The following is a 115,343-nucleotide window of genomic DNA, read 5'->3' on the forward strand; positions in this document are numbered from 1 at the left end:
TCCTGCTCACTCGTCCATCATGCTTGTCGCGACAACTCTTGTCAAGGCAACTGTGTGGACTGCCGATGCCGAGACAGATCCCCGGACCCTTCGCCCGGACGACCGACGGCGCGCGCGGAGGCCCCGTCACGGGCGCCCGGGGACGACAGGGCCCGCACGCCACCCGACGGCCGGGCCCGCACAACCACCCGACGGCCAGGCCCGCACAACCACCCGACGGCCAGGCCCGCCGCCGAACAGGACGGCCCGCGATCGGAGTTCACGGGCTCGCGGCCTTCCCGGCCGACACCTTCCGATCGTCGCCGACCCCGGTGGACAGGACCCCTCGCTCTCCCTATTGTTCGTTCGAACGAACAGAACTGGAGGGTAATCGTGCACATTGCTGGGGCAACCGTTCTGCTTACCGGAGTCACGGGCGGCATCGGCGGCTCGATCGCTGCCGGGATGTCCGCTCGCGGTGCGGATCTCATACTCACCGGACGGCGGCGCGAGGCACTGGAGCCGCTCGCCGAGCGCTACGGCGCGCGCACGATCCTCGCCGATCTCGCCGATCCCGGTGATGTGCAGCGCCTCGCCGAGGAAGCGGCGGGTACGGACATCCTGATCGCCAACGCCGCCCTGCCCTCCAGTGGCGACGTGCTCGACTACACGCCGGACCAGATCGACCGGGCACTCGCGGTGAACCTGCGTGCGCCGGCGATGCTGGCCCGGCTGCTGGCCCCCGGCATGATGACCGCGGGGCGCGGACACATCTGCTTCGTCGGATCACTGTCGGGGCTGGCGGCGACCAGGTCGTCGTCCATGTACACCGCCACCAAGTTCGGCCTGCGCGGCTTCTCGCTCGCCTTCCGCCAGGATCTGCACGGCACGGGCGTGGGCGTCTCGATCGTCCAGCCGGGGTTCGTACGCGATCTGGGGATGTTCGCGAACACCGGGTCGCCGACGCCCGGCGGAGTCCGCACCGTCGCGCCGGAGCAGGTCGTCAAGGGCGTGATTCGGGCGATCGAGCGCGATGTCGCCGAAATCAACGTGGCCCCGGCCGAGTTGAAGTTCCTCACCAGGATCGCGTCCCAGTTCCCGGGGTTCGCGGAGCGTGTGCAACGGCGGGCGGGCGCGGAACGGACCGTGAACGCGATCGTGGCGGCGCAGCGGTCGAGCCGCTGAGCCGTCGAGAATGCCGCCGCCACCGGGGCGTCCCACTGTGGCCGGATTAATCGTCTGACGGTCGTTCGAACGCCGCGATACTCAGGGCTGGGCAATCCGCCCCAAACTCCCGCCTTCGGAGGCAACTGTGTCTCAGCCCAGTGTTTCCACCACCGCAGTGCTCGACGCCTGGCTGTCGGGCGCCGAGAGCGCCTACGGCCGGCTCAACCCCGCCGGGCCGCTCTATGTCGGCGGCAGAGCCGCCGAGGCCGCGCTCACCGACCCGAGCGACTCCCTGTACGGCTTCTGCTCCAGCCCGAGCGGTTCGCACGGCAGCTGGTGCTGCTGACCCTCTGCCGCACGGCGATGTCCGCACGACCTGAGCGCGGTGGAACTGCAGCTCGCGCAGTTCCACCGCGCTTCTTTCGAAGGCGCCGGCAGGGCGCGAACGCGGGGCGAACGGGAGGGCGAACGGTGAGCGGTTCGGTGCCGGAGAGCGGGAGCGGGTCGGAATGGTTCGCAGAGCCCGTACGGAGCCTCGCCCGTCCCTGGCGGGAGGAACTGGCCCGGCGCCTGACCGCCGTCGACGCCCTGCACCCGGAGGAACGGGAGACCCTTCTGGAGGCCGGTCACACGGCCCTGCTCAGGTCGCTGCACGCCAAACTCTCCCGCCTCTTCCTGATCGAACTGCACGCGCTGCGCATGGCGCAGGGCGCGGCACCCGACGCCGGGCCTGCCGGGGACGTCTCCGGGGAGCGCACCTGGGCCGCGTTCATCGAGCTGGCCGCGGAGGAGGGCTACCTCGACAAGCTGAGCAGCCGCTATCCGGGCGTCGGCGCGCGGGTAGCGTCGGTTGCGCGGCTGTCCGTGGCGGCCACGACCGCCTTCGCGGAACGGCTCGCCGCGGATCGCGCGCTGCTGCGGCCGCTGCTCGGACGGCCCGCGGGGCGGATCCGTGCCGTGGCGTTCGGGGCGGGTGACAGCCATCGGGGCGGTCTCACCGTCAGCCGGGTCGACTTCGCCGAGGCACGCGTCATGTACAAGCCCCGGCCGTCGGAGGCCGACATGGCGCTGGGCGCCCTGCTGGACGAGGTGTTCGCGGACCTCCCGGGCGCGCCCGCGCCCGACGAGCGCATCCGGGTGCCGCGGACGCTGGCGCGCGAGGGCTACGGCTGGGCGGAGTTCGTCCACCACCGCTACTGCGCCGACGACACCGAACTCGCCGCCTTCTACCGCAACATGGGGCACTGGCTGGCCGTCCTGCGCTTGTGCGGCGGCACCGACATGCACGCCGAGAACATGATCGCCGCGGGCCCGGTGCCGGTGATCGTGGACGCCGAGACGCTCTTCGACGCGCCGGCGCCCTTCCCGCCCAGCGGCCGGGGCGACGCGGTGGACCTGGCGGCGGCGGCCATCCGCCGTACGGTGCTGCGCACGGGGCTGCTGCCGGTGCGGGGCACCGGATTCGCGCTCGGCGGGGTGGACATCTCCGGGGTGGGGGCGCTGCCCGGCCAGCAGCCGCTGATCCCGAACCCGGTGATCGCGGACGGCGGCACCGCGGCCGCCCGCTTCCAGGTCGACCTGGTGGCGATGCCCACCGCGGGCAACCACCCCAGCCGCACGCCCGTGCTGAGCGCGTACTGGGACCGGATCCTGGCCGGCTTCCGCGAGATGACCGCGCACCTGCGCCGTCCCGGCGTCGACCCGTACCGGCTGCTGTCCCGCTTCGAGGGCGCCCGGGCCCGGCGGATCCTGCGGCCGACCCAGGCGTACGTCGACATCGGCCGGATGCTCTGGCACCCGGCGTCGTTGCACGACGAGGCGGCGGCCGTCGAGCGGGCCCGGGACATCCTGCGGCGCAATGCCGAGGTGCTGCCCGGCGCGCCGACGGACCGCGCGGCCATCGACGCCGAGATCGCCGACCTCGTGGCCGGCGACGTACCGATGTTCGGGTTCACCGTGGACGCGGCCGCCGTGCGCGCCACGGTCGAGGACTGGCGCACCGCCGACTTCGCCCTGGAGGAGTCGATGATCCAGGACGCGCTGGTGGGCGCGTACCTCAATGAGCGGTCGCTGCCCGCGCGGGTGCAGGCCGCCGCCCGCGATCCGCACGCCGACCGCCGGGAGCCGCGCCGTCGCGCCCTGGCCGCGCAGCTGGTGCGGCGGCTGTGCGACGGGGCGGTGCGCGGCGAGGACGGCACGGTCACCTGGATCAGCCCCGTCTTCACTCCCGCGGGATGGTCGATCAGGGTGCTGCCCGCCGACCTCTACACCGGGCAGGGCGGGGTGGCGCTGACCCTGGCGGAGTACGTGGCCGAGGTGCGGGCCGGCCGGGCGGACGAGGTGCCCGGCGCGGCAGAGACCTTCGAGGGCGCTCTGCGTGTACTGATCAGCACCGAGGACCGGACGCCGACGCCGTCGGCCGGGGCGTTCAGCGGCGCCGCATCACAGGTGTGGACGTGGCTGGCACTGCACCGGGTGCTCGGCGAGGACTGGCTGCGCGCGCGGGCCGCCGACAGGGCGCTGCTGCTCGAGGGCGCACTGGTCGACGACGACATCGAGGTGGACCTGCTGAACGGAGCGGCCGGCGGCATCGTCCCGCTGCTCAACCTGGCCGCGGCGACCGAGCAGGACCGCTGGCTGGGCGCCGCCGCGCACATCGGCCGACGGCTGGCCCGGGGCGCCACGGTCGATGCCGGTGGTGCCCGCTGGACGACCCGGCTCAATCCCGAGGGCATCGGCGGCTTCGCCCATGGCGCGACCGGTATCGGCTGGGCGCTGGCCCGGCTCGCCCTCAGCGAGGCGGGCTCCGCGGCCGAACGGCGCGACTGGAATCGTCTTGCCGGACTGGCCTTCGCCTACCAGGAGTCCCTCTGGCAACCCGAACACGGCAACTGGCTCGATGTCCGCATCGGCGCCGAGGAGGACTTCTTCACCAGCTGGTGCCACGGCAGCGCGGGCATCGGGACCGGCATGCTCGACCTGTACCGGCGCACCGGCGATCCCGACCGGCTCGACATGGCCCGGCGCGCCGCGCGTGCCTGTGCCGCCGAGGGTTTCGGCTGGAGTCACACACTGTGCCACGGCGACCTGGGCCTCTGGCAGTTCCTCACGTCACTGGATTTCGGCGACCCTTCCGCCCTCGACGGTGAGATCCTCACGAGCCTTGAGCAACGCGGCCCGGTCGGCGGCCTGGCCCGCGAAGCGTTCTCCCCCAGCCTGATGTCGGGTCTGTCGGGAGTCGTCCACACCTTGCTCCGCATGCACCGTTCGGCTTCCCTGCCCGATCCCCTGGTCCTCGACTGACCGACCCGCTCAGGCGACTGGTCCCCTCGGCCGACTGTTCCCCCTCGGCCCTGGTCCGCTCGGCCGACTGGTCCGCTCGCTCGGCCGGCCGGTCCGCTCACACACTCGGCCGGTCGGCAGGTGCGCCGGCCGGCGGATCACGTGCCGGGGGCGGCTCTCCGCTGGGCCTGTTCGAACTCGGTGAGCGGGTCGCCGCCGGCCTGCCAGGGCCAGGCGGTCGCGATGCCGCCGAGCGTCTCGAAGACGGGACGGGCTTCGTGGCGCCGGTCGGCGGCCATCAGCGCGTAGGCGAGGATGTTGAGGTCGGCAAGCGCCTTGGCGTGCCGGAGGAATCCCGGCTGCACCCAGGTGTGCGCCACGCGGTCGAGGGCCTGGGCGGCCATCGCCTGGGACCAGTGATTGCGCGCCACCAGCGCTTCGAAGCCGCCCCGGTCGAGGACGGACTGGTACTGGAAGACCTGGGCGGTGAGTTCCGTCGCCGCGCAGGGCATGTTCGCGGGCATGCGCGCGCACAGGGCGTCCACGAACTCCAGCACCTGGATGCGCGAGCCCCCTTCTTCCGGGGTGAGATAGCCCAGCATGTTCAGGTAGGCCTCGCGGTTCCAGCGGTCGCGGGCGAGCACCTCGTTCCACACGCCGAACATTTGCGGCTGCTCCCAGCGCTCCAGGCGTGCCGCGCCCAGCACGACCACCCAGGGGGTGGGGTCGTCGGGGGTGAGTTCGGCGGCCCGCAGACAGCTGTCGATGGCGCCGGCCGTGTCGTCCAGGCTTCCCTGGGAGCGGGCGCGGGCCACCTCGGACCACGCGTACAGCACGAGTGCGCTCGCGTTGCGCGGCTCACGCGTGGCCCAGGAGCGGGGCAGATGCGATCCGGCCAGGAACTCCGCCAGGACGCCCATGCGGTGCGCACGGCGGTCCCAGTCGCCCGGGTCCTGGTCCAGGAGACGGGAGATCTGTGCCACGCACAGATCCGTCGTCGCGATCGTTCCCGTCCGCGTGGTCGCCAGCAGGGACTTCAGGAGCTTGCCCAGCTGCTGGTCGTCGAGTTCCGGGGCGAGGCGGGACCTTCTGCGGCGACTTGAAAGAAATGCCATGACCGGAGGCTAAAGGGGACGAGGAATCACACAAGGCCTGAGCCAAGATCGTTATGGATTACACGTCTCACCTGGGGTTACTCGCCCGTATGGCGATACGGTCGTGATCGGATCGTCCCCCTTTCGCGTCCGCTCCCCTCGCCCCGGCGGAGGAAGCGGCCCGCCGCTCCGGGGGCCGCTTCAGGGTGTCCGCGCGGGTTCCGGTCAGGTGCCGACGTAGGCGGCGAGGTGCTCGCCGGTGAGGGTGGAGCGGGCGGCGACGAGGTCGGCGGGGGTGCCCTCGAAGACGATCCGGCCGCCGTCGTGGCCGGCGCCGGGGCCGAGGTCGATGATCCAGTCGGCGTGGGCCATGACCGCCTGGTGGTGCTCGACGACGATGACCGACTTGCCGGAGTCCACGAGACGGTCCAGCAGGCCGAGCAGCTGCTCGACGTCGGCGAGGTGGAGGCCGGTGGTCGGCTCGTCCAGGACGTAGACGCCGCCCTTGTCCCCCATGTGGGTGGCCAGCTTGAGCCGCTGCCGCTCGCCGCCGGAGAGCGTGGTGAGCGGCTGGCCGAGGGTGAGGTAGCCGAGCCCGACGTCGGCGAGCCGTTCGAGGATCCTGTGCGCGGCCGGCGTGCGCGCCTCGCCGGCGCCGAAGAACTCCTCGGCCTCGTCCACCGACATCGCGAGCACCTCGCTGATGTTCCGGCCGCCGAGGTGGTACTCGAGGACCGATGCCTGGAACCGCTTTCCCTCGCACTCCTCGCAGGGGGTGGCGACGCCGGCCATCATCGCCAGGTCGGTGTAGACGACGCCCGCGCCGTTGCAGGTGGGGCAGGCGCCCTCGGAGTTGGCGCTGAACAGCGCCGGCTTCACGCCGTTGGCCTTCGCGAACGCCTTGCGGATCGGTTCGAGCAAGCCGGTGTAGGTCGCCGGGTTGCTGCGCCGTGAGCCGCGGATGGGGCTCTGGTCGACCGAGACCACACCTTCCCCGGCGGGGATCGAGCCGTGCACGAGCGAGCTCTTGCCGGAGCCGGCGACGCCGGTGATGACCGTCAGCACACCGAGCGGGATGTCGACATCGACGTCCTGCAGGTTGTGCGTCGCCGCGCCGCGGATCTCCAGCGTGCCGGTGGGCTTGCGCACCGTCTCCTTGACGGCGGCCCGGTCGTCGAAGTGGCGGCCGGTGATGGTGCCGCCGGCCCGCAGGCCCTCGACGGTGCCCTCGAAGCAGACGGTGCCGCCCGCCGTACCGGCACCGGGGCCGAGGTCGACGATGTGGTCGGCGATCGCGATCGTCTCCGGCTTGTGCTCCACGACGAGCACCGTGTTGCCCTTGTCCCGCAGCCTCAGCAGCAGACTGTTCATCCGCTGGATGTCATGGGGGTGCAGGCCGATGGTGGGCTCGTCGAAGACGTAGGTGACATCGGTGAGCGAGGAGCCGAGGTGGCGGATCATCTTGGTGCGCTGGGCCTCGCCCCCGGAGAGCGTGCCCGCGGGGCGTTCGAGCGAGAGGTAGCCGAGGCCGATCTCCACGAACGAGTCGAGCGTGTGCCGCAGCGAGGCGAGCAGCGGCGCCACCGTCGGCTCGTCGAGGTCGCGGACCCATGCGGCCAGGTCGCTGATCTGCATCGCACAGGCGTCGGCGATGCTGATCCCCTTGATCTTCGACGACCGGGCCCCCTCGCTGAGCCGGGTGCCCTCGCACTCGGGGCAGGTGGTGAAGGTGACCGCCCGGTCCACGAACTCCCGGATGTGCGGCTGCATCGCCTCCCGGTCCTTGGAGAGCATCGACTTCTGGATCCGCGGGACCAGACCCTCGTAGGTCATGTTGATGCCCGCGATCTTCATCCTGGTCGGCTCGCGGTGGAGGAAGTCGTGCAGCTCCTTCTTGGTGAACCTGCGGATCGGCTTCTGCGGGTCGAAGAAGCCGGACTCGCTGTAGAGGCGGGAGTTCCAGCCGCCCCCCGTGTAGCCGGGGACGGTGATGGCGCCCTCGGCGAGCGACTTGGAGGCGTCGTAGAGCTGGGAGAGGTCGATGTCGGTGACCGAGCCGCGGCCTTCGCAGCGCGGACACATGCCGCCGGTGATGCTGAAGCTGCGGCGCTCCTTCACGGTCTGCCCGGCACGCTCCACGGTGACCGCTCCCGCCCCGCTGATCGAGGCGACGTTGAAGGAGAACGCCTGGGGCGAGCCGATGTGCGGCCTTCCGAGCCGGCTGAACAGGATGCGGAGCATGGCGTTGGCGTCGGTGGCGGTGCCGACCGTGGATCGGGGGTCGGCGCCCATCCGCTGCTGGTCGACGATGATCGCGGTCGTCAGCCCGTCGAGCACGTCGACCTCGGGCCGTGCCAGGTTGGGCATGAAGCCCTGCACGAAGGCGCTGTACGTCTCGTTGATCAGCCGCTGCGACTCCGCGGCGATCGTGTCGAACACCAGGGAGCTCTTGCCCGAGCCGGAGACGCCGGTGAACACCGTGAGCCTGCGCTTGGGGATCTCGATGCTCACGTCCTTGAGGTTGTTCTCGCGCGCCCCGTGCACGCGGATCAGGTCGTGGCTGTCGGCAACGTGCTGCGCAGACGACTGCGTGTCCGTCCTCGTGGCCATGGCTCTTCGTGTCTCCATCCGTCGGGCGGAGACCGTCGGGGTCTCCATCGGCGTCGCCTGACTCGGTCCGACCGGCTTCGAACCATACGTCCCGCGTCACGCTAGCTGGCGACCCGAAGATCGTGCTTCTCCATTCCTGACCGGTCGGGTCACAGGCCCGTCCGGTCGAGGTCGAGGAGGTCCTGGCGACGTTCGCGTATGTCGTTGCCGGGTGGGGCGCCGGTGCGGGCACGACGGTCGGTCGACGGCGGACCGGTACGGGCACGACGGTCGGTCGACGGCGGACCGGTACGGGCACGGCGACCGGCCGGCGGCGGGCCTGTACGGGCACGGCGACCGGCCGGCGGCGGACCCGTGCGGGGCAGTCGGCCTACGCCGGACCCGTGCGGGCGCGGCGGTCGGCCGACGGCGGCGCCTGCGGTGCCGAGGGGCGCTCCCGGTGCCGGCTCAGTGGACGGAGAACCCGCCGTCGACGAAGATCGACTGTCCGGTGACGTACGCGGACGCGCGGCCGGCGAGGAACACGGCCGCGCCCGCGAAGTCCTCGGCGAGCCCGTTGCGGCCGATCATCGTGCGCGCGGCGAGCGCCGCCACCTTCTCGGGGTCGGAGGACAGCTGTGCGTTGAGCGGGGTCATCACGAAACCCGGCACGAGGGTGTTGCAGGTGACGCCGTGGGGTGACCACGCCTCGGCCTGGGAGCGGGCCAGCGACTCCAGCGCCCCCTTGGACACTCCGTAGGCGCCGCTCTGCACAAAGGCCCGGTGCGCCTGCTGGGAGCTGATGTGGATGATCCGGCCGAAGCCCCGCTCGGCCATGCCGGGCCCGAACCGCTCTCCCAGCAGGAAGGGCGCCTCCAGGTTCAGCGCCATGGTGGTGTCCCACACGTCCTCGCCCAGCTCGCCCATCGGCGGCCTCAGGTTGACCCCGGCACTGTTCACGAGGATGTCGGGCTCACCGAACACCCCGGCCGCCGCTTCGGCCGCCGCGCGCACACCGTCACGGGTGCTCAGGTCGCCGCTCACCCAGGCGGCCCGGCAGCCCTCGGCCACCAGTTCGTCGACCGTGGCCGCCAGCTCGGCCTCCTTGCGTGCCACGACCACCACGCCCGCCCCGGCACGCGCCAGTGCCCCGGTGATGGCGCGGCCGATGCCGGAACTGCCGCCGGTCACCAGGGCGACACGGCCGTCGAGCGAGAAGAGTTCGGAGAGGTAAGCCTGCGCGATCATGCACCGAAGCGTAGACGGCACGTGCGTGAGGGGTCCGTGCAGGGCCGACCGCGACCGCCCCGGGTCCGTCCGCCGGCCCGGCCGCGTGGCCGGCTCCCTGACGGCGCAGCTCGGCGCAGTTCGGCGCAGCTCGGCGCAGCTCGGCGCGGTCGTCGACGGCGGCACGGGCGACGGCGGGGGATGATCGCCAGGTCGCCCGTCCCTCGGACTGAAGGAGATCTCCGCCATGCTTGCCTCCTGGTACGACGTGCAGGGCTCCGCCGCCGATGTCCTGCGCGTCGGTGAACTGCCCGACCCCGAGCCCGGACCCGGTGAGGTCCGCGTCCGTGTGACCGTGTCGGGTGTCAATCCCGGCGACACCAAGAAGCGGCGCGGCTGGCTCGGTTCGTCGATGCCGTATCCCCGGGTGATCCCGCACAGTGATGCCGCCGGTGTCGTGGACGCCGTCGGGGAAGGGGTCGGCACCCGGCGGGTGGGGCAGCGAGTGTGGGTGTACGGCGCCCAGTCCTACCGTCCCTTCGGCACCGCCGCCTCGTACACGGTCGTACCCGGCGAGCAGGCGGTCCCGCTGCCCGGCGGGCTCGACGACGAAGTGGGCGCGTGCCTGGGCATTCCGGGTGTCACCGCCCACCGTGCGGTGTTCGCCGACGGCCCGGTCGACGGCAGGCTGGTTCTCGTGCACGGCGTCCTCGGCGGAGTCGGTTCCATGGCCGCGCAGCTCGCCCGCTGGGCCGGAGCCACCGTGATCGGCACCGTCCGCCGCAGCGGCGATCTGGAGCACGTCGACCCCGCCGTCGTCTCCCACGGCGTCGCCCTGGACCGCGGTGATCCGGCGGCGGCGATCCGTGCGTACGCGCCCGGGGGCGTCCACCGCATCGTCGAGGTCTCGCTGTCCGCCAACGCCGACCTGGACAACGCCGTCGCCGCGCCCGACGCCGTCATCGCCGCCTACGGCACCCATGCGGACCGAACCGAACTCCCCTTCTGGCCGCTGCTGTTCAACAACGTCACGCTGCGTCTGCTCGGCAGCGACGACTTCCCCGCGGCGGCGAAGCGGCAGGCCGCCCGCGATCTCACCGCCGCGGCCGCGGTCGGCGCCCTCACTGTCGGCGTCGGCGGCCGCTACCCCCTGGAGGAGATCGCCGAGGCACACGACCGTGTCGATGCCGGCGGGCGCGGCCGAGTGCTGGTCGTCCTCCCCCACTGACGGCGCAGCCGCCCGGCCCACTGATGCTGCTGCCGCCCGCCTCGCTGATGCCGCAGGCGCCCACCCCGCTGACGCCGGTGTCGCTCGCCGGGCGTGCGGACTCCCGCGCCACGGGCCGATCACCGTGCAACCGACGGGAGAACACGGCCAAGATGGGGTGTTCCTCCACTGTCCTCGGGCTCGGAGGCACACCGAGACTGCCCCTCATGACGAACGAAGCGCCGCCCGCCGGGCCGGGCGCCGCAGCGGAGGCGGTGCGGCAGCCGCTGACCCCGGGAGCGGGGAACGCCGGTGCGCCGGCGGATGCCACCCGGGAGCCGCTGGGCACCGGCCGCACCACACACCGTACGACCAGCACCCTGTCCCGCCGCGTGGCCGCCGAAGCGGTCGGGACGGGGCTGCTGGTGGCCGTGGCCGTCGGCTCGGGGATCCAGGCCACCCAGCTGTCGCGGGACGGGGGCGTGCAGTTGCTGGCGTGCTCGCTCGCCGCCGTCTTCGGCCTGGGCGTGCTGATCGCGCTGCTGGGGCCGGTGTCCGGCGCGCACCTGAACCCTGCCGTCACCCTCTCGACCTGGTACGCCGGCCGCCGCCACGGCCCCGGCCCGACCCTGCGTGAGGTCGCCGCGTACATACCGGCGCAGGTGGCAGGGGCGATCGGCGGCGCGGTCCTGGCCGACGCCATGTTCGCGAGGCCGCTGGTGAGACTCTCCACCCACGACCGGTCCGCCGGGCACCTCTGGCTGGGTGAGGCCGTGGCCACCGCCGGGCTGATCCTGCTGGTCCTCGGCCTGGAGCGCACCGGCCGTGCCCGGCTGGCGCCGATCGCCGTGGCCGCCTACATCGGGGCCGCGTACTGGTTCACCTCCTCGACCGCCTTCGCCAACCCCGCGATGACCATCGGCCGCTCGCTCACCGACACCGCGGCCGGCATCGCTCCCGCCTCCCTCGTCCCGTTCATCGCGGCCCAGTTGATCGGGGCCGCACTCGGGCTGGGCGCCGCGTCGCTGCTGTACGGGCGTCCGGCGCACGGCGAGGCGGAGGGTGCACAGGCCGTGGCCGGTCCCTGACGTCGGAGAACAAGGACCTTGTGTCCGGGCCGGCGCCCCGCGCCCGTCCGCCCTGTCAGCCCTGTCAGCCCTGTCAGCCCTGTCAGCCCTGTCAGCCCTGTCAGCCCAGCCGGAACGTCTGCGCCGCCGATCCGTTGCAGTCCCAGATCTGCAGCCGGGTGCCGTTCGCGGTCGCGCCGCCGGGCGAGTCCAGGCAACGGCCGGACTGCGGATTCAGCAGCGAACCGTCCGCCTGCTGCACCCACTTCTGACCACCCGCACCGTCGCAGTCCCACAACTCGACCTTCGCACCGTTCGCCGTCGCGTTCCCGTCGACGTCCAGGCAGCGGCCCAGGGTACGCAGAGAACCGTCGGCGGCGTGGAACCAGTGCTGGTCGACCGCCCAGGACTGGCAGTCCCACAACTGCACCGCCGACCCGTCGGCTCCGCTGTCGTCGGCGGCGACGTCCACGCAGGTGCCGCCGGGGCCGGCGACCGGTGCGCCGCCGTCGACCGAGAACTTCTGTGCCGTGGCGCCGTTGCAGTCCCAGATCTGCAGCCGGGTGCCGTTCGCGGTCGCGCCGCCGGGCGAGTCCAGGCAACGGCCGGACTGCGGATTCAGCAGCGAACCGTCCGCCCGCTGCACCCACTTCTGACCACCCGCACCGTCGCAGTCCCACAACTCGACCTTCGCACCGTTCGCCGTCGCGTTCCCGTCGACGTCCAGGCAGCGGCCCAGGGTGCTGAGGGAGCCGTCGGGGTTGTGGGTCCAGTGCTGGTCCTCGGCATAGGACTGGCAGTCCCACACCTGCACGGCGGCGCCGTCGGCGCCGGTGTCGTCGGCCGCGACGTCCACGCATGTGCCGCCCGGACCGGTGACCGTCCCCTGCGGGCCGTTGGGCACGTTCGTCTCACCGGAGTACCCGACCGAGACGATGTTCGCCTGCACCGCCTCCTCGGCGGCGTCGGTCGGATAACCGGCGACCATCACCCCCTCGAAGAAGGTGCCCATGTTCCAGTTGCTGTTGTCGCCGCCCGTGCCGAGGATGATGCCGCCCTCCTGGTGCATCGGCTGGTAGCCCCCGCGCGTCGGAAGGCCGCCGTCCCACCACGTGGTCAGTCCCCCGGACTGCGCGTCGCCGCCCTTCAGGGCGTAGATCGTCCGGCCGTTGTTCTTCAGCACCGCCGTGACGTAGGGGCTGTTGTTGCCGCGGTTGGCGGTGTTGGAGCCGTTGCCGCCCTGGAACATGCCGTTCTCCAGATCCGCCTCCACCCAGGGCCCCGAACCGGTGCACGGTGCGAAGTAGCACGTGGTGGCGAGGCTGACCGCGTCCATGTGACCGTTGCCGGTGTCGGCCGGTGTGCTCTCCGCGTTGCCGTAGTCGAAGCAGCATGCGGAGCCGGCATGGGTGCCGCTGGCCACCATGTAGGCGCCCTCGGCCTGGCCGTTCACCGCGACGCCCGAGGCCGCTCCGGTGGAGCGATAGCCGACGCCGGGTGAGATCCAGACGCCGTAGACCTTGTGGCCGCCCGCGGTGACGGCGATCTCACTGGCGTCCGCCCCGCGGTCGGCGCCCATGCCGGCGGTGCCGGCCGGCCCCGGAGTCAGGTCGTTGTGGCGCGAGGTCTGGTCGTAGATCTTCGTGGTTCTGCACGTGGTGCCGCCGCAGAACGTGTCCTGGCGGGTGGCGTCGGCATAGCCGCCGGCGGACAGCAGTCCGATGTCGGCCGTGGCCCCGTCCGATGCCCGGGTGACCTGGTAGAGGGGGCCGTCGTAGGAGGAGAAGAGCGCGCGCACCGTACTGTGCGCGGCGACGCACGGGGTGCCCGCGCCGCCGTAGATGTCGCACGGCTGCGAGCCGGCGGCCTCGGACGGCCCGGCCAGGCCGACCAGGGCGCCCAGCACGAGCGCCAGTACGGCCAGGACCGCTGATCTCTTTCCGCGCATCGTCTGCTCCTCGAAGGGCGGGGCGCGCCTCCAACTTGCGGGCACGACAGCCGAATTCGGGTTCCCTTGCGATCGTTCCGAGCGTTGCGGAAGCTACGGACGATGATTGGCGGCGTCAAGATTTGTCGCTTCGGTCTTAATTAAAGTTTTGGATGTGTCGGCTCTTGTTCGGTTGCCTTCCCGTTCGGTGACTGTGTCGCGCCCTGCTCGGTCGCCTTCTGTCCGGTCACTGGGTGCGGACGCCGCCGGGCTGCGGCGAGGCACCGCGTTCAAGTGCGGCGACAGTCCGAGCAGTGATCGGCCGGGGATCGGTCGGGGACCGCGCTCCGACCCGAGGGTTGCTTTCGGTCACTCACGAGCGCCGTAGCGCACACGGAAGGCGGCCGAGGATTTCAGGGCAGCGGATGAGAATATGTCCCACTTCGGGGCACTAGGAACGGAGAAACCTTCCTAACAGCGGAGGCACGTCATGATCGTCCTCGGCATCATCCTGCTCCTCGTCGGCTTCCTGACCGGCATATCCATCCTGTGGACCCTCGGCGTCATCCTCCTGGTGGTCGGCGCGATCCTCTGGATCCTGGGCTCCATGGGCCATGCAGTCGCCGGCCGCCGCCACTATTGGTGATCCGGCGAGCGGCCCCGTCGGGACCGGCGCGGGACCTGGCGGGAATTCACCCCTGCGCCCACTCACACCCGCCCACGCCCGGCCGGACCGTCGGCTCGCCCACCCGCCCCGCCCGGCCGGACGGTTCGCCCGCACAACACGGACCGGCCGGGCCGCCAGCCGCGTCCCCAACCTCACAGGTCAGTACACCTAGCCGAACTGGCCGGGCTGGTAGTCGCCGGCGGGCTGCCGGACGATCACGTTCAGGCGGTTGTAGGCGTTGATGAGAGCGATGAGGGAGACCAGGGCCGCCAGTTGGTCCTCGTCGTAGTGCTCGGCGGCCTCGGCCCAGGCCTCGTCCGTGACGCCACCGGCCGCGTCGGCGATACGAGTGCCCTGCTCCGTCAGCTCCAGGGCAGCCCGCTCGGCGTCGGTGAACACCTTCGCCTCCCGCCAGGCCGCGACCAGGTTCAGCCGCACCGAGGTCTCGCCGGCGTGGGCGGCGTCCTTGCTGTGCATGTCGGTGCAGAAGCCGCAGCCGTTGATCTGGCTGGCGCGGAGCTTGACCAGTTCCTGGGTCGCGGCCGGCAGCGTCGAGTCCGAGACCGGCTTGCCCGCCGAGTTGACGTACTTCAGGAACTTCCCCGCGACCGGGTTCTCGAAGAGGTTCAGACGAGCATCCATGGTGACTCCCGTGTCGATGTCGATGACTACACCCCTCTGACGGAACGGCCCGCGGGGATGTGACGGCACGACGCGTGTGATGCACGTCACCATGGGCGATGCAGGTTGAACACCGGGCGCAGGTGTTCAAGTGCGACAGCCGATGCCGTTGACATGCATCCACGCCTGCATCTAATTTTCACTAAACTCTTCCGGCGCGAAATAATTAATTCGATCCGTGATGCCGATATCCACGATACGCACCGCGTCTTTACTTCCCACTTGATATAACCCGGCGAAAAGGGTTCGACCCTCCTGACCACAGGGTTCGACCCTCCTGAACACCGAGGGGAATCATCTTGCAGCGACGCATGCGCCCCGCTCTCCTGGACGGGGACACTCTGGGGGAAAGTCTCACCCGGTTAGCAAAAGCCTCACCGGATTCCCACGCGCATTTTCCGACCGCCGGCGACGGCATCACCGCGGCGGATCTCGATGCCGCTTCGGCCGCAGCCGCGCACGAATTTCTGCGCGCCGGTGTGCGGCCCGGAGACATCGTCGGTGTGCTGGTGCCCACCGCCGCCCGGTTCTTCACCACGATCTTCGGGCTCTGGCGGGCCGGCGCGGCGGTCAGCGTGCTGCCGGTCCAGGCCGGCTTCGGCGATGTGCGAGCGGTCTCGCAGCGTCTTGCGCGGATCGCGGACGTCGCGGGCATGCGTCATCTCGTACTGGACTCCGAGTACGACGAACTCGGCCGCGAACTGGCCACCGTACGGGCCGACCTGGCCCTCGTACCGACGCCGTCGCCCAGCGGCATCGGCGCCCCGCGCACCCTGCCCGCCGTCGAACCCGACGCGCTGGCCGTCGTCCAGTTCACCTCCGGCAGCACGAGCCTGCCCAAGGGGGTGATGCTGCCGCACCGGACCACCATGGCCGGTCTGCGCTCCTGCGTGGTCTCGGGCGCCTTCAGTCCGGACGACGTGTTCGTGCAGTGGGTGCCGACCTTCCACGACATGGGCCTGATCGGGCTGCAGTCGCACTGGCTCAACGGCGCCGACGTGCATGTATTCGCCCCGATCTCCTTCCTCCGCCGCCCGGCCGCGGTGCTCGAACACTTCGCCGCGCACCGCGGAACGGTGATCACCGGACCCAACTTCTCCTACGACCATCTGCTCGACAGCGTGCCCGCGGAGCGGCTCGCCGCGCTCGACCTGTCCAGCTGGCGGCTGGCGTTCAACGGCGCCGAACCGGTCAGCTCGGCCACCGTGCGGCGGTTCACCGAGACGCTGGCGCCCAGCGGCGTCGACCCGTCGGTGATGTACCCGGTGTACGGCATGGCCGAGGCCACCTTGTCGATCAGCTACCCCCGCCCCGGCGACACCGCGACGGTCCGCGCCGTGGACCGCGGCGAACTCGCCCGGACCGGTACCGCACGTGCCGTCGACGAGAGCGCGCCCGGGGCCAAACCCGTCGTCTCGGTCGGACGCGCGGTGCACGGCATCGACCTGCGGATCGTCGACGAGGCCGGAGGACCGGCCGCGGACGGTGTGCTCGGGGAGATCGAGATCGCCGGCGCGTCGGTGACCACCGGGTACTTCCGCGACCCCGAGGCGACGAAGGCGGCCTTCCACGACGGCTGGCTGCGTACCGGCGATCTCGGATTCCTGCTCGACGGCGAGCTGTACGTCACCGGGCGGCGCAAGGAGATGATCGTGGTGCGCGGTCAGAACTTCTTCCCCGACGACGTCGAGAAGGTCGCGCGCGACGTACCGGGCGTGTACCGCCGCCGCTGTGTCGCCTTCTCCGACAACGATGCCGAGGACGGCGAGCGGATCGGCGTCATCGTGGAGGCCGCCGACGACCCCGCCGCGGTGCACCAGGAGGTCCGCAGGCGGGTGGCGGCCGAGCTGGATCTGTCCCAGGTCCAGGTCTATGTGGTCAGACCCCGCTGGATCCCGCGCACCACGAGCGGCAAATGGCAGCGCGTCCTGGCCGCGCGGCGCGTCACCACCGATCTCGACGCACAGGTGTTCCCCACCACCACCAGCTCAGACCAAGGAGAACGGGTGTGAACAGCAAAGCGGCGTCGGCTGCCGGGGTACCGCTCCTGGCGGACGAGCGGATGCACAGCGCCCGGGTGTTCGCCGGCTACCAGCACGCCACCTGGGAGCTGCACCACATCCCGTGGGAGGAGTTCCGGGCCGACAAGGTGCTGCCCGAGCACATCGTGTTCGCCAAGGGCGCCATCGTGGGCGAGTCGAACGTCGTCGCCGCGACCCACGGCCTGCTCAACGAATTCGCCGACGACTACGACTTCTCGCAGTTCGCCTCCATCTGGGGCTATCAGGAGATCCAGCACCACATCGCCTTCCAGACCTGGCTCCAGCTGGCGGGACACGGCATCGACCACAGCACGATCGCCTCGATGCGCGAGGCCTACCCGCCGGGGGTGACCCGGGCGGCGACCCTGGCCACCAACGTCATCTGCGAGGTCCTGGCCACGCATGCCTACAAATGCGTCGCCCGCAGCATGCAGGAGCCGGTCCTCGCCGCGATCCTGAAGAAGGCGAGCGGCGACGAGGCCCGGCACGCACGTGAATTCGTGCATTACACCGCGCAGCAGCTGGCGGCGCGGCCGGAGGAATGCGCGTCCGTGGTGGAGACCCTGTACATCTACATGGGCACCACCCGCGACCTGTACCGCCATCCGGTCAGCCGGTTCAAGGGAAATCTGCCCGAGCTGGAGAACCACGAGACCATCGACGAGATGTTCGCCTACTTCGCCGAGGTGGACGAAGACGGCAGTGAATGGGCCAAGTGCTGCGAGCAGTTGTTCAAGTACTTCTCCGCCATCACCGGCTACCGGCTGACGAAGATGTCCGACGTGCGGCGGGCCATCGCCGAGGAGTCGTCACGGGAGAGGGTCTCCGCGTGAGCACCACCCGGCACACCGCCGACACCGCTCGGCACACTGCCGACGAAACTCAGCACGGCATCGACGGCACTCGGCACACCGCCGACGAAACTCAGCACCGCATCGACGGCACTCGGCACACCACCGACGAGACTCAGCACGGCATCGACGGCGCTCAACACACCCACGACGCCGTCCGGCACGCCTCCGACGGCACGGTCGAACTCCCCTGGCACGCGGAGCCGTCCTTCAACTGCTTCGGCTGCTCGCCCCGTAACCCGATCGGTCTGCGACTGCGCCTGCAGCGGCTGCCGAACGGGGACTACGCGGCCGAGACGGCCTTCTCGGAGAACTACGCCTCCTACCCCGGGATCGTGCACGGCGGCATCGTGAACGTGCTGGTGGACGAGGTGATGGGTGACACCCTCGCGCTGGTCCACGGCCTGCTCGCGTTCTCCGTGACCCTGCGCAGCAAGATGCTGCTTCCGCTCCGGGTCGGCACGCCGTATCTGACCGTCGCGCGAATCAGCGGCCGGGGCAACGGGGTGCTGCACACCGAGGCGGAGATCACCGGGCCCGGCGGTGAACTGCACGTCATGGCCACCGGCACCTACCAGCCGATCCGCTCCGAGCAGGCCAAAGCACTCATGGAACTGGACGACGCCGCCTTCGGCCGCGTCCGGCACTACTTCGACCACGGGACAGGAGAGTCATGACCAGCGAGCCCATAAGCCGCGACCAGATCGCCGCCGTCACCACCGAGTGTCTGGCCACGGAGTTGGAGATCTCCCCCTCCGACATCGATCCCTTCGACGTGCTCAAGGGTCTGCCCGGTGCCGACTCGATGAAGCTGCTGCGGGTGGTGTCGAGGCTGGAGCGGCACTGGAACGCCGAGTTCGACGACGAGGCCATCTTCGCCGCGGAGACCGTGGACGACCTCATCACGCTGGTCCAGAAGTACATCCGCGAGGAACCGGCGACCTCATGACCGCCCCGAGCCCGCACGAGGCGTATCAGGCCACCAACAGGCACTACGAGCTGCCTGCCGAACTGTTCGGCATCTACCTCGACCAGCGGCTCAAGTACAGTTCCGGGCTGTACTCCGACGAGCACACCGACCTCGACCGGGCGCAGACGGACAAGCTGCACTTCGTGGCGCGTCAGCTCGGCCTCACCGGCGGTGAGCGGCTGCTCGACGTCGGCTGCGGCTGGGGCAGTCTGATCCTGTTCATGGCCCAGGAGTTCGGCTGCCGGGTCACGGGCGTCACGCCGTCACACCCGCAGGCCGAGTACATCCGGGCGCAGGCCGAGAAGACGGGCGTGAGCGACCTGGTCACCCTGGAACTCGGGTCGTTCACGGACGTCGAGGTGGCCGGGAGGTTCGACGCGGTCACCCTGCTCGGCTCGATCGTGCACATGCCGAACCGAACGGCGGTGCTGCGCAAGGTGTACGGGCTGCTGCGGCACGGCGGGGCGATGTACCTGTCGGAGAGCTGCTTCCGGGACCATGCGGCCTACCAGGAGTTCTCTCGGCGGCCGGGCACCAAGCACGTCACCGAGGGCATCTTCGGGTTCGCCGACATGGTGCCGCTCTCGGTGCTCGTGGAGGCCGTGGAGTCGGCCGGCTTCAGCCTCACCGGGCTCGCCGACCTCACCGCCCACTACTACCGCACCATCGAGGAGTGGGAACGGCGGGCGGAGGCCGCCCGCGACCGGGTCGAACTGGTCGCCCCGGGCATGAGCGAGCCGCTCATCCGGTACCTCCGCACGGCCAACGCCGGCTGGGGCTACACCACGAAGCACTACGCGCTGAGCGCACTGAAGTCCCGGATGGGTCCGGCGGAGGCGCCGTGAGCGAGGCCCTGCCCGAGGCCGGTGCACAGCGGTTACGGCCGTCCCTCGGACCCGGTGAGATCCGGGAGCTGACCCGGAACGCGGTGAGTCGTGCCGCGGCCCGTCAGTGGTCGGCGGACGAGCTGTCGTGGGCGACGCTGCGGCCGGAGCAGCTCACCGACACCGACCGGTCGGTGGTCCGGTTCATCACCTTCATCGAAGACCACATCCCCGGCTACCTCACCTATTTCCTGGACGCCTTCCCGGTGTCCGGCGCCGATCTGGCGATCGAGGAGTTCTGCTTCAACCGGGAGTACTTCCGGTTCCTGATCTCCTGGGCGAACGACGAGGAGCGGCATGCGTCGGTGCTGACCCGGTACCAGATCGAGGCCGGCATCAGCGATCCCGAGACTCTGATGCGGGAGCTGGCCGAGGAGGGGCGGAAGAAGTTCGCCCTGCCCTACGAGAGCCCGGTGCAGGCGTTCACCTACACGCTGGTGCAGGAGAAGGCCACCCAGCTGTTCTACCAGCGGTTCAAGACGGTGGCGAAGGAGCCGGTGCTGTGTGATCTGCTGCAGCGGCTGGCCAGGGACGAGGCCCGGCACTTCGCCTTCTACAGCGAGCTGGTCGACGCCTACATCGGGCGGCACGGGCTCGCGGCGACGGTACCGGATCTGAAGGACGTGCTGTCCACCTTCCGCATGCCTCTCGCGGACACGCTGAACGGCTACTGGCGGTGGTCGCTGAAGATCACGGACGCCACCTCCTACGACCACACCGAGGCCTATGACGCGCTGGTCCGGCTCGTCAACGGCTTCGCCACGTCGGGCGGCAGGGCGTCCGCGGCCGACCTGGCCGAGTTCGTGCACCGCATCCGCGGGATCTGACCAACCACTACAGGACAGGCTCCTATGCAACCGAGCAGCACTGCCGGTCCGGCGTCCGTCGCGGTCATCGGCACATCCCCGTCGTCCGCAGGGGTTCCCCCGGCCGAGGCGGCACTGCGGGCGCTGGAGAACGCCGGCGTCGTACCGGAGCAGCTGCGGGACACCGCGGCCGGGGTGTTCGCCATGGCACAGGCCGAGCCGATCGGCGCCGAACTCGGCGTGCTCGGGCCCGTGCTGACGGTGGACACCCTGCCCGCCGGGGTGGTCCACCTGGCCTGCCAGAGCATCCGCGCAGGCGAGTGCGTACTCGCGCTGGCCGGGGTGGTGGCACCCGACGGAAGTTCCGCCTTCCTCGTGCTGAAGCCGCTCGTGACCGCGGTGGCGGAGGGCGACCCGGTCCACTGTGTGGTCGAGGGCAGCGCGCTCGGCCGCGGTGACGTCGTGCGGCAGGCCTGTGCGCGCGCCGAAGTGGCCCCCGACGACCTCCGGTTCGTCCGGCGGCTCGGCCACCAGGCGGGGGAGGACGGCCGTGCTGACGGCCTTCACGACGGCCACGGCCACGGCGACGACGGCGCGCCGGGCGACGACCAGCACGCGGGGCAGGACACGGGGAAGGACCCGGCGCACGACGCAGGGCAGGACCCGGCGCAGGACCCGGGGCTCGACGCAGGGCAGGACCCGAGGCTCGCCGCAGGGCAGGACGCGGGGCAGGACCCGATGGCGGCTCTGCTGGATCTACTCTCGCTGCTCGGCGGGACGGACGTACCGGTGCCGGACGCTGCGCTCGGCCCGGACAGCCGTCCGGGCGCGCTGTTCGCCTGCCTGGACGGCACGGGCACGGCCTGCGCGCTGGTGCTGGCGCAACCTCCCGCGCGAACGAAGCGGTCGACGGGGACCGTGGTCCCGACGCTGCCGGTGCTGCTGTCCGCGGACAGCGCGGAGACGCTGCGCGGCAAGGCGGAACGCCTGCGCGTCCACCTGGCCGAGCCCGGCGGCCCGGACCTGCTCGACATCGCGCACACCCTGGCGGTCGCCCGGCAGCACCGGCCGCACCGGGCGGTGCTCCTCGCCGCCGACCGCGCGGAGCTTGCCGACGGGCTCGCTGAAGTCGCCGCGGGCCGGGGCGGCGCGGGCAGGGCCGGCGCCGGGCGCACGGTGGCCTTCCTCTTCCCCGGTGAGGGCGGGCAGCGGCCCGGCATGGGACGACACCTGTATCCCCTGTTCGACGTGTTCGCCGACGCGCTGGACGAGGTGTGCGCCCACATGGAGGCGGTCTCCACCTGGTCGGTACGGGACCTGCTGCTCGGCGACACCCCCACCCCGGTCGCCCCGGCCGACCTGGCGCTCTACACGCAGGACGCGCTGTTCGCCCTCCAGCTGGCGCTCTTCCGGCAGTTCGAGGACTGGGGTGTGCGCCCGGACTACGTGGCGGGGCACTCGGTGGGGGAACTGGCCGCGGCCACGGTGGCCGGGGTGTTCTCCGTGCCCGACGTCTGTGCACTGCTGGCCGAGCGGATCCGGCTGTTCCGGGAGAAGACACCCGTCGGCGGTGCGATGGTCGCGATGCGTGTCTCGGAGGCCGAGGCACGGGAGTCACTGGCCGGCTGCGAGCACCTGGCCGGGATATCCGCGGTGAACGCCCCGAACTCCGTGGTGCTCTCGGGCGACCACGACACGGTGCTGCGGATCGCCGGCCTGTGGTCGGAGCGCGGCCGCAAGGTGAAGCAGCTGCCGGTCGACCGGGCCTTCCACTCACCCCACATGGCGGCGATGGCCGACGACTTCGAGCGGTTCGTCCGGGGTCTGACCCGGCGCCCGCCGGATATTCCCCTCGTCCCGGTGCACAACGGGCTCGGATCGGACCCCGGCGTGGTCAGCCTGCCCGAGTACTGGGGTGCGCAGGTGCGCGGCACCGGGCACTTCCTCGCCTGTGTGACCGGCCTGGACGCGGCAGGGGTCGACACCTATGTGGACATGAGCGCGGGCGGGGTGCTCGCCGCGCTGGTCGAGGAGACACTGCCCGCACCGGCCGCCGCGAACGCGCTGGTCACCGCCGCGCTGCGGGCCGGTGACGGACAGTCGGACCTGCACGCCGTCCTCGGCACGCTGGGCGAGTTGCACACCCATGGTGTCCCGGTGCAGTGGCCCACGGTCTTCCGCAGCCGGGGCGGCCGGCGCACCCATCTGCCGGCCGACGTGGCGCAGCCGCCCTCCGGCGCCGCCTCCCGGCCCTCCGATCTGCGCCGGGTGATCCGGACCGAGACCGAGGCGATGACCGAGGGCGGCTACGGGCCCGACCGGTCGTTCTTCGACCTCGGGCTCGACTCCCTCGCCGCCGTCGAACTGGTGAAACGGCTGCGGAAGCGGACCGGGCTCAAGATCGCCACCGCCGCGCTCTTCGACCACCCCACCCCGAACCGGCTGGCCGCCCACCTGGAGAACCGTGCGTCCCGCCCGGTGCCCGCCCTCCCCCGCCGCACCGGCTCGGACGAACCGATCGCCATCGTCGGGATGAGCTGCCGCTTTCCCGGCGGGGTGCACTCGCCGGAGGACCTGTGGCGGCTGATCGTCTCGGACCGTGACGCCGTCTCGGCGATGCCGGAGGACCGCGGCTGGGACCTGACGGAGCTGTACGACCCGGAGCGCGAACGGCCGGGCACGAGCTATGTGCGCCGGGGCGGGTTCCTCCACGACGCCGCGGAGTTCGATCCCGCGTTCTTCGGCATCGGCGGGCACGAGGCGCTGGAGATGGACCCGCAGCAGCGGTTGCTGCTCGAACTGTCCTGGGAGGCCTGCGAGCGGGCCGGGATCGACCCGGCGACGCTGCGTGGCAGCGACACCGGGGTCTACGCCGGGCTGTCCCACGGTGACTACGGCACCGGTCCCGGGCACGGGGACGTCGCCGTACGGCCCCATCTCGCGATCGGCACCGTGACCAGTGTGGCCTCCGGACGGATCTCGTACGCCTTCGGGCTGCAGGGGCCCAACCTGTCCATCGACACGGCGTGTTCGTCGTCGCTGGTCGCCCTGCACCTCGCCGCCGCGGCGCTGCGCCGCGGCGAGTGCTCACTGGCCCTGGCGGGCGGGGTGACGGTGCTGTCCTCGCCCAAGGTGTTCATCGAGTTCAGCCGCCAGGGCGGGCTGGCGCCGGACGCCCGGCTGAAACCGTTCGCCGAGGACGCCGACGGCACCGTCTGGGCGGAGGGCGGCGGGATGTTCCTCGTGGAGCGGTACTCCGACGCGCGCCGCAACGGCCATCCGGTGCTCGCCCTGATCGCCGGGTCGGCGGTCAACTCCGACGGGGCGAGCAACGGGCTCACCGCGCCCAACGGGGCCGCCCAGCACCGGCTGCTGCTCTCCGCGCTCGCCGACGCACGGCTGCACCCCGGCGATGTGGACGTCGTGGAGGCACACGGCACCGGCACGAAGCTCGGCGACCCGATCGAGGCGGGCGCGCTGCTGGAGGCGTACGGGGCGCACCGGCCGCCGGAGCGGCCGCTGCTGGTGGGCTCCGTGAAGTCCAACCTGGGGCACACCCAGGCCGCGGCCGGCGCGGCAGGCGTGATGAAGATGGTGCTGGCCATGCGGCACGGAGAGGTCCCGGCCACCCTCAACGTCGACCGTCCCAGCCCGCACGTGGACTGGGACGCGGGGCTGCGGCTGGTGACCCGGCGAACCCCGTGGCCCGACGCCGGGCCCCTGCGGCGGGCGGGCGTGTCGTCGTTCGGGATCGGCGGGACCAACGCGCATGTGATCCTTCAGCAGCCGCCCGCCGGGCCGGTGGCCCCCGCGCGGGCGACGAGGACCGTCCCACCCGTGTGGACGGTCTCCGGCGGTTCGGAGGCGGCGCTGCGCGCCCAGGCCGGACGGCTCGCCGCGCACTGGGACGCCCGTCCCGAACTCACCGTGCGCGACCTCGGCTTCTCCCTGGCCACGACCCGGTCGGCGCTGCCGCACCGGGCCGTACTCACCGGCGGGGACCGGGACGGGATGCGGCGCTCGCTGACCGCGCTGGCAGCGGGCCGGACCGACCCGGCCCTCACCGTCGGCACGGTGTCCGAGGGCGGCCTGGCCTTCCTGCTGACCGGTCAGGGAAGCCAGCGCCTGGGCATGGGCCGCTCCCTGTACGCCGCGTACCCGGTCTTCGCCGAGGCCTTCGACGAGGTGTGCGCCGGGCTGGGCCTGCCGGTGAAGGAGACGGTGTTCGGTACCGATCAGAAGGCCCTCGACCGGACCGAGTTCGCACAGACCGGGCTGTTCGCCCTGGAGGTGGCGCTGTTCCGGCTGCTGGACAGCTGGGGAATCCGCCCGGACCTGCTGCTGGGGCACTCGGTCGGCGGGCTGACCGCGGCCCATCTGGCCGGGGTGCTCTCCCTGCCCGACGCGTGCCGGCTGGTCGCGGCGCGGGGCTCGCTCATGCAGGCGCTGCCCGAGGAAGGCGCGATGTACGCGGTGGCGGCCTCGCCGGAGGAGGTCGAGCCGCTGCCCGCCGGGGTGTCGTTGGCGGCGGTGAACGGGCCCCGGTCGGTGGTGCTCTCCGGCGTCGAGGAGGCGGTCGTCGCACTGGCGGAGCAGCTGCGAGCGCGGGGACGGCGGACCAAGCGTCTGCGGGTCAGCCACGCCTTCCACTCCTGCCTGATGGATCCGTTGCTCGACGAGTTCCGCGCGGTCGCCGAGAGCCTGGCCTACAGTCCGCCCGAGATCCCCGTCGTGTCCGATGTGACCGGGCGTGCCGCCACCGCCGACGAGCTGTGCGACCCGGCGTACTGGGTGCGCCACGTGCGTGGCACGGTCAGGTTCCTCGACGGGATGCGCACGCTGCAGGACGAGGGGGTCACCACTTTTCTGGAGCTGGGGCCGGAGACGACGCTCACCGAGATGGCCGCCGACTGCCTCGCCGATACCGGCGAGGCGACGGTGATCCCCGTACTGCGGCAGGACGACGTACTCGGCGCCGTCGCGGCCCTGCAGGTCCGCGGTCACGGCCCCGACTGGCCGGCGTGGTACGCCGGGAGCGGGGCGCGCCGGGTCGAGCTGCCCACGTACGCCTTCCGGCGCAAGCGGTTCTGGCTGCTGCCGGATCCGGTGGAGAACCGGCCCCGGCAGCCCGACTCGGCGTTCTGGGCGGCGGTGGAGAGCCAGGATCTCCAGCGGCTGGCCGACCTGCTGGGCACGGACACCGACCGCGGTTTCAGCGAGCTGGTGCCCGCGATGGCGCGGTGGTGGCGCACCCGTGACCGGGAGGCCGCGATGGACGGACTGCGGTACCGGATCGGCTGGCAGCCCGTGGCGGACCAGGTCGCGGTACCGCGGAACTGGCTGATCGTGCACGGCGAGGACCTGCCCGTGCCGGAGCCGCTGCAGGACGCGCTCGGCGCCCGGACGCTGTCCCTCGGCATCGGCGCGGACCGCGCGGAGATCGCCGGACGCTTCGCCGCCCTGGCGGACGGCGGATCCGGTGCCGTGGACGGGGTGCTGTCCCTGCTGGCGCTGGACGAGCGGGAGCGTCCCGGAACGGCCGGGGTACCCGCCGGGCTCGCGCTGAGCACGGCGCTCGTCCAGGCCATGGGGGATGCCGAGCTCGATGTGCCGTTGTGGTGCGCGACGCGGGGAGCGGTGTCCACGGGCCACGGCGACCGGCTCGAGAGCCCGGTCCAGGCCATGGTGTGGGGGCTCGGCCGGGTCGCGGCACTGGAGCATCCCCAGCGCTGGGGCGGGCTGGTCGATCTCCCGCCCACGGTGGACGCGCAGGCGGCCGAGCGGCTGGCCGGGGTGCTGTCCTGCACGGAGGACCAGGTCGCGGTGCGCCCCGGCGGGGTGTTCGTCCGGCGTCTGCTGCACGCGCCGGTCACCGGCGCACCCCGGCGCGGCTGGCCCGTGCGCGGGACCACCCTCGTCACCGGTGCGTTCGGCGCGCTGGGCAGGCGGGTCGCCCGGTGGCTCGCCGCGGAGGGCGCCGAGCGGCTGCTCCTGACGGGCCGGCACGCACAGGATCCCGGGCTGGTGGCCGAACTGACCGCGCTCGGCGCCGAGGTCGACGTCGCCGCCTGTGACGTGGGTGACCGGGCGCAGGTTGCGGCCCTGCTCGCCGGGATCCCCGCCGACCGCCCGCTGACGGCGGTCGCGCACGCGGCCGGGGTCCTGGACGACGGCGTGATCGACGCTCTGGACCCGCAGCGGCTGGAACGGGTCCTGCACGCCAAGGCCGGGGGTGCCCGGCATCTGCATGAACTCGCGGGCGACCTCGAGGCGTTCGTGCTGTTCTCCTCGGCCACCGGCGCCGTCGGCAACGCGGGTCAGGCCAACTACGCGGCCGCGAACTCCTACCTCGACGCACTGGCCGAACAACGCCGCGCCGACGGGCTCGCGGCCACGTCGGTGGCCTGGGGGCCATGGGGAGCCGGCGGCATGGCGGTGGACGGCGCGGACGCGGACGTCGTCGGTGCGCGACTGCGCCGCAACGGCATGACGGTGCTCGACCCGGACCTGGCGATCGCCGCACTGGCACTGGCCCACGGACAGGACGAGTCCGGACTGGTGGTCGCCGACGTCGACTGGGCCCGCTTCCTCTCGGTGTTCGCCACCACCCGGCACAGCCCGCTCCTCGCCGACCTGCCCGAGGTGCAGCAGAGCAAGGCCGCCGCGCCGCCCGCCGAGGTCTCCTCGCTGGTACGGCGGCTGGCCGGGATGTCCCCGGCCGAGCGGGCCCGCGCGCTGCGCGACCGGGTGTGCCACCTCGCGGCCCAGGTGCTCGGACACGACTCCGCGGCGCAGATACGCCCGGGCAGGCCCTTCCACGAACAGGGGCTCAACTCCCTGGGTGTCGTGGAGCTGCGCAACCAGCTGAGCACCGAGACCGGGCTGCGGGTGCCCGCGAGCGCGCTGTTCGACCATCCCACGCCCACCGCCCTGGCCGGCTACCTCGACACGGCTCTCGCCCCGGCCCCCGAGCAGCCCGAACACACGGCGGAGGCGGAGCACGCGGCAACGGAACGCACGGTGGCGGGGCACACGGCGGGTGAGCGCGCAGCCGGTGAGCGCACGGTCGCTGAGTCCGGCACAGCGGTGGCGGAGTCCGGGACGGCAGACGCCGGCCCCGGCACGGCGGAGGCCGAACCCGGCACGGCGGAGGCCGAGTCCGGGACGGCGGAGGCCGAATCCGGGACAGCAGAGGCCGAGTCCGGCACGGCGGATCTCGACACCATGCTGAGCCGCGCCGAACACGAGCTCTCCCTGATGCTGAAGGACCGCGTCGATGACTGATGACGGCAAGGTGCTCGACACCCTGCAGCGGCTCACCGCCGCGCTGCGGGACACCCGGGAGCGGCTGCGTGCCGCCGAGGCGAAGGCGCACGAGCCGATCGCCGTGGTGGGCATGGGCTGCAGGTACGCCGGCGGCGTCAGCGACCCGGAGGGGCTGTGGCAGCTGCTTCACGAGGGTCGTGACGCGGTGACCCCGTTTCCCGCCGACCGCGGGTGGCCGGAGGAGTTCACCGGCGCCGGGGCGTTCCTGTCCGACCCGGCCTGGTTCGATGCCCGCTTCTTCGGGATCGGTCCCCGTGAGGCCCTGTCGATGGACCCGCAGCAGCGGCTGATGCTGGAGATCTCGTGGGAGGCGGTGGAGCGGGCCGGAATCGACCCGGTGTCCCTGCGCGGCTCCCGGACCGGTGTGTTCACCGGGACCAGCGACCACGACTACCGCAGACTGCTGGGCGAGGTCAGCAACCACAACGAGCACGGTGACCACCTGGCGACGGCCACCGCGTCGAGCGTGCTGTCCGGTCGGGTCTCCTATCTGCTCGGCCTGGAAGGCCCGTCGGTCTCGATCGACACCGCGTGCTCCTCCTCGCTGGTGGCCCTGCATATGGCCGTGCGCTCGCTGCGCTCCGGGGAGTGCGATCTCGCGCTGGCCGGCGGTGTCCTGGTGATGTCCATGCCCGGTGTGTACGCCGCCTTCCACGGCAACGGCGGGCTGGCCGCGGACGGCCGCTGCAAGGCGTTCGCGGAGGCGGCGGACGGTGTCGGCTGGGGCGAGGGCGCGGGGGTCGTGCTCGTCGAGCGGCTGACGGACGCCCTCGCCCAGGGTCACCCGGTGCTGGCCGTGATCCGCGGTACCGCGATCAACTCCGACGGCGCGTCCAACGGGCTGACCGCTCCGAACGGGCTCTCGCAACAGCGGGTCATCCGGGCCGCGCTGGCCGACGCCGGGCTGCGCGGCCGGGATGTGGACGCCGTGGAAGCGCATGGCACGGGGACCCGGCTCGGCGACCCGGTGGAGGCCTCGGCGCTGCAGGCCGTCTACGGCCGCGACCGGGAGACACCGCTGGCCCTCGGGTCGGTGAAGTCGAACATCGGGCACACCCAGGCCGCGGCCGGGATCGCCGGAGTGCTCAAGACGGTACTGGCGCTGCGGCACCGGACCCTTCCGAAGACGCTGCACGTGGACAGCCCGTCGTCGCATGTGGAGTGGAGCACCAGCGCATTGGAGCTGCTCACCGAGAGCCGCCCCTGGCGGGCCGGCGGGGGCCGGCGCCGGCGCGCCGGGGTGTCCGCGTTCGGGATCAGCGGCACCAACGCCCATGTGATCCTCGAAGAGGCACCGCCGCCCGCCGCGGCACCGGAGACCGGCGGGGGGTCCGAGACCGGCGGGACATCCGGCACCGGCGCGGTGTGCGGGACCGGCGGGACCGGCGGGACCGGCAGGGGAACGAAGGCCGGCGGGGCGTCCGGGACAGGCGGTGCGGCCGACACCGAGGGGGCCACGGAAGACGGCGGGGCCGCGGAGGACGGCGGCGGGCCCGGGGCCGCCGAGGCCCGGCCGCTGCCGTGGGTGCTCTCGGCGCGGACCGATTCCGCGCTGCGGGCCCGGGCGCGACAGCTGCTGTCGCACCTGGACGGCCGGGAACCGGCCGCGCTCGCGCACGCGCTCGTCACCTCCCGCAGCACCTTCGAACACCGCGCGGTGGTCCTCGACGCCGATCCCCGCGCCGGGTTGAGCGCGCTGAGCCGGGGCGGCACCGCACCGGGACTCGTGACGGGCACGGCCGACCTGACGGGCAAGGTGGTCTTCGTCTTTCCCGGCCAGGGCGGTCAGTGGGCGGGCATGGGCGCCGACCTGCTGGAGTCGTCGCCGGTGTTCCGGCGACACATCGACCGCTGCGCCCGGGCACTGGCCCCGCATGTCGGCTGGGACCTGTCCGCGGTGCTGCGGCAGCAGCCGGGGGCGCCGTCCCTGGAACGCGTGGACGTGGTGCAGCCGGCGCTGTTCGCGGTCATGGTCTCCCTGGCCGGCCTCTGGCGTGCCTGCGGTATCGAACCCGATGCCGTGGTGGGGCACAGCCAGGGCGAGATCGCGGCCGCGCATGTCGCGGGCGCTCTGTCCCTGGAGAATGCCGCGCTGGTGGTCGCCCGGCGCGCGAAGGCGCTGACGGAGCTGTCCGGCCGTGGCGGCATGGCTTCGGTGGAGCTGCCCGCGGACGAGCTGCGGTCCCGGCTGGACGCGCGGCTGTCGGTCGCGACGGTCAACGGGCCGGGCTCGACGGTGGTCGCCGGAGCCGCGGACGCGCTCGACGCCCTGCTGGCCGGCCTGGCCGCCGCCGGTGTGCGGGTGCGCAGACTGGCGGTGGACTACGCGTCCCACTCACCGGAGGTGGAGCTCGTCCGCGACCGCGTCCTCGCCGAGCTGGCGCCGGTGTCGCCGAAGGCCACGGACATCCCCTTCCACTCCGCGGTCACCGGCGGCGTGCTCGCCGGGACGGAGCTGGACGCCGGATACTGGTACCGGAACCTGCGCCTGCCCGTGCGGTTCTACGATGCCGTCGCGGGGCTCGCGGTGCCGGAGCACTCGTTCTTCGTGGAGGTCGGCCCGCATCCCGTCCTGGTCCCGGCGGTACTGGACGCCGTCGGCGACAAGGCCGTGGCCGTCGGGTCGCTGCGCCGCCAGGAGGACGGCCGCGGGGCGCTGCTCGGCTCCCTCGCCGAGCTGTACGTCCGCGGTCTGGAACCGCGGTGGACCGCATGGGCGGGTCCGGGCACACCCGCCTTCGCCGACCTGCCCACCTATCCGTTCGAACGCAAGCGGTACTGGCTGAAGCCGGGTGAGGCCCGCAACGCCGGTCATCCCGTGCTCGGCACGGCCGTCGAGCTGGCGGAGAGCGACGAATTCGTGCTGACCGGCCGCCTGTCGGTGGCGTCGTCCCCGTGGCTGGCCGACCACCGGGTGCTGGACGAGGTGGTCCTGCCCGGCACGGCCTGGCTGGACTTCGCGCTGTGCGCGGGCGCCGCGGCGAACTGTGCCACGGTCGAGGAACTGACCCTGGAACGGCCGCTGGTCCTGCCCGACGACGGTGCCGTGACGGTGCAGCTGCGCGTCGGCGCTCCTGACCGTACCGGGCGCCGCAGCCTGGACCTCCACGCGCGAGCGGACGGTGCGGGCTGGACGCGCCACGGCCAGGGGGTGCTGAGCCCGGCGTCCGCAGCGCCCGAGGTGCACGAGACGTGGCCACCCGTCGATGCGGAGCCGGTCCCGCACGCCGGGCTCTATCCCTCTCTCGTGGGCCGCGGGCTGCGGTACGGCCCGGCGTTCCAGGGGCTCGGCACGGTGTGGCGGCGCGGCGACACGGTCTTCGCCGAGGTGGACTGCCCGGTCGACCCCCGCGGTTTCACGGTCCATCCGGCGCTGCTGGACTCCGCTCTGCACGCACTCGGACTCGGCGGCAACGCCCCGGTGCCCGAGGGCCCGTTGCTGCCGTTCGCGTGGACCGGGGTGAGCGCGCGGACGACCGGTCCGTCCACACTGCGGGTACGGCTGCAGGGGTCCTTCGACGGCGGGGTACGACTGACCGTCACCGACGGCGGGGGTGCGCCGGTGCTGTCCGCGGACTCGCTGGTGCTGCGGCCGGCTCCGGTCGGCACGGGCGGGACGGACGCCCCGCAGGACGCGCTGTTCCGGAACAGGTGGGTCGAGGTGCACCCCGCGGGCGGAGTCACGTCGGACAGCATCGTGGCCGTGGGGTTCGAGACCGGCCGGTTCCCCGTCTTCCCGGACCTGTCCGCACTGGATACGGCTGTGTCCGCGGGGCTGCCGGCGCCCGGTGCGGTGCTCGTCGCCGGCTCCGCGGGTTCGGTACGGGAGTCCGCGCACCGCGCGCTGGGGCTGGTCCGGCGATGGATCACGAGTCCTCAATTCGCCGGTTCCAGGCTGGTGTTCCTCACCTCGGGCGCGGTGGCCGCCCGGACCGGCGACGATGTCCCGGACCTGGCCGGCGCGGCCGTCATCGGCCTGGTCCGGTCGGCGCAGACCGAGGAACCGGGCCGGTTCGTCCTGCTGGACGCCGACGAGATCACCCCGCAGACGGTGGCCGCCGCGCTGGCCGCCGACGAACCGGAGGTCGCGTTGCGGGGCGGACAGGTGCTGGCCCGGCGGCTGGTGCGGGCCGTCCCGCGGGGCGCGGGGACGTTCGGCGGGCCCGAGGACACCGTACTGATCACCGGCGGCACCGGCACGCTCGGCCGGCTGCTGGCACGCCATCTGGTCACCGCGCACCGGGTGCGGCACCTGGTCCTGGTCGGCCGCCGGGGCCAGGCGGCCGGGGTACGGGAGGAACTCGCCGCGCTGGGCGCCACCGTCACCGTGGCCGCCTGCGACGTCGCGGACCGCACCGCGCTGGCCGGGCTCCTCGCCGCGCACCGGCCGACGATCGTCGTCCATGCCGCCGGGGTGCTCGACGACGGCGTGGTGACGACCATGACGCAGGACCGCGTCGACGCCGTGCTGCGGCCGAAGGCGGAGGCGGCGCTCGCCCTGCACGAGCTGACCCGGGAGCTGCCGCTGAAGGCGTTCGTGCTGTTCTCCTCGGCCGCCGCGACCGCCGGCAGCGCGGGCCAGTCGAACTACGCCGCCGCCAACGCCGTACTCGACGCGCTGGCCGAGCACCGGCGCGCGCGGGGGCTTCCGGCGATCTCGCTGGCCTGGGGGCTGTGGGAGGAACGCAGTGGCATGACCCGTCATCTGGAGGCGACGCCCGACTCCCTGTCGACGAAGGAGGCACTGGCCCTCTTCGACGCCGCGGTGGCACTCGGCGACCCGGTGCTGGTGCCCGCCCGGCTCGATCTGCGCGGCCGCGTCAGGCCCCTGCTGCGGGAGCTGGTGAGCGGGCCGGAGGCCCCGGACGCCGGTCTGCGCCGGCTGCTGGGGCGGCTCGGCGAGGCGGAGCGGGAACGGGCGCTGCTCGACCTGGTGCTGGGCAGGACCGCACTGGCCCTCGGACACGAGGGCACGGACGAACTCAGTGCGCACGCCGGGTTCCTGGAGATGGGTGTGGACTCGCTGGCCGCCGTCCGTATCCGCAACGGCCTCAACGAGGCACTCGACGTGCGGCTGCGGCCGACCGTCGTCTTCGACCACCGGACTCCGCTGGTGCTGGTCCGGCATCTGACGGAGGTACTGGCCCGGCCGCAGGACGAACCGGCGCAGGAGGAGCGCGAGACCATCAGCCAGATGCTCGTCCGGATCGCCGCCACCGACTGGGCACAGCGGCGCTCCTACTACGCCTCGCTGGACGAACTGCCCGCGATCCCGCGGCCGGTCCGGCTCGCCAGTGGCCCGCAGGGGCCGGCTCTGGTCTGTGTCACCTCGGCCGTGGGCACGTCGGATCCGGTGCAGTACGCGCGTCTTGCGAAGCGGTTCCAGGGCGAGCGTGACGTCTGGGTGCTGCGGCAAGCGGGCTTCCGGAGCGGTGAGATGCTTCCGAGGACCGCGGACGTGCTGCTGGAGACGCATGTGGCCGCTCTGCGCGCGGAGCTGGGAGAGCGGCCCTTCGTCCTCACCGGTCTGTCCTCCGGGGGGCTGATCGCCCACATGCTCGCCCGGTATCTCCACGACCAGGGCAGCCCGCCCGCCGGCGTCATCCTGCTGGACAGCTACTCCCCCCAGGACGGCGAACGGCTCGCCTTTCTGGCTCCCGGTCTGCGCGGGGAGTTGCAGGACCGGGCCGACGATCCCAGTGTCGCGATGCCCGACGACGACGGCTGGATCACCGCCATGCTGCACTACGAGACATTCGACTGGCCGTTCCGCGATCTGCCGGCCCCGGTCCTGTTCGTGCGCGCGGGGTCTCCGCTGGAGGGCTGGCCGGCGGACTGGGCACCTGTCTGGCCGTTCGAGCACACCGCCGCCGTCACCCGCGGCAACCACTTCACCATGCTGGAGGACGAAGCCCCGTACACGGCGGGCCTGATGCGCGACTGGCTGCGGGACACCTTCGGCTGATGCCGGCCGGCCGGGGTCCGGTTCCGCCGTCCCCCGGCCGTTCCCCGGGCCGCCCCGGTCAGCGCATGAGTCTGAGGGGCAGTGCCTGCAGGCCCCGGAAGCTGACGTTGGGCCGCCAGTCCAGGTTCTCCGTGGTGAGTTCGATCTTCGAGTAGCGGCGCAGCAATTCGGTCAGAACGATGGAGGTCTCCATCTTTCCGAGTCCGGCGCCGAGGCAGTAGTGCGGGCCACCGCTGAAAGCCAGCGTTTTCGTTCCGGTGCGTGTCACATCGAGCCGGTCGGGATCGGGATAACGCTCCGGGTCACGGCCGGCCGCCCCGAAGAGCAGCATGACCTTGGCGCCCTCGGGGAGTGTGACGTCTCCGAGGCCGACGCTTCCGGTCAGAATTCTGGAGACGATCTGCACCGGAGCGTCGTAGCGGGATATTTCGTCGACCGCGTTGCCTGCCAATTCCGGCTTCTCGCGCAGTGTCCGCAGCTGTTCGGGGTGCCGGAGCAGCGCCAGGAGACCGTTTCCGATCAGATTGACGGTCGTCTCGTGTCCCGCGACGAACAGGAACTGGATATTGGCGATGATCTCTTCGTCGGCGAGCCGGTCGCCATCGACATCGGCGTGCACGAGAAGGGACAGGATGTCTTCGCGCGGAGCGGCCCTGCGCTCTTCGATGTGACCGGACACATATGACCGGAACTCCACTTCCGCCGCATTCATGTCGACCGTGTCCTCGGCGGTTATCGAGGGGTCGATCACCCGGCTGATGTGTTCCGTCCATCGGCGGCACTGGTCGCGGTCGCGCGTGGGCAGGCCGAGAAGTTCGCAGGTCACGGTCACCGGAAGGGGAAGGGCGAGACTCTGGATCAGATCGGTTTCACCCTCGCCCACGGCGTCGAGCAGCCGGTCCGTCTCAGCGGCTATGCGCGGCCTCAGCCGTTCCACCGCCGCGCGGGTGAAAACCTTGCCGATCACACTGCGGATCCGCCGGTGGGCGGGTCCGTCGAGCATCAGCATCCAGTTCTGCACACTCCGGACGAGCGGACTTTCCGGCCCGCCACGGCGGTTGGCCCAGGTCGTGTCCCGATAGAACTCGCTGGAGGCTTCGGGGGCCCGCAGTACGGCATCGACATCGGCGTAGCGTGAAAGAATCCAGTAACCGAAGTCGGACCGGTGGATGGGATCCGTCTCCCGCAGGCGCCGGTAGATCGGGTAGGGGTCGGTGCGTACTGACGGATCTCGCGGATCGAAAATTAAGGTCATTTCCATCCTGTCCCGGGATACGATGGCCCGTCCATTTTCAGGCCTCTCATCATTCCACAGGGCATGACAGGAAGTGAAGACGTTTCAGATGCGCGGAGCCCCTGCTCCGGACCCCCTGATCCCCTTGCTACTTCAGGATGTTGACGGCCCGGGCGACCACCAGGACCACGGTCACCAGGGACACCGAGGACTGGAGCATCATCAGCATTTTGGCCCACCTCGACAGTGGTATGACGTCGGTCGGGCTGAAGGCGGTGGAATTGGTGAACGACAGGTACAGGTAGTCGAGGAACGCAGGCTCCCAGTCCGGCGGTGCGACCTCCGGGCTCTGCATCTGTGGGAAGAGGAAGTCGGCGGACTGCTGCCGGCCGAGGACCCGCGCCATCGGGCCTCCGCGGTCCCACTCCCAGTACCACAGGGCGAACACGATGACGTTCGTCAGCCAGATGCCACCGCCGGTCAGCAGCAGCGGCACCGCGTCGGCCCCCGCGCTGCCGTTCACCAGGTCCGCCACGAGCCGGACCGCCGCCAGGCCGTTGGCCAGGCTGATGACGCCGATCAGGGCCAGGCCCAGCCACCGCAGCCGGCGCGTGCGGGGCTCGACCCGTCGCGGGTTCGCGGCGATCAGGCCGGCCAGCAGCATCAACTCCAGTACCGGCAGCGCCCAGTACGGCGGGAGGGAGAACCGGTGCGGCAGCACCAGCTGAAGGCCCACCGCCACCAGGATCACGGCGGTGACCGCCCAGCGCGGCTCGCCGCGCGTCGCCCGCCGCCACGCCGGAAGGAGTTCGCGCTCCCCGTTCTCCAGCAGCCGCTCGAGCCTGGTCACCCGGCTCTCGCCGTTGTCCATGCCTGCGGTCTCGCGGGTGTCTTCGCGGTCTTCGGTGTCTCGGGTGTCCTGGGTGCCTTCGTTCATGGCGACGATTGTCCCGGCTCAGGTCAGCCCGCCGGGCACCCGCCTGGCCGGCGCCCTCAGTGCTGGGCGCGGGCCGGGCGCGTGGCCGGCTCCGCCGCATCAGGTCCGGGCCGGGGCCGGGGGCAGGTTCCGTCTCACCCGCAGGCCCACGGCCGTCACGAGCAGGACCGCACACACGGCGAACACCACGCCGGCCGTGCGCAGGCCCAGTGCCACCGCCATGGCGCCCACCCCGACGACCGGCACGGAGATCCCCACATACGCGACGACGAAGAACGCCGAGATGATGGCGCCCCGGTGCGTCCCGGGCGCTGCGTCGCTCACCTCGGTCAGTCCCGCGCGGAACGCCATGCCCTGTCCCGTGCCGCCGGTGAGCGCGCCGGCCAGCAGCATCGGAAAGGACCTCAGGAGCAGCGAGGTTCCGATGAGGACCAGCCCGACGACGAGCACGGCACAGCCCTGGGGCAGGGCTCGGCGCGCGCCGACCCGCCCCATGAGCAGTTGCCCACAGGTGGAGGCGCCGAACACACCGAAGACGACGGCACCGGTGACCGCCAGGTTGCGCTCCTGCAGTGTCTGGGTGAGGAAGGCAGGGGCCACGGCCGTGAACAGGCCGAGCATGGAGAAGCCTGCGAAGGCGGCGAGCGCGCAGGGCCCGAAGACTCCACGCACCTCCGGCGGAACCTTCATGCCCTGTGGTCGCAGCGGCGGTCGCGGGTCGGAGCGGGGCACGGTCTCGGCCAGCAGACAGACGATCGCCGTGGCGCCCGCCAGGAGGGCCAGATGGACGACGAAGGGCAGCTTGAGCGGCCAGGGCGCGTACTGGGCCAGGACGCCGGAGACGAGTGGGCCCAGGCCCAGCCCGCCCATGTTGGCGGCGGTCGCGGCCAGTCCGGCCCGGCCCCGTCGTGCGGGTGGTGCCAGTTCCAGGACGGCAGCGGTGGCCGTGCCGCTCAGCAGACCGGCCGAGAAGCCCGACAGCACCCGGCCCGTGAACAGCAGCGGCAGGCCGGCCTCGGTCAGGAAGCACACCGCGCTGAGCGCGGACAGACCGAGGGCCGCCAGCAGCACCGGCCGCCGCCCCAGTACGTCGGAGAACCCACCGGCGGCCAGCAGGGCGGCGATGACTCCCACCGCGTAGACGGCGAACACGACCGTCACGATCAGCTCCGAGAACCCGATCTGCTGCCGGTACAGGCCGTACAGCGGTGTGGGCAGGGTGGTCCCCATCATCCCGACGGCGAAGACACCCGCGGCGGCCTTGTACCCCGGCCGCCGCCGGACGCGTCGCGGAGGTTCGGTGTCGCTGTTGATCACACTCCACCATAGGCATCGGGCATCCGCCGGTGCCGGAGGACAAGGTGGGGCGGTCCCCCGGAAGGCCGCCGGGCGGGAAGGGGCGGGTTTCGCACCGCGGCCGGCTCCCGGCCCGCCCGATCGCACGCGGCAACCTTGAGCGCACCCTCACCCTCACCCCCACTCGTACTCGCACTCGCACCCGCACCCGCACCCGCACCCGCACCCGCACCGACCGCTCCCGCACCCGCTGTGTGCGCCGGCACTGGTACGGCATGGAATCCTGCGGGCACAGGATCAGGGCGGCTGCCTACCGCGCCCGCAGGACACAGGCGCGGACCGCGCCAGGAGGGGACACCGCATGATGTCGCTCGATCTCCATCCGATCTTCCGCAACAACCGGGACATCGAACTGGCACTGCGTCAGTTCCTCTTCCGGGCGGCCCAGTCGGGCGAGCCGGTCGCGGAGATCATCCCTGGCAAGGGTACGGGGCGGCTCAAGGACCGTGTCCTGGCGTTCCTCGACCAGAAGCACATCAGGAAGCTGTACGTCCGCCGGGAGGTCGACTCCGGGAACACCGGCCGCATCCTCGTCCACTTCGAGTGAGCTTCGTCCGGGTGAGCCGCCCGCCCGGTCAGTCTACGAACTCCATGGCAGGGTACCGGGGTGAGGGGCCGTCCAGCAGGTGGTCGTGGGTCCCGCGCAGCCAGTGGTCGAAGAACGCGGACACATAGGCCTCGTTGGTGCGCACAGCGGTGCCCGGAGCGATCGTGCCGATGTCGTCCGTCCGGGTGGCGGGCGGCAGATGCAGCTGCGGAACCAGAGCCTCGGCATCCGTGAACGACGCGTGCTCGGCGCCGCGCAGTCTCAGCGTGCGGGTCCAGCCGGGCGTATGCGCCCGGAATGCGCTCCAGCCGGGGCCCGTGTCGGTGTCTCCGTCCTTGCCCAGCAGCAGGAACGGCCGCGCCAGGCCGTGCTCGGCGACGGGCATCAGCGTGCCGTCGTAGTGGGTCAGGTTGCCGTCCATGTCGATCCCGGCGCCGATCCGATGGTCCGCGTCCATGGCCGTGGCCGCGGCCGTGCCGCCCAGTGAGTGGCCGAACATGCCGACCCTGGACAGATCGAGTGAGCCGGAGAGGCCGCAGGGCAGGGGCCGCCCGTCCGCGTCGGGGTTTCGGCCTGCTTTCACCGCGTCCAGTTGGTCCAGTACGAAGCTGGTGTCGGCGTCCCGGACCGTGAGGGCCTTCCTGATGAACGCATCGGGATCCCCGGGAGTGACCATGGTGGCCAGCGACCCGTCGGGGAACTCCACTTCGGGAGATTCGTAGGTGTTGTCGATGGTGACCACGACATAGCCCCGGCTGGCGAGGTCCGCGACCAGGGTGGTCCCCCAGGTCCTGGGTTCGCCCAGCCCCGGGGAGTAGAGCAGCACCGGCCGCTTGCCGTCGCCGTGGGCGACCGGCGCCCCCTGCACGGCATGGGTGAGGGTGGCCGCCCAGTCGGTCCGCCCGGTCGGGACGCCCATCCCGAGGTAGTCGTCGGCGGTCACCGAGTCGAAGTGCGCTGCCGCTCCGGGCAGCATGTAGGGCGCGGGAGGCCGGCCGGCCGCATGTGCCGTGGGGTAGTACACGCTGACCATCAGCTCGCGGTCGTGCTTGCCGGTGTGCCAGGGGTCGGGGCGGGAGCTGTCGGCGAGGTGCAGCGTCACCTCGCCGACCTGGTACCTGCCCGTCGGGGCCGGCAGCCGCAACCGGGCCGGCTGCGCGGCCGGCCCTCGGGACGGCGCGGCCTGTGCGGGAAGGGCGGCGACCAGGAGGTTGGTGAGCACGGCCGCGCAGACGGCCGCGGCCCGCAGGCCGCGCTTCCGCCGTGCCCGGTCCTCGCTCGGCTGTGCTTTCGTCATACTCCGATGGTGCGGGCCGGGTTCCGTCCTGCACCATCGGGAACCACCCCTACTCGGGCCTGAGTCGTCCCCTAAGGGCCGTGCCCGCACCCTCCCGGACCATCTCGCCCGGCTACACCAGGAAGGCGTTGACCCGGCCCGCGGCGATCTGCTTCTTGCCCGTGACCGGCTGTGCGACCGCGGCCTCGGGCGAGGAGGAGTTGACGCTCCAGCGGTATCCGACGAACAGCGACGTGTCGGGGTCGGCGTAGAAGATCATGTGGCCGTAGCCCACGCCGCTGTGCTCGGTGTAGGTGCTGTTGTCGTCGGCGATCTCGGCCCTGGTGTCGGGGTGGGCGCGGTAGCGGTCGATGCTGGACTGGCTGCCCAGGTCGGGGCCTCCGTGGGGGCTGTTGGTGCAGTCGACGACCTGGAAGAGGTGCGGGACCACCCCGGACACACCCAGCTTGCTGTCGACGGTGGAGGACAGCGTGCCCAGGTAGGAGCGGATCATCACCGTGTGCCCCGTATAGGGCGTGCTCTTGACGGCGGGGTCGTAGTCCCAGGCGATGATGTCGCCGGGGCGCAGGTTCACCGGCTTGGTCACCGGATCGATGTGCGGCACCGCGGAGGCGTTGAGGAACCCGGCCTGCAGGTCCTCGGCGTTGGGATAGGAGGAGGTGCGGGTCGTGCCGTCCTTCGGCGGAAAGTACTGGTTGAAGTATTCCGGGGTGGCCCAGCCGTAGGCGGTGTCGGCGCCGTAGGAGCGCTGCAGCAGCGCCGTCATGAAGGAGGCGCACTGGGAGAGGTTCTCGAACTCCTCCGGGTGACCTGGCCGCCCCCAGGTCACCTGGGTTCTGCCGAGGTTCTCCCCGCCGGCCTGTTCGACGTTGTACCGGTTGTGGTCCCACTCGTCGGTACGCAGCCGCAGGTACTCCACCAGTGTCTCGGCCTCCAGCAAGTGGGGCGGCTTGAGCTGGTAGAGCTGGGCGGTCGCCGGCTCGGCGGCCGCCGCCGGGGACGCCGATATCAGTGGCCCGGCGGACGCCGCGAGCGCCAGACCGGCGCCTCCGGTGAGCAGACGGCGGCGCGAGGGGTGTGCAGAGGACGTGGACAACGCGGCTCCTGGGAATCGGACGGTGGGTGTGGGAGCGGACCCGGCCGCCGGGTACGGCACCGCTGCGTCCAGCCCTGGTCCCGCCGACAACCTGGACCTTCTGAGCCCCACCGTGCAGGGTACTAGCCCGGAATGACACCGCCCGCGCGTGGCGGCTCGTCTCCGACCGTCAGTGGAACTCCCCCGACGAACGAGGGCTGCCCCATGCCGATCGCACCAGCTGTCCTGCGTCCTGTACTGCGTCTGACCGGAACGGCCGTGACCCTCCTGCTCCTGGCCGCTCAGTCGACAACGGCGTCCGCCGCCCCGCCGCCGCCCCCGTCACCGGCCGCCGAGGCCACAGCCACAGCCACAGCCACAGCCACAGCCACAGCCACAGCCACAGCCACAGCCACAGCCACAGCCACGACTACAGCCAAGCCCAGAACCACGACCCCGGCCGCGGAGGCCTGGTCCGCTCCCCTGTCGACGCGAGGCCGGTACATCGTCGACGCCCAGGGCAACCGTTTCCGTCTGAAGGCGGCGAACTGGGACGGCGCTCAGGGATCGTGGACGGGCAGCGGCAGCGTGAGCGACCCCGCCGCCCATCACGCGGGCCAGAACTCCTACGGCATACCCCTCGGCCTGGACCGGGTCCCGATCGACGGTCTGCTCGCCGACTTCCACCGGCTGGGGATCAACACGATCCGGCTGCCGTTCTCCAACGAGATGATCCACAGCGCGACGCCCGTCCCCGACGCCGCGGTGCGCGCCAACCCCCAGCTGCGGGGCCGGACCCCCCTCCAGGTCTTCGACGCCGTGGCCGACGCGCTCAGCCGGAGCGGTTTCGCCGTCATCCTCAACAATCACACCCACACGTCCCGCTGGTGCTGCGGGATCGACGGCAACGAACGGTGGAACAGCGGGCTGTCCACCCAGCAGTGGGCCGACGACTGGGTCTTCATGGCCCGCCGCTACGCCACCGTCCCCCGTGTGGTCGGGGCCGACCTGTACAACGAGGTCCGACGTGACGTCCTGGACGACCCCAACTGGGGTCTGGGCGACGACCACGACTGGTACGCCGCGGCCCAGCTCGCCGGCGACCGCATCCTCACCGAGGCCAACCCCCGTCTCCTCATCGTCATCGAGGGCATCAACTGGACCGGCGTGCCGGTGGACGGGCTCCCGCACGGCCGGCCGATGCTCACGCCCGTGCGCACCCTGTCGCACACTCTCGTCGACGCCCACAAGCTGGTGTACTCGGCCCACTTCTACGGCTACACCGGTCCGCACCACAGCGGTGCCACCGGCATCGGCGAGACTCACGACCCTCGCTACCAGGACCTGACCCGCGAGCAGTTGGACGCGGCTCTCGACGACGAGGCGTTCTTCGTCGAACAGTCCGGTCAGCACTTCACCGCACCCGTCTGGGTCAGCGAGTTCGGCATCGGCTCCAACGAGGCGAACACGGCGGCCCGTGCCTGGTTCGGCAACATCACCGACTACTTCACCGGCCATGACGCCGACTTCGCCTACTGGCCGCTCGTCGGCTTCGAGGGCCACGACGACTGGGCACTGCTGCGCTACGACAGCGCGGGGCACCGCACCGGCATCCTCGACTCCGGCGACTGGCGCAGTGCGGCCTGGCAGCGGCTCATGACCGCGCCGAGCGACGCCGGTCCGGTGGCGGCCGTCACCACCTGGCGCATGCTCTCCACCGACCACGGCGACGCGGTGGAGTCCCTGCGCGTGCGCAACACCGGGGACTGGGATTCCGGCGCCTACAAGGCCGTCTGCCCCGACGGGCTGCGTCTGGCCGGTCTCAGTCACACCACGGGCCGTGGCCTGTGCACCGACGGCGGCGAGGCGGACCTGCGGGACTCCGGTGCGGATCGGACGGTCGTCGTCGACGAGCGCCATGTTCCGGCGGGCGGTGACTGGGCGTCCGGGTACACCAAACTCCAGTGCCCCCCGGGTGGTTTCCTGATCGGCTACAGCCTGCGCGGGGAACGTCTGTCGGCGGCCTTGTGCGTGCCGGGCCGCGTTCCGCCGGCGGGCGCCGGGCGCACCGTGTGGTTCGACCGGTCCGACAACCGTCCCGCCGACGCGGCGGGCGGCGACTTCGCCCACGGCGACTACAAGGGCCAGTGCGCGGCCGACGAGTACGCCGCGGGGATCGCCTTCACCACGCGGGTGGGCAGCCGTCCGGGTCCCGATGCACTGCTGTGCCGCACACTGCACTGACGGCGCGGCACGGACGTGGCCGTCCTGCTCCGCGCACCCGCCTCCGCGTGGTGTGCGGCGACAGGGCGGTCACCGGGGGTGAGCGCGTGCTGCCGATATCGCACGGGCAACTTCTGGCCAAAGCACGGCAGTTGTTGTGAGAGGCTGTCGTCGGCCGGTCACGGGCGCGGGGGCCGTGACCGCCGGCGAGAGGAGCACAGCGTGGGACAGGACGGCTTCCGGGTCGCGAAGATCGACACCAGCAGGCCGCACCCTGCGCGGATCTACGACTATCTGCTGGGCGGCAAGGACAACTACGAGGTGGACCAGCGGGCCGGCGACGAACTCGCCGCCGCCGCGCCCGAGGTACGCATCGGCCTGCAGGCCAACCGGGCCTTCCTGCGGCGCGCCGTCCGGTACGTCGTCGGCCATGGCGTGCGTCAGATCCTCGACATCGGCACCGGACTGCCCACCTCGCCGAACGTGCACGAGATCGCCCAGGAGGCGGCGCCGGACGTGCGGGTCGCGTACGTCGACAACGACCCGATCGTGGCCGCCCACGCCAACGCGCTGCTCAGCAGCTCCGGGTCGACCAGCGTGGTACTCGGCGACCTGCGCGACCCGCAGGCCGTCGTGGACCATCCCGACGTCCGGCGCACCATCGACTTCGACGAGCCGGTCGCCCTGCTCCTCGTCGCGGTCCTGCACTTCCTCACCGACGCGGAGCAGCCCGCCCAGGCCGTCGCCGCCCTGCGCGACACGCTGCCGGCCGGCAGCTTCCTGGTGCTCTCGCATGCCACGGGCGACTTCGCCGACCGCAGCGCGGCCCAGGCCGTCTACAACAAGGCGACCGCCACCCTGAACCTGCGCTCCCGTAGCGAGGTCGAGCGGTTCTTCGACGGCTTCGACCTGGCCGAGCCCGGCCTGGCCCAGGTCCCGTTCTGGCGTCCGGACACCACGCCACCGCCGAGGTCCCACGAGATCGGCTTCTACGGAGGCGTGGCCCGCAAGACCTCCTGACGGCGGGCGCCGAGCCGGCCTCGGCAGGGGTTCCGGCGGCCGGTTCCGACCGGTGCCGGATTCGGAGTCGGAGCCGGATTCGGAGTTGGATTCGGAGTCGGGCCGAAAAGCCGTACACGCGCAGACAGCTGTGCGCGAGTCCCTCGCGGCCGCGCCTGCCGCGTCTTCCTCATGCCGACTCCCGCACCACCAGTTCCGGGTCGAAGACGACCGATGCCGGCTCGGTGCGGGTGCCGTGGATGTGTTCGTCGAGCAGACGGGCCATGTCCGCCGCCATGTCCTCCACGGGCTGGCGGACCGTGGTGAGCCGGGGCCGGCAGGCGACGGCGACGGTGGAGTCGTCGAAGCCGACGACCGCCACGTCCTCGGGCACCCGGCGGCCCTGCTCGCGCAGCACCCGGCAGGCCCCCTCGGCCATCAGGTCGTTGGCCGCGAACACCCCGTCCAGGCCGGGGTGTTCGGCGAGCAGGGCGGCCATGGCGACGGTTCCGCTGTCCAGGGTGAAGCCGCCCTCGGCGACGGGGACGTAGGGGTGCCCGTGCCGGGCCAGGGTGTCACGGAAGCCGGCCAGGCGTTCCTGGCTCGCGGAGACGGCCAGCGGACCGCAGATCGTGGCGAGTCTGCGGCAGCCACGGGTGAGCAGGTGCTCGGCGGCGAGCCGGCCGCCGTCCCGGTGGGCCAGGTCCACATGGCTGAGCGGGACCGGCCGGGAGGGCCGGGCGAAGAGCACCGCGGGCAGGCCGGCCTCGGCGAGCAGGGCGGGCAGCGGGTCGTCGGCGTGACTGGTGACGACCAGTGCGCCGTCGGCCCGTCCCTGCCGCAGACAGGTCAGCACCTCCTGGCGGGCCTCGGGGGACTCGGCGAACATCAGCACCGGGTGCACCGAGCGCGGCCGGAGGAAGCCGACGATCCCGGCGACGACCCGTCCGAAGAACGGGTCCGCGAACACGCGGGCGGCGAAGGCGGCCTGTGCCTCGTCCGAGGCGTTCCCGGCGCCGGACACCACCAGGGCCACGGTCTCGGCCCGCCGGGTGACCAGGGAGCGGGCGGCGCGGTTGGGTGCGTACCCGGTCCGTTCGATGGCCAGGCGGACCACTTCCTGGATCGCGGGGTCCACGTTGCGCACGCCGTTGACGACCCGGGACACGGTGGCCCGGGAGACGCCGGCCTCCCGGGCGACGTCCTCCAGCGTCGGGGCCTGTCTGCTCATGCCCGCACCCTAACGGCCGGGCACCCCACGGGCATAGAGCGCTCTCCGCACGCCCTGCGCAGGCCCTCCCCGTACGTCCGGGACACGCTCTGCGCAGGCCCTCCCGTACGTCCGGGACACGCTCTGCGCAGGCTCTCCGTGCGCTCCCATCACATCTTGCTCAGAGTCTCCGTACGTTCCGACCACGCCTCACGCACGGTCGTCCCCGTACGCTCCAAACACGCCCTACGCAGGCTCCCCATCCGCCCTCAGCGCACTCTCCCCACGCTCCTGAGCACGCTCTTCGTCCGCTGCGCGCGCGTTCCGCGCCGGCCGCGCGGTCCTAGCCGGGGTCGCGGACCATGACCTCCAGGGCCACGGGGAGGTCCCCCGCCGAGCGGCCCGCCAGCACCCGGCACGGCCCTGGCTCGGTGCGCCACGCGCCCGCGTGGACGTCCCAGTGGCGCAGGCTGCGCGCCGGGACCCGGACCGGGGCGACCACCGTCTCCCCCGGCCCCGCCCGCACGGCCGTCCACCCGGCGAGCCACCGCTCCGGGTAGGCGACGGCGCCCGCGCCGGGGCGGGCGAGATAGACCTGGACGACCTCCCGGCCGGCGCGCGCCCCGGTGTTGCGCACCCGCACGCGGACCGTGAAGTCCTCCCCGGCCGCCGTCTGCGGTGGCCCGGTGATCTCCTCGTAGGCCCAGGTGGTGTACCCGAGTCCGTGCCCGAACCAGTAGGCGGGCGTGCGGCGTGCACGCAGCCAGCCGCGGTGGCCGACGTGTACGCCTTCGTCGTAGCAGACGCGGCCGGCCCGGGGCCGGGTGCGGGTGACCGGGGCGTCGGCGAGAGTGGCGGGCCAGGTGGTGGGCAGCCGTCCGCCGGGCTCGGCCCGGCCGAGGAGGACGTCGGCCAGACCGCCGCCCGCCTCCTGGCCGGGGAACCAGCCGAGCAGCAGTGCGCCGACCTCGTCGCGCCAGGGCAGTTCGACCGGGCCACCGCTGTTGACCACGGCCACCGTGCGTGGGTTGGCCCGGGCGACGGCGCGGACCAGGGCGTCCTGATCCACGCCCAGGGCGAGACGGAGGCGGTCGTGTCCCTCGGATTCGTGCTGTTCGCCGGTGCCGACGACCACCACGGCCGCGTCCGCCGCGCGTGCCGCCCGGACCGCCGCGGCCAGGGCCTCGGCGCGGCCGGGTCCGGGTGGTGCGGCGCCCACGAGGGTGGCGCGCCCGGTGCCCGGGGCGAGTTCCCGGCGGGCGACGAGCAACGGGGCGGTGCCTGCGGTCAGGTGGACGGTGACCACCTGGGCCGGTGGGCTCACATGGATCACGGCCGGGTCGTCCGTGGTGGTGGTGAACGTCCCTTCCAGGAGCTCCTGTCCGTCGAGGCGGAGGCTGAGGCGGCCGATGCCGGCGATGCCGATCCGCCAGGCACCCGGCACCCGGGGCGGCAGTCGTGCGCTGATCTCCACGGTGTGTGCGCCGGGCGGCACGGGAGGCTCCAACTGCCTTCCACTTCGGCGGTGTCCGGCGTACAGCTCGGCGCCCGCGCGGTCGAGGACGCGCAGCAGGACGCCGGGGACGGCGCTGCGCGGGTCGCTGCTCACGGACATGTCCAGCGGCGGGGGCGGGCCGTCCGGGGCCGGCCCGGGGACATGGACGACCCGGGCCCGGCCGCGCAGCCCCGACCTGATGCCGTCCAGGACCGACACCTCGTGCTGCGGGAAGACTCCGGCGCGGTCCTTGTAGGTCTGCACCCACCTGGGGAACTCGTCCAGCATCTGGTTCTTGTAGGCGGTGTCGGTCACGTAGTTCACGCAGCCGCCGCTGCCCGGTCCGCCGCCGGGCTGCAGCCAGAACCCGGCGATCACCTTGATGCCGTGGGCGGCGGCGGAGTCGAGGAGCGGCTTGCTGGTGGCGTCGGTTCCCCAGGTGCGGATGGTGTTGACGCCCATGGACTTGAGGTCGGGCAGGTACCTGTCGGCGTCGGCGATGGCGGGGCCCCAGGTCAGGCCCTTGATCTGGTACGGCTGTCCGTCCACGGTGAGCTGCCAGTTGCCCTGGGTGCCGGTCACCTTGACGACGCTGCCGGCCGCGTGGGCCTGTGCGGCCGGCAGCGCGGTCAGGGCGCCGGCGGTGAGCACGCCGGCGGTGAGCGGCGCGGCGAGGCGGCGCGCGCGAGTGCGGGTGCGGGGTGGTGGGGTCATGGTGGTGGGGTCTCCCGTGTGGTGTGCGGGTGCGAGCGCGGCTGCGGCTGCGGCTGCGGCTGCGGCTGCGGCTGCGGCTGCGGCTGCGGGCGTTGTCCGCTACGGCAGGCGGTAGTCGGCGTCCAGGGCCGCGCCCGCCTCCGGGTGGGTCTCGTCGTAGCCGCGCGCGTCGCACTGCAGCCCGCCGACGATGCAGTGGTCGACCAGCGCCTTGAGCGTGCGGTCGTCCCAGGCGTTGAAGAAGTCGTAGTGGAAGCTGTGGCCCGTTCCGCTGGACAGCCGCACCTGCGACATGTCGCCGTTGTCGGGGAAGGCCGTCTTGAACTCGATCATCGGCAGCGCCACGGGGTGGTCGGCGGGGCAGACGTTGTCGTTCGTTCCGGGCTTGACCACCGGGTAGGCCATGTGGCTCTTGTGGTCGGGGGTGTCCAGGTACTTTCCGTCCCAGCAGCTGGGCGCCTGGAAGCGGATGTTGAGCTGGACGTCGGCACGGTCCGGGCAGGCCGCCGGGAACTCGGTGTTGAAGTAGCTGTCACCGCACTCCCAGCCCTCCACGAAGCCGGGGTGGTGGCGGAACTCGTCGGCGCTCTGCATCGGGCTGCCGACGACGAACCTGAGGCCCTTGGGGAACGGCCGCACGCTGATGTAGTCGGTGACGCCCGTCTTGTAGTAGATGACCTGCGGGCCCACGGGCAGGATCTGCCGGTCGCCGTCGTAGAGGGTGGGCATCCAGTAGCCGGACAGGTCACCGGGCGCCTTGCAGGTGGTGCCGCCCGCGCCCAGTGAGGCCGTGGTGCTGTTCGCGTCGGTCGTGGTGTTGCCCATGAACGTGTGGTCGTGGGACTTGCCGGGCTGCTGCGGATAGACGATCGGGTCGTCCGGAGCGGTGTGGCTGACCGCGCAGTTGGCCTGGAACTCGTGGAAGTAGCGGTGCGGCGGGTCCTGCGTGGACGGGGTGACGCCGGTGACCGGCGGGTCGGCCGGGATGTAGCCGTCGCCGTCGGGGTCCTCGGGCGAGGAGGCGGTCGACCCTGCCATGGCGTGGCCGGTGTGCACGGCCGCGGCGGTGGCCCGGGGTGCGGACGACGCGGCGACACCACCGAGGCCGAGCGAGGTCAGCAGCAGCGCGGAAGTGATCAGCGCGCCCGAGAGGATCTTCGATCTCCGTGACATACGGGCTCCTCGACAGGAGGTGGGGGCTGGAAGTCGTACGGAGACGGGAGAGCGCTCTCCCATCGCTGGAGTGTTGGGGCGGTGGCGTGAGGGTGTCAAGGGAATCGACCAAAGGATCAGCGGGCCCCATCCCTCACTTCTCGAAGGCGGGGACGGCGATATGACGGTTGGTCAGTGCCAGGGACTGGAATTTCGGTTGCACCTCTTGACGCATCGTTCACGCCACTGAAGCATCCAACGACGAGAGAGCGCTCCCCAGCCACCATTCGTTCACTTCCTGAACAAGGAGAGCCGCGCATGCCCCCCTCGTCCCCCACCTCGCCCTCCTCGCCGTCCACCCCTTCCTCGCAGCCCTCGCCGTCCTCGCAGTCCTCGCAGTCCTCGCCACGCATCGGACGCCGGGCCGTTCTCGGTGCCGCGGCGGCGGCCGTGCCCCTGCTCGCGGGTGTGGCCACACCGGCCGGTGCCGTCACGACGTCCCGCACGTCTCCCCGCGCCCTGCCCGGCGGGGGCGACCTCGGCCCCAACGTGCTCGTCTTCGACCCGTCCACGCCCGGCATCCAGGCCAAGCTGGACCAGGTCTTCCAGCAGCAGGAGTCGGCCCAGTTCGGCAGCGGCCGCTACGCGCTGCTGTTCAAGCCCGGTGCCTACAGCGGCCTCAACGCCCAGATCGGCTTCTACACCTCCATAGCCGGCCTCGGCCTCTCCCCCGACGACACGACCATCAACGGTGATGTGACGGTCGACGCGGGCTGGTTCAACGGCAACGCCACGCAGAACTTCTGGCGTTCGGCGGAGAATCTGGCCCTGGTCCCCGCGAACGGCACCAACCGCTGGGCGGTGGCGCAGGCGGCCCCGTTCCGCCGCATGCACGTACGCGGCGGGCTCGACCTCGCCCCGTCGGGCTACGGTTGGGCGAGCGGCGGCTATATCGCGGACAGCCGGATCGACGGCCAGGTCGGGCCCTACTCGCAGCAGCAGTGGTACACCCGCGACAGCGTCGTCGGAAGCTGGCTCAACGGCGTGTGGAACATGGTGTTCTCCGGCGTCCAGGGCGCGCCGGCGCAGAGCTTCCCCAACCCGCCGTACACCACGCTCGACTCCACCCCGGTCTCCCGCGAGAAGCCCTTCCTTCATGTCGACGGGACTGGATTCCGGGTGTTCCTCCCGGAGTTGCGGACCGGCGCCCGCGGTGTCACCTGGGGAAGCGGTACGCCGCGGGGTACGTCCCTGCCGCTGTCGCAGTTCTACGTCGCCCGGCCGGGCGTCAGCGCGGCCACCCTCAACCAGGCACTGGCGCAGGGACTCCACCTGCTGCTGACACCGGGCGTCTACCACGTGGACCAGCCGGTCCAGGTGAACCGCGCGGGCACCGTGGTACTGGGCCTGGGGTACGCGACCCTCGTGCCCGACAACGGGACCACGGTCATGAAGGTCGCCGACGTCGACGGGGTACGGCTCGCCGGGTTCCTCATCGACGCCGGGCCGGTCAACTCACCGACCCTGCTGGAGGTCGGCCCGTCCGGTGCCTCGCGGGACCACTCGGCCGACCCGACCACCGTGCAGGACGTCTTCGTACGCGTCGGCGGCGCGGGCGCCGGCAGGGCGACCACGAGCATGGTGATCAACAGCCGGCACACCATCGTCGACCACACCTGGGTCTGGCGTGCCGACCACGGCACCGGCGTCGGCTGGGACACCAACCGCGCCGATTACGGTGTCGTGGTCAACGGCGACGACGTCCTGTGCACCGGTCTGTTCGTGGAGCACTTCAACAAGTACGACGTGCAGTGGAACGGCCAGCGCGGTCGCACGATCTTCTTCCAGAACGAGAAGGCGTACGACGCCCCGAACCAGGCCGCCGTCCAGAACGGCTCCGTCAAGGGATACGCGGCCTACAAGGTCGGGGACAACGTCACCGCGCACGAGGGCTGGGGCCTGGGCAGTTACTGCTACTACGACGTCGATCCGTCGATCGTGCAGCACAACGGGTTCTCCGCGCCGAACCGTCCGGGCGTGAAGTTCCACGACCTGCTGGTGGTCTCGCTCGGCGGCAACGGCCAGTACGAGCACGTGATCAACGAGACGGGATCACCGACCTCGGGCACGTCCACGACGCCGTCGACCGTGGTGTCGTACCCGTGAGGCCAGCACCCCGCTGATCCCTGCCCGCCCCGGCCGCCCGTCGCCGGTTTCCCGCCTCGGCCGTCCGCCGCCGGTTTCCCGCCCCGGCCGTCCGCCGCTTGCTTCCTGCCCGCCCCGGCCGTCCACCGCTCAGGCGCGGGCCGCCGTGGTGGTGCAAGCACCTGCCGGAGGTGCGGTGGTCCGGCCGGTCGGGGCGGGCGAGCGGGCTGCCGGCGGGTCCGGGCACCGCGCGAGTGCCCGGCGCTCCGTGCGTCCGGCGAGGTGAGAGAGGCGGGCGCCGTCGGCCGCCAGGACACCCCCGACGAGACCGCCTGGCGCGTGTCCTTTCGGTGGGCCGGTCAGGAGGGCTTGCGCCAGACGAACACCTCGGTGCCGGGCCCGCGTTCGCTGAAGCGGGCCGCCGGGGAGCAGGAGCGCAGCAGCCGGCGCAGGTCGGTTTCGAAGGCGTCCCGGCGCGGGCCGAAGAGGCCGGGAGCCGAGGACGACAACGAGAACACCCAGGCGACGACGTCGTCCTCGTCGCGTTCCAGCACCTGCCCGCCGGAGACCACGAACCGCTCGGGCCCCAGGAACCCGGTCCGCCGGAACACCGCCGCTTCGCCCCCGGGGGTGCCGTCCGGGAGCGCTCCGCGCCCGGCACGGCGCACGGACCCCAGGTACGCCCGCACCAGTTCGCCGATGGCCGGGTACGGCGCAACCGGGTACGGCAGGCCCTCGGTGCCCGGCCGCTCGCCCTTGAGGTCGCTGACGTGCACCAGCGCGCCGCCGGGCCCGAGCATGCCGTACACACGGGCCGCCACCAGGTCGCGCTCCATCCAGTGGAAGGACTGGGCGAAGACGGCCACGGTGAAGGTGCCGAGGTCCGCCGGAAGCTCTTCGGCCCGGATCCGCACCCACCGCGTCCTGCGGGCCGCCGGCTCGTCGGCGGCTCGGCGTGCGGCCGCGTCGAGCATTCCGGGGTCGGGGTCCACGCCGACGACGTGGCCGAACAGCGGCGAGAGGGGCAGGGTCAGGGTGCCGGGCCCGCAGCCCACGTCGATCAGCCGCCCGGTCCCGTCCAGGCCGAGCACATCGGCCAGCCGTGCCACCAGGCCGGGGGCGTACGGCAGCCGGCCCCGCGTGTAGTGGGCGGCCGTCCCCTCGAACAGGGTCTCGTCCCACTGCCGGCCCTCGGTCACGTCGGCCTCCACTTCTCGTATTCTCGGGCCCGCGGCACGACACCGAAGGGCCAAACCCACCCTTCTGCACGTTGCGGCACTGCTCAACGGTAAGTTGATCGCCATGAGTGACAACGTGTACTTCGACATCACGATCAACGACCAGCCGGCCGGCCGGATCGTTTTCAAGCTTTTCGACGACGTGGTCCCCGAGACCGCGAAGAACTTCCGTGAGCTGGCCACCGGCCAGCACGGCTTCGGATACGAGGGTTCCTCCTTCCACCGGGTGATCCCGCAGTTCATGCTGCAGGGCGGCGACTTCACCCGGGGCGACGGCACCGGCGGCAAGAGCATCTACGGCGAGAAGTTCGCCGACGAGAACTTCACGCTCAAGCACGACCGCCCCTACCTGCTGAGCATGGCGAACGCGGGCCGCAACACCAACGGTTCGCAGTTCTTCGTCACGACGGTCGTCACCAGCTGGCTCGACGGCAAGCACGTCGTCTTCGGCGAGGTCGTCGAGGGCCAGGAGATCGTCGACAGCATCGAGAAGCTGGGCAGCCAGAGCGGCACGACCAGCGCGAAGGTCACGATCGCCAAGAGCGGCACCGTCTGAGCGACGTCCGCCCGCGGGTGACGCATGACGGCACGCCCGGTGATGACGCCGGTCGGTCCCTTCCTGGCCGGCTGTCTCACCGGGCGCCGTGCTGTCCGCGGTCCTTGCGCGGGCCGTTCGCGGGCCGTCAGTGCGCGAAGACCGTGCTGGCCAGCGTCACATGGACCGCCGTGCCGCCGAGGATGCTCAGCAGGGCGTTGCGACGCCACAGGTGCAGACCGACGGTGACGGTCAGGGCCGCGAGCGGGGCCAGGACGCGGACGTGGGCCAGCGGCAGGTCGCGCAGGCAGTAGACGACGAGGATCACCATGATCCCGGCGGGCATGCGGGTGCTGAGGTACTGGACCGTGCCGCTTGCGCGCAGGGGGGCGAGGGCGGCGAAGGGCAGGGCGCGCAGGGCCCAGGTCACGGCGGCCGACACGAGGACCGCGGCGACGAGGTAGGGCGTGTCAGGCATGGCTCGGCTTCCTGCGGTGGGTGAGGTGCCGGGCCAGGAGCCCGGCGGTGAACAGGGCGAAGGCGACGGGCAGCAGTTGCCCGGGAAGCAACAGCCGGGCGGCGACGGCGCTGAGGAGCGCGAGCAGCGGAGTGGGCAGATCACCCCGCAGGTCACGGACGGCGTCGAGCGCCAGTACCGCGAACAGAGCGGTGAGTGCGAAGTCCAGCCCCGTGACGCTGTCGGGGATGAGCGAGCCGAGCAGGGCTCCTGCGGTGGCTCCCCCGGCCCAGTACAGGTGCATGAACAGCTGGAGCCACAGAATGCGCCGGCTGGACCAGGTACGGGCCCGGTGCCCGGCGGTCAGGGCGTAGGCCTCGTCGCACAGCGCGAACGTGCTGTACGACTTCCCGAACCGTCCCGTCACCCGGTCGAGCGGGAACGACAGGGCGTAGAACACATGCCGCAGGTTCACCAGGAACGCGGACACGGCGACGGAGACCAGCGGTGCGGCGGCGGTGACCATGCCGATCAGCAGGAACTCGAACGACCCGCCGTATATCAGCGCGCTGGACAGGCTCGCCCACCACCAGCCGACACCGGAGTGGGTGACGAGCACGCCGAACGCGACGCCGAGCGGGACGAAGCCGAGGCCCACGGAGGCGGAGTCCTCGAACGCGGCCCGCGCCTCGGAGAGCGTCCGGGGTGCGGGGGCGGGCTCGGGCCGGACCGCGCCGTCGACAGCGGCGGAGGAGGTTCGCATGGAGACATTTTAGAAGAAACGCCATGTCATATGGTTGCCGTTCATGTCCGTAGAATGAGGCTGTGCGCAATGAAGTGAAACTCGATGCCATCGACCGGGACATTCTGTTCCACCTGCGTCAGGACGGGCGGCTGACCAACGTCGAGCTGGCCCAGCGGGTGGGGCTGACCCCGCCCCCGTGCCTGCGCCGGGTCAAGCGGCTCGAAGAGGCCGGCGTCATCGCCGGGTACCGGGCCGTCGTCGATCCCGGGGCCGTGGGCCGCGGCCTGGAGGTCCTCATCGACGTCGAGGTCAGCGCCAACGACCGGACGACCTTCCTGGAGTTCGAGGACACCGTGGCCTCCTACGACGAGGTGATCGAGTTCCGGCGCATGTACGGCCGCCCCGACTATTTCGTCCGCGTCGCCGTCGCCGACCACGCCGCCTACGAGTCCTTTCTCACCGAGAAGCTCAGCGGTCTGCCCTGCGTCCTGCGCATCGACTCCCACCTGACCATGAAGACGATCAAGTCGGGCACCTGAGCCGGTTCACGGGCAGGATCGTGTCGTCCTGCGGCATGTCCGGCCGGGCGAGTCGGCACCTTTCGTCCGATCATGTCAGCAGAGACTCGCCGCGGGCAGCCCGCTCGATGCCGGCGGCGCCCGAAGGTCGGCGACGAGCACGGTGCGGCGAGCACGGGAGGGACCCGTGAGGCAGTGGCGGCGCGGCCTCCACCGCGCTTGGGAGTGGGTCGGCGTGCACGTCCTGTTCCGGCGCGGACGCGATCTGGAGCTGATGCACCGAGCCATGGGGTTCGCCACGCTGGCCCTGGTGACGCTGGCTCCGCTGCTGATCGTGGTCGCCGCGGCCGATCCGCTGGTACGGGGCGGCTTCGCCTCGTGGCTCGCCGACGGCATGGGGCTGTCCGGGCGGTCCGCCGATGCCCTCACGGGCATCATCAGTCCGCCGCGCGAGGTCGTCGGCACCACCAGCGTGCTGAGCCTGGTCCTGCTCGCGGTGTTCGGTGTGTCCTTCGCGGGCAGCGTCCAGAACGGTTACGAGCGGGTCTGGGGCCTGGCCGCGGGTCCCTGGCACCGGGTATGGCGGCAGGTGACCTGGCTCGCGGTGCTGACCGCGTATCTCTACCAGGAGGTGCAGACGCGTACGACGCTGCAGGGGATGCAGCGGGTCGTGGTGTCCGTGCTGAGCGCGGTGCTGTTCTTCTGGTGGGGCCAGCGCTTCCTGCTGGGGGGCCAGGTGCACTGGCGCACCCTGCTGCCGGGCGCGCTGGCCACCGTCGGCGGCCTGGCCGGCCTCAGGGCCTTCTCCTCCCTCGTCTTCACCCCGCTCATCGTCACCAACGCACTGAGCTACGGCGCGGTCGGGACCGTGCTGGTGGTGGAGTCGTGGCTGATCGGCGTCGGGTTCGTGGTGTACGGGGGTGCGCTCTTCGGGCGCTGGTTCTGCGAGCACCACTGGCTGCCGTCCCATCTGACGCACGAGAAGTGAGCGGCCCTCGGCGGGGGCTTCACGGCAGAACGGCTTCGTTCGGGTCCGGGGCGAGCAGGGCGGGCGGGTCCGGGGCGAGCAGGGCGGGCGGGACCGGGGTGAGCAGGGCGGGCGGGACCGGGGCGAGCAGGGCGGGCCAGTCCTGGGCGGCGGCCCAGTCGGCGAAGGTGTGCCAGCCCACCTCGGGGTGGGCGCGGCGCAGGCCGGTGACGTCGACGTCGAGGCCGGTGGTGGTGAAGTAGTCGAACATCGCGGCAAGGTCGTCCGAGTGGGTGCGGACGTAGGACAGGGGCACCTCGCGGTGCGTGACCGGGCGGCCGGTCGCGGCCGAGAGGGCCGCGGCGATCCCGGCGGCGGTGAGTTCGTCGGAGGCGATGTCGATCCGGCGGCCGGTGAACGCGGACCGGCGCTGCAGCGCCAGGGCCGCGAAGGCGCCTATGTCCTCGGCGGGGATCAGCGTCAGGGGGCGGTCGGCCGGCATGGGCCAGGCGAAGCTGTTCTCGCGCAAAGCCTCCAGGGTCCAGCCGGAGGCGAAGTTGTCCATGAAGGCCGCCGGGGCGATGACCGTCCAGGGGATGCCGGTCGCCCGGAGGTGGCGCTCGATCCCGTCCTTGCTGTCGTAGTGCGGGATGCCGGTGCCGCGGTCGGCGTGTGCGGCCGAGGTGAACACGATGTGTCCGACCCGGGCGGCCGCCGCCGCGTCCAGGAGGGCCTTGCCCTGGCGGACCTCGGTCCCGGTGCCGGTGCCGAACGGGGTCGTCACCGCGAAGAGGGAGTCGGCGCCCGCGAGGGCGGCGTCGAGCAGGGGGCGGTGGTCGAAGTCGGCGTGGCGGACGTCCGCGCCGAGCCGGCGCAGGGCCTCGGCTGCCGGTGCGGTGGGCGTGCGGGTGAGGGCGCGGACCTGGTGGCCGGCGGCCAGCAGGGCGCGGGCCGTGGCACCGCCCTGGGCGCCGGTCGCGCCGGTGACGGCGATGGTGAGCATGCGGGCTCCTGGAGGGAGAGTTCGCCGTGGGGCGAGCTGCGGACCTATAGCTGCGTTACGCATTGGCTGCGCCGCGAAGATGAATATAGCAACTTTCCCTGCGTCGCGCAGATAATTGCGCATGGAGTGGATCACTGTGCGGGGAAGGGCGTCGACGGGGGCGGGCGCCCTGCCGCATACGGGCATGGGCGACGGAGGGGCGGGCGCCCTGCCGCATACGGGCATCCGAACCCGTGCCCTCGGCGGTGCGGCTGCCGCCGTGCTGGGATCACGCGGTCGCGGTGATGCCCCGGTCGCCGGACGCGCCGTCGCGCCGCCCCGACGGAGGTGGCCCGGCCCGTCGACCGCCACGCGCGCGGGGTTCGCCGGGTCGAGTCCGCCGGTCAGGGCTCGCGGTGCTCGTGCGCCGCCTCTTCCAGCGCCGCCGCCTCCGCCTCGGCCACCCTGGTCTCGGCCGCCACGTCGATCGAGCGCGTCAGCCACCAGTACAGTGCCGCGGCGACGGGCAGCCCGATGAACAGGGAGATGTCGGCTCCGCCGAGTGCTTCGGCGACGGGGCCGACGTAGAGGGTGCCGACGGAGAAGAACGGGACCATGACGGCGAAGCCGACCAGGTACGAGATGATGCCGTGCCAGCCCCAGCGCCCGTAGATGCCGTGCGGATTGAAGATCTCGGCGACGGCGTAGTGCCCACGGCGCACGATGTAGTAGTCCATCAGGTTCACCGCGGTCCACGGGATGAACAGGTAGAGCACCAGCAGCAGGAAGTTGTTGAAGTTCTCCAGGAAGTTGGAGGTCGCGGCCAGCGCTCCGACCAGGGAGAGCGCCGCGGTCAGCCCGATGGTCAGCAGACGTGCGCCCAGCGTCGGCCGGACCCGCTTGAACGAGTCGATGGCGCTGATGAGGGTCAGTGAACCGCCGTACATGTTCAGCGCGGTGACGGACACCAGGCCCAGGGTGGCGAAGAGCAGCACGATCGCGCCGAACCCGACGAACACCTTGTCGCCCGCGGCGTTGATCGACGCGATCGTCTCGAAGTCCTTGCCGGCCCACGCGGCCAGCAGCGATCCGAGCACCATCAGCCAGATGCCGCCGAGCGCGGAGCCGAAGTACGTCCAGTAGAAGGTCTTCCTGACCGTCACGTCGGCCGGGAGATAGCGCGAGTAGTCCGAGACGTAGATGGCCCAGCTGATCTGGTAGCCGGCGACCACGCCGAACTGGGCGAGGAACGGCGTCCACTTGAAGGCGCCGAGGTCGAAGGAGCCCGCCGGATAGTGGAGGGTGACCAGGACGCCGACGGTGAAGACCCCGAAGACGACGAGGAAGGTGTACGTCAGGATCTGCTCCGCCTTGTGGATGATGTCGTAGCCCACCAGCGCGATGACCAGCGCGACCGCGGTGACCACGACCACCCACAGTTTGACGCTCCCGTGCAGCGTGGTGTGCAGGGCCTGGGCGGCGAGGGCGCTGTTGAAGACGTTGAATCCCGCGTACTGCACATAGGCGAAGAGCCACACCAGGAGGGCGCCGACGTAGCCGAACTGGGGCCGCGACTGGATCATCTGCGGCAGCCCCAGCTGGGGGCCCTGGGCCGAGTGGAAGGCCATGAAGAAGGTGCCGATGAGGGTTCCGGCGACGATGGCGAGCAGCGACCAGATGAGGTTGCCGCCCTCGGTGATGCTGATCAGCCCCACGGCCAGGGTCGCGATCTGGGCGTTGGACATGAACCACAGGGGGCCCAGGTGCCAGAGCTTGCCGTGCCGCTCGTTCAGGGGGACGTAGTCGATCGACCGGACCTCGAGGCCGGACACTCTTGGCTCCGCCGATGCGCTCATGCCGCCTCCCGGGTCCGGACCGCCCCTCTGGTCACAGTGTTACCCCCGGGGATGCGCTGGACACCCTGGCCGGCGTCGACCGGGCGCAACAGAACCCGGCCGGTCACAGCGGGCGAGGACCCGTCACCGTGTTGCTCTCCTCACAAACGGCATGGAAGCGCCCTCCACGTGGCAGCGGTCACTTCGCAGAGCGGGCGTTTTGTTTACGTTCGCCGTGCTGTGTTCCGTACCCCGACCTGCTGAGGCCCCTCACATGCCGCACCGCACCAGTCTCCGGCCGCGCCCTCGGATCCCCGGGAGGCGCTTGGCGGCCTCCGGTGTGCCGGCGGCCGCTGTGGCGACGCTGCTCGCGGCCGGCGCGCTCGCCCCGTCGCCGGCGGCAGCAGCGTCGGCGCCTTCCGGCTCCACCGCGTCCGCCTTCGCGGCCGCGGTGCATGCGCAGGGCAAGGCCCGCGTGACGGCCGCGGTGCTCGACCTGGACGGCACGGGCCGGCAGCCCGCCCTGTACGGCGCCGACACCCGTTACGACACGGCGAGCATCATCAAGGTCGACATCCTCGCCGCGAGGCTGCTCCAGGCGCAGGACTCCGGGCACGGTCTGACCGCGCAGGAGCGCACCCAGGCCGAGAAGATGATCGAGCACAGCGACAACACCGCCGCGAACGGCTTCTGGCGGCGCATCGGACTCGCCACCGGCCTCCGGACGGCGAACAAACGGCTGGGGCTGACCTCCACCAGCGGCGGTCCCGGTGCCAAGTGGGGACTGACGCGGACCACGGCGGGCGACCAGATACGCCTGCTCCGCGCGGTGTTCGACACCGGCGCGACGGCGAAGACCGGAACCGCGCAGGCGCTCGACGGCACCTCACGCGCCTACATCCGCACACTGATGGGCCAGGTCGCCGACGACCAGTCCTGGGGCGTCTCGGCGGCCGCCGGGTCCGGGTGGGCCCTGAAGAACGGCTGGCTCCAGCGCAACACGACCGGGCTGTGGGACGTCAACAGCGTCGGCCGGATCACCACCGGCGGGCACCACTACCTCGTCGCGGTGCTCTCGGACGGCAGCAAGTCGATGAAGGACGGCGTCGCACTGGTGGAACGGGCGGCACGCACCGCCGTCTCCACCACGACGACCCGTTGACGACCGCCGACAGCCCGCCGAGGTCCGCCGACGAGCCGCTGACGGCCCGCTGAGGCCCCCACTGGTGAGCCGCGACGGCGGCTGGTGGCGCCTGCCGCGCCGACCGTCCGATGACGCCCGCTGACGAGCCACTGGCAGCCCGCCGAGGCGTGCCGAGGCCCGCCGATGTGCCGCTTTCGGCCCGCTGAGTGCACGCTGATTGAGCCACCGGCAGCTCACCGAGACGGCACTCACCGGCCGGCGGGCCGCCCTGGCGCTCGGCCGAGGGCGGCGTGTCGCGTGCCCGGCGGGCCGGGCGGGTTCAGGAGGGCTTCACCGCCGAGACCGCGGTCGCCGTGACCTTGTTGTCGCACTCGGCGAACTCACCGTCGGACAGGGCGACCTGATGGGCCCCCGCTCCGGGCAGGCCGACCACCAGCGTCGGGTACACGACGGGCTTCGCGCCGGACGTGCAGTAGCCGTCGCCCTCTCCCTGCACCTGCACGAACGTCAGCTTCACCCATGCCTTGCCGCCGGGCGCGACGTGTACCGCCGACGCGGCGCCGGCAGGCGTCACCGAGAGCGGGCTGTTGTGTTCGGGCGAGCCGTTGCCCGCACCGGCCACCGACGGGTGTCCGTTCAGGACACAGGACCGGCCGGAGACGTTGGTGAACTCCACCACCGCCGCTCCGGTGCCCGTCCCGTCCGGACGGTCGGCGGCCTGGTACGCGGTCGCCTTCACGGCCGCCGCCGCACACGCCGGCACCGAGCCGGCCGACGTCGCGGACGCGGGAGAGGCCGGGGCGCCCGAAGTGGCCGGCGTGGCGCCGCCGGACGGCCGCGAGGTCGCAGTGCCCGGACTCCCCGCTGAAGAGGGCGCAGAAGAGGCCGGAGCAGAGGCCGTGGGAGAGGCCACCACGCCGGTCGGGGCCGCGGAGGGCTTCTCGGCCGCCGCGTCGCCGCCACCCGAATGACACGCCGACAGCGACAGAGCGCCCGCGATCACGGCCATCGCCGACGCGGTGACGCGGATGGCGTCTCGGTACTGCATGGGGTCCCCCGATGTCCGAAGTGCACAGGTCCACCGGCTCCCCGCCGGTGTTCATCGGCCTAGACAGAGCCGCCGCACCAGGGGTTCCACCGCGCATCGCCTGTGACATGCCAGTGACAGGAACCGGGCAGGACCGGCACGAACGCCCCGGGTGGCGGCCGGACACCGGACCCGGCGGCGTGGCGTGCGAGGTGCCGACCCGGTTCACGGCGAGGATGGCTCCCCGGGCGAACCTGCTGGGAGGCGGGTATGACGCTGAACCGTATCGGCCTCGTCGTCCACGGCGGACGGCCCGAGGCCGTGGCCGCGGCGAGTGCCGTACGCGAGTGGTGCGCCGAGCGTGCCGTGGGGTGTGCCGACATCGACGTGTGGCAGAACGGCGCGCGGCACAGCGCCCGGGAGGAGCTGGATGCCGCGGGCGGTCCGGACCTGATCGTCACGCTGGGCGGCGACGGGACCTTCCTGCGCGGTGCCCGGCTGGCCGCCGAGAGCGACGTCATGGTCCTCGGCGTCGACCTCGGACGGGTGGGGTTCCTGACGGAGGTCCCCGCCACGGCGGTGGGCACCGCCCTGGACGCCGTACAGGACGGGCGGATCACCGTGGAGAGCCGGATGCTCCTGACGCTGCGGGCGTCGTGCCGGCTGGAGGTGCCCGAGCAGATGGAGGAGCTGGTGCGGTACGGCCGTGGGCCGCTGCTGCCGCCGCCCCGGGTGCGCATGGACTGCGACACCGGTGACGACTGGGGCATCGCCATGAACGTCACCGCACTGAACGACGTCGTCGTGGAGAAGCTGGCCCGGGACCGCCAGGTCTCGGTCGGCGTTTATCTGGCCGGCCGGCTCCTCGCGTCCTACTCCGCCGACGCGCTGCTGGTGGCCACGCCCACGGGCTCGACCGCGTACAGCTTCGCCGCCGGCGGTCCGGTCGTCTCGCCCCGCGCGGAAGGCCTCGTCTTCACACCGGTCGCCCCGCACATGGCGTTCAACCGGTCGGTCGTGGCCGCGCCCGACGAGCCCATCGCACTGCGTGTGCTCGAACGGTCCGGACAGGCCGCGGTCAGCATCGACGGCCAGGTCCGCGGCGTGCTCAACCCCGGGGACTGGATCGGCGTGTACGCCGCTCCCCGCCGGCTCAAGGCGGTCCGGCTCGGCCCCATGGACTTCTACGGCCGCCTGCGCGAGCGCATGAACCTCACCGACGCGCCGGCCGCGCTCGCCGACGGCACCGCCGCTCCGCTGTGGCCGGTGACCACACCGCGCCCCAGTGATCTCGCGCATCTCGCGCTGCCCCCCGCTCCCGACGAGCCGCCCCGGCTGCCCTGAGATCCGCAGGAAACCCCCGCCGTTTCGGCCGCCCGAGGTCCGCAGGATCCCTCGCCCCGGCCGCCCTGGGATCCACCGGGACCCCGGCCGCCCCGGCATCCCCGAGACCCGGAGGAACCCCCGCCTCGGCTCCTCCGAGACCTTGGGAACCCTCCGTCCCGGCTGCCGTGAGATCCGCAGGAACCCCCACCTCTTCGGCATCCCTGGAATCCGCGGAAATTCCCACCGCCCCGGCGTGCAACCATCCCTCACATCCGCATGTCTCCTCCCATAACAGGATGGCTCGACCAAGGGGGACATCATGCGACGAACAGGAGCCGCGGTGGCGGCACTCCTTCTCGCGGGAGCCGGCTGGGGCGCGGCGACGGCTGCCGCGGACGCCGCACCGGCGGCCGCCACGCGGGCCGCGGCCTGCGCGACCGGCTGGGGCAGCGGCGCCAAGGGCGGTGCGACGAGTGGAGCCGTGCCGTTGACGGACATCAGGACCGGTCGGCACGACTGCTTCGACCGCCTGGTCATCGACGTCCCCGGCGGTGGCGGCGGGATCGGCTCGTACGTCAGATACGTCGACCGGCTCCACCAGACGGCCACCGGCCGCTACCTCCCGGTCGGCGGCGGGGCCGTGCTCGACATCCACGTCGGCGCCCCGAGCTACGACCCGGCGAGCGGCGCGGCCACGTACCCGGGACGGGTCGGACGGCCCCTGCCGGGCGTGCACCTCAGCGGTTACCGCACCTTCAGGGACACCCGGTTCGCCGGCAGCTTCGAGGGCGAGACCCAGATCGGTCTCGGCGTCCGCGCCCGCCTGCCGTTCCGGGTCATCCGGCTGTCCGACCGTCTCGTGATCGACGTGGCCCACACCTGGACGGGCGGCCGCTGAGCACCGGGGCCGAACCGAGGGCGCGCGGGGACTTGCCGTGCGCCCCCGGAGTCTGGTTGGGTACCGGCGCCACAGGCGCGTGGGCCGTGCCGGGCGGGAGGAGAGCAGGCGGCGTGCACGCGACGACACGGCAGGGCGGCTCGGGGCCGTTGCCCGACGGGCTGGGACGGGCGATACGAAGGACCGCCGAGGAGATCGGCGCGCTGGTGCGCAGCGCCCCCGACACGGCGCTGCCCGTGCCGGGATCGGAGTGGACGCTCGGTGAGGCGGCCGCTCACCTGGCCCTGGCCAACGAGCTGATGGCCGACCTGGCGTCCGGGCGCGAGCGCCCCTACGGGGACGGCACGCCCCAGAGCCTCGCCTCGGCCAACGCGGAGTCCCTCGCCGTCTTCGGGGAGCGCAGGGCGGAGCCCCTGGCGACGATGATCACGGAGCAGGCCGAGGCGTTCCTGGACGCCATGACGCGTCCTGCGCCCGACGGGGCCGCCGACGGCCCGGCACCGGCGACGCCCCTGGGCCTCATGAACCGGTCCGTTCTCGCGTCGTACCTGCTCACGCACATGCTGGGCCACGGGTACGACCTCGCCCGCGCCCTGAAGCGTCCGCACATGGTCGACGGCGAGCGGGTGGCCCTGTGCATGCCCTTCATGCTCTCGGTCATGCCGCGTGTCACCGACACCGCGGCCACGGCCGGTCTGACGGCCCGCTACCGGATCCGGCTGCGCGGGGGCGAGACGTTCGGCGTGTCCCTGACCGACGGCACCGTGCAGGTGACACCGGGTCCGCCGGCGCACCGTACGGACTGCACCATCCTGCTGGAGCCCGTCGCCTTCCTGCTCATCGCACTGGGCCGGCTGAATCCCTGGCGTGCCATCGCTCAGGGGCAGGTCCTCGCCTGGGGCCCCAGACCGTGGCTGGCGCCCCGCTTCCCGACCCTGTTCACCGCCCCCTGAGCCGGTTCACGACCGGCCGCACGCCGACGTCACGCGGCGTATTCACGCGCTGACGTCGCACACCGACGCCACACGCCCACGTCACAGCACACGTCACGCGCCGACAGCACAGGCCGACGGCTCACTCCGACGTCACAGGCCGACATCAGACGCCGACGCTCACTCCGGCGAGTCGGAGCGCGTGGCGCCGAAGTGGGTCTCATGGGTCCAGACGTGGGTGCAGGACGGGCACTGCAGGTGGAGCAGGCTGCCGGTGTTGGAGAGCAGGTAGCGCCAGTGTCCGTGGCAGGTGAGCCCCTGCTCGCACGTGGCGCACGTGCGGCGGTCGTCGCAGTTCGGACAGGCCACCCAGGCCCGGCGGCCGATGTCGGCCTGCGGGTCAAGCGGCAGCATCGCCGCCCCCGCGCGCCGGGAGCACGCCGGCCGCGACCAGCTCGTCGTAGATGCGCTGCTGCTCCGCACTGAGGCCGGAGTACAGCAGGTCATACGCCTCCTCCTCACCGCGCAGGGCCGCGACGGGGTCCCAGTCGGGCCCCAGTGCGGCCAGGACGTGCGTCCGCCGGAGCATTTCGTGGGAGCTCAGGTCGATGGCGAAGTCGACCGGTGCGGGCCCACTCGAAGCCGCCGCACTTTCGTCCGGTTCGTCAGGAAGGGTGGGGTGATGAGAGGACATGAGTTCGAACGTAGGTAGGCCTTACCCGCCAGGGCAAGGGGAGGTGCGAGAAGTCACAGCGGCCCTGCCGGAGGGGCGGCCATTCGGGTGATCGGCAATGCGTCCCGGTCCTCCGGGAAACCAGGGATCACGGGCCCGTAGGGCATTCCCCGCTCGCACGGCGTTCTTTCCGAAGTGGCAGCCGACCGGTGGCGGACCGAAACTGAAGGCCGTCGGCGATCCAGACCTCTTCCAGGAGATCGAATGGTGGAGCAGTCCTCCGAGGTCCCTATATCCGGGCCGCACGAAGGCGCCGTCACCAGGCAGAGCGGCTCGGGCCGTGCGCCCACGGAGACCGAGCGGAAGCTCGCGGATGCACTGGCTGACGTCGTGTCCGCGGAACGCATTCCGGTCGACAGCCACTTCTTCACCGACCTCGGCGCCAACTCCCTGGTCATGGCCCAGTTCTGCGCGCGGCTGCGGAAGAGAGCGGATCTGCCGTCCCCGTCCATGAAGGACATATACCGGCACCCCACGATCCGGAGCCTGGCGGCGGCTTTCGCGGAAGCCGCTCCCCGACCCGCCGATCCAGCGGTGTCCGCCCAGCCCCCGGTGCCCGCGGAGCCGCCGGCCCCGGTGCCACACGCCGGCAGACTGAGCCATGCGCTGTGCGGAACATTCCAGCTGCTGGCATTTCTCGGCTATTCCTTTGCCGCCGGTCTTGTCGCCGACGGTGGATACGGCTGGATCGCCGCCGGTTCCGGGCTGACCGACACCTATGTGCGGTCGCTCCTGTTCGGAGGCATCGCGTTCGTGGCCATGTGCACGTTCCCGGTCGTCGCCAAATGGCTGCTCATAGGCCGCTGGAAGCCGGGCGAGTTCCCCGTCTGGGGTCTGACGTATCTGCGCTTCTGGCTCGTCAAGGTGCTGCTCCACGCGAATCCGATGATCCTCTTCGTCGGGAGTCCGCTGTACGTGATGTATCTGAGGGTGCTCGGCGCGCGGATCGGCAAGGGAGTCACCATCCTCTCCCCGTCCGTCCCGGTCTGCACCGACCTGCTCACGATCGGCGCCGGTACGGTCATCCGCAAGGACTCGTTCCTCCTCGGCTACCGGGCGCACGCCGGGCACATCCAGACCGGCCGGATCACGCTCGGCAACGATGTGTTCATCGGCGAGAAGACCGTCCTGGACATCGACACGACGATGGGCCACGGCGCGCAGCTGGGCCACGCCTCGGCGCTGTACCGCGGCCAGGCGGTCCCGGACGGCGAGCACTGGCACGGATCACCGGCGCAGCCCACCGGTATCGACTACGTGCGGGTCGCGCCCGCCGGCTGCGGCACCCTGCGCCGGGCCTGGTTCAGCCTCCTCACGCTGGTCCAGCTGTTCCTCCTGTACATACCGGTGGCCGTCGGCGGGGTGTACATGCTCTTCATCGGGGTCCCGGCGCTCGGCAAGCGCCTCGACCCGCAGACGGCGGCGGTGAAGCGGTCGGAACTGATCCCCGACGCGCTGGAGATATCGCTGGTGCTGTTCTTCGGCTTCGTCGTCCTGGGCATCGTCGTCCTGTGCACCGTGCCGCGGCTGATGGCGCTGGCCGTCAAGCCGGACCGGGTCTATCCGCTCTACGGATTCCAGTACGCGGTGCACCGGGCGTCCGCCCGCATGACGAACATCAAGTTCTTCGCCTGGCTCTTCGGTGACAGTTCTTACATCGTGCACTATCTCCAGGGCCTCGGATACGACTTGTCACGGGTCGAGCAGACCGGGTCGAACTTCGGCACCGAGGTGCAGCACGAAACCCCGTTCCTGGTGTCCGTGGGCAGCGGAACGATGGTGGCCGACGGCCTCTCCGTGGTGAACGCGGACTATTCCAGTACGTCCTTCCGGCTGTCGCGAGCGTCGATCGGGCCGCGCAACTTCCTCGGCAACAACATCGCCTATCCCGCCGGCGGCAGAACGGGCGCCAACTGCCTGCTCGCGACGAAGGTGATGGTTCCCCTCGACGGTGAAGTCCGGGAAAACGTAGGCCTTCTCGGTTCGCCCTGCTTCGAGATACCCCGGTCGGTGGAGCGCGACTCCCGGTTCGACGACCTCAGGACCGGCGAGACACTCCACCGTCGTCTCGCCGCGAAGAACCGCTACAACATGCGCTCGATGGCCCTCATGCTGTCCGTGCGGTGGCTGCACACCTTTGCGCTCACCTTGTTCGGGCTCGTGTCCGTGGATCTGTACGGAGTGATCGGGCATGTGGTGATCGGCGGATACATGGCCATCACCCTCGCGTTCAGCACCCTGTACTTCGTCCTGCTGGAGCGGTGCATCGCGTCGTTCCGCGCGCTGCGGCCCCGGTTGTGCTCCATCTACGACCCGTACTTCTGGTGGCACGAGCGCCTGTGGAAGGTGCCGGACCACTACCTCAACATCTTCAACGGGACGCCCTTCAAGGCCCTGGTCTGGCGGCTGCTGGGCGTGCGCATCGGCGGCAGGGTCTTCGACGACGGCTGCTATCTGACGGAGCGGTCGCTCACCACCATCGGCGACGACTGCACCCTCAACGCCGGGAGCAAGATCCAGTGCCACTCGCAGGAGGACGGCACCTTCAAGTCCGACGGCACCACACTCGGTGCCGGGTGCACGCTGGGCGTCGCCGCCCATGTGCACTACGGCGTGACGCTGGGCGACGGCGCGGTGCTGGCGCCCGACTCCTTCCTCATGAAGGGCGAGGAAGTACCCGCCTGCGCACGGTGGGGCGGCAACCCGGCCGCGGACCTGCCGGGAGCCGCCGGACAGCACGGCGGCAGTGGCCGGGCAGTGTCACCGTCTTCGTCCGACGCCCCTGCGGCGACCGTGAGTTGAGGAAGGCATTCGATGGGAGCGCGCGTGGAAGCGGACCGGGAGTTCTGGAGCCGTGTCCTGGCCGAAGGCGGTACCACCGCGGTGCCGCGGTGGGTCCGGCAGCCGGCTCCGGGAGCGGCCGAGCACGAGGCGACGGTGCCGGACGACGTGGCGGAGGCGGTGCGCGGGCTGGTGGGACAGCTGGGAGTACCGGTCAGTGCGCTGCTGCTGGCGGCGCATGCCAGGGTGCTGGCCACGCTGTCCGGTGAGCCGGAGGTGGTGACGGGCTACGCCGCCGGGGTGCGGGGCGAGCCGCTGCCGTGCCGTATGACGGTGCCGCCGGGTTCCTGGCGCGAACTGGTGACGGCCGCGCAGCACGCCGAGGCGGACGTCCTGGCGCACCGGGAGTTCCCGGTGGACGAGCTGCGCCGGGAGCTGGGTGCGGCGGAGTTGCCGTACGAGATCGTGTTCGGTCCCGGCGGGGCCGAGGACACCCTTGCCGACGACGGCGTTCTGCATGTGCGGTGGTCCGACCGGGACGGACGGCTGCGACTGCGGCTGCGGTACCGCACGGACGTGCTGGACGACCCGGCCGCGGCCCGGATCGGCGGCTACCACCTGACGGCGCTTCGGCTGCTTGCGGCCGACGTGGACGCCGAGCACGCACGGCAGAGCCTGCTGTCCGACGACGAGGTGCACGAGCAGTTGGAGGGCCTGGCCGGGCCCCGCCGCGCGCTGCCCGACGCGCGGGCGCACGAACTGTTCGAGCAGCGGGTACGGGCGCACCCGGACGCGGTGGCGGCCGTGCACGGCGAGCGGGAGTGGACGTACCGGGAGCTCAATGCGCGTGCGAACCGGCTGGCCCGGGCGCTGCGGGAGCGGGGGCTGGGCCCGGAGGGCGTGGTCGCGGTGGTCACCGAACGCCATCTCGACTGGCTGGCCGCGACGCTGGCGGTGTTCAAGGCGGGCGGAGCCTATCTGCCGATCGAGCCGCACTTCCCGGCCGAACGCATCGCGGCAACGTTGTCACGGGCCGGCTGCCGGCTGGTGCTCACCGAGTCCGGCAGCACCCTGACCCTCGACCGGGCGCTGGCCACCGTGCCGGATACCGAGAAGCTGCTGATCGAGGCGGCGTACGCGGAACCGCACCCCGACGGTGATCTCGGGGTACGGGTCGACGCCGGTCAGCTGGCCTACATCTACTTCACCTCCGGCTCCACCGGCGAGCCGAAGGGCGCGATGTGCGAGCACGCGGGCCTGCTCAACCATCTCCATGCCAAGATCGACGACCTGGGGGTCGGCGAGGGAAGCACGGTGGCGCAGACCGCCCCGCAGTGCTTCGACATCTCGCTGTGGCAGCTGATGTCCGCGCTCCTGGTGGGCGGGCGGACGCTGGTGGTCGGGCAGGACGTGATCGTGGACGTGGAGCGGTTCGTCGACACCCTGGTGCGCGGCCGGGCGGCCGTGGCGCAGCTCGTGCCCTCCTATCTGGAGGTCGTGGTCTCGTACCTGGAGCAGCACCCCTGCACGTTGCCCGACCTGCGGTGCGTGTCGGTCACCGGTGAGGCGCTGAAGCGGGAGCTGGTCCAGCGCTGGTTCGCGATCCAGCCGGGGATCAGGCTGGTCAACGCCTATGGACTGACCGAGACCTCGGACGACACCAACCACGAGGTCATGGACGCGGTGCCGGAGCGCGTTCTGCTGGGGCGTGCGGTCAACAACGTGCACGTCTACGTCGTGGACGAGGATCTGTCGCTGGTGCCGCTGGGCGCTCCGGGCCTGATCGCGTTCTCCGGGGTCTGCGTGGGCCGCGGGTACGTCAACGATCCCGAGCGGACCCGTGAGGCCTACCGGCAGGATCCGTACCGGCCGGGTGAGCGGCTCTACCTCGGCGGTGACTGGGGGCGCTGGCACCCGGGCGGCAAGCTGGAGTTCCTCGGCCGCCGCGACAACCAGGTCAAGATCCGCGGTTTCCGGATCGAGATCGGTGAGATCGAGAACGCCCTGCTGCGGGTGGCCGGGGTGCGGGACGGTGCCGTGGTCGTCGCCGACCGGCCCGGGCAGAACAAGCACCTGATCGCCTTCTACACGGGCCGGGGTCTGCAGGCGGACGAGCTGCGCGAGGCGCTGGGCGCCGTGCTGCCCGGCTATATGGTCCCCTCGGCCTTCCACTGGCGGCCCGGCCTGCCGCTGACCGCCAACGGCAAGACCGACCGGAAGGCGCTCACCGCTCTCGCCGAAGAGACGGAACCGGCCGTGGTCAGGGAGCAGGACGGTGTCCCGCTCACCGCGACCGAGCGGAAGCTGGCGGCCGTCTGGGCCGATCTGCTGGGCGTTCCCGAGCGGCAGATCGGCCGCACGGACCACTTCTTCGACTCCGGGGGCACCTCCCTGACGGCGGTCAGACTGACCGTCGCGCTCGACCGCGCGGTGTCCCTCAAGGACATCACCCGGCATCCGGTCCTCGCCGACCTGGCCGCCCTCATCGACGGGACGGCACGCCGGCGCACGGAGCTGCTGCATCCGCTGTCGGAAGCGGGCGGTACGCCGGAGCGCGCCCTGGTGTGCTTCCCCTACGCGGGCGGCAACGCGGTCAACTACCAGCCGATGGCGAGCGCGTTGGCGGGCAGCGGCACGGAGGTCCTCGCGGTGGACCTGCCCGGTCACGACCTGGCCGCCGACCACGAGCCGTTCGCCTCGATCACGCAGGTGGCGGAGCGGGTCGCCGCCGAGATCGCGGCGCGCGGCCTGACCCGGGTCCTGCTGTGGGGCCACTCCTCCGGCGCCGCGCCGGCGATCGAGACGGCCAGGAAACTGCAGGAGCACGGTGTGGACGTGCCGCGGGTCTTCCTCGGTGCACAGCTGCTCGGCACCGCCGAGGGCCGGCGTGCCGCCCTCGCCGAACTGACGGGCCGGAGCAACGCCGAGATCGCCGCCCTGCTGACCGCGGACAGCGGCCACACCGAACTGGCGGAACTGAACGCGCAGCACGCCGAGCACATCGGTGCCGCCTACCGGCACGACTGCATGTCCGCACACCGCTACTTCTGCGCCGTTCTGGAAGATCCCGCACCGGTGAAACTGGCCGCGCCGGTCTCGGTGGTCGTGGCCGCCGACGATCCGCACACGGCCGGCCACGCCCAGCACTACCGGGACTGGCTGCTGCTGGCCGAGCACGTGGATCTGCACGAGCTGGCCGACGGCGGCCACTACTTCCCGCGCACCCGCCCGGCCCGGGCGGCACAGGCCGTCCTGGGTGTCGTGGCACCCCTGACCTCCTCCTGAACCCCACAGAGCCTCAGACGGGCAACCGAAGGGAAACCGAGATGTCGTCCTCACCCCTGGCAGCACCTCTCGACGTGGAGCTACGGCCGGACAGACCCGCGATCCTGCACGTCGACTCCCCCGGTGACGCGCCGGCCTGGGCGGCCCACAACCGCGAGTCGCTGCGTGCGCAGGTCACCCAGCACGGGGCGCTGGTCGTCCGCGGTCTGGACCTGCGGGAGGTGTCCCGGGCCGGTGCCGTCTTCGCGGGGCTCGCCGGCGGGCTCATGCCGGAGCGGGAGGCCTTCGCCCCCCGCCAGGCGTACGGCCCCGGGCTGTACTCCTCCACGACCTGGCCGGCCAACCAGCCCATGTGCATGCACCACGAGCTGAGCTACCTGCTGGAGGTGCCCGGCCTGATGCTGTTCGTGTGTCTCACCGCACCCTCCCAGGGCGGGGCGACCGCGGTCGCGGACGCGGAACAGGTGCTCCAGGCGCTGCCCGGCGCGCTGACGGAGCGGTTCGAGCGCGAGGGCTGGCTGCTGACCCGCTCCTACAACGACGAGATCGGGGCGTCCCTGACGGAGTCGTTCGGCACCGACGACCGCACCGCGATCGAGCACTACTGCCGGGCCAACGCCATCGACTTCACCTGGCTGGCCGACGGCTCCCTGCGTACCGAGCAGCGCCGCAGCGCCATCGTGCGGCATCCGCTCACGGGCCGGCGCTGCTGGTTCAACCAGATCGCCTTCCTCAACGAGTGGACGCTGGCCGAGGAGGTCCGCGAGTACCTCCTGGACGTCTACGGCGAGGACGGACTGCCGTTCAACACCCGCTACGGAGACGGCTCCCCGATCGGAGAGGACGTCGTCCAGCTGCTCAACTCCACCTACGAGCAGCACACCCGACGCGAGCCCTGGCAGGCCGGTGACCTGCTGCTCGTCGACAACATCCGCACCGCACACAGCAGAGAGGCCTTCACCGGAGAGCGGCAGGTACTGGTCGGCATGGCCGAACCCCGCCGCCTGGCCGACTGCTGCCCGAACCCGGAGGCAAGCCAGCGATGACCCGTATGCCGTCCACCGCCACCCAGCCGGCCGCACCGCATGCGGCTCCGACGCCGACGTTCGCGGTGATCACCGGTACGCAGGTGCAGCAAGCACTCTGCGGACGCGAGAAACAGATCGTGGAGCTGGTCGAGGCCACCTACCGGCTGCACGGCGCCGGGGACTCGGTCAATCCGCCGTCCTACTTCCTGCGCTTTCCCGACCGCCCCCGCGCCCGGATCATCGCACTGCCGGCCTCCGTCGGCGGGTCGGTCCACGTGGACGGCGTCAAGTGGATCTCCAGCTTCCCGGACAACGTGGACGCCGGGCTGCCCCGCGCCTCGGCGGTCCTCATCCTCAACGACCCCGACACGGGCTACCCCTTCGCGTGTCTGGAGAGCTCCATCATCAGCGCGACCAGGACCGCGGCGTCCGCCGCGCTGGCCGCCGACTGGCTCAGCCGCAACCGGCCCCGCCCCGCGCGGGTGGGATTCTTCGGTACGGGTCTGATCGCCCGGTACATCCACACGTTCCTGGCCGGCACCGGCTGGTCGTTCGACGCGATCGGTGTGCACGACGTGTCCGCCGACAGCACCACGGGGTTCCGCGGCTATCTGCACCAGGCCGACACCACCGCAGAGGTCACCGTCCACGACAGCGCCGAGGACCTCATCCGCTCCAGCGACCTCGTGGTCTTCGCCACCATCGCCGGTGAGCCCCATGTCACCGACCCGGCCTGGTTCTCCCACAACCCCCTGGTCCTGCACATCTCGCTGCGTGACCTCGCGCCCGAGGTGCTGATGGCCTCGGCCAACTTCGTCGACGACGTCGAGCACTGTCTCAAGGCCGACACCTCCCCCCATCTGGTCGAGCAGCGCACCGGCAACCGCGACTTCCTGAACGGCACCCTCAACGACGTCATGCTCGGACGGGCGGCCCCGCCGACCGACCGCCCCGTGATCTTCTCCCCCTTCGGACTCGGCGTCCTCGATCTCGCCGTAGGCAAGTACGTCTACGACGAAGCAGCAGGGGCGGGCGACCTCCGCCTCATCGACGACTTCTTCCACGACCTGCGCCGGTACGGCTGAGGCCGTTGTCCTCAGCCCTGGTCTCAGGAGGCCCACCGTGCCCGTCATTTCCGCTCCCCATGACTTCAACGAAGGCGGACTGTTCGTCGACCTGAAGTCGATCCTCGGATGCCCCCTCTACCTGAAGTGCGAGGGATTCAATTTCGCCGGATCCATCAAACTGAAGGCCGCGAACGAGATGGTGGAGAGCGCCGAGCGGGACGGAGTCCTGAAGTCGGACTCCATCCTCGTCGAGTCCTCTTCCGGGAACCTGGGTGTGGCCCTCAGCATGATCGCCGCGAGCAAGGGCTACCGGTTCCTGTGTGTGACGGACTCCCGTTGCAATCTGTCGACCAGACTGCTGATGGAAGCACTCGGCAGCCAGGTGCACGTCGTCGCCGACCTCGACGCGAACGGCGGGTTCCTGGGCACGCGGATCGACTACGTCCGGTCCCTGTGCTCGTCCGACAGCCGCTATGTGTGGCTCAGCCAGTACACCAACGCGGGCAACTGGCGGGCGCACTACCGTACGACGGCCCAGGAGATCGCCCACCATTTCCCGGGGCTGGACGTGCTGTTCATCGGGGCGGGCACCGCCGGAACCCTGATGGGCTGCGCGCGCTACTTCCGCGAAGAGGAGCGGCCGGTGCGGATCGTCGCCGTGGACAGCGTGGGCTCGGTGGCCTTCGGCGGCAAGCCGGGCCGCCGGATGATCCCCGGCCTGGGCATGAGCATGGTGCCACCGCTGCTCGACGAGTCCTTCGTGGACGAGGTCATCCGGGTGGAGGAGGCGGACACCATCCGCACCTGTCACCGCATGGCCAGACGCGGCTTCCTGTTCGGCGGCTCCACCGGCACGGTGGTCAGCGGCGCGACGGACTGGCTGGCCCGGCACGACACCGAGGACATCACCGCGGTGGCCATCGCACCCGACCTCGGTGAGCGCTACCTCGACACCATCTACCAGACCAACTGGCTGCAGGACCTGTACGGCGACCACATCCTCGACTCCGAGGACGTGCCCGCCCCGCCCCGCGGGGACAAGCGCCGCTCCCCGGCACAGGAACGCCGGCCGAGGAACTAGCCGGGTGCCCCCGTGCGGCTAGCCGGGTGTCCCCGTGCGGCCGGGGACGATCAGGGCACCCGGGGGTGCGGCGGGCCGGCGCTGCTCGGCCGCCCAGGAGGCGAGCAGACGCAGTCCGTCGTGGGTGGGCGTACCGGCCTCGGCGGTCCAGACGACCAGTTGCTGGTCGGGGTCCGTGCTGGCGGTCAGGGTGTCCCAGTCGAGGGTGAGTTCGCCGACGACGGGGTGGTCCAGGACCTTGTGAGCGTTGCAGGTGTACGGATTTCACCGACGTACCGGAAATCAATCACCTCCTGGGAGCACCACCCGTGCAATTCCTCAAGAAGCAGTCCACCAGCAAGGCGCCGGCCGAGTGGTTCACCGGCGATGTGTGGTGGGACGTGATCCACCCCGGCGGCGAGCCGTCCCGGATGCGGGTGAACCTGGTCCGCTTCGCGCCCGGTGCCCGCACCGCCTGGCACCGTCACCTGCTGGGCCAGACCCTGCACATCGTCTCCGGCATCGCCCTGATCGGCACCCGCGACGGAGCGGTCCTGGAGGCCCGTCCAGGAGAGACCGTCTCGTGCCCGCCGGGCGAGGAGCACTGGCACGGCGCCGCCCCCGACCACTTCATGGAGCACCTGGCGATGTGGGAGGGCACGGGCGACGGCACCGCCGAGACGGTCTGGGCCGAGCACGTCACCGACGAGCAGTACGCCCGTCCGGCCACCCGCTCCTGATCCGGCCACCCGCTCAGGCACCGTCCCCGATCACGAACAGCCGAGGTATCACATCATGCGGGCAACTTTCATGTACGGCGCCGGCGACGTGCGCGTCGAGGACGCGCCCGACCCGGTCGTACAGCAGCCCACCGACGCCGTCGTGCGCGTCGTGCGGACCTGCGTCTGCGGCAGCGACCTGCACCCGTACCACACCCTGCCGGCCTCCGGCCGGCCCACTCCGATGGGGCATGAGTTCATCGGCGTGATCGAGGAACTCGGCTCCGAGGTCTCCGGGCTGAAGCGCGGCGACCTGGTCGTGGCCCCCTTCGCCTATTCCGACAACACCTGCGTGTTCTGCCGGGAGGGCCTGCACACCTCCTGCCGCAACGGCGGCTTCTGGGCCGCCGGCGGCGTCGGCGGCGGTCAGGCGGAGGCGGTCCGCGTCCCCCAGGCCCAGGGCACCCTGGTCGGACTGCCGGTCGGTGAGGACTCCGAGCTGCTGCCCTCGCTGCTGACCCTGTCCGACGTGTACGGCACCGGGTACCACGCCGCCAAGCAGGCGCGCGTGAACCCGCGCACCACGGTGACCGTCATCGGTGACGGCGCGGTCGGCCTGCTGGCGGTGCTGTCCGCCCGGCAGCTCGGCGCCGAGCGGATCGTCCTCATGGGCCGGCACAAGGACCGTACCGACCTCGGCCGTGAGTTCGGCGCCACCGATGTCGTGGCCGAGCGCGGCGAAGAGGGCATCGCGCGCGTCCGCGAGCTGACCGGCGGCGACGGGACCCACGCCGTGCTGGAGTGCGTCGGCTACATGAGTGCCTACGAGATGGCGGTCGGCGTGGTGCGTCCCGGCGGTGTCATCAGCCGGGTCGGCGTGCCCCAGTACGATGCGGCGCCGGTCGGTTTCACCAGCCTCTTCGGCCCGAACGTCACCCTCACCGGCGGCCCCGCACCGGTCCGCGCCTACATCGAGGAACTCCTGCCCGGCGTCCTCGACGGAACGGTCGACCCCGGCCGGGTCTTCAACCGCACCATCGGTCTCGAGGAGGTCCCCGACGGCTACCGTGCGATGGACCGCCGTGAGGCCCTCAAGGTCCTCGTCCGCCCCTGACGCCGGCCCGGGTCCTTCGGCCGGAGGTCCCGCCCCGTGAGCGCGGCGGGGCCTCCGGCGCGCCGGGCGCCGCGCGGGCCGCCGCTCCTACGCCGCGAAGCGTTCCGCCAGTGCCTTCGCCTTCGCGGCCGCCTCCTGGAGGGCCCGGTCACGGGAGGCTTCGAAGAGCGGCACGAGTTCGGTCATGGCCGGGTTGTGCGGGGCCATGGTCAGCTCCGGCACGATGAAGTCGACGTCGAGGGCGAGGGCATCCGCGAGGACCGCGGTCAGGTAGTTCCGGACGTACTCGTAGGGCTCACGCGGGGTGCCGGGCGCGTAGGAACCGCCGCGGCTGGCCACGACGGTGACCGGGGTGCCCTTGGCGGAGGGGGTCTCGCCCACCGTACGGCCGAGCAGGATCACGCTGTCCAGCCATGTCTTGAGGGTCGACGGGATCGTGTAGTTGTGCATCGGCGCGCCGATGACGACCGCGTCCGCCTGCTCCAGCTCCTCGATCAGCTTCACGCGCTCGGCGAAGCCGGCCGTCTGCTCGGGCGTGTGGGTGGCGGGGTCGGCGAAGCCTGCCGTGTGGGCGGCCGCGGTGATGTGCGGCACGGGGTTCGCCTCCAGGTCGCGGTATATCACCGTGCCGCCGGGGTGCTGCTCCTGCCAGGTCCTGCGGAAGGCGTCCGTGACGGCACGGGAGGCGGACGCCTCGCCCGGGAAGAGCGACGAGTCGAGGTGGAGCAGGGTGGCCATGAGTGTCTCCAGAAGAAGGGGGCCCGAGCGCCACGCCCGGGCTGAGGTTTTGTACTCAGCTATATCTAACATAGGGACTTACTTTTTTTCACCCCCATACGGCGGAGTAGTACCCTGACCCCATGGCGGAGCAGACCCATGACACGGCCGAGTGCAAGCGTGTGGACGACGGCATCACCCGTGTCTTCCAGGTATTGGGCAAGCGCTGGAACGGCCCGATCCTGGCGGTCCTGATGGGGCAGCCGACCCACTTCGCCACCCTGCGCCGGGCCATCCCCGGCATCAGCGAGCGCATGCTCTCCGACCGGCTCGCCGAGCTCGGCGCCGCGGGACTCGTGGTGCGCGAGGTCGACGAGGGACCGCCGCTGCGGGTCTCGTACCGGCTGACCGAGTCGGGAGCCGCCCTGGAGACCTCGCTCAGGGCACTCGGCGAGTGGGCGAAGGAGCATCTGCCGGACGCACCGCCCTGCCAGGGACCGGGCGTATAACCCTGGCCGACCCCGCCCCTCACAGCCGGCCCCGCGGCCTTGCCCGCCTCGCCCGCCGGAGCATCCGAATCGGCCGCAAAAACCTCGTCCCCGCGGTACCCGGATGCTGGGCGGCGGGCACCGCGGGGACGGGGCCAGCGGGCGCCCAGGGCGTGGACCATGGCGACGATGGCGGTCATCTGCGGTGCGCTTTTCACGGCGTAGTCGGAACCCGTGTAGCCGAACCAGTCCCAGCAGCCCTGCGGGTTGACGGGCCAGACGCTGGAGACGGCCTGCGGGTACAGGACGACGAGGTTGTTGGTGTCGGCGTAGGTGTCGAGATTGCCCTTCTCGGCGAAGGCCGTGCCCAGGAGCTGCTGGGCGGACAGGCAGCCGTGCAGGGCCACCACCAGCTTGCAGGGTGCGCCGTTCGCGCAGGCCGGCGGAACGTAGAGCTGCCCGGTGGGGTCCATGGAGAGGGAGTGGGCCGAGCCGCCCGGGGCGTAGGCGTTCTGGTCGAAGTACCTGAGGGTGCCCTGGGGGGCACCGGTGTTGCGGGGAGCGACCCCGCCGAGCCAGGACGTGAGCATCTCCCGCTGGGGGTCGTCGTGGCAGTTGTTCAGGAACGGCGGCAGGGTGAGGGCGCAGGGGACGACGCCGTCGGGGGTGGGCCACGAGTGTCCGGCCGGATCCCCGTCGTGGTAGGTGACGTCGGCGCCGAAGTGCTCGTAGAAGTCGACTCCGGCCCGGGAGACCAGCGGGTTGACGACCGGGTCGAGGTAGCCGTGGTACGTGTAGACCGGCTTGCCCGCCAGGTTCGAGACCGGGTCGATACGGCCCTGGGACGCCCAGTCCTCGGCCTGTTGCTCCAGGTCGTGGACGCCCAGGCCGAGGTCGCAGGTGACGAACTTGATCACATGGCCCTGGCCGCAGTCGTACGGCCCGGCCGCGACGATGCCGGCGCCGTCGAAGGTGCCGGAGTAGGCGACCTGGAGCTGGGTGGCCATGAAGCCGCCGGAGGAGACGCCGGTGACGTAGGTGCCGGTGATGTTCAGGTCCGGCAGGGGGCCGGCGGCGGCAGCACGGGCCGGCGCGGCGGGACCGGCGGCCGCGAGGGCGAATGCGGCGCCGAGTGAGGCGACGGCCTGGGCGGCTCTGCGCAGGGAGCGGAATCTCATGCAGCACACTCCGATGGGGTGGGGGTCGGTGGTCGGGGGATGGAGGGTCGAGGGGCCGAAGGCCAAGGGGCCGATGGGCGGGGGCCCAACGGGCGGGGGTCCAACGGGCGGGGATTCAAAGGGCGCAGAGGGTGCAGCAGGCGCGGAGGGCCCGGCAGGCACGGTCGGCGCTGTGGGCACGGCGGACGTGACAGTCAGGTCGGCGCTGTCGGCACGGCGGACGTGACAAGTGCGGTCGGCGCGGTGGACGTGACAAGTGCGGTCGGCGTTGGACCTGGCAGGCGTGGTGGACCTGGCAGGCGCGGCGGGCGTGGTGGACGTGGCAGGCGCGGTGGACCGGGCAGGCGCGGCGGGCGTGGCGGGCGCGGCGGGCGTGGTGGACGTGGCAGGCGCGGCGGAGCCGTGGAGGGGGCGGCTCGCCGGAGGGCTCCCCCTGGGATCGAGACCGGCCGCCGGGGCGGACAGCACGGCCACGTTTCCAACCGATCGATTGGTTGTTTCCGGATCGTTGCGAGTCACCATCCGACTTCTGCGTTACGGTGTCAACCAATCGATTGGTTGGAATTCTTGCCGAGCCTTCAGGAGCAGCCGTGGAACTTCCCGCCTGGGAGCCCCGCCGGGTCGTCGCGATGGAGGCGGTCCTCCCCGAAGGCGTCACCCCGCCCGGAACCCGTGGCAAGATCCTCAAGGCGGGCCTGGAGCTCTTCGCCGTGTCCGGTTTCGCCGGCGCCTCGATCCGGCAGATCGCGGGCATGGTCGGCATCAACTCCGCGACGCTGTACGCGCACTACCCGTCCAAGGGGCACGTCCTGGCCGAGCTGGTGCGCATCGGCCACGAGGAGATGCGGACCCGGCTGACGGAGGCCGCCGCTGCGACCCGCGACGAGAGCGCCGCCCGGCAGCTGGCCGCCCTGGTACGCGCCCATGTGCTGCTGCACACCGACCATCCCCTGCTGGCGGTGGTCACCAACGGCGAACTGCACGCCCTGCCACCCGAACTGGCCGCGCCCTCGCTCCAGTTGCGCGAGGAGTGCCGCCGCCTGCTCGCCGACGTCCTGGAACGCGGCGCCGACGACGGCGAGTTCGCCATCGACGACCCACTGCTGGCGGTCACCGCGATCGGCGGCCTCGGTGTGCAGGTCGCGCAGTGGTTCGGCCCCGCCCTGGAGCGGACCCGCGAGCAGGTCGCCGACCAGTACGCGCAGTTCGCGCTGCGCATGGTGAACGCCGGCCGCTGAACACAGCGGTGTCCCCGTCCCCGCTCTGCGCGAAGGAGTGACCATGCGACCGGTCCTCGCGACCTGCCACGGCCTGGTCCGTGGCATCACCGGCCCTGCCGGCACCACCGGCTTCAAGAACATCCCCTACGCCGCCGCGCCCACCGGGCCGCTGCGCTTCGCGCCACCGCAGCCGCCGGCCGCCTGGGAGGGGATCCGCGACGCCGGCGCCTATGGCCCCACCGCCCCGCAAGCGCCGTACCGTCCCCCGCTGGACCGCCTGCTCCCCGAGGCGCTCGTCCCCGGCGAGGACTTCCTCAACCTCAACGTCTGGACCCCCGATCCTGCCGGGCGCCTGCCCGTGCTCATCTGGCTCCACGGCGGCGCTTTCACCAACGGCTGCGGATCTCTCACCGGCTACGACGGCACCGCGTTCGCCCGTGACGGGGTCGTCCTGGTCACCCTCAACTACCGTCTGGGCGCCGAAGGTTTCCTCCACCTCGGTCGCGGCGACACCGCACCGGCCAACCTGGGTCTGCTGGACCAGATCGCCGCGCTCGCCTGGGTCCGTGACAACATCGCCTCCTTCGGCGGCGACCCCGACCGTGTCACCGTGTGCGGCCAGTCGGCCGGCGCCATGAGCATCGGCGCCCTGCTGGCCATGCCCGCGGCCAAGGGCCTCTTCCACCGCGCGGTGCTGCAGAGCGGTGCGGCGCAGCACACGCTCTCCCCCGCCGGCGCCGCCCTCGTCGCTGACCGCCTGGCCTCGATCCTGGGGGTGCCGCCCACCCGGCCGGACCTCGCCGCGGTGCCCGTCGAACAGCTGCTGGCCGCGCAGGTTCAGCTGCGCGCCGAGATCACGGCCCGTCCCGATCCGGCGCTGTGGGGTGAGGCCGCGCTCAACCTCATGCCCTTCGAGCCGGTGGTCGACCAGGACAGCCTTCCCCGCGCCCCCATGGACGCGATCGCCGAGGGCGCGGCGGCGGACATCGACATACTGGTGGGCTGCACCAGCGACGAATTCCGCCTGTTCACCGTGGCGTCCGGGCTGTGCGAGCTGGTGACCGACGACCTCGTGGAACGCACCGCCACCGGGTACGGTCTGCCGCCCGGCCGGGGCGTCGGTGCCTACCGTGCCGCCTTCCCCGAAGCGGGTCCGGGCGAGCTGTTCGCCCAGATCGCCACCGACTGGTTCTATCGTCTTCCCGCGCTGCGCCTGGCCGAAGCCCAGGCACGCCGGGGTGCACGCGCCTTCGTCTACGAGTTCGCCTGGCCCTCCCCCGCGTGCGACGGGGCGCTGGGCGCCTGCCACGCGGTCGACGTCCCGTTCGTCTTCGACAATCTGACCGACCCGGCCTTCGCGCCTCTGGTCGGCGACGCCCCGCCGCAGGCGGTCGCGGACAGCATGCACGCCGCCTGGGTCTCCTTCGCCACGACCGGCGATCCCGGCTGGCCCGCCTACGGTGAACCGGACCGCGCCGTACGCCGTTTCGCGGCCGCACCGGCCACCTGCCACGACCCGCGCGGTGCTCTGCGGACTCTGTGGGACGGCCTGCGCTGACGCACGCGGTCCGCTCGTGCCGGGCCGCCGGATCACGGGGTACCGGCCGGGACATCACGGATGCGATGATCCCGGCGGCGGTCGGCGAGCCCGCCCCGACGCGGCGGCGCCGTGCCCCGGTGAGAGATCCCTCTCCATCACGTCAGGAGTCCGCAGTGAGCAGTGTCCACCACGACGTCGGCCACCTTCCTCCGCCGCGGGTGCAGGAAGTCAGCGAGAACGTCTACGCCTACCTGCAGCCCGACGGCAGCTGGTGGATCAACAACACCGGTTTCCTCGTGGGCCGGCGCGGCGTGATCAGCGTGGACGCCTGCTCTACGGTGCGGCGCACCCAGGCGTATCTGGAGGCGATCGCCACCGTCACGCCGCAGCCGGTACGGACTCTGATCAACACGCACCACCACGGTGACCACACGTTCGGCAACCACCTCTTCGGCGGTGCCACCGTCGTCGGGCACGAGGCGACCCGGTCGAGCGTCCTCGAGTGGGGTGGTCCGGGGGCCGCGGCAGCGTTCTGGACCGAGGTCGAGTGGGGCGACGTAGCGCTCGAACCGCCTTTCCTCACCTACACGGAGGGGGTCACCGTGTGGTCCGACGACCTCCGTGCCGATGTGCGCCATGTCGGCACGCCCGCCCACACGACCAACGACTCGATCGTCTGGCTGCCCGAACGCAAGGTCCTCTTCAGCGGCGACCTGCTGTTCAACGGCGGTACCCCGTTCCTCCTCCAGGGATCCGTGGCCGGCGCCGTCCAGGTCCTCGAGGAAGTGATCAAGCCCCTGGGAGCGGCGACCATCGTCCCCGGGCACGGTGCCGTCGCCGGCCCGGAACTCATCGACGACGTTCTGGGCTACCTGCGGTTCGTCCAGGCCACCGCCCGTGCGGGCCGCGACGCCGGGCTCACACCGTTGGAGGCCGCCCGTGAAACGGACCTGGGCGGGTATGCCGACCTGCTGGACTCCGAGCGCATCGTCGGCAACCTCCACCGGGCCTACGCCGAACTGGAGGGCGGCCCCCTCGGCCGGGGCATCGACGCCGCGGCCGCCCTGGGCGACATGGTCGCCTACAACGGCGGCCGCCCGCTGACGTGTCTCGCCTGAGCCCATGGCCGGGCGGGGCGGCTCGGGCCTGGGCCGGTCGGGCAGGGACCGGTCGGACAGGGGGCCCGCGCTGAACCGGGCCGCCCCGAACGGGGCCTGCGCCGAGCCGAGTTGCCCCGGACCCGACTCGCCCTGAGCCGGGCCGTGGCCATCACGGCCGGGCGGGCGCGGGACTGCCGGCACCCGGCGGGTACCGACACGTCGGCCCTCTCCCGGGAAGCCTCCGGGAGAGGGCCGGCGCCGGCCGTGCGGCCTGTCTACTCCGCGGACGTCGAGGTCCACGGGCAGGTGAACGTGCACGGGTACAGGCCCGTCTCGGGCTCTTCCTCCTGCAGGTGCTGCAGGGCGGTCACGTCAAGCTCCATCTGTCTCACCTCCCTTCGGGTCCGGTCGGGTCGTGCGGTTCACCCGGCCGTGTCGCGCTGGTCCGGCCCGGTGAACGTCTTGGGCAGCCACAGGCGGGGCCCGCCGTGCCACTGTCGGAGCAGGAAGGCCAGTACGCCGCCGAGGCCGGTGCCGTAGTCGGTCGTGACCTCCGTCCCGGTCTCGTCCGGGGCGAGCACGCGCCCGTGGCGGACGGTGTGACGGGCGTGGACGGCGAGGGCGAGTTCCTCGGCCCATCGGGCGTAGCGTGGCTGCGCGCGGGCCTGGGCCAGGTCGAGGAGGAACTCGCCGTCGCCCGCCAGTCCGTGGCAGTGGGAGGTGCCGGCGTGCCAGCGGGAGCGGCGGACCGCGACGGCGGCCGCCTCGGTGGCGTCGCGCAGGCGGGGGTCGTCGTTCCGCTGTGACAGCCGCAGCAGGAAGGTGCCGACCCCCGAGGAGCCGCTGCACCAGTTGGTCCTGCGTGCCCCGCCCGAGGGCCCGGCGGTCCAGTACGCCGCGCCGTCGTCGTGGCGTGCGGTCGACAGGAGCGTGTGTGCGGCTTCGTCCGCGAGTTCCAGATACCGCTCGTCGCCGGTGGCCCGGCCCGCGGCGAGCAGGAACGCGCCGGTGCCCGCGACGCCGTGGGCGAAGCCGTAGTGGACGAGCCCGGCGAGGTGGGAGGCCCAGTTCTGCGGGACGGGCCACAGGAGCAGCCCGTCGCGGCGGACGGCCGATGCGGCCACGGACTCGGCGGCCTCGCCCGCCCGGCGCAGGAAGTCCTGGTCGCCGGTGGTCTCCCAGAAACGGAGCTGGGTCATGCCGGCCCCGGCGCTGCCGTGGCAGATGTCCGGGTTGGGCCAGCGCAGCGGGACCCTGCGGGCGAGGTCGGCGGCGACGTCGGCCAGTTCCTCGTCCCCGAGGGCCTCCGCGGCGTCGAGGAGGGCCCAGGCGGTGCCGGAGCGGCCGAAGTGCAGGCCGGGCAGCGCGCGCGGCTCGCGCCCGAGCCGGCCGGCGATCCAGCCGGCTGCCGTGCCGACGGCCTCTCGTAATCGCTCTCCGGGTTCGGCGCACAGGGCACGGGTGAGCACGCCCAGGATCCCTGCGGCACCGTGCTGGACATTGAGGGGGTCGCTGGTGGCGCCGAAGGGTGACGGCGGCCAGAGCCGGTCGGCCTCGGGGGCCATGGTCGCCAGCAGATGCTCCAGGGCGTCGTCGGTCAGTTGCTTGAGTTCGCTTCCGGTTCCTCGCCCCGATGCCGGTGGGGGCGCGGCGGGTGTCTGCGGCCGGAGCCGGCCGGCCAGTGCGCGCCGGACCTCCGTCGGACCGGGCCGCTGTGCGGGCTGCTCGTGGAGCAGGGCGAGGATCAGCGGTGCGAGGCGGTGGGCGGTGGGGTTGTCCTGGCACAGGTGTGCCAGGAGGTCCGCGATCTGCTGCCGGTAGGGGCGTACGGGCGGATCGTCCGGGGCGAGCAACGGGTCGACGCCCGTGACCAGGTGGAGCAGCGTGGCGCCGAGGCCGTAGAGGTCGGCCGTGAGAGCGGGGCAGCCGTCGCCGGAGCGGGCGCCTGTCTGTTCGGGTGCCGCGTAGCCCGGGGTGTGCGCGTGCACCACGTGCTCGCCGGGGCGGGCGAGGAGTTCGAGGTCGATCAGGCGCAGTTCGTGGTCCTCGGTGACCATCACGTTGTTGGGGTTGAGGTCGCGCAGGGCGAAGCCCTCGCGGTGGACGAGCTCCACCAGGTCGACCAGGCCGGCGGCCAGCCGTTCGGCGAGCGCCGCGGGCAGGCCCCACTCGCCGCCGTCGTCCGCAGTGAGGTTCTGCGTCACCCAGTGGCGCAGGGTGACTCCTTGGACGGCCTCCTGGACGAGGAACAGATCGCCCTGCTGCTCGAAGAGCGCGACGGGCCGCGGTGTGCGGCCGGAGGACGCGAAATGCTCCAGCATGGCCGCCTCGTGGCGCCGCGCGTCGCGGGCGTCCTCCCCGGTCGCGGTGGCTCCCGTATGGGGGCGTGCCTGTTTGACGATGACTCGGGTGCCCTCGCGTTCGTCGGTCGCCCGGTAGACCCCGCCGGTGAAGGCGTGGCGGACGACCTCGTGGACGACGTAGCGGTCGTCGAGGCGTACCGGCCGGGCGGCGGCCCTGCCGGGCCCGGGCGTTGCGGGGCGCCGTCCGGTGAACGGATCGCGCGGCGCCCACGGCGGCGGGCAGAACCAGGCCTCACGCCGGTCGCGGTCCAGGGAGCCGTCCGGTGCCATCAGCATGACCTCGTAGGAGGCCTCGTTGCCGAGCACGGGCACCCCGTGGAAGGCTCCGAAGCGGTAGTGCACCAGGCTGCCGGGCCGGTACGGCCGGTCCGAGAGGATGCCGGGTCCGGGCAGGCCCTGCGTGGCGCGGTGCAGTTCGTCCGCGAGTGCACGCAGCCGGTCGTCGGGGCCGTCCGGGTAGACGGTGATGAACTTGCCGCCGCTGCCCCGGTCCGTACGGCGGGAGCAGAGTTCCGCCACCTTGGCCGGAGTCACGGCGAATTTGAACGGTGTGCGGTGGGCGGCCAGGACGTCGGCCGTGCGTGCCAGGACGAGTGGGGCGGACAACGGAGTCGCCGAGACGTGCAGTTTCCATCCCTGTGTGCGCATCGGCGTGTCCGGCAGACGGACATGGCACCAGAAATCGCCCGGCCTGATCCGCCAGTCGTCCGGTTCATGTCGAGTGAGTACGGAACGGACGCAGTCGACGAGCAGTGATCGTTCCGCGGTGGGGCCCGCTTGCATGGGTTCACCCCTTCATCCGGTACCGGCAGCGTGCGGGAGGATTTCAGTGAGAAGGCGTCAGCGGTGCTCGGGGCGCCGGTCGATCCTGGCGCGGTCCTCGGCAGTTCCGAAGTACTGGTCGATGCGCCGCGCGGCCTCGGCCCATTCCCGCATGGTGTGTACGGGTGTCAGCGTTTCCACGACGAAGGGATGACTGCGCCGGGCGAGGGCCCGCTGCCACAGGGCGGCTGGATCCTCGTCGAGGATGTTTCCCACCGTGCCCTCGTAGATCGGCATGGCCCGCACCGCACCGTCCGGCTCCACCTGCAGGGCGGGCAGGGACCGGCCCTTGGCGAGGTCGTCGGGGTGCATCATCAGCATGCGGTTGTCCTCGACGGAGACGTCCAGCGTGTCCGGCGCGAGGGATCGCAGGTGTGCGAGGTGCCCGGCGCTCGCGATGTGGCGGATCCGGTCGTCGTCGAGGAGTTCGTGGTCGGCGAATCCGGTCCGGTTGGCCAGCCCGGAGGGCACCGTCACGCCGAAGACCAGGTGCCGCATGGCGGGAAAACGGGGTGCCATGTCGGTGAAGAATGCCTCGAGTTGATGGATGTTGCTCCGCATCAGTGAGCAGTCGATCCCGAAGGTCGCGATGTCGTCGCCGCGCGCGGCGAGGCTGTGGGAGACCTCGTCGAGGAGAGTGAGCGTCCTGATCGCACGCTCGAAGGAACGGGCGCGGCCCCTGATCCTGTCGTGCACTTCGGCCGTGGCGCCGTCCAGACTCACCGCGATGCGGTGGAAGACGCTCAAGAGGTCTGCGGCCAGGGCCCGGTCGACGTTCCACCCGCTGGTGTAGAGCAGTACGGGGATGCCCGCACGCGATATGTGCCGGGCGACGTCGAGCAGGCCTTTGACGAGGAGGGGCTCGCCACCGGTCAGGGCGATTCCCAGCGGACGCAGCGAAATCAGCGCATCGGCCACGTCGAGGATCCGTGCACGGTCGAGTTGCCGGGACGGCCGCCGGCCGGACTCCGAATAGCAGTGCACACAGCGCAGCGGACAGGCATACGTCATGTCCCAGATGACGTCCGTGGGGCCGTTCGGTGTACTCATCGGATACTCCCCTCCCGCACATCCCGTTCGCACGGCGGCGGCCCGGGAACCGCTCGCGGATCGACCGTAGCGGTGCCCGGGACGATGGAACGAGGAGCATTCCGCTGAGCGGAACGGGATGCTGTACGCGGTTCTGCGATCCCCGGCCGCGCATACCCCCACCAGCTGGTTTAGCGGCATGACATCGGACGTCCATCGCCGTCGCCTTCACTGGTTCCAGGAGCGGAAAGGGGGTTGGCCCCATGGCGGGACAGGGGTCGGCGGACCGCAGGGCCGGGGAGCCACCGTTACCCGGACGAAGCGTCCTTGAGGGGGCGTTCGCCCTGCTGGAGTCGCTGGCGGAGACGAGCGAGGCGGGCCTGGCCGCACTGTCGGCGAGCAGCGGCCTGCCCAAGACGACCGCGTACAGGCTGCTGGAGCAACTCGTCGGGCTCGGTGCCGTGGAACGCAGCGGCACCCGCTACCGGACGGGGTCGCGGATCTTCCGGCTGGGGTGGGGATGGCAGCCGCATCCCGGGCTGCGGGCCGCGGCCCGGCAGCCGCTGCGGCAGCTGGCGGGTGCGACCGGTGCGAGCGTGTGTCTGTGCGTGCTGCGCGAAGGGCGGACGATGGCGGCCACGGGGATTCCCGGCATCGTCGACGAGCTGGCTCCCCTGCGGGCCGGCGCGACCTGGCCGTGGACCACCGCGGCGGGAAGACTGCTGGTGGCGACGGGGCCGCAGGCCCTCCTGATGGGCCCGCTGCCACCGTCCTGGAAGCGGCAGGCGGCGGACATCCGGGACAACGGGGTGTCCGTGGACCGCGAGGAGCTGGTGCCCGGGGTGTGCTGTGTCGCCGTGCCGGTGGCTCCGCCGCGCGGCGAAGTCGTCGGCGCCCTGTGCGCGATGGTCGACCCCGCACGTGATCTGCGCCGGCTGACGCACATCGTCACGCAGGCGGGCCGGGCGATCGGCGCGGGCCTGCGTCATGCCTGCTGACAGTGCGACGCCGGTCCACGCCCTGCCCATGCACCTGATCAGCCTCGCCGCCTGCGGCCGGCCCCCTCCCGGAGCCGTCCGACTCCGCACCGGTATCGGCGGCTTGCCGCGTACGGGGCCGTGCGGCGGGCAGGCCTTCCTCGGCCGCCGCACGGGACGGGGGTGCGGTTTTGGCCCGCGCCTGCCGCGGACGCTCCCGCCGCGGCCGCACGGGGTCGCGGTGCGCCGCGGTCAGGTGGCGGCGAGCGGCTCGAGATGGGGCGACGGCGCGGGCCTGCCGGTGTGGAGGTGCCTGGTGACCTCGGTCAGGTCGGTGATGAACATCCCCGCGAGCTGGGCGGTGAATCCGGTGCGCACCACGAGACGCAGGACGGAGACGTCCTGGCAGGGAGCGGGGAACGTATAGGCGGGCAGGTGCCAGCCCCGTGTGCGCATGGCCTGGGAGACGTCGAAGACGGTCAGGCCCGTGGTGCCGGGCGCCAGACGGAAGGCGAAGGCCGGGAGTTCGGAGCCGTCCGTGATCAGCTCGTAGGGAGGAATGCTCCGGATCCGTGCGGCAAGTGCACGGGATGTCGTACGGCACTGGGCCGCCAGGTTCCGCAGGCCCTCGAAGCCGTACCGGAGAAAGCTGTAGTACTGCGCGACGACGTGGGCTCCCGGGCGGGAGAAGTTGAGGGTGAAGCTGGGAGAGCGGCCGCCGAGGTAGTCGACCTCGAACACCAGGTCGTCGGGGAGGGCTTCGGCGTTGCGCCACAGGGCCCAGCCCAGGCCGGGGAAGACGTGCCCGTACTTGTGTCCCGAGGTGTTGATGGAGGCGACGCGTTCGAGCTGGAAGTCCCACATGAGACCCGGGTCGAGGAAGGGGGCCACCAGGGCCCCGGACGCGCCGTCGACATGCACGGGGATGTCGGTTCCGGTGGCGGCCTGGTACCCGTCCAGGGCCATGCAGATGTCCGCGACGGGCTCGTAGGAGCCGTCGTACGTCGATCCGAGGACGGCCACGACGCCGATGGTGTTGTCGTCGCAGTAGGCGGTGAGCGTGTCGGGGGTGAGGTGGTAGCGGCCCGGTTCCATCGGGACGTAACGGGGTTCCACCTCGAAGTAGTTGGCGAACTTCTTCCAGCACACCTGGACGTTCGCGCCCATGACGAGGTTCGGGCGTGCGGTGTCCTTGCCCTGGGCGCGCCGGCGGTCCTGCCAGCGGCGCTTGAGGGCGAGACCACCGAGCATGGCGGCCTCGCTGGAGCCGGTGGTGGAGCAGCCGCGCACCTGCTCCGGGCGGGGCGCGTGCCACAGCCGGGCGAGCATCCGCACACAGCGGTCTTCCATCGCGGTGATCTGCGGGTACTCGGCCCGGTCCGCGAGGTTCTTCTCCGCGGTCTCCGCCATCAGCTGGCGCGCGTGCGGCTCCATCCACGTCGTGACGAAGGTGGCGAGGTTGAGCCGTGCGTTGCCGTCGAGCAGCAGCTCGTCGCGCACGCGACGGCAGATCAGGTCCGGCGACGACTCCGACTCGGGCAGCTCGTCGACGGGGAGGAGGAGGTGGTCGGCGGGGAGGACGAGGTTGCCGGCGGGCGGTTGGCCGAAGCCGGGGGAAGCGGTCAGCTTGTCGAACGCAGTTTCGGGCATGACGTCGGTATTCGGAATGGGCATGAGTGCCTCGATACCTTTCTTGGTCCGTGCGGCCCACGTACATTCCGACGCTAGATCTCTCCGCGGTCCGACATATGTGCCGATTACACCGATCCAGCGACCGATTTGCATACTGATGAACTGGATTTTCCCCTGTGCATACTGGCAGACCCGCCAGAGAGGTTGCGGCCCACCGAATCTCGGCCCGGCAGCCCCGTCGGCCGTCGCAGCGCGTCACCCGGGGAGCGGAGCGCACAGGGGCTGAGAGCACAAGGGCTGAGAGCACCGGGGGCCGCACGAGCCGCCCGCGCCGTGCAGGAATCCGGAGGCCTGCCATCGGTTCCCGCAGGCCGAACGGGGTCAGCGAGCGGATCGGTGCCATGCCGTCTGCTCCCGCTGCGCCCCGGTCGCGCCCTACCCCACTTCTGCGGTGCCCCGCACGCTCGGGGACATGGGGGACATCGACAGCATCATCCCGTTGCCCGGCCCGGGTCCGGAGGATCCCGGCAGCCACCCGCCGGCACCTCCGGCCCATGGGAGACCACCGACCGCGCCCAGGCCGCCCGCGACGGCGCCACCGGCCCCGAACCACCTCGGCCGCCGGTCTGCCCCCAGTGCGGGCTCACCGGCGATCGCAGGGCTACGTACACGGGCCGGCACATCCTGCTGGAGCCCCGCCTCACGGTGCCCGCGCACCTCGTTCCCGGCGGGCACCGGTGGCAGGTCGACAGCAACGGCACCGCGTGGAACGGCGGTCTCGACGAACCCCCGCCCGGCGCCACCTGCCGGATCCCGCACCAACTGGCCTGCCCCGGGTCGCCTCCGGACGAGGTCCGGCCGTGGCGGTGACCGACCGTGGCGGTGACCGACCGCGGCCGGTCGGTACGGCGCACACCTGGCACAGCACCGAGCGCACGAGGGTTCCCGCCAAAGGAAGTTGCGCACGGATCGCGGTACAACCCTGGAGCCATGTGACGGGTCTTCACCACCGTACGAACCCATTCGGATTTCGTACTACTTCATCCAACAGGGGGACACATGAGCTTCGTTCACCAGCGCACCCGCGGCGTCATGGCCGCGGCCTGCACGCTCCTCATGGCGGCCGGCCTCGGGGCCGCCGGCGCGGGCGCGTCCAGCGCCGGCACCGCGGCACCGCGGACCCACCTGATCGCCTCTTCCGTCCTCGGGAGTGACTACAAGGTCACCCTGACCGCGCTGCGGTCGACGGAGGACCAGAACGCGGCCTCCGTGCGGCTGCAGGTCTTCCGGCAGGCCGACGGCACCTGGAAGGAGTCCGACCGGGTCACCGTGGGCGATGTCGACGGGTGGTTCTGGTACCCGCTCACGGGCAGCGGTGCCGTCTGCGAGTTCTCGACGGCGAGCACGGAGCCCGCGCCGCTCACCGTGAGCCTGCAGATCACGCCGTCGATCGGCTGCTCGGCGCCGGCGCACTACGTCGTGAAGCAGGGCAGGGTGTTCGCCGGCTGACGGCCGGCCGAGCGACGTGAGGACCGCGGTCCGGCCGAAGGCGTGGGCGAAGGCCGTGGAGGTGCCGGCGCCGCGCTGCAGGAACACGGCGAGGACCGCGGTGCCGAACGCGGTGCCGAACGCGGTGACAGGGCGGCGCGGGCCGATATTCGTTTCGTACCGTGCCGGCAGCGCCCTACTGTGGCGCGGTGACGACTCGGATGATCATTCTCAACGGTGGTTCCAGCTCAGGGAAGTCCGGAATCGTACGCTGTCTGCAGGCCGTACTGCCGGATCCGTGGCTGGCGTTCGGGTGCGACTCGTTCGTCGAGGCCATGCCCGCGAGGATGCAGGCCTCGGAAGAAGGCATCTCGTTCTCCGCCGGGGGCGAGGTGAGCTTGGGGGCGGACTTCCGGGCATTGCAGGCTGCCTGGACCGACGGCGTCGTGGCGATGGCCCGCGCGGGTGCAAGGATCGTCATCGACGACGTCTTCCTCGGCGGAGCGGCATCCCAGCAGCGGTGGCAGCAGGCTCTGGGCGGACTGCCCGTGCTGTGGGTGGGCGTCAGATGCGAGAGTGCGGTCGCCGCGGGCCGTGAGATCGCACGAGGGGATCGTGTCCGGGGGATGGCCGTGTCGCAGGCGGATGCGGTGCATCAAGGGGTGTCCTACGACCTCGAGGTCGACACGACGCATGCCGAGTCCCTGGTGTGCGCGCACACCGTCGCCGCCCGCGTCCGCTGAGTCGCCGGGCCGCCTCCCGACGGCCCGGCCGGCAGCCGGACGCCGCTCGAGCTGCCGCGGTGCAGGGAGCTGCCCGACGACCCTGGACTCGGCGTCCGCCTGCGCGACGGCCCCGACCGGGGCGGCGAGGCGGCGGGTGAGGGCACGGAAACGTCGCGTTCACGACGGCGGGAAGCGGCGGTAACAACGACTTCCTAGCGTGACGGGCCGTGGGATCAGAGTCGCTTGCACGGCCGCGCACGCCTCATGACGGTCCGTCGGCTCCCCGTCCTGCCGATGACGCCGAGCGGGGCTCTTCCCTTCATCGAAGCACCCGCACCAGCACCATCGGGAGGCGCGACATGAGCACCACCGAGTCACGGCTGTCACCGACAGGCACGACGAAGACCACCGAGGGCCAGGCGGTCGAGGAGACACCGACCGAGGACCAGGCGGTCGGGGGAACACCGGCCGAGGACCAGGCGGTCAAGGAGACGCTGGAGGACTACACCCTCCGCTTCGCGCCCCGCAGTTACCGCCGCTGGACCCCCATGGTCGTGGCGACCACCGCGCTCGGCGGCATCGCCTACATGGCCGACTTCTCCATCGGCGCCGGCATCGGCCTGGCGCACGGCACCGGCAATGCGCTCGTGGCGATCGCCGTGGCCGCCGTCGTCATCTTCGTCACCGGATTCCCGCTGGCGTACTACGGTGCCCGCTACAACATCGACCTCGACCTGATCACCCGCGGCTCCGGCTTCGGCTACTACGGCTCGGTGCTGACCAGCGTCATCTTCGCCAGCTTCACCTTCATCTTCTTCGCCCTCGAGGGCTCGATCATGGCCCAGGGCCTCAAACTCGGCCTCGGACTGCCGCTGTGGCTGGGCTATCTGGTCTCCACGCTGATGGTCATCCCGCTGGTGATCTACGGCATGAAGGCGCTGAGCAGGCTCCAGGTCTGGACGACTCCGATCTGGCTGCTGCTGATGGTCGGTCCGCTGGTCTACCTGGTCACCACCGACCCCGGCACCGTCGACCGGTTCCTCGCCTACGCCGGCACGGACGGCAACGGCGGCGTCGACACCGCGTCCGTACTGCTCGGCGCGGGCGTCTGCCTCTCCCTCATCGCGCAGATCGGCGAGCAGATCGACTACCTGCGCTTCATGCCGCCCAGGACGGAGGAGAACAAGCGCACCTGGTGGGCCGCCGTGGTCATGGCCGGCCCCGGGTGGGTGGTCCTCGGTGCGCTGAAGCAGGCCATCGGCGTCTTCCTGGCCGTCTACATCCTCGCGAAGGTCGGTCCGGCCGCCGCGACGGAGCCGATCCAGCAGTTCCGTGGCGCCTTCGACGCGATGATGCCCTCCTGGATGGTCGTCCCGCTGGCCGTGGCACTGGTGGTCATCAGCCAGATCAAGATCAACGTGACGAACGCGTACTCCGGTTCGCTGGCGTGGACGAACTCCTTCACGCGCGTCACCAAGCACTACCCCGGCCGCATGGTCTTCGTCCTGGTCAACCTGGGCTTCGCGCTCGCCCTGGTGGAGGCCGACATGTTCAGCTTCCTCAACAGCATCCTGGGCTTCTACTCGAACTGCGCCATCGCCTGGGTGGTCACCGTCGCCACCGACATCGGCATCAACAAGTACGTGCTGAGGCTGTCGCCGCTCCAGCCGGAGTTCCGCCGGGGCATGCTCCATGCCGTCAACCCCGTCGGCGTCGTCGCCTTCGTCGCGGCTTCCGGCCTGTCGATCGCCATGTACTTCCATCTGCTGGGCGACTCCCTGCAGCCGTACTCCCCCGTCGCCGCGGCCTTGATCGCCTTTGTCCTCACTCCCCTGATGGCCGTCGTCACCAAGGGCCGGTACTACCTCCGCCGCGCCGACGACGGCATCACCGAGCCCCTCCTCGACGCGGACGGCAACCCGAGCGCGGTCACCCTCGACTGCCACGTCTGTCACCAGCCGTACGAGCGCCCCGACCTCACCGCCTGCGCCACCCACGACGCGGTGGTGTGCTCGCTGTGCCTGAGCACGGACAGCGCCGGCGATCATGTGTTGCCGGCGCAGGTGTTGCCGGCCTCGGCCCAGAGGTAGTCGTCCCCGGCATCGTCCGCACGGCTGACGGGGGTTGGCCCCCGCCCTCGATCTCCGCGACGGCACGGTGCGCCGGCGACGTCGGCCGACCCTTGCCGCGGTGAGTGCGGTGCCGACCGCAGTGACCGTGGCGGGTCCTGGACGGCTGCTCGTCGGCACCGGTGACGGGCGGGTCCTGGACGGCTGCTCGTCGGCACCGGTGACGGGCGGGACCTTGGTCGTCCGTCGGTCGGGCGGTCGCCTGCCGCGCCGGGCGCAGACCGATCGCGGCAGCCGGAATCCGGTTCGATCGAGTCCGGTTTCATTCATATACTCGTACGAGGTTTTCAAGGGAGGGACATCGACACAGTGAAGCTTGCCGAGGCGCTGGCAGAACGACCTGGAAGCGTGCACACACCGAGGGCCGGCGGTTACCGGCCCACTCCTGGCGCGTGAAGGGCAACGCAGGGGTTCGACTCCCCGTCAACAGTGCAGCTCAGCATCGCGTACAGGTAATGGTGCACAACGCACAGCACATCACCACGTGCAGATCCAGGACGGCGAGGGCGGGTTCGGGGTTTCCACAACTCGTTGGACGAAGCACCAGAGGATGCGGTCGGCGAGGATGCGGTCGGCGGCGACGGGTGCGGGCGCGGTCAGGTTCTGACCGCGCCCGCACCCGTGTTCAGCTCCGGTCGTCGAGACCCCGGTCCTCCAGGCTCCGGTCGTGGAGGCCGAGGAGCGGGCCTCGGGCGTGCAGCAGTTCCCGCAGGTCGGGGATCTGCCTCCAGGCCAGACCGCATTGGCGTGCGGCGAACCTGAGTGTGCAGTACCGGGCGCCGTCGGCGGCCTCCCGGATCACGCCGAGGGCGTGTGCGGCACCGGCGGGCAGGGGCCCGGGCCTCGGCGGCGCCGGGATGCCGTCCGCGCGGTGTTCGCGGTTGATCTCGTGGATGCCGGTGATCTTCTCGGACAGGTCGGCGGCTTCGGCCAGGGTGACCGGCCTGCTCTCGGCCAGGGCCCGGGCGACGGGATTGTGGGCCATCGCCTCGGCCAAGGGCAGGTGGTGGATCCGGGCGGAATCATCGCTCAGGTCCAGCTGCCGGTCGACGGTGCGGACCGTTCCCCGTACGCCGTGCACGGCGGCGGCGAACAGCGCGGAGGCCTCCGACGGATGCCACGCGAGGGCGCCGGCCGCCTTGTCCGCATCGGCGGCCTGCACCGTGAGGCCGGGGCCGGGCAGCCGTTCCAGGAGTTCACCCCGGGGGATCTCCCCGTCGACGCCCGGCCCCGCGACGTACACGGTGGCCGGTGCGCCGGCGAGGTGACAGGCGGCCATGGTCAGGGCGTCGACCAGGGGCGAGCACAGGGTGGCCTCACGGCCGTGCGTGAGGATGTCCCCGCCGATGTCCACGATCCGTACGTGCTCGAACCCGCGGGCCAGTGCCTGGCGGATCTGGTCCGCCAGGGCGCCGAGGCCCTGCCACGGGTCCAGGAGCAGCAGCCGCGCGGGCAGGTCGGCGGCGAGCCCCGGCAGTGTGGATCCGGCCGGGGGCAGCACCCCTGTCGACGCGCCGACGAACACCCCGGCCGCGCTGGTGGCGAGGCGGGTGAAGTCACGGAAGCCGAGCGGTCCGGGAGTGGGGTCGACTTCGAGGCGTTCCCAGGCGTAGGTGGCGATGGTGGGCCGGGTGCCGGGGCTGATGACGGAGGCGGCGACGCACGTGCCGAGCGGGTCGCCGCCGCCCCCGGCGGCGACGTACAGATCGCTCACGCGCTGTCCTTGAGGTCGATGCCGGTGATGCGGACCGGTACGGCGCCCATGTTCTTCTGGGCACGCCGGTTCGCGGCGTGCAGGCCTTCGTAGTATTCGCGGTCGAGGCCCTTGACGTTCTCGGAGTAGAACATCCAGGACAGGACGTCGCGGTACTTGAAGCCCTGCGGGGTGAGCTGGACGCGGTTGCCGAACCGGTGGATGAGCCCGTTGTGTTCGGCCGCGTCGAGGACCGCTTCGACCTCGCCGCGGATCTTGTCGAGGCCGTGGTGTTCGAGTTCGCCCAGGTTGAGATCGAAGGTGTCGAGGACGAGGCGCTTTCGGACCAGTTCCTCGTCGGACAGCTCGAAGCCGGTGGTGGGCTGGAGTTCGTGGTTTTTGGCCTTGCGGATGTAGTCGGCGACCTCGGCCGCCGACGGCTTGACCGAGCCGGTCATGTAGTCGAGAACGCTGGTGTAGGAGCGGGCTCCGACACCGAGGCCGAGCAGCGGTACGCCCTGGAAGGTGAGGACCTTCTGCACGTAGCCGCCGCGTCCGGGCTTCTTGTAGCGGACGGAGCCCTCCTGCACATAGCCGTGGTCGGTGAACACCTTGCGCGCGTAGTCGTAGCGCTCGTACAGCTCGGGCTGCCACATGTACTGGTAGGCGCCGGTCTTGGAGAACCAGGCGTCGGGGCGGACGGTGAGGAAGTAGGTGGAGATGGTGGTGGGGCCGAGCCCGGCCAGCTCGTCGACCGAGTGCCGCCAGGTCTCGGGCGTCTGACCGGAGAAGCCCATGATGAGGTCGGTGGACAGGTCCGGCAGGCCGAGCTCCTGGACGATCCGCACGGCCTCGCGGATGACGTCCTCGCCGGCCTGGCCGCGCCCGGCTTCCCGGATCTCCTTCGGGACCAGCGACTGGATTCCGATGTTCGCCCGGGTCAGGCCCATCTGCAGCAGGCGGGCGAACCCGTCCGGGTCGGCGACGATCGAGTCCGGGGTGGCCTCCACCGCGACCTCTTCGGTGGTGGACCGCCAGTTGGGGTAGACCTCCGTGAGCGTGTCGAAGATCTGCTCGAAGTGCCGTGTCGACAGCAGCGCCGGTGTGCCGCCGCCGATGTAGACGGTACGCAGCCGGCGCGCCCGGATGATGTCCGCGTGATCCCGGATCTGCGTACACAGGGCGTCGGTGTACGCGTCGTAGACGGCCTGATCGGTCGAGATGATCGTGTACAGGTTGCAGAAGCCGCACTTGTATTTGCAGAACGGCACGTGCAGGTACAGGTTGAGCGCCGGGGTCCTGTGGTGGAGCAGGTCGCGGTCCCAGACCTCGCGGATGCCGAAGGCGTCGCCGTCCAGCGGCCGGTAGGTGGAGCGGGGCGGGTAGGAGTACTGGTAGGGCGGGATCACTCCCTGGTCGATGTACTCGGCGAGCTGGGTGCGCAGGCTGTTCACGGTGAACTCCCCCGTTCGGGCTGTTCGTTCAGTGACCTTGCACCTGCGATTCGAGCACGCAACGTTTTGTTGAAGCCATGGGCAGGGACCACCAACTCAACCCCCTCGTCAGCGCTTTGATTCGGGGTTTGCTCCAATGAGCCGTCATTCCAGGCGTGTTGATTTCGGACGTCACGCCGGTGGACGGTACAATGCCGCCCCGGCTGTAGTGATCCAATGGACACCTACAGGGGGAACCCGCCCACCGGCGTACTCGTCATCGAGCCGATGGGCAACGCCGGACGCTTCCTCGTCGAGGCCGCCCACCAGTTGGGCATCAGCCTGTACGCGGCCACCCACAAGGACATCTACGACACCTATCCGGCGTGGCTGACCGGCGCACTCACCGACGTCTGCTTCACCGACCTCGCCGACACCCCCCGCGCCCTGGCGGACATGCAGGCCTTCTGCCTGAGCCGCCCCGTCGCCGCCGTCGGCGCATGCTGGGAACTCCTCAGCCACCTCGCCGCACCGCTCGCCGGAATGCTGAGCCTGCCGGGCAACGATCCCCTGGCCGCACAGGCGCCCCGCAACAAGATCGTCATGGCGGAGGCGTTCGGTGCCGCCCGGGTCCCCGCCCCCCGCTGGGCCGTCGCCCGGGATGCCGAGCAGGCCCACCACGTCGCCGCCTCGCACGGCCTGGGCTGGCCCCTGGTCGTCAAGCCCGCCGAGCAGGGCGGCTCCTGGGGCGTGCGCGTGGTCGACGGCCCCGACCAGATCACCGACGCGGTGGACGCCGCCCAGCAGTTCGCGAGGGCGCTCCCGCACGGTCTTCCCCTGGATCGGCGCGTCCTGATCCAGGAATACGTGCCCGGCGAGGAGTACTCCGCCGACACGGTCGTGGTCGGCGGCGTCCCCTACCCGCTGCCGGTGGTCCGCAAGGACACCACCTCCGGCCGCCACCGCATCGAGACCGGGCACACCTGCCCCGCCGGCCTCCCGCCGGGCCTGGTCCGCCGTGTCCAGCACACCGCCGCCCGGGCGGCCCTCGCCGTCGGCATCCGCAACGGTGTCGCCCACACCGAACTCAAGCTCACCCCGGGCGCCGTCGACCCCGTCGTCATCGAGACCGCAGCCCGGCTGCCCGGCGGGAACCTCTGCGAACTCGTCGAGGCGGCCACCGGTGTCAGCGAGGCCGCCGCCTACCTCCAGGCGATCACCGGACAGATCCCCGACACCGCCCCCACCCGGCAGCAGGCCGCGGCGATCCGCTTCGTCCTCGCCCCCCACGCCGGAACCCTGCACGACATCCGCGTCCCCGCGGTGCCCGGCACCCGGCACGAACTCCACGTGGCCCCCGGCCAGTACGTGAACGGCCCCGCCGACTCGTCCGCGCGCCTCGCCCACGTCATCGCCACCGCCTCCGACCCCGGTGAAGCGGCCCGGCTCGCCGAACAGGCCGCCGCCCACACCCTCGTGAAAGTGAGCTGAACCCCGTGAAGAAGATCGCGTTCCTGCGCTCCGTGGACATCCAGCGCGCCGACCCCTACATCCAGCAAGCCGTCACCGAACTCGCCGCCGAGGACGTCCACTGCGGCCTCTTCCACACACATGGCGACGCCACCGACGCCGACTTCCCCGGCGAACGCATCCGGATCGCCTGGGACATCACCCCGCACGCCCTGGCCGAACGGGTCACCGCGTGGGGCGCCGACGCCGTCGTGTCCATCAGTCTCCCCTGCGAGAACGCCGTACGCGACGCGGCCGTCAAGCAGATCCTCGAACAGACCGGCATCCCCACGATCATGACGCCGCTGGCCGCCACGCTGCTGCTGACCGACAAGTGGGAGACCAAGCAGTTCCTGCTCCGCCATGGCCTGGACGTGCCGGCAGGCTTCCGCGCGGACTCCGACCTGCTGGCCGGACGCGGCCTGCCCGTGCCCGGCTACGCCGACGCCCTGCGTCTGCAGGCCGCCCGGACGGGCTACCCGCTGCTGTCCAAGCCCATCTGGGACTCCACCAGCATGGGCATCCGCGCCCTGACCGGGCCGGCCGACCTCGACGCCTACCTCGCCGACCCGCCGCCCGTCTCGGCCGTGATCGAACAGGCCCTCACCGGCGACCTGTGCTCGGTCGACATCGTCGGCGAGCCCGGCAACCACCGCGTCGGCCCGCTCGTGTGGACCGGCCGTGCCGGGGCGAAGCCGGTGTTCACCTTCGCCGACCTCCGCTGGTGCGGTCCCCGTCCCCGTGAGGACGCCGACTTCCGGCCCGTCGCCGACCGGCTCGCGGCCGTCTGCACCGCCCTGGACGTCACCGGCTCCGTCAACGTCGACATGATCTACACCGACGGCAGCTACCAAATCCTGGAGTTCAACCCCCGCATCGGCGGCGCCACCACCCTGACCTGTGCCGCCTCCCGCACCAACACCTTCCGCACGCTCGCCCGCATGGCCCTGGGCACCGCGGCCCACGACCCGGCGGCGGGGCAGGGGCGCCGGTGGGCGGTCGAGTTCCTCACCCCGCAGGGCATCCCGGACCCGGTCCGCGACGAGTTCGCCGGCGCTCTCGACCTGGTCACCTGCCACGCGCTCGTCATCGACGGCCACGACCACGGTCACATCACCGTGTTCACCGCCGAGGAGGGCAGCGAGGAGGACACCGTCCAGGCCGTCAAGAACCTCCACGAGACCACCGGCTACCCGAACCCGGACACCGTGGACAAGATCAGCGCCCTGCTCACCCCGTGACGGCCACCACCGCAGCGGCCCGTCGGGGCAGGCTGGGGCTGCCCGCCCTCGCCGGGCACCGGCGGCTCGTCACCGGGAACCTCATCGACTCCGTCGGCAACGGCATGCTCCTGCCGCTGGGGCTGCTGTACTTCACCACCGTCCAGCGGCTGCCCCTGGCCACCGTCGGCACGGCCGTCACCCTCGGCCAGCTCGCCGCCCTGCCGGTCACCTTCCTGGCCGGATTCGTCATGGACCGGCGCAGCCCCAAGTACCTCACCACCAGCGCGAACATCCTCTGCGCCGCCGGATTCCTCACCTTCCTGACCGCCCGTAGCGCCTGGCAGGTCGCCCTCTGCCACCTCCTCGTGCAGTCCGGCATCAACGCCTTCTACACCGCCCAGCGCACGCTCATCACCCACACCACGCCGCCCGAGCAGCGCAGGGCCTGGTTCGCGTTCATGTCCTCGCTGCGCAATGCCGGGATAGGCGCCGGCGCCGCCCTGGCCGCAGCCCTCCTCGCCGTCTTCGGGACCCGTTCCCTGACCTGGCTCGTCGCGCTCGCGCCTCCCCTCTACCTGCTGGCCGCCGTCTGCTATGCCGGACTGACCACCACCCCGCCCCCGCCCGCCGACGAGGCGGCACCCCGCAACGTGAGCCGCGCCGACCACAACCGCCGCTACCTGCTCCTGGTGGCCTGCACCGTCCCCTACGTCCTCGCGCAGGCGATGCTGTCGGTCCTCATCGCGCTCTACACCACCCGCAGCCTCCATCTCCCGGCCTACGCCGCCAGCGTCCTCCTCATCGTCAACACGGCCTTCGTGTCGGCCCTCGGCACACCTCTCAACGCCCGCTTCGCGCCCGCACGGCCGCGCGCCGCCCTCGCACTCGGCCACACGCTGCTGATCGCGGCCATGGCTCTGTTCGCGGTCCCCGCGCTGCCGCTGCCGGGCTTCACGGCGTGGCCCGCGCTCCTGGCAGCCGTCGTCGTGTTCTCCCTGGCCGAGGTGTTCTTCTCCCCCGCCGTCAACGAGCTGTCGGTCACCCTCACCCCGCAGGCCGCCAAGGGATCGCGGCAGAGCCTGTTCCAGCTCTCCTTCTCCCTCGGATTCATCGCCGCCCCGGCCCTGTTCACCACGCTCCTCGCCCACGGGCGGCTGCTGCCCTGGCTGGCCCAGGCCGCCGCCTGCCTCCTCGCCCTCGCGGCCGTCCCCGCCCTCAAAGCCCCCAACCGGCACCGCAGAAGGAACCCACACCGTTGAACACCGAGATCGTCCACAGCATCCACGCCGTCGCACCGGGCGAGTGGGAACGCCTCGCCCGCCGCACCGGCAGTCTCTACACCTCCCACCGATGGCTCTCGGGCGAAGAGGACGACCCCACCGCGCGCCCCGCGTACGCCCTGGTCCGCGGCACCTCGGGCACCCTCCTGGCCGCCGCCCCCCTCTATCTCGTGCACGACGAACCCAACGCCAACTACCGGCCCACCGCCGACCCCGCGCCCCGCGTCATCGCCGGCAGCCGCCGCGGCTACCACAACACACCCCTGACCGAGCCCGGCCTCTCGGAGCACGGCCGCCGCCTGGTCCTGGAAGAACTCCGCGACACCATCCGCCTCTTCGCCCGCCGGCACGGCACCCACCACTGGTGGCCCTACCTCACCCGGACCGCCGCCGACCGGCTCGGCCCGCTCTATCCCGGCCGGCCCGAGTGCACCGAGGACGACGCCACCATCGCCCTGACCGGCAGCGGCTTCGCCGACTACCTCGCCGCCCTGCCCTCCAGACGGCGCGTCGCCGTCCGGCACGAGCGTGCCGCCTTCACCGACGCCGGACATGCCGTCAGGACCCTCCCGCTGGCCGACTGCTACGCCGACGCGGGGCGCCTGCTCGCCCTGCTGCAGACCTCCCACGGCCGCACCGGCGACACCGAAGACGTCATGGTGAAGGTGCTGCACCGGCAGGCCGAGGCCATGGGTCCGCACGCCCGGGTCACCGCCGGCTACCACGACGGCCGGATGACCGGCTTCGCCCTCTATTACCACTACGGGCAGACCACCTGGCTGCGCGCCGTCGGCATCGACCCCGACGGCGCGGCCCCGTTCGCCTACTTCAACCTGACCTACTACCTGCCGATCGAGGACGCCTACCGCAATCGCACGACGGCCCTGCACGTCGGCATGAAGGCCATCGCCGCCAAGCGCCTGCGCGGGGCCCGCACGTCACCGCTGTACCACCTGAGCGACATCCCGGCCGCCGGGTAGGGCGCCGCATCCGCACCGGTGCGGGTGAGGAGAGTGGAGCCATCCGCGGGAGGAGCAGCCCGGCCGGCGGGGCGACGCATGCTCCGGCGAGCCCGCCGGCGCGGCACCTTCCGCAGCGGAACGGATCCCTGTGGTGGGTGGAGGCCGGCATGGAGACCACCTATGCCGGCGCCGATTGCGCGAGGTGCCCGGTACGGTCCGAGGTGATGGCCCGGGTGACCGCCGAGATCCCTGGACCCGGCCGGCCGGGAAGCCGCGCCAGGAGGACCCGGCGGACCTCGGGAGGTGCGCCCTCCACACGCAGCAGGCTCACGCCGTGCGGCAGCAGCGCCGACATGCCGGCCGGGACGGTTGTCACCCCGAAGCCGCGGGCGACCAGATGGAGTTTCGTCAGCCAGTCCCGCGTGCTGTGGACAATGCGTGGCCGGCCGGGCAGACCGGGCCAGACACCGAGCATGGGTTCGCCGCTCGATGACGGGGTGGCGATCCAGGCGGCGTCGACGAGTTCGTCGACGTGCACCGCCGTGCGGCCGGCGAACAGGCCGGTGGCCGGCGCCCCTACGAGCAGTTCGGTGTCCTCGACCGTTTCGATGTGCAGCCGGGGGGACTCACCGTCCGACAGCCGGTGCGGCGGGCGGGACGTCAGCACGGCGATGTCGATCGAGCCCGCCCGCAGGGCGCGGAGCAGGGCGGGCGTGCTGCCCTCACGCGTCGTGACCGTGATGTGCGGGCCGGCCGTGGCGAGCCGCGTGAGCACGGCGGGCAGGATCGCGGCCCCGGCGCTGGGGAACATCCCCAGCCGCACCCGTTCCGTCCGTGACGCGGAGCCGGTGAGCTCGTGCTCGGCCGCCGCGACGGAGTCCAGGATCGTGCGGGCGTGCCGCAGCAGGGTCAGACCGGCGGGAGTGAGCTGCACCCCGTCGAAGCGGCGCTCGAACAGGACGGCGCCGGCACTCCGTTCGAGGGCGGCCGCCTGGCGTGAGACCGCCGACTGGGTGTAGCCGAGCCGGGAGGCCGCCGCGGTGAAGCTCCCGGACTCGGCGACCTGTCGCAGAACCCGCAGAGCCGTACTGGAGAAGTCCATGCGCACTACGCATACCACACATGCCAGATCTTCGCTTGGCGCATGCCCGGCGCGCTCCTAGCCTCAAGACCGACCCCCAAGGAGGCCCGCAGATGCGAGCAGCAGTCCTGACAGAATTCGGTGCCCCGCTCACCGTGCAGGAGACACCCGACCCCGAAGCAGGCGGCGGCGAGGTGACGGTCGAGGTCCTGGCGGCCTGCGTCCCGCCGTACGCCGCGGAGGTCTTCGACGGCCGTCGGAACTATCCCCTCGAACCCCCTGTCGTCCCGGGTACCGGCGCAGTGGGGCGGATCGTCCGCGTCGGCCCGGACGCCACCCGGCTGCGCGCAGGCGACCTGGTGTGGTGCGACTGCACGGTCCGCTCTCGTGACGACGCGCTGACCCCCGACATCACGCTGCAGGGCTGGAGCTCCCGAGGGGACGGCGGCGCCAGACTCTCCCGGCACCTGCACGACGGGGCCTTCGCCGAACTCATGCGGACCCCCACGGAGAACGCCTACCCGCTGCCCGCAGCGGCAGAGGCGAACCCGGCGCGCTGGTCCTCGCTCGGCGTGTACGTCATCCCCTACGGAGGACTTCTGGCGGGCGGACTGGAAGCCGGCGAAACGCTGCTCGTCAGCGGGGCCACCGGCAACCTCGGCAGTGCCGCGGTCGCCGTGGCGCTCGCCATGGGCGCGGCCCGGGTGATCGCGCCGGGCCGCAACCCCGCCGCGCTCGCCCTCCTCGCTGACCGGTTCGGCCCACGCGTCCGCCCGGTCGAACTGACCGGGGAGGAGGCCACCGACCGCGCGGCCATGTCCGCTGCCGCCGACGGCCCGGTCGACATGGTGATCGACCTGCTCCCGCCCTCCGCACCCAGCTCGGTGGCGCGTGCGGCGGCCATGACCGTCCGCGAGTACGGGCGCGTCGTCCTCATGGGCGGGGTCGGCATGCTCGGTGGGGCGGACCTCGCCCTCCCCTACCCGTGGATCATGCGCAACTCGGTCACCGTGCGCGGGCAGTGGATGTACCCGCGCCCGGCGAACGTCGGCATGGTCCGGCTCATCGCGTCAGGTGCGCTCGATCTCGCTCCCGAGCGGGTCCGGGCCTTCTCCCTCGACGCCGTCAACGACGCCGTCGAGTACGCCGCCGCGCACGGCGGTCCCTTCGACCGGACCGTCCTCACCCCGCACGCCGGCTGATTGACGGCTGCTCCGGCAGGGCCCCGGCCGGGGAACCCGGCGCAGCCGCCGGCTTCGCGTACGGCCGTCTCCTCATGGCGGGCCCGGACTAACCGGGGGTGGCCGTAGCCCCGGCCGTGCGCTTCTCCGCCGAGCACGTCGAGGCGGACACGGTCCGCGAACCGGTGGCGGCCACGACGTGCTCGGGGGGCTGCCGGAGAACGGACCGCACCCGGGGATACCGAGAGCGACTCCAGGTCCGCACGACCACCCACTCGGTCTACCAGCGGTACCAGCGGCCCCTGCGGCCGCCGCCGCCCGCAGGACGGACCACGAAGCCCAGCAGCCAAAGGACGAGCACGATCACGGCGATCCACCACAGCGCCTTCAGCGCGAAGCCCGCGCCGAAGAGGAGCAGGGCCAGGAGAAGAACCAGAAGCAAGGGAACCATTGTCATCAACCTCCTGGCCACCGAATGCCCTTGCTCCGACCCTCCACGCACACAGACTGCGAGTTACTTTCACGCCGGAAGGGGCATGTACGCGCGGGGCGACCGAGTGGTGTTCCTTCCTCTGCGCCGTGCCGCAACTGTTCACCACGCGGACGGGCACGGCATGAGTACTCCTACTCAGAACACCCGCAGGAGCCCGCCGCGGTCGGGGGGCCGGCTCCGAACGGCGTCCACGACTCTCGGCCGGCGCCCTTGAGCAGGCCGAACGCACAACACGCACATGGTCGTTAGTGTGACCGGGTGACGGAATTCAGGGTCCTCAGTGACAGCACGGAATGGCAGCAGGACTTCGAGCGGCGGCGACGCGTCTCGTACACGGCGTCCGGTCTCGGTGCGGCCGCGGTGGAGCGCATGCTCGACCATGCACGCGCCGACCTCGGAGACTGGACCGTGGCCGAGATCGCGGACGCCGGGAGCCGGGTGGGATACGTCGCCGCGGTCGTGGCCGAGGGCAACGGCGTGCTCGCGGGCCGCATCGGCGACCTGCACATCGAGCCGCGCCACGCCGGACAGGGGCACGAACAGGCCGCTCGGGACTGGGCCGAGGGATGGTGTGCGGAGCGCGGCGCAAACCGGCTGAGCATACGTCTCACCGAGCCCGCCGGCGAGCTGTTCGACGGGTACCGTGTCCGCAGCCAGCTCAGGACGCGGCAGGTCGGTTCCCCGCCGGAAGCACTCGACGGCTTCTCCGCACGGCCGATGGCACAGGCCGAATATCCCGAGTGGCTCGCCTCCGAGAAACTCGCCTACATCGACGACATCGTCCGGTCGGGGGCTCTGAGCCGCGAGGAGGCCGTACGCAAGTCCGACCGTGACTTCGCGAAGTTGATTCCGGAGGGTCTGGCGACGCCCGACAACACGTTCCTGGTGCTCGAGGCGGCGGGCGAGCCGATCGGCACCGGCTGGCTGCGGCACGGTCACCTGCCCGGGGTCACGTTCGGGTACTCGCTGCACGTCCAGGAGCAGCACCGCGGCAACGGGTACGGGAGGGCCGCGATGGCGGCCGGCGAACAGGCGGCGCTCGCAGCCGGCGACTCGGCGCTGATGTTCACCGTGTGGGGTGGCAACGAGGTGGCGATGAACCTGTACACGAGCGCCGGCTACCGAGTCGTCGAGGAAGACCGTTCGACCGACCTTCCGCGCTCCGCGAGCTGACGCAACCGACCACAGCGGGACGAAACCGCCGATCCGCTGGTCGAGTTGCCGACCGGCCCGGCCGCTGCTCGGCCTGCACCTCAACTGTCCCTGTCGGCCTCTCGGGGACAAGGCATCCTCATGCAGAGCGCGCATTCGCCCGACGGCGACGTTCCGTCGCAGAGCGCCGTGTCCGGTCCGCAGAAGGCGGTCGGGGACGTGTGGAGAACGCGCCGAGCACGAGGATGGCCAGCCCGCAGCCGGTGATGGTCCACCAGGCGGCCTGCCGTGCTCCGGCGGCGACGACGGCGCCGATCACCGCGATGCCGAGTGCGGCGCCGACCTGGCGGCTGGTCGCGGCGATCGCCGCGGCCACTCCCGCCTGGTCGCGCGGCAGGCCCGCGACGGCCGTGTCGGTGATGGGCGCGTTGACGAACCCGAAGCCCAGCCCGAACAGCGCGTACGCCACCCACAGGAGCGAGCCGGCGTGGTGGGCGGAGTGCGTGGCCGGCACCGCGAGGGCGCCGCCCGCGGTGATGCCGAGCCCGGCGAGCAGCAGCGGGATCCGGGTGCCGCGGCTGCCCACGATCCGCCCGGCCAGCGGCGGACACACCAGGCAGGGCACTGCCATCGGCAACAGCCGCACGCCCGTCTGCAGGGCGCTGAGCCCCAGTACCTGTTGGAGGTAGAGGGAGTTGGCGAAGAGGAACCCGCCGAGCGCGCTGAAGGCGCACACCGCCATCATCGTGGCGCCGCTGAAGGACGGGCTGCGGAAGAGCCGGGGATCGATGAGCGGTTCGTCGCGCCGGTTCTCGTACGGTACGAGCCAGGCGAGCGCGCCCGCCGCCGCGCCGAGGCAGGCCACGATGACAGGCGCCGTCCAACCGCGCCCTGGCGCCTCGATGATGGCGTAGGTCAGCAGACCGAGGGCCGCGATCACCAGCAGCTGGCCCACCGGGTCGATCCGGCGGGGCCGCGGTGCGCGGGACTCCGGGACGAAGGCGACGGTGAGCAGCAGCGCGGCCACTCCGATCGGCACGTTCAGCCAGAACACCGACCGCCACCCGGCCGTCTGCACCAGGACGCCGCCGAGGATCGGTCCGCACGCCATGCTGATGCCGACCACACCGCCCCACACGCCGATGGCGCGTGCCCGCTCCCGGGGCCCGGGGAAGGAGTTGGCCAGGATGGCCATGGCGACCGGTGTGAGCATGCAGCCGCCGAGCGCCTGCGCCATGCGGAAGGCGATCAGCCAGCCCAGCCCCGGCGCCAGGCTGCACAGGGCCGAGCCGCCGGTGAACAGCACGAGACCGGCCAGGAAGACGCGCCGTCGCCCGAGGCGGTCGGCCGTGGAGCCGGCCAGGATCAGCAGCGAGGCCAGCACGATGGTGTAGGCGTCGAGGGTCCACTGCAGGCCCGCTACCGAGCAGTGCAGGTCGTCCTGGACGGCCGGCAGGGCGACGTTGAGGATCGTGGTGTCGAGGCTGACCAGGAGCACGCTCATACAGCAGACGGCGAGGACCAGCGCCCTGCTGCGGCGGCCGGGTTCGGGCATGGGGACCGCTCCCGGGCCGTCAGTGCTGCGGCCGGTCGGTGGCGTGAGCCTCGGCGAAGTCCCATACCACGGGCAGGAATTGATCGGGGGTCTCCACCTGCGGCATGTGCCCGGTGCCTGTCAGCAGCCGGAACTCGGCGCCGGGTATCGCCTGCGCGTACGCCCGCCCGTAGTCGGCGTCGACCACCTGGTCGCTCGCGCCCCAGGCGACGAGGGCCGGGTGGCCGACCTTGGCCAGCCGCTCGCTCAGGGTGGGATCGGCCATGGCGTACGCACCCGCGTAGACCTCCAGGGCAGCACGGTTCGCGGCCAGTACCGCGCGCTGTGCGTCGTCCAGCGCGCTTGGGTCGAAGCGGAACTTGGAGGGGTCGTGGAAGGAGAGCCGGGACAGCTCGACGGGCGTCAGACCGAAGGTGTCGGCTATCGGGTGGCCGTCGACCGGGATACCGACGGCGTTGACTATCGTGACGCTGCTGATCCGGTCGCTGCCGAGTGCCGCCAGTTCGGCGGCGATCCAGCCGCCGATGGAGTTGCCCACGACGGCGACGTCCCGCAGATCGAGGGCGTCGAGCAGCCGCGCGTAGACCTGGGCCAGCGTCGCGACGTCGGTCAGCCATGCGGGACGTGCGGTTCCGCCGAAGCCGGGGTGGAAGGGAGTGAACACCCTGGCCGGGCGCTGCTCGGCGAGCAGTCCCGCGAACGGCAGCACCGTCTGCGGGCCACCGCCTCCGTGCAGGAGGAGGAAGGGGTGCCCCCGGTCGCCGGACCGCTCGACGGTGACGTCGAGGGTGCCCTGTTCGAGCGTGAGAGTGTGGGTGCTGGTCATCTGCTGCTCCTCAAGTGGGCTGTGCTTCAAGCGGGTGGTCGCCACGAGGGCCGTCGTCGCCGGCCGTGTGGACGGGGTGCGGGTCAGGCGTAGTCGACCGCGGGCTCGGTGGCGTAGCGGCTCATCACCGTGACGGTCGACTCGGGGGTCAGCTCCTGACCGGCGGCGATCATGTCCCGTAGGTCGCGGAAGTACTGCACGTACAGGTCGGGCGTGAAGGTGTTGAGCATCACCGCGGGTGTGTCACCCGGGTTGGCGAAGGTGTGCGGTGCGCCGGGCGGGATCATCGCCAGCGTCCCGGCGGGCGCCACGTGCGTCGTCTCGCCGACGGTGAAGTGCACGGTGCCGGAGACGACGTAGAAGCCCTCGTCGTGCTCGGCGTGCCGGTGCTGGGGCGGGCCCTCGGTGTGGGGAGCGAGAGTGATCTCGCCGATGCCCAGGCGGTGCCCGGTCGTGGTGCCGTCCTCCAGGATGCGCATGCGTGTGGGACCCAGCTGGATGGCCTCGCCGCCGTCAGGACCGACCACGGAAACCTCTGTCATGACTGACTCCTTCATGAGAGCGAACTCTCAGGAGAGTAGACGTCCGGGTCGCATTATGCAAGTGCACTCTCATAAAGAGAGTCAGGCGCTATGATGATGGCGGTACCTACAGCAGAAGGGGTTCACGATGACGGCGGCACAGGCCGGAAGCGGTCGCACGAACCAGAAGCAGCGCACCCGCATGGCGATCGTGGCGGCCGCACGGGAACTGATCGGCACCGGCACAGAGGTGACCATGCCCCTGATCGCCCACGCGGCCCTGGTGTCCGAGGCCACCGCCTACCGGTACTTCCCCGATCTCCCCTCGCTGATCAGCGAGGCGCTCTCCGGCGTCTGGCCGCCTCCGGCGGAGGCGCTGGCGCCGGTCGCCGAGTCCGCCGACCCTGTCGAGCGCATCGCCTTCGCCTGCGAGTTCCTGCTCCGCGGCATCCTCGTCCGCCAGGGTGCGGTCCGGGCGATGATCGCCGCCACGATCACCCGGCCCGATGACGTGAGCGCACGTCCGGGCATCCGCTTCGGCCTGATCGACCATGCGCTCCAGCCGCTCGAAAGCACCCTGGGGGCAACGGATCCGCAAGCGTTCGCCCAGCTCAAGCGAGACCTCGCCGTGGTCGTGAGCGCCGAGGCGCTCTTCACGCTCACCGATCTGTGCGGCCTCGGCCCGGACGAGGCCGTCGAGAGCGCCGTACACACCGCAACCACCCTCACCCGAGCGGCAGTACGCCCGTAGGGCGGAGTCCGCAGGAAGCGGCGCCGGCGGCGGCCGTGTCGAAGGTCAGGTCGGTGCGGCCCATGAGGAAGGGCGCCTTCTGCGTGCCGGGGACGGTGTGGCCGCCGCCGTCGACCGTGTGGAGGGACATGGACCGGCACCCGGCCTCGCGGTCGTGCCCGGTTCCATGGAGACCGGCAGGACGGATGCACGTCCCCGACCTGCTCTTGAGGAGTCCTCGCGCCCGTTCCTGCCGATGCCCGCCCGGTAACGCTGCCGCAATAGGTGATGAAGCCACGGCGTGCCGTCTCGGGGGGCGGCACACGTGCGAGGGCGCGTCGTGTTCATGTGTCGAGCGTGGTGACGGGTGACCGCACTGCATCGGGGTCGGCGGTGTTTCGGTCCTTGTCGCGGTCGCTGCGGGTGGCACCGACGGATGCCAGTGCCACGGCGGTGATGCCGAGCCACTGCGGCACGGTGAGGTGCTGGCCCAGCAGGAGAAGTCCGATCACCGCGCCGATGGCGGGTTCGAGGCTCGTGAGCACGCCGAAGACCCGCGGGGAGAGCCTGCGCAGCGCTTCGAGCTGGAAGGAGTAGGGGAGGACGCTGGAGAGGATCGCCACGGCGGCGGCCAGCGCCAGGGTGGCCGGGGCCAGCAGCCGGGTCCCCGCCTGGGCGATGCCGCAGGGGAGGCTGAGCAGGGCGCCCCAGGCCACCGCCAGCGCGAGACCGCGGCCGTCGGACACGCGGTCGGCGAGGCGTTTGCCGACCAGGATGTAGCCGCCCCAGCAGCAGCCGGCCAGGGCGGCGAACCCCAGGCCTTCGGCGTTCAGGTGCGAGCCCGAGGCGCTGAGCAGCACCACGCCCGCGGCGGCGAGGCAGGCCCACAGCAGGTCGGCTGCGCGGCGGGACCCGACCGCGGCGATCAGGAAGGGCCCGGTGAACTCCACCGTGGTGGCGGCGCCCAACGGGAGGCGGTCGACGGCCTCGTAGTAGCTGAGGTGGTGGACGGCGAGGAGCGTTCCGGCACCGACGACCACGGCCCAGGTGGTCCTGTCCCATCGCAGCCCTGGGCGCCATACGGCAATCAGCACGGCGGCGGCGATGAGCAGCCGCAGGGTCACCACTCCGGCCGGGCCCACGACCGGATAGAGGCGGGTCGTCAGTGCTGCTCCGCCCTGCAGTCCGACGACCCCGCCGATGACGAGTCCGGGGGCTGGCACCGACCCCAGCCCGCGGCCGATCCACGCCGCCGCCCTGCCGCGATGACTGGTCTGCTGAGTGATCTTCGTTCTCCTTCGAATCGGGTACGCCGGGGCGTGCGGTGGCGGCGGGCAGCGGGCCGGGATCGGCCGACGGAGTCCATGGGCGGGTTGTCAGGCGGGCTTCGCCCGCAACGTGTCACGCAGGGCGAGCAGCCGGCTGGTCAGCTCCGCAGCGGTGTCAGGGGGTTGTTCCTCGGAGTTGCCCGGCAGGTGGGCCGCGAGCGCGGAGGCGGCTCGCCGGCCGAGGCGGATCCGGCCGGAGGGGGTGACGACGACACCGTCGAGCTCGGCCATGCGCTGCTGCCAGGCGATCGCCTCCTCTCTCGTGATGCCGTGCGGCAGGTCGAGGGTGATGTGCCGGTTCCGGATGCGGACCGGATAGCCGCCGGGGAGCCCGAGGGGGCCGGGGAGATCGGTGTGCGCCTCGGCGCCGGCGGCCAGCCGGGCCAGGACGAGCGCCGCGGTGTGCCCGGTGACGGCGTTGAGCTCCTCCCGGCCGCAGGCGCGGTGCGGCGCCAGCAGTCTGCCGACGTCCTGGACCGGCCGGTCGTCCAGCCACGCCCGGAGCTCGTCACGTGGATCGGCCGGTGCGTGCAGATGGCTGTGGTGCGCGAGCACCCGGAGCCGTACCCCGGTGCGCGGCCGCAGTACGGCGTGGAGTGCGGCCGCAAGGGTTGCCACGTTGCCGACCCCGCACGCCACCGGGATCCCTTCGGCGTGCAGCACGGGGTTGACTGCATCCGGGTAGCAGGCGTTGACGAAGACCGCCGGGACGCCGGCGCTCCGCACGGCGCAGGCCACCTCGCGCGCAAGAACGGCGTGGAGCGGCATCGCCAGCCCGAAGCCCGCCTCGGCGAGGAGGCGGGTCCAGGCGGACGGCGCGTGGGCCGCTTCCCACGGGGACTGCACCGATGCGCAGTTGACCACCACACGCGGTGCGATGCGGTGCAGCAGCCGCGCCGTCCGGTCCCGGTCGCAGGCGTCGAGCGTGGCGGCACGGAACCGGGTGGTACGCGAGGAGGCCGCCGCACGCGCGTTGGCGATGCACGCGATCTCCTGCGCCGCGGTTTCGTTCCGGGCCAGCACGGTCACCGTGCCGGGCGGCGGATCGGCGGCGACGGCCAGGGAGTAGCAGATGCTCCGGGCCAGCGAGCCACCGCCGACCACCGCGATGTCCCGCTCCGGTGCGGTGGTGCTCATGGCGTGGGCCGGTGCGCGATCTGAATGCGCCGCAGGTGCCGCCCGGTGTCGGTGAACGCGTTGCGTGCGTGCAGCATCCGCCAGTTGTCGAAGACGAGCATGTCGCGGCGTTCGTACTGGACGGCCACGTGGTGGTGTGCGAAGTATTCCCTGGCGTCGGCGAGCAGCGGTCCGATGTTCTCGTCGTCGCCGCGTACCAGGTTGTTGAAGGAGTAGCGCACGATGGTTCCGTCCGGGTGCTCCTCGACCACCGGGTGTTCCGGGTGCAGGTCCAGGCCCATGTGGCGCATCGCGTCGGTGGTCTCCCATGCGAAGACGCGCTCGCGCAGATAGGCGCGGTCCGCTTCGCCGAGGCTCTCGGTCCAGGCGCGTGCGTCGGCGAGCGTGGTTTCGCCTCCCGCGCCGGTGTTGGGCGTCTCGCACCACAGCGCGAGGTACCGCGGGGGCAGACCCTCGAAGTCGTAGCCTTCGGAGTGCGGGTAGAGGGGCTTGGTGTTCCCGGCGTGGTAGAACTCCTCCATCCCCGGCTCCGGGGTGACGTCGCCGACGAGCACACCCGTGTACTGCGGGACGAAGTCGCCCAGGTGCTTGCAGAAGGCCACCGGGTCGAAGCTGTCGGGGACGTTGCACATGAACACGTAGCCGTGGCGTTCCATGAGGCTGCCGAAGCTCTTCCACAGCAGGTCGTCCGCCAGCGGCGCGCCGTTGAAGTCGGTCAGGGACAGCAGACTGTCGGGCTGCCTGGTCATGGTCCTTGCCTTTCCTGTGCTCGAAGGGAGGGCCGGGTGTCCGGCCCGGGAGGCGTGCAGCGCGGTCAGGGGCCGTCGGCGGCGCGTACGGCCTTCTCGGCGTGCACCGCCAGCTCTTCGGCGTCGGCGGCCGTGAGACGGTGGCCGGCGGGCAGCGGGCGGTAGTCCTGGTCGCTGTAGCTGCCGGAGCCGTGAATGAGTACGTCCTGACTGTCCGGGAGAAGGCCGCGATCGGCGGCGTTGAGCGTTCCGGTCACCGCCATCACCAGCGACCACTCCCGCAGCTTGCGCGGGTCCGCGGGCAGTGCGACGTCGGCGGCGGAGAGGAGGGCGCGCACCTCCCCGTAGCGCGTGATGCACTCCTGGAGCGAGACGACGATGCCGCCTCCGCCCTGGGCTGCGATGATCGGATCCATCTGGGCCGAGGTGACGGGCCGCCGGGTGTAGAAGGTGGGGTCCAGGTGTTCGTCGGGAGCGTAGGTGGTCGCCGGAAAGTGCGGATCCTGGTCCTGGCGGTACAGGCCGGTGGCCGGATCCAGCTCGTAGGCGGGCAGGTTGGCGCGGTCGTGCGTGCCGTGGCGCAGACCCAGCACCATGTCCGGTGTGCCGAGGTGCTGGACGAGGAAGTAGCGGGCCTGCGGCGGGGCCGACCGGCCGTCCTGGGCGATGATCTGGTGTCCCAGGTGGTGGCCGAGGAGCCCGAAGGCGCTGGAGACGGAGTGCACATGGGTGCGCGCAGAATGATCGGCGGGCAGCAGATCGCGTTCGGCGAAGGCCCGGACCATGTCGGCGGCACGGTAGTTGTCCAGGCCCAGCGTGTACCAGACGCGGACGCCGTACTGCCGGTGGAGGCGCTCGGCATGGCCGGCGACGAGGGCGGTCGCGAGGGCCTTCACCGATGCGGGCTCCGCGCACTCGTGCACCACCAGCGGATTGCGGCGCCGCAGCGCTCCGTCCTCGCTCAGTGCCGACGACCACAGCTTGCCGGTGGATGCGCCCGGTACGACGCTGGTGATCTGCAGTTGGTCGGATGTCACCAGCCCGCAGGCGATGGCGCGGTGAACGGCGTTGCGCAGCGCGGTGGCCTTGTTCGCCGACGAGGGGGTGACGATCATGATGCGTTCGCCGGTCTCGGCGATGTGGCGCACGGCGCGGGCCACGATGGTCAGTGAAGCGAGCGTCTTCGTGGTCCGGGTCGCCGGGTTGCGCATCAGGTCCAGCAGGCGCAGCGGATGGCCGCGGTACGGGGGAAGTTCGGTGACGGCTATCTCCGACGCCGAGAAGAACTCCTCCAGGGCGGCACTCGGTTCGGGCAGCCGGAAGGCGGGTGAGAAGGCCTCGTCGGCGGCGCGGTGGTGTTCGAGGACGGCCAGTGCCCGGCTCAGTTCGGCGTGGTAGTGGGTGAGGGCGTTCCTGAGGACCGTCGTCGGTGCGGAAAGCGTGGCGGCCAATTCATTCCCGTTCGTTGCAAGGGGTCGGGGAGAAAGCAATGGGGTGTTGGCGTTGCGCCGCCGGCGGCAGAGCTCGGCCATCGGTGCCGGGCCCCGGGACCGGCGCTCCGGTCCGGGGCCCGGTGCAGTCAGGCGCCCGCTACCTGGTCGCCGCGGATCAGGCCGCTTCCCGGCGGCACTTCGGCGGGATCACCGCCGAAGCCGGTGATCGTGTTGTTTGCGTCCACGAACACGACCTTGGGTACGAACTCCTCGGCCTCCTCGGGAGTCACCGAGGCGTACGACACGAGCAGCACGATGTCCCCGACTTGCGCCTGCCGGGCGGAGGGCCCGTTCACGCCGATGACGCCGGAGCCCCTCGGACCCTCGATGACGTAGGTCGACAAGCGGGCCCCGTTGGTCACGTTGACCAGGTCGATCTTCTCGTGACGCCGGATCCCGGCGGCTTCCATCAGGTCCGCGTCGATGGTGATGGACCCGACGTAGTTCAGGTGCGACTGAGTGACGGTCGCGCGGTGGATCTTGGCTTTGAGGGTCTCGAAATACACGGCTGCCCTTCGCTGATGCGTCCTGTCATGCAGTGATCCGGGTGTCGCGACAGCCAGAAGAGTGGCATGAGCAAATCCTCATCACAAGCCGAGATGATCAACGAATTCCAAAGGTAAACAAGGGTTTAGACGACGAGGACCGCAGCGCGCCGCCCAGTGCGCACGTCCGGGACTCATGCGGTTTCCGTGGCCCGCGCCACACTCCAAATCCCGGCTTTGTGCTTCCTTTGCCGAGCCGAGTGATGCTGTTCGCGGTGCTGGAGGAGGAACCGGGCAAGGGCCCGGTGGCCCACGGCCGGCCGGATCAGACCTGGATCCCGTCGCGGATCAATCTGGCCGCGTCGCACGAACTGGAGGACGACGACGTCCGGTCCGGCGTCCATGCCGCGAGGGCGGCGATCTCGCTGTCGGTACGGCTGATACTCACACACGCCGGGTGGCAGCCGGAGTGGCCGGGAGTGCTTCGGTCGCTCTTGGGTGCCCGGTCGCGGTCCGGGTTGGGCAGGGCGGTAGACGCGTTGTGGTGAGAATTCGGCGGCTGCGGCCCGGCAGCGGTCGGCGGCCGGGCCACTGGCGTTTCGCCGACGGCGATGCGCTCGCCGGCCTCGGTGAGCGCATCGGCCAGGTCCAGGCCCTTGTCCTGGTCCAGGACCTCAAGCATGTCGGCCCTGCGGTCAGCGCGTGTCGGTGCGCCTTTCGAGGCGGGTCCCGTGACGAAGAGTGATCGACATCAGGTCGCTGGGGGCGTCCAGTTCCAGGCGGTGCCAGCGGCCGCGGGGGACGACCACGGCGGTTCCTGCCCGCAACTGCACCATGTCCTCGACGCTGCCGGGCCCGGTCGGACGGAAGTAGAGGCGGACACCGCCGGTCAGGCAGCACACCGCCTCCTCGGCCTGCGGGTGCATCTCCCAATGGTCGGCGTGGACGTCGGCGTCTGTCTCCACGTGGAACGTCGCGATCTGCCAGGCGCCGGAGTCGCTGCTCGTCATCCGCCGTTCGGCGACCCGGACGTCGCCGTCGGGGTGGATGTGCAGCGCCGAGGCGAACAGATCGATGGGTGAAATGGGTGTTGTCGTCATGACGGCGTTCCTTCCAGTCGGTTCTCTGTGAGGGCGGCGGGTCGCGGGTCAGGTGTTTCGGTCCGGCGGCGGGGCAGCACGCCGATCGCCACCACCGCCGCGATCGCGAAGAGGGCGGCAGCGACGGCCAGACCCAGGGAGTAGCCGTCGTCGAGTGCGGCGGGGTCGGTGGCCGTGCCGGTGCGGTGTGCGGCGACGGTGGCCAGGGCGGCCAGGCCGATGCAGCCGCCGAGTTGGCGGGAGCCGTTCATGAGGCCGGAGGCCATGCCGGCCTCGTGGGGGGCGACGCCGGTGGTCGCGGCGGCGACGATCGGGGCTATGACCAGTCCGACGCCGACGCCGGTGATGATGGAGGGGCCGAGCACGTCGGTGAGGAAGTCGCCGTCGGGACTGATGAAGGCGAACCAGGCCAGGCCCGCGGCGGCCAGCAGGGCGCCGGGAACCAGGGACGCACGCGGGGTGCGTGCCGCGGTGACGCGGGTCGCGACGAGGCTGCCCGCGACCAGGCTCGCGGAGAAGGGCAGGAACGCGGTGCCGGTCGCTGCGGCACCCATGCCCAGAACCTGCTGCAGATACAGGGACACGAAGTAGAACGCCGCGAACTGCCCGGCCGTGGAGAAGAACACCAGCACATTGGCGCCGGCGACCCAGCGGCTGCGCAGCAGGCCGAGGCGCAACAGCGGTGCGGGATGCGTGGATTCGACGAAGACGAAGGCGGCCAGGAGCGTGGCCGCGGCGACGAGCATCACCAAGGTGGCCGGAGACTCCCACCCTTCGGTGTCGGTGCGGACGACACCGAGCACCAGCAGCCCGACTCCGCCGGTGACCAGGGCGGCGCCGAGCACGTCGAGCCTCTCGCGCCGGGTGCGGTGTGCTTCGGCGGGCACGCCCGCGAGAACCAAAGCGAGAGCCACCGCCACGATGGGCAGATTGATCAGCATCACCCAGCGCCAACCCGCGTACTCGGTCAGCAGCCCACCCGCCAGCACGCCCAGCGCTCCCCCCGCGGCGTTCACCCCGCTCCACACACCGAGCGCGCGCACGCGCCGCGGGCCCTCGGTGAACGTGGTGGTGAGCATCGCCAGCGAGGCCGGGGCGGCCGCAGCGGCCCCCAGGCCCTGACCGGCGCGGGCGGCGATCAGTTGCCAGGGCGCCCGGGCCAGCCCGCCCGCCAGCGAGCACAGCCCGAAGACGGCCAGGCCCAGCACGAACAGCCGACGCCGGCCGTACAGGTCGCTGGCACGGCCCCCCAGCAGCAGAAACCCGCCCAGCGTGAGCGCGTATATGTGCACGACCCATGACAGGTCGAGCGGCGCGAACCCCAGCGCGGTGCGCATGGCGGGCAGTGCGACGTTGACCACCGACAGGTCCAGGGCGACGGCGAACTGGGCGACAGCCACGGCCGCCAGCACCACTCCGGGGTGCCCTCGTAGATTTTTGTACATGTAAGAAAAGTAGCCTCAGAGCACGCCGCTGTCGACACCTGCGGGATGATGAG

92 protein-coding genes and 3 pseudogenes (1 of these 95 running past the window's edge) are annotated in these 115,343 nt (G+C 71.6%); 49 read left to right on the forward strand and 46 right to left on the reverse strand.

The genetic code is table 11. The annotated features are described in order from the left end of the window. Positions 1-10, reverse strand: the start of a protein-coding gene (locus ACZ7P3_RS14155) for a MarR family winged helix-turn-helix transcriptional regulator (protein ID WP_472081253.1). It extends 443 nt beyond the left edge of the window; only the first 10 of its 453 coding nucleotides appear in the window; its start codon is at positions 8-10; its stop codon lies off the left edge, out of view. A gap of 362 nt (positions 11-372) precedes the next feature. On the opposite strand from ACZ7P3_RS14155, the gene ACZ7P3_RS14160 reads away from it, so the two are divergent. The 3 genes from ACZ7P3_RS14160 to ACZ7P3_RS14170 all read left to right on the forward strand — a co-directional run bounded on the left by ACZ7P3_RS14160 (position 373) and on the right by ACZ7P3_RS14170 (position 4,449). Further along, positions 373-1,164, forward strand: a complete 792-nt coding sequence (locus tag ACZ7P3_RS14160) for an SDR family NAD(P)-dependent oxidoreductase (protein WP_472081255.1) — start codon at positions 373-375, stop codon at positions 1,162-1,164. A gap of 127 nt (positions 1,165-1,291) precedes the next feature. Further along, complete coding sequence (locus tag ACZ7P3_RS14165) at positions 1,292-1,492, forward strand: DUF6229 family protein (protein WP_472081257.1); 201 nt, start codon at positions 1,292-1,294, stop codon at positions 1,490-1,492. A 125-nt stretch (positions 1,493-1,617) separates the two neighbouring features. Beyond that, the gene (locus ACZ7P3_RS14170) at positions 1,618-4,449 is read left to right on the forward strand and encodes a type 2 lanthipeptide synthetase LanM family protein (protein WP_472081259.1); all 2,832 of its coding nucleotides are present in this window, start codon (positions 1,618-1,620) and stop codon (positions 4,447-4,449) included. 137 nt (positions 4,450-4,586) lie between these two features. Here ACZ7P3_RS14170 and ACZ7P3_RS14175 read toward each other — a convergent pair whose 3' ends face one another. The 3 genes from ACZ7P3_RS14175 to ACZ7P3_RS14185 form a co-directional block, all read right to left on the reverse strand. After that, positions 4,587-5,543 (reverse strand): hypothetical protein, encoded by a 957-nt coding sequence (locus tag ACZ7P3_RS14175; RefSeq protein WP_472081261.1) that lies wholly within the window; start codon positions 5,541-5,543, stop codon positions 4,587-4,589. Between the two features lie 204 nt (positions 5,544-5,747). Further along, positions 5,748-8,132: an ATP-binding cassette domain-containing protein gene (locus ACZ7P3_RS14180; RefSeq protein ID WP_472081263.1), complete on the reverse strand. Its 2,385-nt coding sequence runs from the start codon at positions 8,130-8,132 to the stop codon at positions 5,748-5,750. Positions 8,133-8,579: 447 nt separating this feature from the next. After that, the gene (locus ACZ7P3_RS14185; RefSeq protein ID WP_472081265.1) at positions 8,580-9,359 is read right to left on the reverse strand and encodes an SDR family NAD(P)-dependent oxidoreductase; all 780 of its coding nucleotides are present in this window, start codon (positions 9,357-9,359) and stop codon (positions 8,580-8,582) included. Positions 9,360-9,585: 226 nt separating this feature from the next. Between ACZ7P3_RS14185 and ACZ7P3_RS14190 the strand changes: the two genes are divergently transcribed. Together ACZ7P3_RS14190 and ACZ7P3_RS14195 are read left to right on the forward strand one after the other, a co-directional pair. Continuing rightward, complete coding sequence (locus tag ACZ7P3_RS14190; RefSeq protein WP_472081267.1) at positions 9,586-10,566, forward strand: NADPH:quinone reductase; 981 nt, start codon at positions 9,586-9,588, stop codon at positions 10,564-10,566. Positions 10,567-10,772: 206 nt separating this feature from the next. Further along, positions 10,773-11,633: an aquaporin gene (locus tag ACZ7P3_RS14195; RefSeq protein WP_472081269.1), complete on the forward strand. Its 861-nt coding sequence runs from the start codon at positions 10,773-10,775 to the stop codon at positions 11,631-11,633. Positions 11,634-11,733: 100 nt separating this feature from the next. Here ACZ7P3_RS14195 and ACZ7P3_RS14200 read toward each other — a convergent pair whose 3' ends face one another. Beyond that, complete coding sequence (locus tag ACZ7P3_RS14200; protein WP_472081271.1) at positions 11,734-13,560, reverse strand: arabinofuranosidase catalytic domain-containing protein; 1,827 nt, start codon at positions 13,558-13,560, stop codon at positions 11,734-11,736. Between the two features lie 469 nt (positions 13,561-14,029). Here ACZ7P3_RS14200 and ACZ7P3_RS14205 point away from each other — a divergent pair, with 469 nt between their 5' ends. After that, positions 14,030-14,185 carry a DUF6131 family protein gene (locus ACZ7P3_RS14205; RefSeq protein ID WP_472081273.1) on the forward strand — a complete coding sequence of 52 codons (156 nt, stop codon included), beginning with the start codon at positions 14,030-14,032 and terminating at the stop codon, positions 14,183-14,185. Between the two features lie 189 nt (positions 14,186-14,374). Here ACZ7P3_RS14205 and ACZ7P3_RS14210 read toward each other — a convergent pair whose 3' ends face one another. Further along, positions 14,375-14,848: a carboxymuconolactone decarboxylase family protein gene (locus ACZ7P3_RS14210; protein WP_472081275.1), complete on the reverse strand. Its 474-nt coding sequence runs from the start codon at positions 14,846-14,848 to the stop codon at positions 14,375-14,377. A 350-nt stretch (positions 14,849-15,198) separates the two neighbouring features. Here ACZ7P3_RS14210 and ACZ7P3_RS14215 point away from each other — a divergent pair, with 350 nt between their 5' ends. From ACZ7P3_RS14215 to ACZ7P3_RS14250, 8 genes and pseudogenes are all read left to right on the forward strand, one after another. Further along, the gene (locus tag ACZ7P3_RS14215) at positions 15,199-16,899 is read left to right on the forward strand and encodes an AMP-binding protein (protein ID WP_472081961.1); all 1,701 of its coding nucleotides are present in this window, start codon (positions 15,199-15,201) and stop codon (positions 16,897-16,899) included. Next, on the forward strand, positions 16,896-17,762 hold the full coding sequence (locus tag ACZ7P3_RS14220; protein WP_472081277.1) for a ferritin-like domain-containing protein: 867 nt from the start codon (positions 16,896-16,898) through the stop codon (positions 17,760-17,762). Before ACZ7P3_RS14215 ends, ACZ7P3_RS14220 begins: the two co-directional genes overlap by 4 nt. Further along, a complete protein-coding gene (locus ACZ7P3_RS14225; RefSeq protein WP_472081279.1) occupies positions 17,759-18,457 on the forward strand; it encodes a PaaI family thioesterase in 699 nt (232 codons plus the stop codon). The genes ACZ7P3_RS14220 and ACZ7P3_RS14225 overlap by 4 nt, the downstream gene beginning before the upstream one ends. Then, the gene (locus tag ACZ7P3_RS14230; protein WP_472081281.1) at positions 18,454-18,729 is read left to right on the forward strand and encodes an acyl carrier protein; all 276 of its coding nucleotides are present in this window, start codon (positions 18,454-18,456) and stop codon (positions 18,727-18,729) included. Before ACZ7P3_RS14225 ends, ACZ7P3_RS14230 begins: the two co-directional genes overlap by 4 nt. Next, entirely contained in the window at positions 18,726-19,595 is an 870-nt protein-coding gene (locus ACZ7P3_RS14235; RefSeq protein ID WP_472081283.1) for an SAM-dependent methyltransferase, read from the forward strand. Before ACZ7P3_RS14230 ends, ACZ7P3_RS14235 begins: the two co-directional genes overlap by 4 nt. Continuing rightward, positions 19,592-20,461 (forward strand): acyl-ACP desaturase, encoded by an 870-nt coding sequence (locus ACZ7P3_RS14240; protein WP_472081284.1) that lies wholly within the window; start codon positions 19,592-19,594, stop codon positions 20,459-20,461. Before ACZ7P3_RS14235 ends, ACZ7P3_RS14240 begins: the two co-directional genes overlap by 4 nt. Positions 20,462-20,485: 24 nt before the next feature. Continuing rightward, positions 20,486-27,724: a type I polyketide synthase gene (locus tag ACZ7P3_RS14245; RefSeq protein WP_472081286.1), complete on the forward strand. Its 7,239-nt coding sequence runs from the start codon at positions 20,486-20,488 to the stop codon at positions 27,722-27,724. Position 27,725: 1 nt separating this feature from the next. Further along, a pseudogene (locus tag ACZ7P3_RS14250) lies at positions 27,726-33,692 on the forward strand (SDR family NAD(P)-dependent oxidoreductase); the annotation flags it as partial. A gap of 97 nt (positions 33,693-33,789) precedes the next feature. Here ACZ7P3_RS14250 and ACZ7P3_RS14255 read toward each other — a convergent pair. From ACZ7P3_RS14255 to ACZ7P3_RS14265, 3 genes are all read right to left on the reverse strand, one after another. Continuing rightward, complete coding sequence (locus ACZ7P3_RS14255) at positions 33,790-34,992, reverse strand: cytochrome P450 (protein WP_472081288.1); 1,203 nt, start codon at positions 34,990-34,992, stop codon at positions 33,790-33,792. Between the two features lie 121 nt (positions 34,993-35,113). Then, positions 35,114-35,902, reverse strand: a complete 789-nt coding sequence (locus ACZ7P3_RS14260; RefSeq protein WP_472081290.1) for a hypothetical protein — start codon at positions 35,900-35,902, stop codon at positions 35,114-35,116. Positions 35,903-36,001: 99 nt separating this feature from the next. Then, positions 36,002-37,216 carry an MFS transporter gene (locus ACZ7P3_RS14265; protein WP_472081963.1) on the reverse strand — a complete coding sequence of 405 codons (1,215 nt, stop codon included), beginning with the start codon at positions 37,214-37,216 and terminating at the stop codon, positions 36,002-36,004. 343 nt (positions 37,217-37,559) lie between these two features. Between ACZ7P3_RS14265 and ACZ7P3_RS14270 the strand changes: the two genes are divergently transcribed. After that, entirely contained in the window at positions 37,560-37,805 is a 246-nt protein-coding gene (locus tag ACZ7P3_RS14270; RefSeq protein ID WP_472081292.1) for a Smr/MutS family protein, read from the forward strand. 28 nt (positions 37,806-37,833) lie between these two features. Here the strand turns inward: ACZ7P3_RS14270 and ACZ7P3_RS14275 are convergent, their stop codons facing one another. The 3 genes from ACZ7P3_RS14275 to ACZ7P3_RS14285 form a co-directional block, all read right to left on the reverse strand. Next, positions 37,834-39,102, reverse strand: coding sequence for an alpha/beta hydrolase family protein (locus tag ACZ7P3_RS14275; protein ID WP_472081294.1), 1,269 nt, complete (start codon positions 39,100-39,102; stop codon positions 37,834-37,836). 112 nt (positions 39,103-39,214) lie between these two features. Continuing rightward, a complete protein-coding gene (locus ACZ7P3_RS14280) occupies positions 39,215-40,198 on the reverse strand; it encodes a hypothetical protein (RefSeq protein WP_472081296.1) in 984 nt (327 codons plus the stop codon). Between the two features lie 281 nt (positions 40,199-40,479). Further along, a complete protein-coding gene (locus ACZ7P3_RS14285; RefSeq protein ID WP_472081298.1) occupies positions 40,480-40,617 on the reverse strand; it encodes a hypothetical protein in 138 nt (45 codons plus the stop codon). A gap of 148 nt (positions 40,618-40,765) precedes the next feature. Between ACZ7P3_RS14285 and ACZ7P3_RS14290 the strand changes: the two genes are divergently transcribed. Next, positions 40,766-42,421, forward strand: a complete 1,656-nt coding sequence (locus ACZ7P3_RS14290) for a glycoside hydrolase family 5 protein (RefSeq protein WP_472081300.1) — start codon at positions 40,766-40,768, stop codon at positions 42,419-42,421. Positions 42,422-42,622: 201 nt separating this feature from the next. After that, positions 42,623-43,420: an SAM-dependent methyltransferase gene (locus tag ACZ7P3_RS14295; RefSeq protein WP_472081302.1), complete on the forward strand. Its 798-nt coding sequence runs from the start codon at positions 42,623-42,625 to the stop codon at positions 43,418-43,420. Between the two features lie 169 nt (positions 43,421-43,589). Here ACZ7P3_RS14295 and ACZ7P3_RS14300 read toward each other — a convergent pair whose 3' ends face one another. From ACZ7P3_RS14300 to ACZ7P3_RS14310, 3 genes are all read right to left on the reverse strand, one after another. Then, entirely contained in the window at positions 43,590-44,630 is a 1,041-nt protein-coding gene (locus ACZ7P3_RS14300; RefSeq protein ID WP_472081304.1) for a LacI family DNA-binding transcriptional regulator, read from the reverse strand. A 322-nt stretch (positions 44,631-44,952) separates the two neighbouring features. After that, entirely contained in the window at positions 44,953-46,818 is a 1,866-nt protein-coding gene (locus ACZ7P3_RS14305; protein WP_472081306.1) for a glycoside hydrolase family 3 protein, read from the reverse strand. Between the two features lie 99 nt (positions 46,819-46,917). Continuing rightward, positions 46,918-47,991 carry a DUF1996 domain-containing protein gene (locus ACZ7P3_RS14310; protein WP_472081308.1) on the reverse strand — a complete coding sequence of 358 codons (1,074 nt, stop codon included), beginning with the start codon at positions 47,989-47,991 and terminating at the stop codon, positions 46,918-46,920. A 297-nt stretch (positions 47,992-48,288) separates the two neighbouring features. Here ACZ7P3_RS14310 and ACZ7P3_RS14315 point away from each other — a divergent pair, with 297 nt between their 5' ends. Next, positions 48,289-50,136: a coagulation factor 5/8 type domain-containing protein gene (locus ACZ7P3_RS14315; protein WP_472081310.1), complete on the forward strand. Its 1,848-nt coding sequence runs from the start codon at positions 48,289-48,291 to the stop codon at positions 50,134-50,136. A 338-nt stretch (positions 50,137-50,474) separates the two neighbouring features. Here ACZ7P3_RS14315 and ACZ7P3_RS14320 read toward each other — a convergent pair whose 3' ends face one another. After that, positions 50,475-51,326, reverse strand: a complete 852-nt coding sequence (locus ACZ7P3_RS14320) for a class I SAM-dependent methyltransferase (RefSeq protein WP_472081312.1) — start codon at positions 51,324-51,326, stop codon at positions 50,475-50,477. A 91-nt stretch (positions 51,327-51,417) separates the two neighbouring features. Between ACZ7P3_RS14320 and ACZ7P3_RS14325 the strand changes: the two genes are divergently transcribed. Beyond that, positions 51,418-51,909 (forward strand): peptidylprolyl isomerase, encoded by a 492-nt coding sequence (locus tag ACZ7P3_RS14325; RefSeq protein WP_472081314.1) that lies wholly within the window; start codon positions 51,418-51,420, stop codon positions 51,907-51,909. Between the two features lie 127 nt (positions 51,910-52,036). On the opposite strand, the gene ACZ7P3_RS14330 is transcribed toward ACZ7P3_RS14325, so the two are convergent. Next, on the reverse strand, positions 52,037-52,366 hold the full coding sequence (locus tag ACZ7P3_RS14330; RefSeq protein WP_472081316.1) for a branched-chain amino acid transporter permease: 330 nt from the start codon (positions 52,364-52,366) through the stop codon (positions 52,037-52,039). Continuing rightward, positions 52,359-53,108 (reverse strand): AzlC family ABC transporter permease, encoded by a 750-nt coding sequence (locus ACZ7P3_RS14335; RefSeq protein WP_472081318.1) that lies wholly within the window; start codon positions 53,106-53,108, stop codon positions 52,359-52,361. The genes ACZ7P3_RS14330 and ACZ7P3_RS14335 overlap by 8 nt, the downstream gene beginning before the upstream one ends. Before the next feature lie 62 nt (positions 53,109-53,170). Here ACZ7P3_RS14335 and ACZ7P3_RS14340 point away from each other — a divergent pair, with 62 nt between their 5' ends. Beyond that, the gene (locus ACZ7P3_RS14340; RefSeq protein ID WP_472081320.1) at positions 53,171-53,629 is read left to right on the forward strand and encodes an Lrp/AsnC family transcriptional regulator; all 459 of its coding nucleotides are present in this window, start codon (positions 53,171-53,173) and stop codon (positions 53,627-53,629) included. Positions 53,630-53,795: 166 nt separating this feature from the next. Then, a complete protein-coding gene (locus ACZ7P3_RS14345) occupies positions 53,796-54,596 on the forward strand; it encodes a ribonuclease BN (RefSeq protein WP_472081322.1) in 801 nt (266 codons plus the stop codon). 19 nt (positions 54,597-54,615) lie between these two features. Here the strand turns inward: ACZ7P3_RS14345 and ACZ7P3_RS14350 are convergent, their stop codons facing one another. Continuing rightward, the gene (locus ACZ7P3_RS14350; protein WP_472081324.1) at positions 54,616-55,578 is read right to left on the reverse strand and encodes an NmrA/HSCARG family protein; all 963 of its coding nucleotides are present in this window, start codon (positions 55,576-55,578) and stop codon (positions 54,616-54,618) included. Positions 55,579-55,961: 383 nt separating this feature from the next. Next, entirely contained in the window at positions 55,962-57,389 is a 1,428-nt protein-coding gene (locus tag ACZ7P3_RS14355; protein ID WP_472081326.1) for a purine-cytosine permease family protein, read from the reverse strand. Between the two features lie 277 nt (positions 57,390-57,666). Between ACZ7P3_RS14355 and ACZ7P3_RS14360 the strand changes: the two genes are divergently transcribed. Continuing rightward, positions 57,667-58,554 carry a serine hydrolase gene (locus ACZ7P3_RS14360; protein ID WP_472081328.1) on the forward strand — a complete coding sequence of 296 codons (888 nt, stop codon included), beginning with the start codon at positions 57,667-57,669 and terminating at the stop codon, positions 58,552-58,554. Between the two features lie 301 nt (positions 58,555-58,855). Here the strand turns inward: ACZ7P3_RS14360 and ACZ7P3_RS14365 are convergent, their stop codons facing one another. Next, positions 58,856-59,299 carry a DUF4232 domain-containing protein gene (locus ACZ7P3_RS14365; protein ID WP_472081965.1) on the reverse strand — a complete coding sequence of 148 codons (444 nt, stop codon included), beginning with the start codon at positions 59,297-59,299 and terminating at the stop codon, positions 58,856-58,858. On the opposite strand from ACZ7P3_RS14365, the gene ACZ7P3_RS14370 reads away from it, so the two are divergent. The 4 genes from ACZ7P3_RS14370 (at position 59,202) to ACZ7P3_RS14385 (ending at position 62,740) form a co-directional block, all read left to right on the forward strand. Further along, on the forward strand, positions 59,202-59,507 hold the full coding sequence (locus tag ACZ7P3_RS14370; protein ID WP_472082012.1) for a hypothetical protein: 306 nt from the start codon (positions 59,202-59,204) through the stop codon (positions 59,505-59,507). The genes ACZ7P3_RS14365 and ACZ7P3_RS14370 overlap by 98 nt on opposite strands. A 326-nt stretch (positions 59,508-59,833) precedes the next feature. Continuing rightward, positions 59,834-60,907, forward strand: a complete 1,074-nt coding sequence (locus ACZ7P3_RS14375; protein ID WP_472081329.1) for an NAD(+)/NADH kinase — start codon at positions 59,834-59,836, stop codon at positions 60,905-60,907. 301 nt (positions 60,908-61,208) lie between these two features. After that, a complete protein-coding gene (locus ACZ7P3_RS14380; RefSeq protein WP_472081331.1) occupies positions 61,209-61,787 on the forward strand; it encodes an AMIN-like domain-containing (lipo)protein in 579 nt (192 codons plus the stop codon). Between the two features lie 113 nt (positions 61,788-61,900). Next, the gene (locus ACZ7P3_RS14385) at positions 61,901-62,740 is read left to right on the forward strand and encodes a maleylpyruvate isomerase family mycothiol-dependent enzyme (protein ID WP_472081333.1); all 840 of its coding nucleotides are present in this window, start codon (positions 61,901-61,903) and stop codon (positions 62,738-62,740) included. 159 nt (positions 62,741-62,899) lie between these two features. Here the strand turns inward: ACZ7P3_RS14385 and ACZ7P3_RS14390 are convergent, their stop codons facing one another. Together ACZ7P3_RS14390 and ACZ7P3_RS14395 are read right to left on the reverse strand one after the other, a co-directional pair. Further along, positions 62,900-63,133 carry a hypothetical protein gene (locus ACZ7P3_RS14390; protein WP_472081335.1) on the reverse strand — a complete coding sequence of 78 codons (234 nt, stop codon included), beginning with the start codon at positions 63,131-63,133 and terminating at the stop codon, positions 62,900-62,902. Beyond that, entirely contained in the window at positions 63,120-63,413 is a 294-nt protein-coding gene (locus ACZ7P3_RS14395; RefSeq protein WP_472081337.1) for a DUF6400 family protein, read from the reverse strand. Before ACZ7P3_RS14395 ends, ACZ7P3_RS14390 begins: the two co-directional genes overlap by 14 nt. Before the next feature lie 243 nt (positions 63,414-63,656). Here ACZ7P3_RS14395 and ACZ7P3_RS14400 point away from each other — a divergent pair, with 243 nt between their 5' ends. The 5 genes from ACZ7P3_RS14400 to sbnA are packed head-to-tail and all read left to right on the forward strand — an operon-like array spanning position 63,657 to position 72,694. After that, a complete protein-coding gene (locus tag ACZ7P3_RS14400; protein WP_472081339.1) occupies positions 63,657-66,254 on the forward strand; it encodes a Pls/PosA family non-ribosomal peptide synthetase in 2,598 nt (865 codons plus the stop codon). 12 nt (positions 66,255-66,266) lie between these two features. Continuing rightward, positions 66,267-69,518, forward strand: coding sequence for a non-ribosomal peptide synthetase (locus ACZ7P3_RS14405; RefSeq protein ID WP_472081341.1), 3,252 nt, complete (start codon positions 66,267-66,269; stop codon positions 69,516-69,518). Between the two features lie 41 nt (positions 69,519-69,559). Next, the gene (locus ACZ7P3_RS14410) at positions 69,560-70,564 is read left to right on the forward strand and encodes a TauD/TfdA family dioxygenase (protein WP_472081343.1); all 1,005 of its coding nucleotides are present in this window, start codon (positions 69,560-69,562) and stop codon (positions 70,562-70,564) included. Continuing rightward, positions 70,561-71,631: a 2,3-diaminopropionate biosynthesis protein SbnB gene (gene sbnB, locus ACZ7P3_RS14415; RefSeq protein ID WP_472081345.1), complete on the forward strand. Its 1,071-nt coding sequence runs from the start codon at positions 70,561-70,563 to the stop codon at positions 71,629-71,631. The genes ACZ7P3_RS14410 and sbnB overlap by 4 nt, the downstream gene beginning before the upstream one ends. A gap of 37 nt (positions 71,632-71,668) precedes the next feature. Then, complete coding sequence (sbnA, locus tag ACZ7P3_RS14420) at positions 71,669-72,694, forward strand: 2,3-diaminopropionate biosynthesis protein SbnA (RefSeq protein ID WP_472081347.1); 1,026 nt, start codon at positions 71,669-71,671, stop codon at positions 72,692-72,694. Positions 72,695-72,712: 18 nt separating this feature from the next. Here sbnA and ACZ7P3_RS14425 read toward each other — a convergent pair. Continuing rightward, positions 72,713-72,934: pseudogene (locus ACZ7P3_RS14425) on the reverse strand (MmyB family transcriptional regulator); the annotation flags it as partial. Between the two features lie 68 nt (positions 72,935-73,002). Between ACZ7P3_RS14425 and ACZ7P3_RS14430 the strand changes: the two are divergent. Continuing rightward, positions 73,003-73,413: a (R)-mandelonitrile lyase gene (locus ACZ7P3_RS14430; RefSeq protein ID WP_472081349.1), complete on the forward strand. Its 411-nt coding sequence runs from the start codon at positions 73,003-73,005 to the stop codon at positions 73,411-73,413. Between the two features lie 55 nt (positions 73,414-73,468). After that, complete coding sequence (locus tag ACZ7P3_RS14435) at positions 73,469-74,506, forward strand: alcohol dehydrogenase catalytic domain-containing protein (RefSeq protein WP_472081351.1); 1,038 nt, start codon at positions 73,469-73,471, stop codon at positions 74,504-74,506. Between the two features lie 87 nt (positions 74,507-74,593). Here the strand turns inward: ACZ7P3_RS14435 and ACZ7P3_RS14440 are convergent, their stop codons facing one another. Further along, entirely contained in the window at positions 74,594-75,244 is a 651-nt protein-coding gene (locus ACZ7P3_RS14440; protein WP_472081353.1) for an FMN-dependent NADH-azoreductase, read from the reverse strand. 122 nt (positions 75,245-75,366) lie between these two features. Here ACZ7P3_RS14440 and ACZ7P3_RS14445 point away from each other — a divergent pair, with 122 nt between their 5' ends. Next, complete coding sequence (locus tag ACZ7P3_RS14445) at positions 75,367-75,732, forward strand: winged helix-turn-helix transcriptional regulator (RefSeq protein WP_472081967.1); 366 nt, start codon at positions 75,367-75,369, stop codon at positions 75,730-75,732. A 158-nt stretch (positions 75,733-75,890) separates the two neighbouring features. Here the strand turns inward: ACZ7P3_RS14445 and ACZ7P3_RS14450 are convergent. After that, positions 75,891-77,411: pseudogene (locus ACZ7P3_RS14450) on the reverse strand (extracellular catalytic domain type 2 short-chain-length polyhydroxyalkanoate depolymerase); the annotation flags it as partial. Between the two features lie 68 nt (positions 77,412-77,479). On the opposite strand from ACZ7P3_RS14450, the gene ACZ7P3_RS14455 reads away from it, so the two are divergent. The 3 genes from ACZ7P3_RS14455 (at position 77,480) to ACZ7P3_RS14465 (ending at position 80,767) form a co-directional block, all read left to right on the forward strand. Continuing rightward, positions 77,480-78,127, forward strand: coding sequence for a TetR/AcrR family transcriptional regulator (locus tag ACZ7P3_RS14455; RefSeq protein WP_472081355.1), 648 nt, complete (start codon positions 77,480-77,482; stop codon positions 78,125-78,127). A 43-nt stretch (positions 78,128-78,170) separates the two neighbouring features. Beyond that, positions 78,171-79,667 carry a carboxylesterase/lipase family protein gene (locus ACZ7P3_RS14460; RefSeq protein WP_472081357.1) on the forward strand — a complete coding sequence of 499 codons (1,497 nt, stop codon included), beginning with the start codon at positions 78,171-78,173 and terminating at the stop codon, positions 79,665-79,667. A 155-nt stretch (positions 79,668-79,822) separates the two neighbouring features. After that, positions 79,823-80,767, forward strand: coding sequence for an MBL fold metallo-hydrolase (locus tag ACZ7P3_RS14465; protein WP_472081359.1), 945 nt, complete (start codon positions 79,823-79,825; stop codon positions 80,765-80,767). A gap of 257 nt (positions 80,768-81,024) precedes the next feature. Here ACZ7P3_RS14465 and ACZ7P3_RS14470 read toward each other — a convergent pair whose 3' ends face one another. From ACZ7P3_RS14470 to ACZ7P3_RS14480, 3 genes are read right to left on the reverse strand one after another with little or no spacing between them, the layout of a single operon-like run. Then, on the reverse strand, positions 81,025-81,132 hold the full coding sequence (locus ACZ7P3_RS14470) for an ALQxL family class IV lanthipeptide (RefSeq protein ID WP_472081361.1): 108 nt from the start codon (positions 81,130-81,132) through the stop codon (positions 81,025-81,027). A 39-nt stretch (positions 81,133-81,171) separates the two neighbouring features. Then, positions 81,172-83,895, reverse strand: a complete 2,724-nt coding sequence (lanL, locus tag ACZ7P3_RS14475; protein ID WP_472081363.1) for a class IV lanthionine synthetase LanL — start codon at positions 83,893-83,895, stop codon at positions 81,172-81,174. A gap of 57 nt (positions 83,896-83,952) precedes the next feature. After that, the gene (locus ACZ7P3_RS14480; protein WP_472081365.1) at positions 83,953-84,984 is read right to left on the reverse strand and encodes a radical SAM protein; all 1,032 of its coding nucleotides are present in this window, start codon (positions 84,982-84,984) and stop codon (positions 83,953-83,955) included. Positions 84,985-85,226: 242 nt separating this feature from the next. Here ACZ7P3_RS14480 and ACZ7P3_RS14485 point away from each other — a divergent pair, with 242 nt between their 5' ends. Continuing rightward, positions 85,227-85,961 carry an IclR family transcriptional regulator gene (locus ACZ7P3_RS14485; RefSeq protein WP_472081367.1) on the forward strand — a complete coding sequence of 245 codons (735 nt, stop codon included), beginning with the start codon at positions 85,227-85,229 and terminating at the stop codon, positions 85,959-85,961. Between the two features lie 231 nt (positions 85,962-86,192). Here ACZ7P3_RS14485 and ACZ7P3_RS14490 read toward each other — a convergent pair whose 3' ends face one another. Continuing rightward, positions 86,193-87,614: a glutamate decarboxylase gene (locus tag ACZ7P3_RS14490; RefSeq protein ID WP_472081369.1), complete on the reverse strand. Its 1,422-nt coding sequence runs from the start codon at positions 87,612-87,614 to the stop codon at positions 86,193-86,195. 354 nt (positions 87,615-87,968) lie between these two features. Between ACZ7P3_RS14490 and ACZ7P3_RS14495 the strand changes: the two genes are divergently transcribed. The 4 genes from ACZ7P3_RS14495 to ACZ7P3_RS14510 all read left to right on the forward strand — a co-directional run bounded on the left by ACZ7P3_RS14495 (position 87,969) and on the right by ACZ7P3_RS14510 (position 91,875). Further along, positions 87,969-88,442 carry a DUF6083 domain-containing protein gene (locus ACZ7P3_RS14495; protein WP_472081371.1) on the forward strand — a complete coding sequence of 158 codons (474 nt, stop codon included), beginning with the start codon at positions 87,969-87,971 and terminating at the stop codon, positions 88,440-88,442. Positions 88,443-88,631: 189 nt separating this feature from the next. Further along, a complete protein-coding gene (locus ACZ7P3_RS14500) occupies positions 88,632-89,081 on the forward strand; it encodes a hypothetical protein (RefSeq protein WP_472081373.1) in 450 nt (149 codons plus the stop codon). A 188-nt stretch (positions 89,082-89,269) separates the two neighbouring features. Continuing rightward, positions 89,270-89,803 (forward strand): chloramphenicol phosphotransferase CPT, encoded by a 534-nt coding sequence (gene cpt, locus ACZ7P3_RS14505; RefSeq protein ID WP_472081375.1) that lies wholly within the window; start codon positions 89,270-89,272, stop codon positions 89,801-89,803. A 341-nt stretch (positions 89,804-90,144) separates the two neighbouring features. Further along, a complete protein-coding gene (locus ACZ7P3_RS14510) occupies positions 90,145-91,875 on the forward strand; it encodes an allantoin permease (protein WP_472081376.1) in 1,731 nt (576 codons plus the stop codon). A 664-nt stretch (positions 91,876-92,539) separates the two neighbouring features. Here ACZ7P3_RS14510 and ACZ7P3_RS14515 read toward each other — a convergent pair. After that, on the reverse strand, positions 92,540-93,628 hold the full coding sequence (locus tag ACZ7P3_RS14515) for a DUF1152 domain-containing protein (protein WP_472081378.1): 1,089 nt from the start codon (positions 93,626-93,628) through the stop codon (positions 92,540-92,542). Then, positions 93,625-95,061: a coproporphyrinogen-III oxidase family protein gene (locus tag ACZ7P3_RS14520; RefSeq protein WP_472081380.1), complete on the reverse strand. Its 1,437-nt coding sequence runs from the start codon at positions 95,059-95,061 to the stop codon at positions 93,625-93,627. The genes ACZ7P3_RS14515 and ACZ7P3_RS14520 overlap by 4 nt, the downstream gene beginning before the upstream one ends. A gap of 216 nt (positions 95,062-95,277) precedes the next feature. On the opposite strand from ACZ7P3_RS14520, the gene ACZ7P3_RS14525 reads away from it, so the two are divergent. From ACZ7P3_RS14525 to ACZ7P3_RS14540, 4 genes are read left to right on the forward strand one after another with little or no spacing between them, the layout of a single operon-like run. Continuing rightward, complete coding sequence (locus ACZ7P3_RS14525) at positions 95,278-96,531, forward strand: ATP-grasp domain-containing protein (RefSeq protein WP_472081382.1); 1,254 nt, start codon at positions 95,278-95,280, stop codon at positions 96,529-96,531. 5 nt (positions 96,532-96,536) lie between these two features. After that, the gene (locus tag ACZ7P3_RS14530) at positions 96,537-97,790 is read left to right on the forward strand and encodes an ATP-grasp domain-containing protein (protein ID WP_472081384.1); all 1,254 of its coding nucleotides are present in this window, start codon (positions 96,537-96,539) and stop codon (positions 97,788-97,790) included. Further along, positions 97,787-99,031 (forward strand): MFS transporter, encoded by a 1,245-nt coding sequence (locus tag ACZ7P3_RS14535; RefSeq protein WP_472081386.1) that lies wholly within the window; start codon positions 97,787-97,789, stop codon positions 99,029-99,031. The genes ACZ7P3_RS14530 and ACZ7P3_RS14535 overlap by 4 nt, the downstream gene beginning before the upstream one ends. Beyond that, positions 99,028-100,032 carry a peptidogalycan biosysnthesis protein gene (locus tag ACZ7P3_RS14540; RefSeq protein ID WP_472081388.1) on the forward strand — a complete coding sequence of 335 codons (1,005 nt, stop codon included), beginning with the start codon at positions 99,028-99,030 and terminating at the stop codon, positions 100,030-100,032. Before ACZ7P3_RS14535 ends, ACZ7P3_RS14540 begins: the two co-directional genes overlap by 4 nt. A 160-nt stretch (positions 100,033-100,192) precedes the next feature. On the opposite strand, the gene ACZ7P3_RS14545 is transcribed toward ACZ7P3_RS14540, so the two are convergent. After that, positions 100,193-101,116 (reverse strand): LysR family transcriptional regulator, encoded by a 924-nt coding sequence (locus ACZ7P3_RS14545; RefSeq protein WP_472081390.1) that lies wholly within the window; start codon positions 101,114-101,116, stop codon positions 100,193-100,195. A gap of 92 nt (positions 101,117-101,208) precedes the next feature. Here ACZ7P3_RS14545 and ACZ7P3_RS14550 point away from each other — a divergent pair, with 92 nt between their 5' ends. Next, positions 101,209-102,297: an alcohol dehydrogenase catalytic domain-containing protein gene (locus tag ACZ7P3_RS14550; RefSeq protein WP_472081391.1), complete on the forward strand. Its 1,089-nt coding sequence runs from the start codon at positions 101,209-101,211 to the stop codon at positions 102,295-102,297. A gap of 259 nt (positions 102,298-102,556) precedes the next feature. On the opposite strand, the gene ACZ7P3_RS14555 is transcribed toward ACZ7P3_RS14550, so the two are convergent. Further along, the gene (locus ACZ7P3_RS14555) at positions 102,557-102,727 is read right to left on the reverse strand and encodes a DUF5670 family protein (RefSeq protein WP_472081392.1); all 171 of its coding nucleotides are present in this window, start codon (positions 102,725-102,727) and stop codon (positions 102,557-102,559) included. 300 nt (positions 102,728-103,027) lie between these two features. Between ACZ7P3_RS14555 and ACZ7P3_RS14560 the strand changes: the two genes are divergently transcribed. After that, on the forward strand, positions 103,028-103,942 hold the full coding sequence (locus ACZ7P3_RS14560; RefSeq protein ID WP_472081393.1) for a GNAT family N-acetyltransferase: 915 nt from the start codon (positions 103,028-103,030) through the stop codon (positions 103,940-103,942). Between the two features lie 118 nt (positions 103,943-104,060). Here the strand turns inward: ACZ7P3_RS14560 and ACZ7P3_RS14565 are convergent, their stop codons facing one another. The 3 genes from ACZ7P3_RS14565 to ACZ7P3_RS14575 form a co-directional block, all read right to left on the reverse strand. Further along, the gene (locus ACZ7P3_RS14565; RefSeq protein WP_472081394.1) at positions 104,061-105,476 is read right to left on the reverse strand and encodes a DHA2 family efflux MFS transporter permease subunit; all 1,416 of its coding nucleotides are present in this window, start codon (positions 105,474-105,476) and stop codon (positions 104,061-104,063) included. Between the two features lie 19 nt (positions 105,477-105,495). Next, positions 105,496-106,302 (reverse strand): alpha/beta fold hydrolase, encoded by an 807-nt coding sequence (locus ACZ7P3_RS14570; RefSeq protein ID WP_472081395.1) that lies wholly within the window; start codon positions 106,300-106,302, stop codon positions 105,496-105,498. A gap of 83 nt (positions 106,303-106,385) precedes the next feature. Continuing rightward, the gene (locus ACZ7P3_RS14575) at positions 106,386-106,844 is read right to left on the reverse strand and encodes a cupin domain-containing protein (protein WP_472081397.1); all 459 of its coding nucleotides are present in this window, start codon (positions 106,842-106,844) and stop codon (positions 106,386-106,388) included. A 127-nt stretch (positions 106,845-106,971) separates the two neighbouring features. On the opposite strand from ACZ7P3_RS14575, the gene ACZ7P3_RS14580 reads away from it, so the two are divergent. Further along, positions 106,972-107,574, forward strand: a complete 603-nt coding sequence (locus ACZ7P3_RS14580; protein ID WP_472081399.1) for a TetR/AcrR family transcriptional regulator — start codon at positions 106,972-106,974, stop codon at positions 107,572-107,574. Here the strand turns inward: ACZ7P3_RS14580 and ACZ7P3_RS14585 are convergent. From ACZ7P3_RS14585 to ACZ7P3_RS14625, 9 genes are all read right to left on the reverse strand, one after another. Next, positions 107,549-107,704: a hypothetical protein gene (locus ACZ7P3_RS14585; protein WP_472081401.1), complete on the reverse strand. Its 156-nt coding sequence runs from the start codon at positions 107,702-107,704 to the stop codon at positions 107,549-107,551. The two genes, ACZ7P3_RS14580 and ACZ7P3_RS14585, sit on opposite strands and share 26 nt — an antisense overlap. 193 nt (positions 107,705-107,897) lie before the next feature. Beyond that, entirely contained in the window at positions 107,898-108,776 is an 879-nt protein-coding gene (locus tag ACZ7P3_RS14590; protein ID WP_472081403.1) for an EamA family transporter, read from the reverse strand. 153 nt (positions 108,777-108,929) lie between these two features. Continuing rightward, positions 108,930-110,018 (reverse strand): hypothetical protein, encoded by a 1,089-nt coding sequence (locus ACZ7P3_RS14595; RefSeq protein ID WP_472081405.1) that lies wholly within the window; start codon positions 110,016-110,018, stop codon positions 108,930-108,932. Next, positions 110,015-110,767: a TauD/TfdA family dioxygenase gene (locus ACZ7P3_RS14600; protein WP_472081407.1), complete on the reverse strand. Its 753-nt coding sequence runs from the start codon at positions 110,765-110,767 to the stop codon at positions 110,015-110,017. Before ACZ7P3_RS14600 ends, ACZ7P3_RS14595 begins: the two co-directional genes overlap by 4 nt. Before the next feature lie 65 nt (positions 110,768-110,832). After that, on the reverse strand, positions 110,833-112,218 hold the full coding sequence (locus ACZ7P3_RS14605; protein WP_472081409.1) for a DUF6002 family protein: 1,386 nt from the start codon (positions 112,216-112,218) through the stop codon (positions 110,833-110,835). A 128-nt stretch (positions 112,219-112,346) separates the two neighbouring features. Then, positions 112,347-112,766 (reverse strand): aspartate 1-decarboxylase, encoded by a 420-nt coding sequence (panD, locus tag ACZ7P3_RS14610; RefSeq protein ID WP_472081411.1) that lies wholly within the window; start codon positions 112,764-112,766, stop codon positions 112,347-112,349. Between the two features lie 304 nt (positions 112,767-113,070). After that, positions 113,071-113,427 (reverse strand): hypothetical protein, encoded by a 357-nt coding sequence (locus ACZ7P3_RS14615; protein ID WP_472081413.1) that lies wholly within the window; start codon positions 113,425-113,427, stop codon positions 113,071-113,073. Positions 113,428-113,440: 13 nt separating this feature from the next. After that, complete coding sequence (locus ACZ7P3_RS14620) at positions 113,441-113,845, reverse strand: cupin (protein ID WP_472081414.1); 405 nt, start codon at positions 113,843-113,845, stop codon at positions 113,441-113,443. Continuing rightward, positions 113,842-115,290, reverse strand: a complete 1,449-nt coding sequence (locus ACZ7P3_RS14625) for an MFS transporter (RefSeq protein ID WP_472081416.1) — start codon at positions 115,288-115,290, stop codon at positions 113,842-113,844. The genes ACZ7P3_RS14620 and ACZ7P3_RS14625 overlap by 4 nt, the downstream gene beginning before the upstream one ends. Positions 115,291-115,343 lie beyond the last annotated feature (53 nt).

The sequence above is a fragment of the Streptomyces sp. NPDC107581 genome, assembly GCF_055657175.1.

What these genes read in the sequence shown, in the direction of transcription:
- ACZ7P3_RS14395 (WP_472081337.1), bottom strand. Translation starts at nt 63,413, where the DNA reads ATGTCCTCTCATCACCCCACCCTTCCTGACGAACCGGACGAAAGTGCG.
- ACZ7P3_RS14185 (WP_472081265.1), bottom strand. Translation starts at nt 9,359, where the DNA reads ATGATCGCGCAGGCTTACCTCTCCGAACTCTTCTCGCTCGACGGCCGT.
- ACZ7P3_RS14585 (WP_472081401.1), bottom strand. Translation starts at nt 107,704, where the DNA reads ATGTCCCTCCACACGGTCGACGGCGGCGGCCACACCGTCCCCGGCACG.
- ACZ7P3_RS14510 (WP_472081376.1), top strand. Translation starts at nt 90,145, where the DNA reads ATGAGCACCACCGAGTCACGGCTGTCACCGACAGGCACGACGAAGACC.
- ACZ7P3_RS14565 (WP_472081394.1), bottom strand. Translation starts at nt 105,476, where the DNA reads ATGCCCGAACCCGGCCGCCGCAGCAGGGCGCTGGTCCTCGCCGTCTGC.
- ACZ7P3_RS14405 (WP_472081341.1), top strand. Translation starts at nt 66,267, where the DNA reads ATGGGAGCGCGCGTGGAAGCGGACCGGGAGTTCTGGAGCCGTGTCCTG.
- ACZ7P3_RS14215 (WP_472081961.1), top strand. Translation starts at nt 15,199, where the DNA reads ATGCGCCCCGCTCTCCTGGACGGGGACACTCTGGGGGAAAGTCTCACC.
- ACZ7P3_RS14305 (WP_472081306.1), bottom strand. Translation starts at nt 46,818, where the DNA reads ATGACCCCACCACCCCGCACCCGCACTCGCGCGCGCCGCCTCGCCGCG.
- ACZ7P3_RS14570 (WP_472081395.1), bottom strand. Translation starts at nt 106,302, where the DNA reads ATGACCAGCACCCACACTCTCACGCTCGAACAGGGCACCCTCGACGTC.
- ACZ7P3_RS14325 (WP_472081314.1), top strand. Translation starts at nt 51,418, where the DNA reads ATGAGTGACAACGTGTACTTCGACATCACGATCAACGACCAGCCGGCC.
- ACZ7P3_RS14600 (WP_472081407.1), bottom strand. Translation starts at nt 110,767, where the DNA reads ATGACCAGGCAGCCCGACAGTCTGCTGTCCCTGACCGACTTCAACGGC.
- ACZ7P3_RS14360 (WP_472081328.1), top strand. Translation starts at nt 57,667, where the DNA reads ATGCCGCACCGCACCAGTCTCCGGCCGCGCCCTCGGATCCCCGGGAGG.
- sbnB (WP_472081345.1), top strand. Translation starts at nt 70,561, where the DNA reads ATGACCCGTATGCCGTCCACCGCCACCCAGCCGGCCGCACCGCATGCG.
- ACZ7P3_RS14410 (WP_472081343.1), top strand. Translation starts at nt 69,560, where the DNA reads ATGTCGTCCTCACCCCTGGCAGCACCTCTCGACGTGGAGCTACGGCCG.
- ACZ7P3_RS14435 (WP_472081351.1), top strand. Translation starts at nt 73,469, where the DNA reads ATGCGGGCAACTTTCATGTACGGCGCCGGCGACGTGCGCGTCGAGGAC.
- ACZ7P3_RS14210 (WP_472081275.1), bottom strand. Translation starts at nt 14,848, where the DNA reads ATGGATGCTCGTCTGAACCTCTTCGAGAACCCGGTCGCGGGGAAGTTC.
- ACZ7P3_RS14595 (WP_472081405.1), bottom strand. Translation starts at nt 110,018, where the DNA reads ATGAGCACCACCGCACCGGAGCGGGACATCGCGGTGGTCGGCGGTGGC.
- ACZ7P3_RS14270 (WP_472081292.1), top strand. Translation starts at nt 37,560, where the DNA reads ATGATGTCGCTCGATCTCCATCCGATCTTCCGCAACAACCGGGACATC.
- ACZ7P3_RS14620 (WP_472081414.1), bottom strand. Translation starts at nt 113,845, where the DNA reads ATGACGACAACACCCATTTCACCCATCGATCTGTTCGCCTCGGCGCTG.
- ACZ7P3_RS14300 (WP_472081304.1), bottom strand. Translation starts at nt 44,630, where the DNA reads ATGAGCAGACAGGCCCCGACGCTGGAGGACGTCGCCCGGGAGGCCGGC.
- ACZ7P3_RS14275 (WP_472081294.1), bottom strand. Translation starts at nt 39,102, where the DNA reads ATGACGAAAGCACAGCCGAGCGAGGACCGGGCACGGCGGAAGCGCGGC.
- ACZ7P3_RS14260 (WP_472081290.1), bottom strand. Translation starts at nt 35,902, where the DNA reads ATGAACGAAGGCACCCAGGACACCCGAGACACCGAAGACCGCGAAGAC.
- ACZ7P3_RS14375 (WP_472081329.1), top strand. Translation starts at nt 59,834, where the DNA reads ATGACGCTGAACCGTATCGGCCTCGTCGTCCACGGCGGACGGCCCGAG.
- ACZ7P3_RS14175 (WP_472081261.1), bottom strand. Translation starts at nt 5,543, where the DNA reads ATGGCATTTCTTTCAAGTCGCCGCAGAAGGTCCCGCCTCGCCCCGGAA.
- ACZ7P3_RS14400 (WP_472081339.1), top strand. Translation starts at nt 63,657, where the DNA reads ATGGTGGAGCAGTCCTCCGAGGTCCCTATATCCGGGCCGCACGAAGGC.
- ACZ7P3_RS14445 (WP_472081967.1), top strand. Translation starts at nt 75,367, where the DNA reads ATGGCGGAGCAGACCCATGACACGGCCGAGTGCAAGCGTGTGGACGAC.
- ACZ7P3_RS14575 (WP_472081397.1), bottom strand. Translation starts at nt 106,844, where the DNA reads ATGACAGAGGTTTCCGTGGTCGGTCCTGACGGCGGCGAGGCCATCCAG.
- ACZ7P3_RS14335 (WP_472081318.1), bottom strand. Translation starts at nt 53,108, where the DNA reads ATGCGAACCTCCTCCGCCGCTGTCGACGGCGCGGTCCGGCCCGAGCCC.
- ACZ7P3_RS14625 (WP_472081416.1), bottom strand. Translation starts at nt 115,290, where the DNA reads ATGTACAAAAATCTACGAGGGCACCCCGGAGTGGTGCTGGCGGCCGTG.
- ACZ7P3_RS14330 (WP_472081316.1), bottom strand. Translation starts at nt 52,366, where the DNA reads ATGCCTGACACGCCCTACCTCGTCGCCGCGGTCCTCGTGTCGGCCGCC.
- ACZ7P3_RS14255 (WP_472081288.1), bottom strand. Translation starts at nt 34,992, where the DNA reads ATGGAAATGACCTTAATTTTCGATCCGCGAGATCCGTCAGTACGCACC.
- ACZ7P3_RS14615 (WP_472081413.1), bottom strand. Translation starts at nt 113,427, where the DNA reads ATGCTTGAGGTCCTGGACCAGGACAAGGGCCTGGACCTGGCCGATGCG.
- ACZ7P3_RS14180 (WP_472081263.1), bottom strand. Translation starts at nt 8,132, where the DNA reads ATGGCCACGAGGACGGACACGCAGTCGTCTGCGCAGCACGTTGCCGAC.
- ACZ7P3_RS14500 (WP_472081373.1), top strand. Translation starts at nt 88,632, where the DNA reads ATGAGCTTCGTTCACCAGCGCACCCGCGGCGTCATGGCCGCGGCCTGC.
- ACZ7P3_RS14390 (WP_472081335.1), bottom strand. Translation starts at nt 63,133, where the DNA reads ATGCTGCCGCTTGACCCGCAGGCCGACATCGGCCGCCGGGCCTGGGTG.
- ACZ7P3_RS14485 (WP_472081367.1), top strand. Translation starts at nt 85,227, where the DNA reads ATGGCGGGACAGGGGTCGGCGGACCGCAGGGCCGGGGAGCCACCGTTA.
- ACZ7P3_RS14545 (WP_472081390.1), bottom strand. Translation starts at nt 101,116, where the DNA reads ATGGACTTCTCCAGTACGGCTCTGCGGGTTCTGCGACAGGTCGCCGAG.
- ACZ7P3_RS14190 (WP_472081267.1), top strand. Translation starts at nt 9,586, where the DNA reads ATGCTTGCCTCCTGGTACGACGTGCAGGGCTCCGCCGCCGATGTCCTG.
- ACZ7P3_RS14380 (WP_472081331.1), top strand. Translation starts at nt 61,209, where the DNA reads ATGCGACGAACAGGAGCCGCGGTGGCGGCACTCCTTCTCGCGGGAGCC.
- ACZ7P3_RS14310 (WP_472081308.1), bottom strand. Translation starts at nt 47,991, where the DNA reads ATGTCACGGAGATCGAAGATCCTCTCGGGCGCGCTGATCACTTCCGCG.
- ACZ7P3_RS14460 (WP_472081357.1), top strand. Translation starts at nt 78,171, where the DNA reads ATGCGACCGGTCCTCGCGACCTGCCACGGCCTGGTCCGTGGCATCACC.
- ACZ7P3_RS14235 (WP_472081283.1), top strand. Translation starts at nt 18,726, where the DNA reads ATGACCGCCCCGAGCCCGCACGAGGCGTATCAGGCCACCAACAGGCAC.
- ACZ7P3_RS14480 (WP_472081365.1), bottom strand. Translation starts at nt 84,984, where the DNA reads ATGAGTACACCGAACGGCCCCACGGACGTCATCTGGGACATGACGTAT.
- ACZ7P3_RS14440 (WP_472081353.1), bottom strand. Translation starts at nt 75,244, where the DNA reads ATGGCCACCCTGCTCCACCTCGACTCGTCGCTCTTCCCGGGCGAGGCG.
- ACZ7P3_RS14245 (WP_472081286.1), top strand. Translation starts at nt 20,486, where the DNA reads ATGCAACCGAGCAGCACTGCCGGTCCGGCGTCCGTCGCGGTCATCGGC.
- ACZ7P3_RS14580 (WP_472081399.1), top strand. Translation starts at nt 106,972, where the DNA reads ATGACGGCGGCACAGGCCGGAAGCGGTCGCACGAACCAGAAGCAGCGC.
- ACZ7P3_RS14205 (WP_472081273.1), top strand. Translation starts at nt 14,030, where the DNA reads ATGATCGTCCTCGGCATCATCCTGCTCCTCGTCGGCTTCCTGACCGGC.
- ACZ7P3_RS14490 (WP_472081369.1), bottom strand. Translation starts at nt 87,614, where the DNA reads ATGCCCATTCCGAATACCGACGTCATGCCCGAAACTGCGTTCGACAAG.
- ACZ7P3_RS14470 (WP_472081361.1), bottom strand. Translation starts at nt 81,132, where the DNA reads ATGGAGCTTGACGTGACCGCCCTGCAGCACCTGCAGGAGGAAGAGCCC.
- ACZ7P3_RS14550 (WP_472081391.1), top strand. Translation starts at nt 101,209, where the DNA reads ATGCGAGCAGCAGTCCTGACAGAATTCGGTGCCCCGCTCACCGTGCAG.
- ACZ7P3_RS14525 (WP_472081382.1), top strand. Translation starts at nt 95,278, where the DNA reads ATGGACACCTACAGGGGGAACCCGCCCACCGGCGTACTCGTCATCGAG.
- ACZ7P3_RS14230 (WP_472081281.1), top strand. Translation starts at nt 18,454, where the DNA reads ATGACCAGCGAGCCCATAAGCCGCGACCAGATCGCCGCCGTCACCACC.
- lanL (WP_472081363.1), bottom strand. Translation starts at nt 83,895, where the DNA reads ATGCAAGCGGGCCCCACCGCGGAACGATCACTGCTCGTCGACTGCGTC.
- ACZ7P3_RS14555 (WP_472081392.1), bottom strand. Translation starts at nt 102,727, where the DNA reads ATGGTTCCCTTGCTTCTGGTTCTTCTCCTGGCCCTGCTCCTCTTCGGC.
- ACZ7P3_RS14195 (WP_472081269.1), top strand. Translation starts at nt 10,773, where the DNA reads ATGACGAACGAAGCGCCGCCCGCCGGGCCGGGCGCCGCAGCGGAGGCG.
- ACZ7P3_RS14315 (WP_472081310.1), top strand. Translation starts at nt 48,289, where the DNA reads ATGCCCCCCTCGTCCCCCACCTCGCCCTCCTCGCCGTCCACCCCTTCC.
- ACZ7P3_RS14350 (WP_472081324.1), bottom strand. Translation starts at nt 55,578, where the DNA reads ATGCTCACCATCGCCGTCACCGGCGCGACCGGCGCCCAGGGCGGTGCC.
- ACZ7P3_RS14200 (WP_472081271.1), bottom strand. Translation starts at nt 13,560, where the DNA reads ATGCGCGGAAAGAGATCAGCGGTCCTGGCCGTACTGGCGCTCGTGCTG.